Origin of the sequence: Microbacterium sp. SSM24, from assembly GCF_025989145.1 — a bacterium.
Lineage (GTDB): Bacteria > Actinomycetota > Actinomycetes > Actinomycetales > Microbacteriaceae > Microbacterium.
In genome coordinates, this window is record NZ_JAPDNQ010000001.1 from 2,163,989 (window position 1) to 2,279,331 (window position 115,343).

General features: G+C 70.2%; 94 protein-coding genes (2 of these 94 running past the window's edge). 46 read left to right on the forward strand and 48 right to left on the reverse strand.

Translation table 11 applies throughout. The annotated features are described in order from the left end of the window. The 6 genes in view from OL358_RS10060 to OL358_RS10085 are tightly spaced (at most 58 nt apart) and all read left to right on the forward strand, a layout consistent with a single transcriptional unit that may run on beyond the window. Positions 1-503, forward strand: the end of a protein-coding gene (locus tag OL358_RS10060; RefSeq protein WP_264709833.1) for an ABC transporter ATP-binding protein. Its footprint begins 1,015 nt before the window's first position; the window shows 503 of its 1,518 coding nt (coding positions 1,016-1,518); its start codon lies off the left edge, out of view; it ends in the stop codon at positions 501-503. Continuing rightward, a complete protein-coding gene (locus tag OL358_RS10065) occupies positions 500-1,837 on the forward strand; it encodes an ABC transporter permease (RefSeq protein WP_264709834.1) in 1,338 nt (445 codons plus the stop codon). The genes OL358_RS10060 and OL358_RS10065 overlap by 4 nt, the downstream gene beginning before the upstream one ends. Further along, complete coding sequence (locus tag OL358_RS10070; RefSeq protein ID WP_264709835.1) at positions 1,834-3,126, forward strand: ABC transporter permease; 1,293 nt, start codon at positions 1,834-1,836, stop codon at positions 3,124-3,126. Before OL358_RS10065 ends, OL358_RS10070 begins: the two co-directional genes overlap by 4 nt. A gap of 9 nt (positions 3,127-3,135) precedes the next feature. Continuing rightward, on the forward strand, positions 3,136-3,537 hold the full coding sequence (locus OL358_RS10075; protein WP_056121682.1) for a cytidine deaminase: 402 nt from the start codon (positions 3,136-3,138) through the stop codon (positions 3,535-3,537). Further along, complete coding sequence (locus OL358_RS10080; protein WP_264709836.1) at positions 3,534-4,826, forward strand: thymidine phosphorylase; 1,293 nt, start codon at positions 3,534-3,536, stop codon at positions 4,824-4,826. Before OL358_RS10075 ends, OL358_RS10080 begins: the two co-directional genes overlap by 4 nt. Before the next feature lie 58 nt (positions 4,827-4,884). After that, positions 4,885-6,000 (forward strand): adenosine deaminase, encoded by a 1,116-nt coding sequence (locus tag OL358_RS10085; protein ID WP_264709837.1) that lies wholly within the window; start codon positions 4,885-4,887, stop codon positions 5,998-6,000. Positions 6,001-6,199: 199 nt separating this feature from the next. On the opposite strand, the gene OL358_RS10090 is transcribed toward OL358_RS10085, so the two are convergent. The 11 genes from OL358_RS10090 to OL358_RS10140 form a co-directional block, all read right to left on the reverse strand. Next, entirely contained in the window at positions 6,200-7,156 is a 957-nt protein-coding gene (locus OL358_RS10090) for an SDR family oxidoreductase (RefSeq protein WP_264709838.1), read from the reverse strand. Continuing rightward, positions 7,153-8,145, reverse strand: coding sequence for a bile acid:sodium symporter family protein (locus tag OL358_RS10095; RefSeq protein ID WP_264709839.1), 993 nt, complete (start codon positions 8,143-8,145; stop codon positions 7,153-7,155). The genes OL358_RS10090 and OL358_RS10095 overlap by 4 nt, the downstream gene beginning before the upstream one ends. Next, the gene (locus OL358_RS10100; RefSeq protein ID WP_264709840.1) at positions 8,142-9,506 is read right to left on the reverse strand and encodes a flavin-containing monooxygenase; all 1,365 of its coding nucleotides are present in this window, start codon (positions 9,504-9,506) and stop codon (positions 8,142-8,144) included. The genes OL358_RS10095 and OL358_RS10100 overlap by 4 nt, the downstream gene beginning before the upstream one ends. Before the next feature lie 106 nt (positions 9,507-9,612). Next, complete coding sequence (locus OL358_RS10105) at positions 9,613-10,335, reverse strand: TSUP family transporter (protein WP_264709841.1); 723 nt, start codon at positions 10,333-10,335, stop codon at positions 9,613-9,615. After that, entirely contained in the window at positions 10,332-11,147 is an 816-nt protein-coding gene (locus tag OL358_RS10110; RefSeq protein ID WP_264709842.1) for an alpha/beta hydrolase, read from the reverse strand. The genes OL358_RS10105 and OL358_RS10110 overlap by 4 nt, the downstream gene beginning before the upstream one ends. A 21-nt stretch (positions 11,148-11,168) precedes the next feature. Further along, a complete protein-coding gene (locus tag OL358_RS10115; RefSeq protein WP_264709843.1) occupies positions 11,169-12,323 on the reverse strand; it encodes a mannitol-1-phosphate 5-dehydrogenase in 1,155 nt (384 codons plus the stop codon). After that, a complete protein-coding gene (locus tag OL358_RS10120; protein ID WP_264709844.1) occupies positions 12,323-12,760 on the reverse strand; it encodes a PTS sugar transporter subunit IIA in 438 nt (145 codons plus the stop codon). Before OL358_RS10120 ends, OL358_RS10115 begins: the two co-directional genes overlap by 1 nt. A gap of 142 nt (positions 12,761-12,902) precedes the next feature. Further along, the gene (locus OL358_RS10125) at positions 12,903-14,465 is read right to left on the reverse strand and encodes a PTS mannitol transporter subunit IICB (RefSeq protein ID WP_264709845.1); all 1,563 of its coding nucleotides are present in this window, start codon (positions 14,463-14,465) and stop codon (positions 12,903-12,905) included. Beyond that, positions 14,462-16,135, reverse strand: coding sequence for a phosphoenolpyruvate--protein phosphotransferase (ptsP, locus tag OL358_RS10130; RefSeq protein ID WP_264709846.1), 1,674 nt, complete (start codon positions 16,133-16,135; stop codon positions 14,462-14,464). Before ptsP ends, OL358_RS10125 begins: the two co-directional genes overlap by 4 nt. A 4-nt stretch (positions 16,136-16,139) precedes the next feature. Then, on the reverse strand, positions 16,140-16,415 hold the full coding sequence (locus OL358_RS10135; RefSeq protein ID WP_264709847.1) for an HPr family phosphocarrier protein: 276 nt from the start codon (positions 16,413-16,415) through the stop codon (positions 16,140-16,142). 19 nt (positions 16,416-16,434) lie between these two features. Further along, positions 16,435-16,809: a PTS sugar transporter subunit IIB gene (locus OL358_RS10140; protein ID WP_264709848.1), complete on the reverse strand. Its 375-nt coding sequence runs from the start codon at positions 16,807-16,809 to the stop codon at positions 16,435-16,437. 158 nt (positions 16,810-16,967) lie between these two features. On the opposite strand from OL358_RS10140, the gene OL358_RS10145 reads away from it, so the two are divergent. Next, positions 16,968-18,926 (forward strand): BglG family transcription antiterminator, encoded by a 1,959-nt coding sequence (locus tag OL358_RS10145; RefSeq protein WP_264709849.1) that lies wholly within the window; start codon positions 16,968-16,970, stop codon positions 18,924-18,926. A gap of 644 nt (positions 18,927-19,570) precedes the next feature. Here the strand turns inward: OL358_RS10145 and OL358_RS10150 are convergent. The 4 genes from OL358_RS10150 to OL358_RS10165 all read right to left on the reverse strand — a co-directional run bounded on the left by OL358_RS10150 (position 19,571) and on the right by OL358_RS10165 (position 24,393). Beyond that, positions 19,571-20,155 (reverse strand): GNAT family N-acetyltransferase, encoded by a 585-nt coding sequence (locus OL358_RS10150; RefSeq protein ID WP_264709850.1) that lies wholly within the window; start codon positions 20,153-20,155, stop codon positions 19,571-19,573. Between the two features lie 35 nt (positions 20,156-20,190). Continuing rightward, on the reverse strand, positions 20,191-21,657 hold the full coding sequence (locus tag OL358_RS10155) for an MFS transporter (RefSeq protein ID WP_264709851.1): 1,467 nt from the start codon (positions 21,655-21,657) through the stop codon (positions 20,191-20,193). A gap of 136 nt (positions 21,658-21,793) precedes the next feature. Further along, positions 21,794-23,563 (reverse strand): phospho-sugar mutase, encoded by a 1,770-nt coding sequence (locus OL358_RS10160; RefSeq protein ID WP_264709852.1) that lies wholly within the window; start codon positions 23,561-23,563, stop codon positions 21,794-21,796. Beyond that, a complete protein-coding gene (locus OL358_RS10165; protein ID WP_264709853.1) occupies positions 23,560-24,393 on the reverse strand; it encodes a purine-nucleoside phosphorylase in 834 nt (277 codons plus the stop codon). Before OL358_RS10165 ends, OL358_RS10160 begins: the two co-directional genes overlap by 4 nt. Before the next feature lie 81 nt (positions 24,394-24,474). Between OL358_RS10165 and OL358_RS10170 the strand changes: the two genes are divergently transcribed. Next, complete coding sequence (locus OL358_RS10170; protein ID WP_264709854.1) at positions 24,475-25,932, forward strand: NAD(P)H-quinone dehydrogenase; 1,458 nt, start codon at positions 24,475-24,477, stop codon at positions 25,930-25,932. A gap of 283 nt (positions 25,933-26,215) precedes the next feature. On the opposite strand, the gene OL358_RS10175 is transcribed toward OL358_RS10170, so the two are convergent. From OL358_RS10175 to OL358_RS10185, 3 genes are all read right to left on the reverse strand, one after another. Next, a complete protein-coding gene (locus tag OL358_RS10175) occupies positions 26,216-27,052 on the reverse strand; it encodes a hypothetical protein (protein WP_264709855.1) in 837 nt (278 codons plus the stop codon). 517 nt (positions 27,053-27,569) lie between these two features. After that, on the reverse strand, positions 27,570-29,336 hold the full coding sequence (locus OL358_RS10180) for an acetyl/propionyl/methylcrotonyl-CoA carboxylase subunit alpha (protein WP_264709856.1): 1,767 nt from the start codon (positions 29,334-29,336) through the stop codon (positions 27,570-27,572). Between the two features lie 78 nt (positions 29,337-29,414). Beyond that, positions 29,415-30,116: a Maf family protein gene (locus OL358_RS10185; protein WP_264709857.1), complete on the reverse strand. Its 702-nt coding sequence runs from the start codon at positions 30,114-30,116 to the stop codon at positions 29,415-29,417. A gap of 23 nt (positions 30,117-30,139) precedes the next feature. On the opposite strand from OL358_RS10185, the gene OL358_RS10190 reads away from it, so the two are divergent. The 4 genes from OL358_RS10190 to OL358_RS10205 are packed head-to-tail and all read left to right on the forward strand — an operon-like array spanning position 30,140 to position 34,447. Further along, positions 30,140-31,468, forward strand: a complete 1,329-nt coding sequence (locus OL358_RS10190; protein WP_264709858.1) for a class I SAM-dependent RNA methyltransferase — start codon at positions 30,140-30,142, stop codon at positions 31,466-31,468. Between the two features lie 9 nt (positions 31,469-31,477). Beyond that, positions 31,478-32,155: a response regulator transcription factor gene (locus tag OL358_RS10195; protein ID WP_264709859.1), complete on the forward strand. Its 678-nt coding sequence runs from the start codon at positions 31,478-31,480 to the stop codon at positions 32,153-32,155. Next, positions 32,139-33,395 carry a sensor histidine kinase gene (locus OL358_RS10200; RefSeq protein ID WP_264709860.1) on the forward strand — a complete coding sequence of 419 codons (1,257 nt, stop codon included), beginning with the start codon at positions 32,139-32,141 and terminating at the stop codon, positions 33,393-33,395. Before OL358_RS10195 ends, OL358_RS10200 begins: the two co-directional genes overlap by 17 nt. Beyond that, entirely contained in the window at positions 33,392-34,447 is a 1,056-nt protein-coding gene (locus OL358_RS10205; protein WP_264709861.1) for a hypothetical protein, read from the forward strand. Before OL358_RS10200 ends, OL358_RS10205 begins: the two co-directional genes overlap by 4 nt. Before the next feature lie 373 nt (positions 34,448-34,820). Here the strand turns inward: OL358_RS10205 and OL358_RS10210 are convergent, their stop codons facing one another. Beyond that, positions 34,821-35,048 carry an acyl-CoA carboxylase subunit epsilon gene (locus OL358_RS10210; RefSeq protein WP_264709862.1) on the reverse strand — a complete coding sequence of 76 codons (228 nt, stop codon included), beginning with the start codon at positions 35,046-35,048 and terminating at the stop codon, positions 34,821-34,823. Further along, positions 35,045-36,634 (reverse strand): acyl-CoA carboxylase subunit beta, encoded by a 1,590-nt coding sequence (locus tag OL358_RS10215; protein WP_413631395.1) that lies wholly within the window; start codon positions 36,632-36,634, stop codon positions 35,045-35,047. Before OL358_RS10215 ends, OL358_RS10210 begins: the two co-directional genes overlap by 4 nt. Before the next feature lie 205 nt (positions 36,635-36,839). On the opposite strand from OL358_RS10215, the gene OL358_RS10220 reads away from it, so the two are divergent. The 8 genes from OL358_RS10220 to OL358_RS10255 all read left to right on the forward strand — a co-directional run bounded on the left by OL358_RS10220 (position 36,840) and on the right by OL358_RS10255 (position 46,961). Then, positions 36,840-38,993 carry a serine hydrolase gene (locus tag OL358_RS10220; RefSeq protein ID WP_264709864.1) on the forward strand — a complete coding sequence of 718 codons (2,154 nt, stop codon included), beginning with the start codon at positions 36,840-36,842 and terminating at the stop codon, positions 38,991-38,993. A gap of 20 nt (positions 38,994-39,013) precedes the next feature. Continuing rightward, the gene (locus tag OL358_RS10225) at positions 39,014-39,823 is read left to right on the forward strand and encodes a biotin--[acetyl-CoA-carboxylase] ligase (RefSeq protein WP_264709865.1); all 810 of its coding nucleotides are present in this window, start codon (positions 39,014-39,016) and stop codon (positions 39,821-39,823) included. Between the two features lie 54 nt (positions 39,824-39,877). Beyond that, entirely contained in the window at positions 39,878-40,447 is a 570-nt protein-coding gene (locus OL358_RS10230; protein ID WP_264709866.1) for a PH domain-containing protein, read from the forward strand. Between the two features lie 57 nt (positions 40,448-40,504). Next, positions 40,505-41,641 (forward strand): 5-(carboxyamino)imidazole ribonucleotide synthase, encoded by a 1,137-nt coding sequence (locus OL358_RS10235; protein WP_264709867.1) that lies wholly within the window; start codon positions 40,505-40,507, stop codon positions 41,639-41,641. 126 nt (positions 41,642-41,767) lie between these two features. Beyond that, complete coding sequence (gene purE, locus OL358_RS10240) at positions 41,768-42,235, forward strand: 5-(carboxyamino)imidazole ribonucleotide mutase (RefSeq protein ID WP_264710277.1); 468 nt, start codon at positions 41,768-41,770, stop codon at positions 42,233-42,235. Continuing rightward, positions 42,232-43,707 carry an LCP family protein gene (locus tag OL358_RS10245; RefSeq protein ID WP_264709868.1) on the forward strand — a complete coding sequence of 492 codons (1,476 nt, stop codon included), beginning with the start codon at positions 42,232-42,234 and terminating at the stop codon, positions 43,705-43,707. Before purE ends, OL358_RS10245 begins: the two co-directional genes overlap by 4 nt. Before the next feature lie 2 nt (positions 43,708-43,709). Further along, positions 43,710-44,831 carry a glycosyltransferase gene (locus OL358_RS10250; protein WP_264709869.1) on the forward strand — a complete coding sequence of 374 codons (1,122 nt, stop codon included), beginning with the start codon at positions 43,710-43,712 and terminating at the stop codon, positions 44,829-44,831. 96 nt (positions 44,832-44,927) lie between these two features. Then, positions 44,928-46,961, forward strand: a complete 2,034-nt coding sequence (locus OL358_RS10255) for a cell wall-binding repeat-containing protein (RefSeq protein ID WP_264709870.1) — start codon at positions 44,928-44,930, stop codon at positions 46,959-46,961. 24 nt (positions 46,962-46,985) lie between these two features. On the opposite strand, the gene OL358_RS10260 is transcribed toward OL358_RS10255, so the two are convergent. Next, positions 46,986-48,422, reverse strand: a complete 1,437-nt coding sequence (locus tag OL358_RS10260) for a bifunctional dTDP-4-dehydrorhamnose 3,5-epimerase family protein/NAD(P)-dependent oxidoreductase (RefSeq protein ID WP_264709871.1) — start codon at positions 48,420-48,422, stop codon at positions 46,986-46,988. Next, the gene (gene rfbB / locus OL358_RS10265; RefSeq protein WP_264709872.1) at positions 48,419-49,417 is read right to left on the reverse strand and encodes a dTDP-glucose 4,6-dehydratase; all 999 of its coding nucleotides are present in this window, start codon (positions 49,415-49,417) and stop codon (positions 48,419-48,421) included. The genes OL358_RS10260 and rfbB overlap by 4 nt, the downstream gene beginning before the upstream one ends. Positions 49,418-49,477: 60 nt before the next feature. On the opposite strand from rfbB, the gene OL358_RS10270 reads away from it, so the two are divergent. From OL358_RS10270 to OL358_RS10285, 4 genes are all read left to right on the forward strand, one after another. Further along, entirely contained in the window at positions 49,478-50,431 is a 954-nt protein-coding gene (locus OL358_RS10270) for a hypothetical protein (RefSeq protein ID WP_264709873.1), read from the forward strand. A gap of 37 nt (positions 50,432-50,468) precedes the next feature. Beyond that, positions 50,469-51,341: a glucose-1-phosphate thymidylyltransferase RfbA gene (rfbA, locus tag OL358_RS10275; RefSeq protein ID WP_264709874.1), complete on the forward strand. Its 873-nt coding sequence runs from the start codon at positions 50,469-50,471 to the stop codon at positions 51,339-51,341. Between the two features lie 95 nt (positions 51,342-51,436). Then, positions 51,437-53,398, forward strand: coding sequence for a rhamnan synthesis F family protein (locus tag OL358_RS10280; RefSeq protein ID WP_264709875.1), 1,962 nt, complete (start codon positions 51,437-51,439; stop codon positions 53,396-53,398). Beyond that, positions 53,395-55,314: a rhamnan synthesis F family protein gene (locus OL358_RS10285; protein ID WP_264710278.1), complete on the forward strand. Its 1,920-nt coding sequence runs from the start codon at positions 53,395-53,397 to the stop codon at positions 55,312-55,314. The genes OL358_RS10280 and OL358_RS10285 overlap by 4 nt, the downstream gene beginning before the upstream one ends. Here the strand turns inward: OL358_RS10285 and OL358_RS10290 are convergent. The 5 genes from OL358_RS10290 to OL358_RS10310 all read right to left on the reverse strand — a co-directional run bounded on the left by OL358_RS10290 (position 55,288) and on the right by OL358_RS10310 (position 61,531). After that, positions 55,288-56,280 (reverse strand): DUF616 domain-containing protein, encoded by a 993-nt coding sequence (locus OL358_RS10290; protein WP_264709876.1) that lies wholly within the window; start codon positions 56,278-56,280, stop codon positions 55,288-55,290. The two genes, OL358_RS10285 and OL358_RS10290, sit on opposite strands and share 27 nt — an antisense overlap. Before the next feature lie 99 nt (positions 56,281-56,379). Further along, on the reverse strand, positions 56,380-57,609 hold the full coding sequence (locus tag OL358_RS10295; RefSeq protein ID WP_264709877.1) for an ABC transporter ATP-binding protein: 1,230 nt from the start codon (positions 57,607-57,609) through the stop codon (positions 56,380-56,382). Positions 57,610-57,611: 2 nt separating this feature from the next. Beyond that, on the reverse strand, positions 57,612-58,430 hold the full coding sequence (locus tag OL358_RS10300) for an ABC transporter permease (RefSeq protein ID WP_264709878.1): 819 nt from the start codon (positions 58,428-58,430) through the stop codon (positions 57,612-57,614). 183 nt (positions 58,431-58,613) lie between these two features. Continuing rightward, positions 58,614-60,029, reverse strand: a complete 1,416-nt coding sequence (locus OL358_RS10305; RefSeq protein ID WP_264709879.1) for a glycosyltransferase family 4 protein — start codon at positions 60,027-60,029, stop codon at positions 58,614-58,616. Further along, the gene (locus OL358_RS10310) at positions 60,026-61,531 is read right to left on the reverse strand and encodes a DUF2142 domain-containing protein (protein WP_264709880.1); all 1,506 of its coding nucleotides are present in this window, start codon (positions 61,529-61,531) and stop codon (positions 60,026-60,028) included. Before OL358_RS10310 ends, OL358_RS10305 begins: the two co-directional genes overlap by 4 nt. 207 nt (positions 61,532-61,738) lie before the next feature. Here OL358_RS10310 and OL358_RS10315 point away from each other — a divergent pair, with 207 nt between their 5' ends. Then, positions 61,739-63,610, forward strand: coding sequence for a glycosyltransferase (locus OL358_RS10315; RefSeq protein WP_264709881.1), 1,872 nt, complete (start codon positions 61,739-61,741; stop codon positions 63,608-63,610). A gap of 28 nt (positions 63,611-63,638) precedes the next feature. Here the strand turns inward: OL358_RS10315 and OL358_RS10320 are convergent, their stop codons facing one another. Genes OL358_RS10320 through gmd form a run of 3 tightly spaced genes read right to left on the reverse strand, consistent with a single transcriptional unit; the run spans position 63,639 to position 66,799 of the window. Beyond that, entirely contained in the window at positions 63,639-64,829 is a 1,191-nt protein-coding gene (locus OL358_RS10320; RefSeq protein WP_264709882.1) for a DegT/DnrJ/EryC1/StrS family aminotransferase, read from the reverse strand. Beyond that, positions 64,826-65,764, reverse strand: coding sequence for an NAD-dependent epimerase/dehydratase family protein (locus OL358_RS10325; RefSeq protein WP_264709883.1), 939 nt, complete (start codon positions 65,762-65,764; stop codon positions 64,826-64,828). Before OL358_RS10325 ends, OL358_RS10320 begins: the two co-directional genes overlap by 4 nt. A 6-nt stretch (positions 65,765-65,770) precedes the next feature. Further along, the gene (gene gmd, locus OL358_RS10330; RefSeq protein WP_264709884.1) at positions 65,771-66,799 is read right to left on the reverse strand and encodes a GDP-mannose 4,6-dehydratase; all 1,029 of its coding nucleotides are present in this window, start codon (positions 66,797-66,799) and stop codon (positions 65,771-65,773) included. A 209-nt stretch (positions 66,800-67,008) separates the two neighbouring features. Between gmd and OL358_RS10335 the strand changes: the two genes are divergently transcribed. The 4 genes from OL358_RS10335 to glf are packed head-to-tail and all read left to right on the forward strand — an operon-like array spanning position 67,009 to position 71,321. After that, complete coding sequence (locus OL358_RS10335) at positions 67,009-68,088, forward strand: glycosyltransferase family 2 protein (protein ID WP_264709885.1); 1,080 nt, start codon at positions 67,009-67,011, stop codon at positions 68,086-68,088. A gap of 6 nt (positions 68,089-68,094) precedes the next feature. Further along, on the forward strand, positions 68,095-69,072 hold the full coding sequence (locus OL358_RS10340; protein ID WP_264709886.1) for a lysylphosphatidylglycerol synthase domain-containing protein: 978 nt from the start codon (positions 68,095-68,097) through the stop codon (positions 69,070-69,072). Continuing rightward, the gene (locus tag OL358_RS10345) at positions 69,069-70,175 is read left to right on the forward strand and encodes a glycosyltransferase (protein WP_264709887.1); all 1,107 of its coding nucleotides are present in this window, start codon (positions 69,069-69,071) and stop codon (positions 70,173-70,175) included. Before OL358_RS10340 ends, OL358_RS10345 begins: the two co-directional genes overlap by 4 nt. A 9-nt stretch (positions 70,176-70,184) precedes the next feature. Beyond that, positions 70,185-71,321, forward strand: a complete 1,137-nt coding sequence (gene glf, locus OL358_RS10350) for a UDP-galactopyranose mutase (protein ID WP_264709888.1) — start codon at positions 70,185-70,187, stop codon at positions 71,319-71,321. A 45-nt stretch (positions 71,322-71,366) separates the two neighbouring features. Here the strand turns inward: glf and OL358_RS10355 are convergent, their stop codons facing one another. After that, on the reverse strand, positions 71,367-72,596 hold the full coding sequence (locus OL358_RS10355) for a CAP domain-containing protein (RefSeq protein ID WP_264709889.1): 1,230 nt from the start codon (positions 72,594-72,596) through the stop codon (positions 71,367-71,369). A gap of 165 nt (positions 72,597-72,761) precedes the next feature. On the opposite strand from OL358_RS10355, the gene OL358_RS10360 reads away from it, so the two are divergent. The 3 genes from OL358_RS10360 to OL358_RS10370 are packed head-to-tail and all read left to right on the forward strand — an operon-like array spanning position 72,762 to position 76,446. Further along, positions 72,762-73,568, forward strand: a complete 807-nt coding sequence (locus tag OL358_RS10360) for an ABC transporter permease (protein WP_264709890.1) — start codon at positions 72,762-72,764, stop codon at positions 73,566-73,568. After that, entirely contained in the window at positions 73,568-74,311 is a 744-nt protein-coding gene (locus OL358_RS10365) for an ABC transporter ATP-binding protein (RefSeq protein ID WP_264709891.1), read from the forward strand. The genes OL358_RS10360 and OL358_RS10365 overlap by 1 nt, the downstream gene beginning before the upstream one ends. Then, on the forward strand, positions 74,308-76,446 hold the full coding sequence (locus tag OL358_RS10370) for an acyltransferase family protein (RefSeq protein WP_264709892.1): 2,139 nt from the start codon (positions 74,308-74,310) through the stop codon (positions 76,444-76,446). Before OL358_RS10365 ends, OL358_RS10370 begins: the two co-directional genes overlap by 4 nt. Before the next feature lie 16 nt (positions 76,447-76,462). Here OL358_RS10370 and OL358_RS10375 read toward each other — a convergent pair whose 3' ends face one another. Genes OL358_RS10375 through OL358_RS10390 form a run of 4 tightly spaced genes read right to left on the reverse strand, consistent with a single transcriptional unit; the run spans position 76,463 to position 81,547 of the window. After that, a complete protein-coding gene (locus tag OL358_RS10375) occupies positions 76,463-77,773 on the reverse strand; it encodes a UDP-glucose dehydrogenase family protein (RefSeq protein ID WP_264709893.1) in 1,311 nt (436 codons plus the stop codon). A gap of 23 nt (positions 77,774-77,796) precedes the next feature. After that, positions 77,797-78,792 carry a glycosyltransferase gene (locus OL358_RS10380; protein WP_264709894.1) on the reverse strand — a complete coding sequence of 332 codons (996 nt, stop codon included), beginning with the start codon at positions 78,790-78,792 and terminating at the stop codon, positions 77,797-77,799. 26 nt (positions 78,793-78,818) lie between these two features. After that, positions 78,819-80,153 (reverse strand): O-antigen ligase family protein, encoded by a 1,335-nt coding sequence (locus tag OL358_RS10385; RefSeq protein WP_264709895.1) that lies wholly within the window; start codon positions 80,151-80,153, stop codon positions 78,819-78,821. After that, positions 80,150-81,547 carry an O-antigen ligase family protein gene (locus tag OL358_RS10390; RefSeq protein ID WP_264709896.1) on the reverse strand — a complete coding sequence of 466 codons (1,398 nt, stop codon included), beginning with the start codon at positions 81,545-81,547 and terminating at the stop codon, positions 80,150-80,152. The genes OL358_RS10385 and OL358_RS10390 overlap by 4 nt, the downstream gene beginning before the upstream one ends. A gap of 78 nt (positions 81,548-81,625) precedes the next feature. On the opposite strand from OL358_RS10390, the gene manA reads away from it, so the two are divergent. The 4 genes from manA to OL358_RS10410 all read left to right on the forward strand — a co-directional run bounded on the left by manA (position 81,626) and on the right by OL358_RS10410 (position 87,664). Continuing rightward, complete coding sequence (manA, locus tag OL358_RS10395) at positions 81,626-82,801, forward strand: mannose-6-phosphate isomerase, class I (protein WP_264709897.1); 1,176 nt, start codon at positions 81,626-81,628, stop codon at positions 82,799-82,801. A gap of 175 nt (positions 82,802-82,976) precedes the next feature. Next, entirely contained in the window at positions 82,977-83,303 is a 327-nt protein-coding gene (locus tag OL358_RS10400; RefSeq protein WP_264709898.1) for a WhiB family transcriptional regulator, read from the forward strand. Between the two features lie 93 nt (positions 83,304-83,396). Further along, complete coding sequence (locus OL358_RS10405) at positions 83,397-86,249, forward strand: glycosyltransferase (RefSeq protein WP_264709899.1); 2,853 nt, start codon at positions 83,397-83,399, stop codon at positions 86,247-86,249. Further along, positions 86,246-87,664, forward strand: a complete 1,419-nt coding sequence (locus OL358_RS10410) for a DUF5719 family protein (protein WP_264709900.1) — start codon at positions 86,246-86,248, stop codon at positions 87,662-87,664. The genes OL358_RS10405 and OL358_RS10410 overlap by 4 nt, the downstream gene beginning before the upstream one ends. Before the next feature lie 58 nt (positions 87,665-87,722). Here the strand turns inward: OL358_RS10410 and OL358_RS10415 are convergent, their stop codons facing one another. Beyond that, on the reverse strand, positions 87,723-88,163 hold the full coding sequence (locus OL358_RS10415) for a metallopeptidase family protein (protein ID WP_264709901.1): 441 nt from the start codon (positions 88,161-88,163) through the stop codon (positions 87,723-87,725). A 203-nt stretch (positions 88,164-88,366) separates the two neighbouring features. Here OL358_RS10415 and OL358_RS10420 point away from each other — a divergent pair, with 203 nt between their 5' ends. Together OL358_RS10420 and ahcY are read left to right on the forward strand one after the other, a co-directional pair. Continuing rightward, entirely contained in the window at positions 88,367-88,573 is a 207-nt protein-coding gene (locus OL358_RS10420) for a DUF3499 domain-containing protein (RefSeq protein WP_264709902.1), read from the forward strand. A gap of 40 nt (positions 88,574-88,613) precedes the next feature. Beyond that, the gene (ahcY, locus tag OL358_RS10425; RefSeq protein WP_264709903.1) at positions 88,614-90,089 is read left to right on the forward strand and encodes an adenosylhomocysteinase; all 1,476 of its coding nucleotides are present in this window, start codon (positions 88,614-88,616) and stop codon (positions 90,087-90,089) included. A gap of 12 nt (positions 90,090-90,101) precedes the next feature. Here ahcY and OL358_RS10430 read toward each other — a convergent pair whose 3' ends face one another. Further along, positions 90,102-90,947, reverse strand: coding sequence for an RDD family protein (locus OL358_RS10430; protein WP_264709904.1), 846 nt, complete (start codon positions 90,945-90,947; stop codon positions 90,102-90,104). Positions 90,948-90,963: 16 nt separating this feature from the next. Here OL358_RS10430 and OL358_RS10435 point away from each other — a divergent pair, with 16 nt between their 5' ends. Continuing rightward, the gene (locus tag OL358_RS10435; RefSeq protein ID WP_264709905.1) at positions 90,964-91,959 is read left to right on the forward strand and encodes a stage II sporulation protein M; all 996 of its coding nucleotides are present in this window, start codon (positions 90,964-90,966) and stop codon (positions 91,957-91,959) included. Between the two features lie 7 nt (positions 91,960-91,966). On the opposite strand, the gene OL358_RS10440 is transcribed toward OL358_RS10435, so the two are convergent. Beyond that, the gene (locus tag OL358_RS10440) at positions 91,967-92,737 is read right to left on the reverse strand and encodes an aquaporin (protein WP_264709906.1); all 771 of its coding nucleotides are present in this window, start codon (positions 92,735-92,737) and stop codon (positions 91,967-91,969) included. Positions 92,738-92,946: 209 nt separating this feature from the next. On the opposite strand from OL358_RS10440, the gene OL358_RS10445 reads away from it, so the two are divergent. Continuing rightward, positions 92,947-93,594, forward strand: coding sequence for an MIP/aquaporin family protein (locus OL358_RS10445; protein ID WP_264709907.1), 648 nt, complete (start codon positions 92,947-92,949; stop codon positions 93,592-93,594). 70 nt (positions 93,595-93,664) lie between these two features. On the opposite strand, the gene OL358_RS10450 is transcribed toward OL358_RS10445, so the two are convergent. The 5 genes from OL358_RS10450 to OL358_RS10470 are packed head-to-tail and all read right to left on the reverse strand — an operon-like array spanning position 93,665 to position 99,239. Further along, on the reverse strand, positions 93,665-94,966 hold the full coding sequence (locus tag OL358_RS10450) for a DUF58 domain-containing protein (RefSeq protein ID WP_264709908.1): 1,302 nt from the start codon (positions 94,964-94,966) through the stop codon (positions 93,665-93,667). Position 94,967: 1 nt separating this feature from the next. Then, positions 94,968-95,957, reverse strand: a complete 990-nt coding sequence (locus tag OL358_RS10455; protein ID WP_264709909.1) for an AAA family ATPase — start codon at positions 95,955-95,957, stop codon at positions 94,968-94,970. Further along, positions 95,954-97,135, reverse strand: a complete 1,182-nt coding sequence (locus OL358_RS10460) for a DUF4350 domain-containing protein (protein WP_264709910.1) — start codon at positions 97,133-97,135, stop codon at positions 95,954-95,956. The genes OL358_RS10455 and OL358_RS10460 overlap by 4 nt, the downstream gene beginning before the upstream one ends. Then, a complete protein-coding gene (locus OL358_RS10465) occupies positions 97,132-97,833 on the reverse strand; it encodes a DUF4129 domain-containing protein (protein ID WP_264709911.1) in 702 nt (233 codons plus the stop codon). Before OL358_RS10465 ends, OL358_RS10460 begins: the two co-directional genes overlap by 4 nt. Continuing rightward, the gene (locus OL358_RS10470; RefSeq protein ID WP_264709912.1) at positions 97,830-99,239 is read right to left on the reverse strand and encodes a glycerophosphoryl diester phosphodiesterase membrane domain-containing protein; all 1,410 of its coding nucleotides are present in this window, start codon (positions 99,237-99,239) and stop codon (positions 97,830-97,832) included. The genes OL358_RS10465 and OL358_RS10470 overlap by 4 nt, the downstream gene beginning before the upstream one ends. 227 nt (positions 99,240-99,466) lie before the next feature. On the opposite strand from OL358_RS10470, the gene mtrA reads away from it, so the two are divergent. The 5 genes from mtrA (at position 99,467) to hpf (ending at position 105,078) form a co-directional block, all read left to right on the forward strand. Then, positions 99,467-100,147, forward strand: a complete 681-nt coding sequence (gene mtrA, locus OL358_RS10475) for an MtrAB system response regulator MtrA (protein ID WP_264709913.1) — start codon at positions 99,467-99,469, stop codon at positions 100,145-100,147. Between the two features lie 7 nt (positions 100,148-100,154). Then, the gene (gene mtrB, locus OL358_RS10480; protein ID WP_264709914.1) at positions 100,155-101,864 is read left to right on the forward strand and encodes an MtrAB system histidine kinase MtrB; all 1,710 of its coding nucleotides are present in this window, start codon (positions 100,155-100,157) and stop codon (positions 101,862-101,864) included. Next, complete coding sequence (locus OL358_RS10485; protein WP_264709915.1) at positions 101,861-103,543, forward strand: LpqB family beta-propeller domain-containing protein; 1,683 nt, start codon at positions 101,861-101,863, stop codon at positions 103,541-103,543. Before mtrB ends, OL358_RS10485 begins: the two co-directional genes overlap by 4 nt. A gap of 91 nt (positions 103,544-103,634) precedes the next feature. Continuing rightward, positions 103,635-104,330 (forward strand): ComF family protein, encoded by a 696-nt coding sequence (locus tag OL358_RS10490; protein WP_264709916.1) that lies wholly within the window; start codon positions 103,635-103,637, stop codon positions 104,328-104,330. A gap of 88 nt (positions 104,331-104,418) precedes the next feature. After that, entirely contained in the window at positions 104,419-105,078 is a 660-nt protein-coding gene (gene hpf, locus OL358_RS10495) for a ribosome hibernation-promoting factor, HPF/YfiA family (RefSeq protein ID WP_264709917.1), read from the forward strand. Positions 105,079-105,138: 60 nt separating this feature from the next. Here the strand turns inward: hpf and OL358_RS10500 are convergent, their stop codons facing one another. The 5 genes from OL358_RS10500 to OL358_RS10520 all read right to left on the reverse strand — a co-directional run bounded on the left by OL358_RS10500 (position 105,139) and on the right by OL358_RS10520 (position 112,822). Further along, entirely contained in the window at positions 105,139-106,494 is a 1,356-nt protein-coding gene (locus OL358_RS10500) for a hypothetical protein (RefSeq protein ID WP_264709918.1), read from the reverse strand. Positions 106,495-106,604: 110 nt separating this feature from the next. Beyond that, positions 106,605-108,338 (reverse strand): DEAD/DEAH box helicase, encoded by a 1,734-nt coding sequence (locus OL358_RS10505; RefSeq protein ID WP_264710279.1) that lies wholly within the window; start codon positions 108,336-108,338, stop codon positions 106,605-106,607. 298 nt (positions 108,339-108,636) lie between these two features. Then, on the reverse strand, positions 108,637-111,495 hold the full coding sequence (locus OL358_RS10510; RefSeq protein WP_264709919.1) for an ABC transporter permease: 2,859 nt from the start codon (positions 111,493-111,495) through the stop codon (positions 108,637-108,639). Beyond that, on the reverse strand, positions 111,492-112,211 hold the full coding sequence (locus OL358_RS10515) for an ABC transporter ATP-binding protein (RefSeq protein ID WP_264709920.1): 720 nt from the start codon (positions 112,209-112,211) through the stop codon (positions 111,492-111,494). The genes OL358_RS10510 and OL358_RS10515 overlap by 4 nt, the downstream gene beginning before the upstream one ends. After that, on the reverse strand, positions 112,208-112,822 hold the full coding sequence (locus tag OL358_RS10520) for a PadR family transcriptional regulator (protein WP_264709921.1): 615 nt from the start codon (positions 112,820-112,822) through the stop codon (positions 112,208-112,210). The genes OL358_RS10515 and OL358_RS10520 overlap by 4 nt, the downstream gene beginning before the upstream one ends. 201 nt (positions 112,823-113,023) lie before the next feature. Between OL358_RS10520 and secA the strand changes: the two genes are divergently transcribed. Next, positions 113,024-115,343, forward strand: the 5' portion of a protein-coding gene (gene secA / locus OL358_RS10525) for a preprotein translocase subunit SecA (RefSeq protein WP_264709922.1). The gene runs 509 nt beyond the window's last position; the window shows 2,320 of its 2,829 coding nt (coding positions 1-2,320); the start codon lies at positions 113,024-113,026; its stop codon lies beyond the right edge, outside the window.

Here is a 115,343-nt window from a genome sequence, read left to right on the forward strand (position 1 = left end):
GCACCGAGGACGGCCTCGTGGGCGGGTTCTCCGTCGCCGAGAACCTCATCCTCGACCGCTCGGGCGACAGCGAGTTCGCGCGCGGCGGGACCATCCGGCGTGCGGCGCTCGACGAGTTCGCCAAGGCGCGGATCGCCGAGTACGACATCCGCACCCAGGGTCCCGACATCCCCGCCGGCACGCTCTCGGGCGGAAACCAGCAGAAGGTCGTCATCGCACGCGAGATGAGCCGCGAGCTGAAGCTGCTGGTCGCGGCGCAGCCGACCCGCGGCGTCGACGTCGGATCGATCGAGTTCATCCACACGCGGATCGTCGAGACGCGCGATGCCGGCGTGCCGGTGCTCGTCGTATCGACCGAACTCGACGAGGTCGCGGCGCTCGCCGACCGCATCGCCGTGATGTACCGCGGCGCGATCGTGGGCATCGTGCCCGGCGACACCCCGCGTGACGTGCTGGGTCTGATGATGGCGGGCGAGACGCCGGGGAACGGGGTGGCCGCGTGAGCGACGACGGCAAGGGCCAGACGCCGGGAGCGTCCGAGCCCGTCAAGGGACTTCCCCCGGAGCAGCTGCCGACGGTGTCGGGGCCGCTCACGGGCAGCGCGGACACGGAGGTCCTCCCTCCGCCGCGACAGAACGTCGCCATCAAGGAGATGCTCCGCAGCAACTGGGTGACCACGATCCTCGCGATCGTCGTCGCGATGGTCGTCGGCGGCATCCTGATCGCCCTCACCGACGAAGATGTGCGCGAGACATCCGTCTACTTCTTCGCGCGGCCCGGCGACACCCTCGTCGCCATCTGGAACTCGGTGTACGGCGGCTACGAGGCGCTGTTCCGCGGCGCGATCTTCAACCCGCGGGCTCCCGACTTCGCGACGCAGATCCGCCCGCTCACGAACACCCTCGGGTTCGCAGCGCCGCTGATCGCCGCCGGTCTCGGCGTGGCGCTGGCGTTCCGCGTCGGCCTGTTCAACATCGGCGGCCGCGGTCAGATGCTCATCGCGTGCGCCGTGGCCGCGCTCGTGACGTTCAACCTCGACCTGCCGATGTTCATCCACCTGCCCCTCACCCTCGCGGCCGGCATCGCCGGCGGTGCGATCTGGGGCGGCATCGTCGGAGTCCTCAAGGCCCGCACCGGTGCGCACGAGGTCATCCTGACGATCATGCTCAACTACGTCGCGTTCTACCTCGTGGCGTGGATGGTGCGCACCCCCGGGCTGCTCCAGCGCGCCGCCGAAGACCAGCCGATCTCCGACCCGACGCCGCCCAGCGCCCAGTTCCCGGCGCTCCTCGGCGACCGGTTCCCGCTGCTGGACTGGGGTTTCGTCATCGTCATCGGCGCGACCGTTTTCGTGTGGTGGCTCGTGGAGCGCTCGAGCCTCGGCTTCCGCCTGCGCGCGGTGGGAGAGAACCCGCACGCCGCCCGCGCGGCCGGCATCTCGGTGCAGCGCATGTACATCTACGCGATGCTGTTCGCCGGTGGACTGGCGGGCCTCGCGGCGATGAATCAGATCCAGGGTTCCGTCACCAGCGGATTCGACGGCTACATCGACGCCGGCATCGGCTTCGACGCGATCACCGTCGCCCTCCTGGGGCGCAGCCGTGCGTGGGGCGTGTTCGCCGCAGGCATCCTGTTCGGCGCACTCAAGGCGGGCTCGTTCACGATGCAGGCCTCGCAGGGCATCCCCGTCGACATCGTTCTCATCGTGCAGTCGCTCATCGTGCTGTTCATCGCGGCCCCGCCGCTGATCAGGGCGATCTTCTTCCTGCCGAAGACCGATGCCGAGAAGGCCGCCAAGGCGAGAGCCAAGTCCGCGAAGAAGGCGGTGAACGCATGACCGCTCTGGCTCCTTCGACCGCCGCGGACGGCACGATCCAGCTCGCCACCGTGAAGGTGCGCCACTGGAAGCTCGCCATCAGCCTCGGGATCGTCAGCATCCTGCTCTTCCTCCTTTTCCTGCTCGTTCCGCGCGGCGGGGTCAGCACGTTCCGACTCAACGACCGGACGTCGTCGATCGAGCTCCCCGACGTGACCGTGCCGGCCGCGGCGACCTGCTGGGGCGTGCTCGTCGTGCTGGTGCTGCTCACGCTCTGGGCGGCGTGGGATGCCTGGTCCTACCGCCGCACCGGCACGTGGCTGCCGATCGTCTACGGACTGCTGGCGATCTTCGCGTTCCTGACGTGGGCCGCGGCATCCTCGCAGGCTTCGGTGCCCGTCACCGGACTGCTCTTCGGCGCCCTGTCGCTGTCGATCCCGCTGATCTTCGGTGCGCTGGGCGGTGTCATCGGCGAGCGGGTCGGCGTGGTGAACGTCGCGATCGAGGGCCAGTTCCTGCTCGGAGCGTTCAGCGCGGCGCTGCTGGCGAGCATCACGGGCAACCCGTTCGTGGGTCTGATCGGAGCGATGGTCGGCGGTGTCCTCGTCGCCTTCGTGCTCGCCGCGTTCTCGATCAAGTACCTGGTCGACCAGGTCATCGTCGGTGTCGTGCTCAACGTCCTCGTGACGGGTCTCACCGGATTCCTCTACGGGGCGCTGCTGGTACCGAACGAGGAGTTCCTCAATCGTCCGGTGCGTTTCACGCGCTGGGAGATCCCCGTCCTCGGCGACATCCCGATCATCGGACCCGTGCTCTTCAACCAGACGTTCATCGTCTACTTGATGTACTTCACGGTCGCGATCGTGGCCTGGGGCCTCTACCGCACCCGCTGGGGTCTGCGTCTGCGCGCCGTCGGCGAGCACCCGCAGGCGGCCGACACCGTCGGCATCAAGGTGAACACCAGCCGTTTCTGGAACGTCTCGCTCGCGGGCGCGATCGCCGGCATCGGCGGCGCGTACTTCACGCTCGTCTCGGTGGGGCAGTTCACGAAGGAGATGACGGCGGGCCTCGGCTTCATCGCCCTCGCCGCGGTCATCTTCGGCCGATGGGACCCGATCCGCGCCACGCTGGCGGCGCTCCTGTTCGGGTTCGCGACGAACCTGCAGAACCTGCTGACAGTGCTCAAGACGCCGATCCCGAGCGAGTTCATGCTGATGCTGCCCTACCTCGTCACCATCATCGCGGTGGCCGGATTCGCCGGGCAGATCAGGGGTCCCGCGGCCGCGGGCAAACCATACATCAAGGGCTGAGAGGCGTTCGTGACGGACATCGACTGGGATGAGCTGCGTGCCGCCGCAACGGATGCCATGCAGCGCGCGTACGCGCCGTACTCGCGCTACAAGGTCGGCGCCGCCGCCCTCGTGACGGACGGGCGCATCGTGACCGGCTGCAACGTCGAGAACGCGTCCTACGGCGTCGGCCTGTGCGCCGAATGCGGACTCGTGAGCGAGCTGCAGATGTCCGGTGGCGGCAATCTCGTCGCGTTCGTCTGCGTGAATGGCCACGGCGACACGATCATGCCGTGCGGACGCTGCCGGCAGCTCCTGTACGAATTCGCGATCCCGGGGATGCTGCTCGAGACCGTGTCCGGCATCCGCACGATCGACGAGGTCCTGCCCGACGCGTTCGGTCCCCGCGACCTGGAAGAGGCCGCACGATGACTGACGTGGAACCCTATGACGCCGTCGACGTGATCCGGACGAAGCGCGACGGCGGCGAGGTATCGGAGCCGGCGCTGCGCTGGATGGTCGACGCATACACGCGCGGCTACGTCGCCGACTCGCAGATGGCGGCGTTCGCGATGGCGGTGCTCCTCAACGGCATGGGCCGGGACGAGATCCGCGTGATGACCGACGCGATGATCGCCTCGGGCGAGCGCATGAGCTTCGCCGGCCTGGGCAAGCCGACCGTCGACAAGCACTCGACCGGCGGGGTGGGCGACAAGATCACGCTGCCGCTCGCGCCGCTCGTGGCGGCGTTCGGCGTCGCGGTGCCGCAGCTCTCCGGGCGCGGACTCGGCCACACCGGCGGCACCCTCGACAAGCTCGAGTCGATTCCCGGCTGGCGCGCGGCGCTGTCGAACGACGAGATGTTCGCGCAGCTGCGCGAGGTCGGTGCGGTCATCTGCGCCGCGGGATCGGGCCTCGCGCCCGCCGACAAGAAGCTCTACGCGCTGCGCGACGTCACCGGCACGGTCGAGGCGATCCCGCTGATCGCGTCGAGCATCATGTCGAAGAAGATCGCCGAGGGCACCGATTCGCTCGTGCTCGACGTCAAGTTCGGCTCGGGGGCGTTCATGCGCGACGTCGACCGTGCCCGTGAGCTGGCCCGCACGATGGTCGCCCTCGGCACTGACTCCGGGGTCTCGACGACGGCGCTGCTGACCGACATGAACACGCCGCTCGGACTCGCGATCGGAAACGCGAACGAGGTGCGGGAGTCCGTCGAGGTGCTCGCCGGCGGCGGTCCCGCCGACGTGGTCGAGCTGACGGTCGCGCTCGCGCGCGAGATGCTCGCACTGGCGGGCCAGCCCGACGCCGACGTCGAGGCAGCGCTCCACGACGGTCGTGCGATGGACGCGTGGCGCGCCATGATCCTTGCGCAGGACGGCGATCCGGATGCCGCGCTCCCGGCCCCGAACGAGACGCACACCGTGACCGCGCCGACCTCGGGCTTCGTGACGAGCATCGAGGCACTGCCCTTCGGCATCGCCGCGTGGCGTCTGGGCGCGGGCCGCGCACGGGCGCAGGATCCGGTGCTGCACGCCGCCGGCATCGATCTGCACGCCAAGCCCGGCGACCGGATCGAAGCCGGACAGCCGCTGTTCACCCTGCTCGGCGAGGATGCGTCGCGGTTCGATCGCGCGCTCGACGCCCTCGAGGGCGCGTGGCAGATCGGGGCCGATGCTCCGGCAGCGAGCCCCCTCGTGCTCGAGCGCATCACGGCCTAGGCTCAGCATCCGCCGCCCTTTCACCGACGTCCCCACAACGGCTCCCGAGGAGATCACCATGCCCATCGACCAGCACGCCGACGCACTTCTCGACGGGGTGTCGATCCGGGGCCTGCCGAAGGTCTCGCTGCATGACCACCTCGACGGCGGGGTGCGCCCGGCGACGATCATCGAGCTGGCGGACGCCATCGGACTCGACGTGCCTGAGACCGACGCCGATGACCTTGCGGACTGGTTCGCCGAGAAGAGCGACTCGGGCTCGCTCGTCGAGTGCCTCAAGACGTTCGACCTCACGACCGCGGTCATGCAGACCCGCGAAGGGCTCACCCGCGTCGCGCGGGAGTTCGTCGAGGATCTTGCCGCCGACGGCGTCATCTACGGAGAAGTGCGCTGGGCTCCCGAGCAGCACCTCGGTCGGGGCCTTTCGCTCGACGAGGTCGTCGAGGCGGTCCAGGAAGGCATCGAGGCGGGCGAGGATGCCGCCGAGGGCCAGGGACGCGACATCCGAGTCGGTCAGCTCATCACCGCGATGCGGCACACCGACCGTTCGCTCGAGATCGCTCGGCTCGCCGTGGACTGGCGCACGCGTGGTGCCGTCGGGTTCGACATCGCCGGACCCGAAGACGGATTCCCCGCCTCCAACCACCGCGAGGCGTTCGACTACCTCGCGGCGGAGTTCTTCCCGGCGACCGTGCACGCCGGGGAGGCGGCCGGTCTGGACTCGATCCGATCCGCGCTCATCGACGGGCGCGCACTGCGGCTGGGGCACGGCGTGCGGATCGCGGAGGATCTGGAGGTGGTCTCGCGCGCGGGCGAAGAGGTGCTCGTGCAGTTCGGCGACCTCGCCCGCTGGGTGCGCGACCGTGAGATCCCGCTCGAGCTGTCGCCGTCGTCGAACCTGCAGACCGGGGCGATCGAGCGCTGGGGCACGACGATCGAGGATCACCCCTTCGACCTGCTGTACCAGCTCGGTTTCGCGGTGACCGTGAACGTGGACAACCGCACGATGAGCCGCACGTCGCTCACGCGCGAGCTCGCGCTGCTGGCAGAGACCTTCGAGTACAGCCTCGACGACCTCGAGGCGTTCCAGCTCAACGCCGCCGCCGGGGCTTTCCTCCCGGTCGAGGAGCGCGAGGAGCTGATCGAGCTGATCGCCGAGGGCTTCGGCGCCTGACGGCCGCCCGGCTGGTCCTCCCGCCTCGTTCTGCGGCCCCGGTCGGCGGCCTCGGTCGTCGGTCTTCTCCATCGCGAGCAGGAGGTCTCCGCGTCGCAGGACGATTCCGGTCGATTCGTCCTGTCTCGCGGATTTCTCCTGCGCCGGAGCAGACGACTGCGGTCGGATGCTGCGGCTCAGCGCCGTCGGATGCTGCGGCTCAGCGCCGCGCGACGCCGGGATGCGTCTCGAGGTAGGCCTCGAACGCCTCCGCCGACGTCTTGGCGGGCGTGAACCCGAAGTCGCGTTTGAGGGCCTCGTTCGCGAGGACCGGGCGGTAGCGCAGGAAGCCGACCTGTTCCGGTCCGTGGACGGTGAGGCGCAGCATCCGTCCCATGCGCAGCGCGAAGCCCAGGGCGCCGGGGCGCACCGTGAAGGTCGGCTTGCCCAGGCGCCGTGCGATCTCGTGCACGGTCAGGCGTCCGTCACCGGCGACGTTGTAGATGCCGGCGGGTCCGTCGGTCGCGGCCCGGGCCATCGCCCCGGCGACGTCGTCCGCCCAGACGAACACGAACGGGGAGTCCGATCCGCGGATCGCGAGGATCCGCCTGCCGTTCCACAGCGCGGTGATCTGGTTCTGCACGGTCGGGCCGAGGATGGTGCCGATGCGGAACACCACCTGCTCCAGCTCGGGGTGCTGCCGGCGGATCTCCGCCAGCATCTCCTCGACGAGGCGCTTGTGCTTCGAGTACGGGAACTCGTCGTTGCCGCGCACCGCGTCGGTCTCGCGGAGCCATTCCGGATTGTCGGCGTGGTAGCCGTAGGCCGCGCCCGACGACGACACGACGATCCGCCGGACCCCCGTGGCGACGCACGCGTCGACCACATTGCGCGTGCCGTCGACGTCGACGCGGTACTCGAGATCGTGATCCCGGCCCGGGTTCACGATCGCGGCGAGGTGCACGACCACGTCGATCGCGTGCCGTTCGAGCAGAGGGGCGAGACCGGCGGGCCGGGTGACGTCGCAGTCGTCGTAGACGACTCCCTCGATCGGATGCTCCGGCCGGCGTACGTCGCCGGCGACGACGAGATCCACTCCGGGGTGGGCGACGAGCGCGGCGACGACGGAGGAGCCGAGGAAACCCGCACCGCCGGTGACGAGGACGCGCGCGCTCACCGGGTCGGGTCCTCGGCGATGCCGGGGGTCGCGGCATCCGTCGGGCCGGCGGCGAGCGCGTGCCGGGTCGCATCGCCCTTGGCGGATCCGGTGCAGCGCCGGGTGTGACGCGCCCACAGCGCGGCGACGATGAGCCCGGCGATGATGTCCCAGATGCCCCACCATCCCGCGACGATCGCCATGCCGCCGAGTCCGCCGAAGAACGCGAACACCAGCCCGAGCCCGAGTCCGGCGTTGCGGATGCCGACCTCGAAGGTCATGGCCTTGCGCTCGCGGGTGCCGAGGCCTCCGGCGACGGCGGTGCCGTAGCCGATCGCGAGCGCGACGGCATCGTGGATCGTCACGACGAGGATGATGATGCCGAGGAACGTGACGAAGAACGTCCAGTTGCCGATGAGCGCGGCGAGGATGAACCCCACGAGCGCGAGCAGCGAGAACCACTTGACGAACGGCTGCACCTTGGCCGCGAACGCCGGGAACCTATGGCGGATGAACAGGCCCGCGGCGAACGGCAGGCCGATGATGAGGAAGATGTCGAGCAGCATCGCCCACGCGTTGAGCTCGACGGCCTCGAGGAGCGTCCTCGCGGTCGGGTGGAGCGAGCCCCAGAAGGCCACGCTCAGTGGCAGGGCGAAGATGTAGATCACGTTCGACACCGCGGTCATCGACACCGACAGCGCCACGTTCCCGCCGGAGCGGTGGGTGAGCACCTGGGAGATGTTGCCGGGCGGGCAGCACGCGACGAGGATCATGCCCAGCGCCATCGAGGGCGTCACCGGCAGGATCAGCGTCAGGCAGAAGGTCACGGCCGGCAGCACGACCAGCTGCGCCAGGATCGCGATCACGAACGGCTTGGGCTTGCGCAGGACGACCTTGAAGTCGTCGACGGTCGTGTCCAGCGCGATCCCGAACATGATCAGCCCGAGCACCACGTTCAGGATCACGAGCGTGCCCGGATTGAAGTTGAGGGCGATGTCGTCGGGATTCATGCGGAGACCTTCTTCGTCGAGGGCAGACGACGGGGACGGATGCCGCGCCCCGGCGTCCCGGCATCGCCATCCCGCAGGGCGTCTGTCGCCGCGCGCACGGCGCGTCGGTAGGCGTCCTTGTTCACGTAGTACGACATCCGCTCGAGCCCGAGGTAGTTGTAGCCGCCGGTCAGGTCCGGCCAGGGCTCGGATGTCGCCCGCCGGCGGAACGCCTCGGCGCGCTCGGGGTGTTGAGCGAGCGCGGCCGCGTAGGTCGCGATGAGCTCCGCCTGCTCGTAGCGTCCCTGCCAGCCGATGCCGGACGCCTCGATCATGCCCATGACGTACAGACCGTTGAAGGACGGCGGGAAGACGTTGAGGAACAGCTTCGGGGACCAGCCGGTCCAGTTGAGCGCCTCGCGGGCGACGAACGGGTAGTCCAGCGTGTATCCCGTCGCGAGCAGCACGAGGTCGTACTCGCCGCTCGACCCGTCGCGGAAGTGCACGGTGCGGCCGTCGAACCGATCGATGTCGGGGCGGATCGCGAGATCGCCCTGACCGAGATGGTTGAGGATGAGCGTGTTGACGATCGGATGCGACTCGTAGAGCTTGTAGTCGGGCTTCGGGAAGCCGAACCGCACCGGGTCGCCGGTGAACGCGCGGAGCACCCGCTTGTCGACGAACTGCTTGATGCGCGCGGGGAGGGGGCGTCCCTGGTTGAGCGTGTCGCTGGGCTTGCCGAAGAGGTAGCGCGGCACGAAGTAGTACCCGCGCCGCACGCTCATGTCGACGGACGCGGCGTGATGCACGGCGTCCACGGCGATGTCGCATCCGGAGTTGCCGGCGCCGATGATCAGCACTCGTCTGCCGGTCAGCTGCGTCGCGCTCTTGTACGCGCTCGTGTGCAGGAGCTCACCCGTGAACTCGCCGCGGAAGGCGGGCACGTTCGGCTCGGCGAGCGTGCCGTTGGCGAGGATGACTCCGTCGTACCGCTGCTCGGTCGGCCCGTCGGGTCCGTCGGCGCGCAGCATCCAGGTGCCGTCGTCGTCGCGCGCGAGGGCGGTGACTCCCGTGTCGAAGCGGAAGCGCTCGGTGAGGCCGAAGCGGTCGGCGAAGTCGCGGAAGTAGCGGATCAGCGTGCGGTGACTGGGGTAGTCGGCGGTGGAGTCCATCGGGAACTCGGTGAACTCGGTGGTCGTGCGCGACGAGATGAGGTGCGCGGATTCGTACATCGTCGACCGCGGGTTCTCGATGTCCCACAGGCCCCCGACGCCGCGCGACGCCTCGTAGCCGTCGAACTCGATGCCCGCCTTCTGGAGGGCGCGCGCCGCCGACAGCCCGGACGGACCGGCGCCGATGATGGCATAGCGAGGCTCGCTCATTCGTCTCCCACACGTCGTCGTGGTGGTCTGCGACGCCGACCCCAGCGAAGAAACCCTAAAGGGTTTACCAGGCATTAACCGAAATCCCGAGCGGCGGCGCCCGGCGTCACGTCCAGAGTGCCAGGATGCCGCGCACGAGCACCACCGTCGCACCCGCCCACGCGATGGCCAGCATCGCGATGCGGGCGATGCGCGGCGAGACGTGGCGCGACAGGATCGTCCCGATCAGGATGCCGCCGACCGTGGCCGCGACGAGCAGCCAGAGGTCGGCGACCGGGGATTGGGGGAGCCCTCGCAGGGCGACCGAGACGAAGCTGAACACGGCGAAGATGACCTGGACGCTCGAGGCGAATCGGCGCTGCTCCCATTTGTCGCCGACGGCGTAGGCAGCGAGCGGGGGACCGGAGAGTCCGCTCGCGACGTGCATGAATCCCGCGGCCGAGCCGGCGACGACGGCTCCGGGCCTGCCGCGCAGCGAGGTGGAGAGCGCGGGGATCCACCCCGCGACGAGCGCGAAGTAGGCCATGCCGGCGATGAGCAGGAGCAGCGCAGGCTCGGGGAGCAGCCGCACCAGAAGAGCGCCGAAGGGTGCGGCGATGAGGCCCGGCCAGATGAGCCACCATGCGCGGCGCCACTCGATCCGGCGCCAGACGAGGGGGATGGCCGAGAGTGCCGCGACGAGCGCGAGCAGTACGCCGATCGTCACGCCCTCGACCGGGCCGTACAGCAGCACGACGGGTCCAAGGAGCACGAGCACGAATCCGAGCCCTGTGATGCGCTGGATCACCGCCGCGACGAAGGCGGCGATGATCGCGATGCCGACGATCACTGCGCGGCGAGTTCCTCGGCGAAGCCGAGCAGCAGGGCGGTGAGCGCCTCGTCCATCTGCGCGTCGTCGATGGTCGGGGTGCCGTCGCCCGCCTGCGGCCCGTAGTCACCGAACGATGCGTGGCTCGCGCCCTCGATGACCTGCATGTCGGCGTCGGTGGGGAGGAGTGGGCGGGCGTCGGCGATCTTCTCGGGTGTCGAGAGGCCGTCCTCACTCCCGGCGATGCTGAGCACCGGCAGGCCGGAGTCCGAGAGGTCGTTGGCGCAGTACGAGCCGAAGAGAACGAGGGCGTCGGCGTCGCCGGCGAGCTGGCACGCGCGTACGCCGCCGAGCGAGTGACCCCCGACCGCCCACGTGTCGACCCCGGGAACGAGATCGGTGAAGGCCGACAGCGGCCGCAGGTCGAAGAACGCCAGGTTGAGCCACGGCTTGGTGACCACGACCGCGACGTCGCCCTCGGCGACGAGCCCCGAGAGGTTGTTCGCGTACGCCCATGGATCGACCTTCGCGCCGGGGATGAACACCAGGCCGGTCTCGGGCTCCGTGCCCGCCGGGGTGAGGATGATCGCGCCGGACGTGTCGGTGATCTCGATCGCCGGGTCGGCCTTCACCTCGGCGAGGGGTGCGGGCTCTGCGGCCATCACGCCGACCTGGCTCCAGACGAGGATCCCGACGACGGCGAGCACGACGAGCGCGCCGATCGACCCCAGGATCCACCACAGGACCCGCCGCCCCCGCCGCCGTTTCGGGACGGGGGTGTCCGCGGGGGCTCCGGTTTCGTCGGGCGAGGTCGGAGAGGAGGACGTGGTCACCCCACGAGCGTAGTCGCGCCGTCAGACGCCGATCTCCGCCTGCTGATCCTCGACCGCCGCGACGATGCGGGCGAAGAGTGGATGCTCCGGCTCGAGGCCGGTCACAGACCCGGTGAAGGTCGCGGCATCCTGCTCTCGCAGCATCCGCTGCAGATCGACCGACTGCGGATCCTCAGCGTCGTCGAACGCGAGCGCCGCGCGCATCGCCTCGACCAGCGCGTCCACGCCGAGCCCGCGCTCGGCCGCTTCGGCGGCTGGACCGACGAAGCGCTCGTGCCGGGAGAGCTTGCGCAGCGGCTGGCGGCCCACCCGCCACACCGTGTCGGGAAGGGCGGCGTTGCGGAATCGCCCGAGGATCGTCGACCGGTACTGTGCCAGCTCGGCCGGGTCGAGGCCGTGCTTGGCGGCGAGCAGCGCCGAGGTCTCCTGGAGCGCGGACTCGACGCTCGACGCGATCGCGGGGTCGGCGAGCGCCGCGGCGATCGTATCGACGCCGGCGCGGGCGCCGAAGTACGCGGTCGTCGCGTGTCCCGTGTTCACCGTGAACAGCTTGCGCTCGATGTACGGGGCCAGATCGTCGACGAAGTGTGCACCGGGGATGTTCGGCGGGTCGTCGCCGAACGGCGGGCGCTCGATGGCCCATTCGTAGAACGGCTCGACCGTCACGTCGACCCCGCCGCCCTCCGGCTGCGCCGGGACGATGCGGTCGACCGCGGTGTTCGCGAAGACGGCGTAGGCGCTGACCGCCTCCCAGGCGTCGCCGGCAACGGCGATCATCTCGTCGCGCAGCAGGTCGGTGGCGTTGATCGCGTTCTCGCACGCCATGATCTGCAGCGGCGGCGCCGCCGGGTCGCGGTGCCCGAGGCCGGCGACGATGTGCGGCGCGACGAACTTGAGGATCGTCGGGCCGACCGCGGTCGTGACGACGTTGGCCGTCGCGATCTCGTCCACCACCTGCTGGGCGTTCTCGGCGCTGTTGATCGCCCGGAAGCCGGTCACCACCGTGTCGCGACCGCCCTCGCCGACCTCGTGCACGGTGTAGCTGTCGACGGCGTTGATCGCGTTGACGAGCGGGGCCGCGACATCCGAGAAGACGAGCTCGTAGCCGCCCTCGTGGAGCAGAAGGCCCACGAAGCCGCGCCCGATGTTGCCCGCGCCGAAGTGGACCGCCTTCATCAGACGCCCGCCGCCGAGACCAGCGCGAACAGCTCCTCGGGAGTCTGGGCGGTCTTGAGGCGCCCGACCTCGTCCTCGTCCGAGAAGAGGATCGCGATCTGAGACAGGATCTCGAGGTGCTCGTCGCCCTTGCCTGCGATGCCGACGACGAACGTGACCGGCTCGCCGCCCCAGTCCACGCCGCCGTCGTAGCGCACCACCGACAGCGCCGACTCGAGGATCGCGGCCTTGGTCTCGTTGGTGCCGTGGGGGATCGCCAGCTCGTTGCCCATGTAGGTGGAGACCGTCTGCTCGCGCTGCTGCATGGCGTCGAAGTAGGCGCTCGTCACCGCACCGACGGCCTCGAGGATGTCGGCAGCCTCCTTCATCGCCTCTTCGCGCGTCGCGCTTCCGCTGTGGATGCGGACCTGACCGATGCTCAGTACGTCACGTGCCATGTCGATTGCCTTTCTCAATTCGAGGCCACGGGGTCGGGGGCCTCGCGCCGCCCGACCCCGCAGCTGTCTCAGCGCCTATTCACCTTGTCGCGGGGAATTCCCCGCGAGGCTCGCAGAGCTCGCGGCGGCTGGCGCCGCGCCCCTATTCACCATCCTGGTGCTGGTCGCGGACCAGTTCCACCACCTCGTCGTATCGCGGCGAGTTCATGAAGTTGTCGACCGAGACGTGGATGGAGCCCGGCGTCTGCTGCCGTGCGCGGTCGGTGAGCTGGTTCTGCGTGATGACCAGGTCGGCTGAGCCATCCAGCGCCGAGATCGCCTTGTTGACGACCGTGACGTCCTCGATGCCCGCCTTCTTGATCTTGTTGCGCAGCACGCTCGCGCCCATCGCCGACGAACCCATGCCGGCGTCGCACGCGAACACGATGTTCTTGATGGGGCGCTCGGTCATGACGGCCGGCTCGATTCCTCCGCCTGCGCTCGTCGCTGCCCCGCCACGCAGGTTGGCGAGCGAATCGGACGACTTGCCCTTGGCTGCCTCGGTCTGCGTGATCGCCGCGCCGAAGGCGTCGTCGGTCGCTGCCATGGCCGCGAGGTCGCGTTTGCGAGATGCCCGCAGGATGACCCACGAGACCAGGAACGTCACCGTCGCCGACAGGATCACCGAGAGGATCACCGCGACGTACGAATTGTTCGCGACTTGTGCGAGTACGGCGAAGATGCTTCCCGGCGCAGCAGGCGCTCGCAGCGCGCCGCCCAGGAGCATGTTCGTCGTGACACCGGTCATGCCACCCGCGATGAGGGCCAGGATCAGGATCGGCTTCATGAGGGCGTACGGGAAGTACACCTCGTGGATGCCGCCGAAGAACTGGATCACCGCAGCACCCGGAGCCGAAGCGCGCGCGGCGCCGAGTCCGAAGAAGGTGAACGCGAGCAGCAGACCCACACCGGGGCCGGGGTTCGCCTCGAGCAGGAACAGAATCGACGAGCCCGTCTCGGCGGACTCCTGGATGCCTAGAGGTGTCAGCACGCCGTGGTTGATGGCGTTGTTGAGGAAGAACACCTTCGCGGGCTCGATCACGATGCTGGTGAGAGGCAGCAGGTTGTAGTCGACGAGCCACTGCACCGCGTTCCCGAGCACCTGCATGACACCGTTCACCAGCCACGCGATCGGGTAGAAGCCCACGATCGCCATGACGAAGCCCCAGATGCCGGCGGAGAACATGTTCACCAGCATCTCGAAGCCGGCCCGGATCTTGCCCTCCCACAGGCTGTCGAGCCACTTCATCGTGTAGGCCGCCAGTGGTGCCAGGATCATCGCGCCGATGAACATGTGCACCTGGTTGAGCGGCTTCTCGCCCTCTGCCAGCGCCGCGTTGAAGTTGGCGACGAGGAGGTCGGAACCTGCGATCGCGCCCATCGTCGCGATCACGGCGACGACGCCGCCGCGGACGCCGTAGACGATGTTGCCGCCGGTGTACGCGATCAGAAGCGGCAGCGCGTAGTGGATGAACGGCCCGACGATCGTCGCGAGGTCGGCATTGGGCAGCCAGCCCACGTCGATGAAGAATGCGGTGAAGATGCCCCACGCGATGAGCGCGGGGATGTTCGGCATGATCATGCCGGACAGGAACGTGCCGAAGCGCTGGACTCCGACCCGCGCCTTGCTTCCGCCACTCGTGGCGGGAACTGACGCCGTTGTCATTGCTGTGTCTCCTTCTGTGAGGTCGCGGCCGCCTGGGCCGCTGTTCGGGCGGATGCCGCGTCGTTCGCGGCGAGGGCAGCCTGGGCGATCTCTCGCGCGTCGTCGAGGCTGTGCTGGAGGAGCGTCGCCCGCACGTCGGCGAGCGCCGTGGGGGCCATCGAGAGACTCGTGGCGCCGAGGCCCACGAGCACGACCGCGAGGAGGGGGTCGGCTGCCGCCTCACCGCAGATGCCCACGGGCTTGCGGTTGGTGCGGCCGGCGTCACCGACCTCGCGGATGAGGCGCAGCACCGCGGGGTGCCACGGATCCTGGAACGAGGCCACCGAGCCGAGCAGCCGGTCGGCGGCCATCGTGTACTGCGTCAGGTCGTTCGTGCCGATCGACGCGAAGTCGGCGTAGGCGAGGATCCGGTCGGCCAGAAGAGCGGAGGACGGAACCTCGACCATCACGCCGGCGGTCTTGATGCCGTAGTCGCGGGCGAGGTCGGTGAAGTAGGTCGATTCCTCGACGGTGGCGACCATCGGGGCCATGACCCAGAGATCGGCATCGGTGGCGGCATCCGCTTCGGCCAGCGCGGTCAGCTGCTCGCGCAGGATGTCCTCGCTCGCGCGGAGGGCGCGGATGCCCCGGAGCCCGAGCGCGGGGTTCTCCTCGTGCGCATCGTTGAGGAACGCGAGCGGCTTGTCGGCGCCCGCGTCGAGCACGCGCACGACGACCTTCTTGCCGGGGAATGCCGCCAGGAGCTTCGTGTACGACTCGCGCTGCTGCTCGACCGTGGGCGCCTGGCTCGCGCTCAGGAACAGGAACTCGGTGCGGAACAGGCCCACGCCTTCGGCGCCGAGCGCCACCGCATCCGCTGCGCCGTCGGGATTGCCGAGGTTCGCCAGCAGCGGGATCGGCGTGCCGTCGGCAAGCGCGCCGTCCGTGATCGGGGCCGTAGCCGCCGCGGCCCGGTCGGCCGCGCGGTTGTGCGCCCGCTCCAGCTCGTCAGGGGTCGGCTCGGTCGTCACGACGCCGGCCGCCGCATCCACGATCACCGTCTCGCCGTCTCGAAGGCCGGTCGCGGCGACTGCGCCCACCACGGCGACGATCGACTTCTCGCGAGCGAGGATCGCCGTGTGCGAGGTCGGGCCGCCGTCGGTCGTCACGAGCGCCAGGACCTTGTCGAGGTCGAGGAGTGCGGTGTCGGCGGGCGCGAGGTCCTTCGCGACGAGCACGAACGGATGCCCCGGATCGGGCACGCCCGGAGCCGGAACGCCGCGCAGCCGCGCGATCACCCGCTGGGCCACGTCGTCGAGGTCTGCGGCGCGCTCGCCGAGGTATCCGCCGATCGCGGTCAGCTGGTCGCGGAACGACGCGAACGCGTCGAACACCGCGAACTCGCCGGTCTTGCCCTGGGCGAGGCGCGCGTTCACCTCGTCGGCGAGACTCGGGTCCTCGGCCATCATGGCCTGCGCCTCGAGCACGTCCTGCGCCGCGCCGCCCGCCTCGGCACCGCGGGCCTCCAGCTCGCGGGCGACGGCGGCCACGGCATCCGACACCCGCGTCTTCTCTTCGTCGGCGCTCAGCGTGCTCGGCGCATCGCTCGGCGCGGGCAGCGGCTCGGACATGCGGGCGACCGGACCCTGGGCGACACCCAGGCCGATCCCCACTCCACGCAGTTCGGTCATCGGCTCACTCCGCGTCGTGGTCGGTCGTCAGCAGCTCGGCGAGGGTGTCGAGCACCGACTCGGCGCCGTCGCCGTCGGCCGTGAGGGTGACGTAGTCGCCCTGCTCCACGCCCAGCGCGATCACACCGAGGATGCTCGCCGCGTTGACCGGCGCGCCCGAGTCCTTCGCGACAGTCACCGGGATGCCGGAGTCCTTCGCGGCCTGCGCGAACAGCTTCGCCGGACGGGCGTGCAGTCCGTGCGAGGAGCCGATCCGGACGGTGCGTGAGATGGGTGGCATGGGGGTGACCTCTCTGTCGTCAGTCGCTGGTGTGGATCGTGTCTGCGGGGGAGGCGTGCGTGCCGCCCGCGGTCGAGGCCGGCCCCCCGGAGGCCGCGACCGCGTCTCGGACGAGTGCGAGCGTCCGTGTGCCGTCTTTGTCCGCGAAGACGTCGGGCGGCAGCAGCACCACCGTCGTCCCGCGTGCGGCGGCATCCCGTTCGATGCGCTCGAGCGCGTGAACGAGATGAGGCCCCACGAGGACGACGTCGGCGGCATCGAGATCGATCGGAAGCGACTGCTCGGTGCCGGCGAAGGCGGTGTAGGCGAGTCCCTGGTCATGGGCCGCGTGGCGCACGCGCTGGGCGACGAAGGTGCTCGACGCACCCGCTCCGCAGACCACCAGGATCCTCATCGATCCGCCTCCATGGGCCCATTCTTGTGAAAACGCTGGGAGCGGACAACCAGGCCTTCTTCCGCAGGGGGCGGAAAGCGTCACCGGTGCACAATCGCGCCGAACGACGCCCCCACCGGTGCCCGCGTGGTTGACTGGGCGCACCCCCGGCGGCGGCGATGCCGATCGCGAAGCGAAGGAATCTCGTGACCAGAGCGCGACAGGACAGGCTGATCGGCCTGCTCGTGCGAGACGGGGACTGGGCGACCGCCGCGACCCTCGCCGATGCCGTCGGAGTGACCCCGCGCAGCATCCGCTCGTACGTGACGGCGGTCAACGCGCGGGTCGCACCGGGTGTCGCGATCGAGTCCGGCCCGCTGGGCTACCGGGCAGGGTCCGAGGCCGCTGCGGCGCTGCGGACGGCGGGGACGGATGCCGGCACCCCCCGGGATCGGCTGCACACCCTCGTCCGCGCCCTCCTCGACGCGCCCGACGGCATCGACGTGTTCGAGTTCGCGGAACGGCTCCACGTCAGTCCCGCGACGCTGGACGCGGATCTCGCCCGCGTGCGCGGACTGCTCGGCGGTACGGAGCTGACGCTCGAGCGCTCCTCCTCCACCGCGCGCCTGCGCGGCACCGAGATGGCCCAGCGACGCCTGCTCAGCCGGCTCGCGCACGACGAGATGGACGCGGGGTCGTTCGACCTCGCCGCACTCCGGCGCACGCTCGGCGAGGACTCGGTCGGCGCCGCGGCGTTCGGCCCCTTCAAGTCCGACCTCGTCACGGAACTCGGATCGATGGGGTACTTCGTCAACGAGATCGGCATCGCGGACGTAGTGATGCACATCGCGATCGCCGCCGACCGGGTGGCCCAGGACCGTGCCCTCGAGAGCGGCGCCACCGACGCGCGTCCGGCCCAGCAGGAGATCGCCGCGCTGCTCGACCGCCTCGCGCGCCGCGATCTCGGCGTGGACCTCGGGGCCGGAGACCTCCAGCACCTCGCGACCCTCGTCCTCACCCGCGTGGTCGCCCCCGGCGACGAGGCCCCGGCCGACCAGGCGCGGGCACGACTCGACCCCGAGATCGAGGCCGCCGTCCGCGACGTGGTGGGCACGGCATCCGCGGAGTTCCTCGTCGACATCGCGCACGAGGACTTCATCCTGCGCCTCGCGCTGCACGTGCAGAATCTTCAGCACCGGGCGCGCGAGCAGGCGTGGTCGCGCAATCCGCTGACGCGCTCGCTCAAGTCGACGTACCCGATGATCTTCGAGGTCGCCGTGTTCGTCGCGAGCCGCCTGCAGGAGCGCCTGGGCATCCCGCTGCCCGACGACGAGATCGCGTACATCGCCATGCACGTCGGGGGGCGACTCGAACGCAGCCGCCGAGCCGATCACCTGCTCACGGCGACGATCGTGTGCCCGGGCTACTACGACCTGCACGAGCTGCTGCGATCGAGCGTCGACCGCTCGCTCGGTCAGGCGATCGAGGTCGTCGGCGTCGAGACGCGGGTCGACCCCGACTGGGCGTCCATCGACACCGACCTCGTGCTGACGACGATCGACCCGGTCACGCCCGCCGACCGCATCGTGAAGATCCAGCCGTTCCTCACCGATGCCGACATCGAGCGTGTGCAGGCGGCGGCGGGCCGCATCCGTCGCAGCCGGCGGCTGGCCCGCCTGCGCGAGGAGCTGGAGCGCTACTTCGCACCGTCCGCGTTCGTGCGCGGGCTCGAGGCCGCGGCTTCGGCCGGCGAGGAGGGCGTGATCCGCATGCTCGGCGCGGCGCTCATCGCGCAGGGCGTCATCGACGAGGACTACGTGGCGCGCGCGATCGAGCGCGAGGCGCTGTCGTCGACGGCGTTCACCGATGCGCTCGCCGTGCCCCACGCGATCGGGATGACGGCGACCCGCACCTCGATCGCGATCGGCATCGCCGACCCCGCCATCGCGTGGGGCGACGGTCGCGTGCAGGTGGTCGCGCTCGTCGCCTTCTCCGAGACCGACCGCGAAGCCTTCCAGACCGTGTTCGAGCAGTTCGTCGAGGTCTTCTCCGAGCGGGACAGCGTGCAGCGGATCGTCCGCCGCGCGACGGACTTCGGCGGCTTCCTCGACGAGCTCGTCGCCGTGATCGACGGCTGAGCCGCGGCATCCGCTCGGTCCTTCGGTGGTGTGCGCGGCTCCGCACGGCAGGGCGGCTTCGCACGGCAGGGCGGCTTGGCACGGCAGGGCGGCTTCGCACGGCAGGAGAACTCCGCTGTGCAGGAGGATTCTCACGAGATCGTCCTGGGTGGCGGATTCTTCCTGCGTACGGGACGGGCACGCTCCCCGCGCCCGGGCGAGGGGATGGATGCCGGAATCAGGGGGCCCCGCCGTGATCAGGATCGTTGGTCGCGAATCGTCCTGTCCTCGGCGGCTCTCTTGATCAGGGAAGGCCAGGCAGGGGAAGCCATCGACCGCTGAGCCGCGGCATCCGCTCGGTCCTTGGGTGGAGTGCGCGGCTTCGCACGGCAGGACAACTCCGCTGTGCAGGAGGATTCTCACGAGATCGTCCTGGGTGGCGGATTCTTCCTGCGTACGGGACGGGCGTGTTCCCCGCGGCCGTGCGAGGGGATGGATGCCGGATGCCGCGGCCGGGCAAGATGCCGGATGCGGGTGCCGGATGCCGCGGCCGGGCAAGATGCCGGATGCCGGATGCCGGATGGGGCATGCCGGATGCGGATGCCGGACGCGGCGGCCGGGCATACCCGGACGCGGCGGCCGGGGCGGACACGGCGGCGGCGTGCTCAGGCGCGGCGGAGGCGTTCCTCGAGGCCGAGGCGCACGGCCGGCCACTCGGCCGGGAGGATCGAGAACACGACCGTGTCGCGGAGGGTGCCGTCGGGGCCGAGGCGGTGGTTGCGCAGCACGCCGTCCTGTTTGGCGCCGAGCCGGGCGATCGCCGCGCGCGACTGCCGGTTGTGCCAATGGGTGCGGAACTCGACCGCGATCGCGTCGCAGACCTCGAACGCGTGCGTGAGCAGGAGGAGCTTCGCGGCCGTGTTCACGGCGGTGCGCTGGGCCCCGACCCCCAGCCAGGTGTGGCCGATCTCGACGTGACGGTTGGGCTGGTCGATGTTGCAGAACGTCGTCTCGCCGACCACGCGATCGGTGTCGAGGCGGCGCACGACCCACGCGTTCATGTGGCCCTCGGCCTGCCAGGCCAGTCGCTGGGCGACGTCGGGTGCGGCATCCGCCGGCGACGGCACCGATGTGTACCAGGCGTGTTCCAGGCCCACGGCCGCGGTCGCGAGATCCTCAGCGTGCTCGTGCCGCAGCGGCTCGAGCCGGACGTGGGCGTTCTCGAGGGTCACGGGCTGCGTGAGGAGCATGCCCCGAGCCTAGAGCGAGCCGGTGCCGCGCTGCGTCAGGCCTCCTTGTGCATCGCCTGCGCGACGGCGGCGGCTCCCGCCCCCGGATCCCGCTCGGCGACCTGCGCGGCCTGGCGTGCGGCGGCGATCGCGCGCTGCCCGGCAGGCAGCCACACCGCCAGTCCGACGACCACGAACGTCAGGATGCCGGCTGCCACCAGCAGCAGCTCGATCGGCACGGCGTCGGCGAGGGGACCGAACACCACCATGCCGAGCGGCATGGCGAGCGCCATCACGATGCCGACGAACCCGAAGACGCGCCCCTGGCGCTCGGGCTCGACGGTCTCCTGGAGGAGGGTCATCGACGGGGTGGAGAAGAACGGCACCGCAAGTCCGACGAGGAACATGAAGCCGAAGAACACCCAGATGCTCGACGACAGGCCGAGCCCGATCGACAGGGCGCCGAAGGCGAGCGAGGAGACGACGATGAGGCCGATGCGACTGCGCTTGGCGAACAGCGAGGCCACGAGGATGCCGCCCAGCATCATTCCGACGCTGAACGCGATCTCGAGCACGGCGAGGTTGACGACGTTCTGCGTCTCGCCGGCGGGGAACGTGCGCACGAGCATGAGCGGCGTGAGGTTGGACGGAGCGACGGTGAGCACGAAGATGATCGCGAAGACGACCAGCAGCCAGCGCACGAACGCATGGTGGGCGATGTAGCGCACGCCGTCGACGAGGTCGGCGAAGTACCCGGTCTCGACGTCGGAGGCGCGCCGGACCGCGCGCACGGGGATGAGGGCGAGGATGCCGATGCCGAGCACCGCGGTCACGACGTCGATGAAGAGGATCGGGATGAGCGAGGCCGCGCTGCCGCCCCACGTCGCCGCCGCCCACGCGTAGATGCCGCCCGCCGCCGCCGGCGCGAGGAGCATCATCGCCGACTGGATGGACCCGTTCACGCCGTTCACCCTGATGAGGTTGCGAGTGGGGACGATCTGCGGGATCAGCGCGGAGACCGCGGGCATCTGGATGCCGGCGCCCGCCGAGCGGATGGCCATCACGGCGAACAGCAGCCAGACGGCGTCGAACCCGGACATCATGATCACCGCGAGGGCGAGCGTCGAGAGAGCGATCGCGGCATCCGCACCGATGATCAGGAACTTGCGGTTGTGGCGGTCGGCCCACACGCCGCCGAAGATCGACACGATCGCCTGCGGCAGGAAGCCGAACAGCGCGGCGAGCATCATATAGACGCCTGACCGGTACTCGATCGTGAGGTACCACAGCACGGCGTACTGCACGAGCATCGAGCCGAAGAGGCTCACCGTCTGGCCGCTCAGGAACAGCACCGTGTTGCGCAGCCAGTGCGTCGGATCGGCCGACGCGTCCGGCGCGGATTCGCCCGCACCGGGCGCCGGGTCGACCGAGCCCGCGACCGTTGCGGCGGTCAGCGGCCCGTCGGCAGGGGGAGCGGATGCCTCGACCGCCGGCTCTCGTTCGTCGCCCTGCCCGCCGGTCATCGTCTGCTCCTCATCGTGCCGAAACGTCCTGCTCGCGACTCGCGGCGTCCCTCGAGAGGATCACGATATATCGCGTGGTGACTCTAGCACGGGCCTCCGACACGACTCCGGCCGGGCAACGGCGCTGCGGCCCGGGTCAGCCGATCGCGTCGAGCAGCTCCCGTGCCCCGGCCGACAGCCGCGCGATACGCTCGGCCGCATCGGGCGACGACTCGCCCCGCACGTCGAGGTAGAGCTTGAGCTTCGGCTCGGTGCCGCTCGGGCGCACGATGACGCGCGAGCCGTCGACCAGCCAGATGCGGAGCACGTCTCCCGGGGGCAGGTCGTCCACGCCCTCCAGCAGGTCGTCGATCCGCTCTACCGCGACATCCCCGATGGCTGACGGATGCTGCGCCCGCAGCGCCGCCATGATCCGCGCGATCGTCGACACGTCGTCCACGCGCACCGAGATCTGATCGCTCGCGAACGCGCCGAAGGTGTCGTCGAACTCCTCGAGCAGATCCGACAGCGAGGCGCCTCGGCCACGCGCCTCGGCGACCATTCCGAGCATCGCCACCGCGGCGGAGATCCCGTCCTTGTCGCGCACGGTCTCGGGGTTCACGAGGTAGCCGAGGGCCTCCTCGAAGCCGAAGACGATCCCCGGCGCCCGCGAGATCCACTTGAAGCCGGTCAGCGTCGAGTGGAAGTCGAGCCCGTAGTGCTCGGCGACCGTCTGGAGCCCGGGGGACGACACCAGCGAGCACGCGAGCGACGCGCCATCGGTCAGCCCGGCCTCGGCCGCCTGGCGTGCCGCGCGCCAGCCGAGGAGCAGGCCGATCTGGTTGCCGGAGAGCCGGCGCCAGCCGCCCTCCGCCGCATCGTCGGGCACGGCGACGGCCAGGCGGTCCGCGTCGGGATCGTTCGCGATGATGAGCTCGGCGTGCGCCTCGCGTGCGCGCTCGAACGCGAGGTCCATCGCGCCCGGCTCCTCCGGGTTCGGGAACGACACGGTCGGGAAGGCGCCGTCGGGCTCCAGCTGCGCCGTGACGGGCACGGGCGCGGGGTAGCCCGCGGCATCGACGATGCGCGAGAACGTCTCCCAGCCGACCCCGTGCATGGCCGTGTACACCCAGGTCAGGCCCTGCGCGCCGGCGGGCGCGGGGGCGACGGCGGCCGTCGCCGCGACGTACTCGTCGACGATCGTCTCGCCGGCCACCTCGTACCCGAGCGACCGGGGGAGCGCGGCGATGTCGCCGGCCGCGGCGACGCGCTCGATGTGCGCGGCGATCTCGGCGTCGGCCGGCGCGACGATCTGCGATCCCTCGTTCGCGCCGCCGAGGTACACCTTGTAGCCGTTGTCGTTCGGCGGGTTGTGGCTCGCCGTCACCATGACGCCCGCCGCCGCGCCGAGGCGGCGCACCGCGAAGGCGAGCACGGGCGTCGGCAGCAGACGGGGAAGGAGAATCACCCGAAGACCCGCCCCGGCGAAGATCTCGGCGGAGTCCTTCGCGAAGACCTTCGAGTTGCGACGGCCGTCGTAGCCCACGACGACGGCCGGTGCTGCGGCATCCGATCCGTCCGCCGACTTCTCGAGGACGTATGCCGCCAATCCTGCCGCCGCCTGCGCCACCAGCACGCGGTTCATGCGGTTGCTGCCGGCGCCGAGCTCGCCGCGAAGGCCGGCGGTTCCGAAGGCCAGTCGCGCGGCGAACCGGTCGCCGAGATCGACGGATGCCGCGGCGTCACCGCTCTCGGCGGCATCGATCAGCGCACTCAGCTCGGCTCGGGTCTCGGAATCGGGGTCCTGTGCGAGCCACGCGCGGGCGCGGTCGAGAACGGATGCCTCGTCCCGCGCGCCGACCGGCGTCGCGTCGGGTGCGGGGTCCTGTGCGTCCGGCGAGGGCGCAGGGACCGCACCGCCGCTCACAGGGCGCCGATCACACGGGCCAGCAGCGACGAGATCACCGGCTCGGCTTCGCGACCGGCGTCGATCACCTCCTGGTGGCTGAGCGGGGTCGTCTGGATGCCGGCGGCCATGTTGGTGATGAGCGAGAAGCCGAGGATCTCCATGCCCGCCTGGCGTGCCGCGATCGCCTCGAGGGCGGTCGACATGCCGACGATGTGCCCGCCGATCGTCTTCGCCATGTGCACCTCCGCGGGCGTCTCGTACTGAGGTCCGCGGAACTGGCAGTACACGCCCTCATCGAGCGACGGGTCGACCGTGCGGGCGAGGTCGCGCAGGCGCATCGAGTAGAGGTCGGTGAGATCGATGAAGGTCGCGCCTTCGAGCGGCGAGTCGCCAGTGAGGTTGATGTGGTCGCTGATCAGCACCGGCGTCCCGGGCTTCCAGGTGTGCTTGATGCCGCCGGCGCCGTTGGTCAGCACCATCGTGCGCACGCCGGAGGCGGCCGCCGTGCGCACGCTGTGCACGACCCGTCGCACGCCGTGCCCTTCGTAGTAGTGGGTGCGCGCGCCGATGACGAGCACTCGTCGTCCCTTCGGCGTCAGCACGCTGCGCAGGGTGCCGACGTGACCCTCGAGTGCCGGCTTCGAGAAGCCGGTGACCTCGGTCGCCGGGAACGTCGCGGTGGTCTCGCCGATGAGCTCCGCCGCCTTCCCCCAGCCGCTGCCGAGCGTGAGTGCGATGTCGTGCCGCTCGACGCCGGTGAGGCGTGCGATGTCGTCCGCGGCCGCGGCCGCGACCTCGAACGGATCGGTCGCCGGGTCGTCGAGGGGGTTGTCGAAGGTGTCTGACATGCCCACCACTCTAGGAACGGGCGGGGTCGAGGGCCAGCACGATCCGCACGGTGTCGTCGGGGCGCGGTCTGTCGGGGGAGAATGGAGCACATGTCCGTGAGCTTCGAGCGCACCCAGACCGTCGCCATCATCGGCGGCGGACCCGGCGGTTACGAGGCGGCGCTCGCCGCCGCCCAGCTCGGAGCCGAGGTGACCGTTGTCGAGAGGGCGGGGATCGGCGGCTCGGCGGTGATCACCGACGTGGTGCCTTCGAAGACGCTCATCGCGACGGCCGACGCGGCCGTCGCCATCTCCGGTGCGAGCGACCTGGGCGTGCAGGTGTTCGCGAAGGGCGCCGACGGCAAGCCCCTCAAGCCCGAAATCGCGATCAACCTGGCCGCGGTCAACAAGCGGCTCCTCTCACTCGCGCGCCAGCAGTCCGACGACATGCGCGCGTCGCTCGCGGAGGCCGGCGTGCGCATCATCTCGGGCCACGGGCGCATCGACGGCGACAACGCGGTCGTCGTGTCGACGGGCCCCGGCGGCACGGATTTCGACCGGGTCGAGGCCGACACCCTGCTCGTCTCGACCGGCTCCTCGCCCCGCGAGCTCGACAGCGCGAAGCCCGACGGCGTGCGCATCCTGACGTGGACCCAGCTCTACGACATGAAGGCGATCCCCGAGCACCTCATCGTCGTCGGGTCGGGCGTCACGGGTGCCGAGTTCGCCGGCGCCTACATGAACCTCGGCGCGAAGGTCACGCTCATCTCGAGCCGCGACCAGGTGCTGCCGGGAGAGGACACGGATGCCGCGGCCGTCCTCGAGAAGGTGTTCAAGCGCGGTGGCATGACGCTCCTCTCGAAGTCCCGCGCCGACAAGGTCGAGAACCTGGGGGACCGGGTGGTCGCGACCCTCAGCGACGGACGCACCGTCGAGGGAAGCCACTGCCTCATGGCGGTCGGCTCGATCCCGAACACGGCGGGGCTCGGCCTCGAGCAGGCGGGCGTGCAGATGACCGAGTCGGGTCACATCCAGGTCAACCGGGTCGCGCGCACGTCCGTGCCCAACATCTACGCCGCCGGCGACTGCACCACCTTCGTGCCGCTGGCCTCCGTGGCGTCGATGCAGGGGAGGACCGCGATCTTCCACGCGCTCGGCGACGTCGTCATCCCGCTCGAGCGCCGCCGCATCACCTCGAACATCTTCACCGCGCCCGAGATCGCGACGATCGGCTGGCAGCAGAAGGACATCGAGGACGGCCTCATCAACGGCGTCGTCCACAAGCTCCCCCTCGCGGCGAACCCGCGCGCGAAGATGATGGGCATCAAGGACGGCTTCGTGAAGCTCATCGCGCGCCAGGGCAGCGGTACGGTCATCGGCGGAGTCATCGTCGGCCCCCGCGCATCCGAGCTCATCTACCCGATCGCGATCGCCGTCGAGCGCCGTCTCACGGTCGACCAGGTCTCGCGCGTGTTCGCCGTGTATCCGTCGCTGTCCAGCAGCATCACCGACGCCGCGCGTGCGATGCACGTCGTGGACCACCAGATCTACGGCGGCTGACGCCTCGCACTCCGACAGATCGGATGCCGCGGCATCCGATCTCGTGTGCCCCCGCGCCGTGGCCCGTGCGTCGTTCGTTCCGCGGTCGTCCGTTCCGCGGTCATCCGCTCCACGGTCGTCCGTTCCACGGTCACCTGTTCAACAGGTGAACCGGGGTTGTGCAGGCTCCATTCGGCCCCGCCCCTCCTGCACAAGCCCGGTACTCCTGTGGAAGCGATGATGGCGGATGCTGCGGCCCTGCGAATTCGCCGGTTCGGCGCCACCGCGGCGAGGCGAGGTGCGATCAGGGCTCGACGTCGATCGCGACCAGGTAGGCGCCGGGCTCGCCTCGGCTGTCCAGCTGGACGGAGAGACCCTCGGCGTCGGTCGTGAACGGGTACGTCGCAGCGCCAGGGCAGGTGAGCTCGTGGGCATCGGCCTCGTCGGGAAGCGCCTCGCCCTGGCTGAGGGCTACGTCGACGGGGAAGGCCTGCGCGGCGGCGCACTCCACGGTCACGACGTGGTCGCCCGGCGGGAGGGAGGCATCCGTCCAGCCCACCGGCGAGACCTCTCCGTCGATCCCGAAGCTGCCCCACGCCACGCCGCTCGCGCTCTCCAGCTCGGCGGCACGCTCGGCGAAGTGCTCCTTCCAGGGATCGGCGGCCGCCGCCGGAGCCGTCCCGCGGACCGCGACGTAGGCGAAGGTCGCCGGATCGGCGGTCACGTCCACACGCGCGATAGTGATGCCCTCGAGCTCGCCGTCGGGCACGAACTCGTGGGGCTTCTCGTCGCAGGGCAGCTCTCCGCCGCCGCCGTGCGAGCTCGTGGCGGCGGAGACCTCGAATTCGAACGTCGCTGTGCCGCCGCCGAAGCAGCTCACCTCGAAGGCGTCGACGTGAACGCCCGGAGCGGGGAAGTCGAGCGTGCTCCCCGACGGCTCGTCGGAGTCGTCGGGCGTCGACTCCGGCTCTGCCGGAATGACGAACCTTCCGACGACATCCGCTCGATCGACGTCGGCGTGCTGAGCCTCGTCGATCCACGCTCGGGCATCGTCGAGGGAGGCGGCGGGAGCGGTGCACGCGGTGAGCGCGAGGGCGACGACGACGGCGCCGAGCGCAGCCGGGGGGAGGCGGCGAGACATGGCGCCACCCTAGCGAGCGGATGCCGCGCCGCCGCCCCGCGCGGACCTGCGGCGTGTCCGCGAGCGGTCCGCGGCTCGCTTCGACAGGTCAACCGCGGTTCTGCAGGACGGGTCGGGTGTCGAGCGTCCTGCATAACCCCGGTTGACCTGCGGGCGCAGCGGGGTGAGGACGGATGCCGGAGCCTCGCCACCTGCTCATCGCGCGAGCGGTCCGCGGCTCGCTTCGACAGGTCAACCGCGGTTCTGCAGGACGGGTCGGGTGTCGAGCGTCCTGCATAACCCCGGTTGACCTGCGGGCGCAGCGAGGTGAGGACGGATGCCGGAGCCTCGCCACCTGCGGAAGGCGCGCGCGCACCGCCGCGGCCGAACCGCGCCCGCACCGCCGCGCCCGCACCGCCGCGGCCGAACCGCGCCCGCACCGCCGCGCCCGCACCGCCGCGGCCGAACCGCGCCCGCACCGCGGCACGCGCACCGCGGCGCCCCGCACCGCGCTCGTGGGCAGAAGCCGAGACCTGCGTCAGCTGATCGTGAGGAGCTGATGCCCGGCGGCCACCGTCGTGCCGGGGTTGGCGTTGATCGCGCCGATCACGCCGTCCTTGTGCGCCTGGATGGGCTGCTCCATCTTCATCGCTTCGAGCACGACGACCAGATCGCCCTTGACGACTTGCTGACCCTCCTCGACGGCGATCTTCACGACGGTCGCCTGCATCGGCGACTTCACCGCGTCGCCGGATGCACCCGACACCACGGTCGTGGCGTGCGAGCGACGCGACGGCGGAACGGCGGCGGGTCGTCCGGAGACGCCGGGAGCCGCGACCACGCGATCGGGCAGGCTCACCTCGAGGCGCTTGCCGGCGACCTCGACGACCACGGTGTGACGGTTCTCGCTGGGCTTGGGCGCCTCGAGCTCGCCGTCCCACGGTGGGATGTCGTTGTCGAACTCGGTCTCGATCCACCGCGTGAACACCCCGAAGCGGCCGTCCTCCGCCGTGAAGGCGGGGTCTCGCACGACCTTGCGGTGGAACGGCAGCACGGTGGGCATGCCGGAGACCTCGAACTCGTCGAGGGCACGGCGCGACCGCTCGAGCGCCTCGGCGCGGTCGCGACCCGTGACGATGATCTTCGCGAGCAGCGAGTCGAACGCTCCCGAGACGCTGTCGCCGGCCGTGACGCCGGAGTCGAGACGGATGCCGGGCCCGCCGAACGTCTTGAACACGTGGATCGGCCCCGGCTGGGGGAGGAACCCGCGTCCCGGATCCTCGCCGTTGATGCGGAACTCGATCGAGTGGCCGTCGGCGACCGGGTCGTCGTAGCCGAGCTCCTCGCCCTCGGCGAGGCGGAACTGCTCGCGCACGAGGTCGACGCCGGTGATCTCCTCGGAGACCGGGTGCTCGACCTGCAGGCGCGTGTTGACCTCGAGGAACGAGATCGTTCCGTCGGCGCCGATCAGGAACTCGCACGTGCCCGCGCCGACGTACCCGACCTCCTTGAGGATGGCCTTGGACGCGTCGTACAGGGTCCGGTTCTGCTCGTCGGTGAGGAACGGCGCCGGCGCCTCCTCGACCAGCTTCTGGTGCCGGCGCTGCAGCGAGCAGTCGCGCGTCGAGATGACCACGACGTTGCCCGCGGCATCCGCAAGGCACTGGGTCTCGACGTGACGGGGCTTGTCGAGGTACTTCTCGACGAAGCACTCGCCGCGGCCGAAGGCGGTGATCGCCTCGCGCGTGGCCGATTCGAAGAGCTCGGGGACCTCGTCGATGGTGCGGGCGACCTTGAGCCCGCGCCCGCCGCCGCCGTATGCGGCCTTGATCGCGATCGGCAGACCGACCTGCTCCGCGAAGGCGATGACCTCGTCTGCGCCGGCGACCGGTCCCGGGGTTCCCGGGGCCAGGGGGGCGCCGACCTTCTCGGCGACCGCGCGGGCGGTGACCTTGTCGCCGAGGGCCTCGATGGCCTCGGGCGAGGGGCCGATCCAGATCATGCCGGCGCCGATGACGGCGCGGGCGAAGTCGGCGTTCTCGGCGAGGAAGCCGTAGCCGGGGTGCACGGCGTCGGCGCCGGAGCGGCGCGCGATCGAGAGGATCTTGTCGATCGACAGGTACGTGTCGGCGCTCGTCGAGCCGTCGAGGGCGTATGCCTCGTCGGCGAGGCGCGCGTGCATCGCGTCGCGGTCCTGGTCCGCATAGATGGCGACGGACGCCTTTCCGGCGTCGCGGGCGGCGCGGATGACGCGGACGGCGATCTCGCCGCGGTTGGCAACGAGAACCTTGGCGATCTGAGGCATGGTTGCCAGCCTAACCAAGCGCCGCCGCCTCGTTTTGACTGGTTCGTACAAGAACCGAGCCGAAACGTGGGCTTCCTACTACAACCCTCGATCGCCGGGGAATCCGTCTCCGGTGGCCGGCCGGAGCGACGGATCGGTCGTGTGCCACAGCTCCGACCACTCCACGCCGAGCTCGCGTACGAGGCGGCGCAGCGTCGACACGGACATGCCGACGACGGTGGACGGGTCTCCCTCCACGCGGGTGATGAACGCCCCGCCGAGACTGTCCACGGTGAACGCGCCGGCGACGTGCAGGGGTTCGCCCGAAGCGACGTAGTCGTCGATCTCGGCATCCGTCACGTCGTCCGCGAAGGTGACGGATGCCGCGGCCACGGCGTGCACCTCGTGCGCGGCGGTGTTCGGCGCGATGCGCACGACCGCGTGGCCGGAGTGGAGCACGCCGGTGCGTCCGCGCATCGCGTGCCAGCGCGCGACCGCGTTCTCGGCGGTGTGGGGCTTGCCCAGCACCTCGCCGTCGAGCTCGAACATCGAGTCGCCCCCGATGACGATGCCGTCGAACGATGGATCGTCATCGGCGAGGCGCGCGGCGACGTCGGCGGCCTTCCGGCGCGCGAGCAGGAGCACGTGCTCGTCCGGTGCGAGCGTGCGGCCCTCGGACACCTCCACCGCCGCGATGACGGCCTCCTCGTCGACGTCGGGCGCGACGGTGAGCGGGCGGATGCCGAACTGCTGCAGCAGCATCAGCCGGGCAGGGGATGTCGAGGCGAGACACACGCGCATGGCACCACCGTAGGCTCTTCCCCGTGGCGGACACGACAGCGGACGACGGACGGATCATCGAGCTCGAGATCGGCGACGTCGCCCACGGCGGCGTCTTCGTCGCGCGGCACGAGGGGCGGGTCGTGTTCGTGCCGGACGCCCTTCCCGGCGAGCGGATCGTCGCCCGGCTCACCGACACGCGCAAGTCCTCGTTCTGGCGGGCCGAAGCGCTGGAGGTGCGGGATGCCTCGCCGCACCGCCGACCGCACGTGTGGCGCCAGGCCGACATCGACGTCGCGCCCGAGCTCCGACCGGGCGGCGCCGAGTTCGGCCACATCGAACTCGCCCAGCAGCGCGCGCTGAAGCTCCACGTGCTCACGGACGCGCTGCGCCGCTTCGGCGGGCTCTCCGATCCCGAGGTCGCACTCCGGCCCGCAGGGGCGACGGATGCCGCATCCCCCGAGACCGCCGACGGCACGGGCTGGCGCACCCGGGTGAGCCTCCACGTCGACGCGGACGGCCGCGTCGGCCCGTACGCGGCGCGCAGCCATCGCGTGATCGCGGTGGACGACCTGCCGCTCGCGACGGCTGCGGTGGAGGATGCCGCTCTCGCTCTGCGCGGCGGCGACCCCGGCAGGATCGACCTCGTGCAGCCCGCGGACGGACGCGTGCGCGTGCTGCCCCGGCCGGAGGAGCCGCGCGGCCGAGGCCGCGGCCGCGGTCGCGCGCCGCGACGCGGACCCGCCGTGAAGCCGGAGATCGTCGTCGAGCAGGTGGGGGAACGCCGGTTCCAGGTCGACGCGGACGGGTTCTGGCAGGTCCACCGGCTGGCGGCATCCACCCTCCACGACACCGTTGCGGCGGCGCTGCGCGGCGCGGGCGGGATCGACCCCGACGCGTGGCACCTCGACCTGTACGGCGGGGTCGGCCTCTTCGCGGCCACGATCGCCGAGCAGGGCGGCCCCGCCACGCGCGTGACGACCGTGGAGTCCGACGCGCGAGCCACCGAGCACGCGGGTGAGAACCTCGCGGAGTGGGTCGGCGCCCGCGCCGAGACCGGCCGCGTCGACCGCTGGCTCGCGACGCTCGCCGCCGAGGCATCCGCCGCCGAGCGCGAACGGCTCTCGCGAGGAGTCGTGCTCCTCGATCCGCCGCGCGCGGGTGCCGGTCGGGAGGTCGTCGAGTCGATCGCCTCGCTCGCGCCGACGGCCGTGGTCTACGTCGCGTGCGATCCGGTGGCGCTCGCCCGCGACATCGCCACCTTCCGTGCTGCCGGCTACGAACCCGCCGATGTCGCGGCGCTCGACCTGTTTCCGAATTCGCACCATGTCGAAGCCGTGGCGACGCTCACTCCGACGGGTACCCGGGGATAGGCTGACGGCATGACGCGGGTAGCCCTCATCGACGACCACGAGTCCGTCCGGCTCGGGCTCGAGGCCGCGTGCGAGCGGGCCGGCTCGAAGGACGTCGTCTTCTCCGGAAGCTCGGTCACCGCCTACCTCACCTGGCGTGCGAAGACCGGCTCGGCCCCCGCCGACGTCGTCGTGCTCGATCTCACGCTCGGCGACGGCACGACAGTCACCGAGAACGTGCGCCGGCTGGTGCTCGACGGCTCGAGCGTCATCATCCACAGCGTCGCCGATCGCCCCGCCGCCGTGCGAGAGGCGCTCGCCGCGGGAGCCGCAGGAGTGGTGAGCAAGTCGTCGCGGATCGACGATGTCATCGCCGCTGTGACCACCGTCGCGCGCGGCGAGCCGCTGAACAACGTCGAGTGGGCGAGCGCCGTCGAGGGCGACCGCGAGTTCGCCGACGCGCAGCTGTCCGCCCGTGAGCGCGAAGTCCTGCGCCTGTACGCCGCGGGTCTGCCCCTCAAGGTCGTGGCCGACCGGCTCGGTGTGGCCTACTCCACCGCGAAGGAGAACATCACCCGCGTGCGCGTGAAGTACGTCGAGGTCGGACGCCCGGCGCCGACGAAGGTCGACCTGTTGCGTCGCGCAATGGAGGACGGGATCCTCGCCGAGTCGGCCGCGGAGCCGGGAGGCGATGCCGGTGACGGCTGAGGCACCCGTCTCGCTGCTCGACAGTGCGTGGGGACAGATCCCGCGCTCGCGCGAGGCGACCGCCGGCATCGGCTCGTTCACCCGCACGCGCGTCGAGCGGATCATAGGGATCGTGGCGGGCTTCGGCTCGCTCGTTCTCGGCGCGCAGGCCTTCCTCACCGCGCTCGGACCGAGCGAGGAGCGCGAGGGCTGGCACTTCCCGCTCATGCTGTTCGTGTTCGTCCCGCTCGCGGTGATGATCCTGGCCTGCTTCGTCGGGCGCGGGGTTCGGATCTGCGCGGGAGTCTTCGCGTTCGCGTATGTGCTCGCCCTGATCGCGTGGCCGGTGGCGTCGGCGGGCTCGAACCCCGACCCGGCCGGCCAGCCGTGGATCTGGTACCTCGTCAACATCGCGACGCTCGCGGCCGTGCTCGCCTTCCCGCTGCCCGTGCAGATCGCCTGGACCATCCTGTGCCCGCTGCTGTTCGGCTTCGTCCGCCTCATCCAGGCGGAGGAGCTCGCCGGAATCTTCCTGCCGCCGCTGGGGCTGGACGTGTCCTTCGCACTGATCCTCGGCGGCGTGATCCTCACGCTCGGCTGGATGTTCCGCTCGGTCGCGGCGAACGTCGACGAGACGCGGGCCCGCGCCGTCGCGTCGTACGCCACGGCGGCGGCGGCGGATGCTGCCGAGCAGGAGCGCGTCGCGGTGGCGGCGCTCATGCACGACAGCGTGCTGGCGGCTCTCATCGCCGCGGAACGCGCCGACACCCCCCGTGCGCAGACGCTCGCCGCCGCGATGGCACGTGAGGCTCTGACACGGCTGGCCAACACCGAGCAGGACGCCCACGAAGGACCGGACGAACCGCGTGATGTCAACGCGGTCGCCGACGACATCGCCGCCGGTGCGCGCGAGGTCGGCGACGCCCTTCAGGTCGTGCGCAGCATCGGACCCGACAGCCCCGCCGTCCCCGGACGCGTCGCGCGCGCCCTCACCCTGGCGGCGACGCAGGCCATCGCCAATGCCCTCCAGCACGCCGGCGGCGTCGGACTCGGCGTCTCGGTCGCCGGAGGTGACGGTCGTGTCGCGATCGAGGTGCGCGATCTCGGCGAGGGATTCGACCTCGCGGGGGTGCCGGACGACAGGCTCGGCATCCGCGCCTCCATCTTCGCCCGGGTCGCAGCGGTCGGGGGCATCGCCCACATCGACTCGGGACACCACGGCACCATCGTGCGGCTGGAATGGCGGGAGGGTGCGGCATGACCAGTGTCAAGAACGTCCTCGTCGCCCTCGGGGTCGCCTTCACCGCCTACCTGGCGGCCCGCGGGCTGTGGTGGACGGCGCCGGTTCCCTTCCCGCTCGTGGTCGTCGCCGCTCTCGGCCTGTACCTCGCCACGACCTGGATCTGCATCTTCTGGGAGCCGCCGCGGCATGAGACCGCCGAGAGCGGCGGTGCCGAGGCATCCCTCAAGCGCCCCCAGCACCGGCTGCCCGTCCCCGCGCAGATGCTCGCCCTCGCGAGTGCCGCCATCGTCCCGACCGCGATCTCCCTCGCCGTGGGCGACGCGTCCCGCACCGCTCCGTTCGCCACCTGGTACCTCGGCGGCATCGGCGCACTGATGACGATCGTGATGGTCCGGCGACGTCCGTGGACGGCCTGGACCGGCATCGCCCTGCTGGCGCTGGCGTCGATGATCTGGATGGGCTGGGCGTCGGCGCTGGCGCTCGGGCTGGTCGGCTCGATCGTGTGGGTCACCTGTGCGCAGCTGCTCGTGCGGTCGTTGGACCGGGCCGCGCGCGACACCGGGCGCCTGGCGCAGCTGCAGCGCGCGGCATCCGCATGGCAGGCGTCGCAGGCGATGCGACAGCGCGAGCGCCGCGTCCAGGTCCAGGAGGCGCTCGCCGTCGCCGGTCCTGTGCTCACCCGCACGGTCGCCACCGGCGGTCGCCTCACGGAGGACGACCGGCTCGAGGCCAGACTCGCCGAGGGGCGACTCCGCGACGAGATGCGCGGACCCCGGCTGCTCGACGACGACGTGCGCGCCGAGCTCGAACGAGCGCGCCGTCGCGGCGCCAACGTCACGGTGCTCGACGAGGGCGGCCTCGAAGGCCTCGATGAGGCGACCCTTTCGATCATCCGTGCGCAGCTGACGGAAGCGCTGCGATCCGCCAGCTCCGACAGGCTCTACATCCGCACCTCGCCCGACGCGCGCATCGCGGTCACGGTGGTGGGCCGGTCGCCGTCCGTCGGCGGGCCGTCCGAGGAGGACGGCGTCGACCTCTGGCGCGAGATCCCCCACCCCGGCGCGGCCTGACGCGTTCTGCGGGATCGGGACGGAGCACGTCCTTCACGGCGCGCGCCGCGACTAGCCGACGACGGTCGGCGCAAAAGTCGCTCCCTGTGTCGGTGGGGGAGGAGGACCGAGACAGGGAGCGGTGATGGAGGGAGGCGAGGGGCGGCGAAGCCGCCCGCCCCTCGCCTGGCGGACTGTTACCCGAAAACAGCCCGCATGGCCGAACCCGGATCTGCCGCTGAGCGGAGAGCGAGTCAGCCGAACGCAGAAGCGTTCCAGCGATTCAAGTATCACCGTGGTGCGAGGGGTGCGTCTGTAGGTATTTCGGGGGACATTTTGTGTTCCCTATGAGCCGCTGCTCACCCCGCGTGCCCCGGCACACCGCTGGCGCGGCTCACCCCGCGAATCTTCCCCACGTCAGGTCGCGGCGCAGGGGCTCGCGGAGGTTGCGCTGCGTCAGCGACCACGCCGTGCGCACGTCCTCTTCGGCGACCGCCTCCGCGGCCTCGCCCGCGTACGCCTCGCTGACGACCGCGATGAGCGCCGCGAGCTCGTCCTCCGTCGGCGAGCCGCTGAGCACCTCGATGCGCACGCCCTCGGCGCTGCTCTCCGCCGCGGTCACAGCGGGATGTTCCCGTGCTTCTTGGGCGGCAGGCTGGCGCGCTTGCCGCGCAGGGCGCGCAGCGCCTTCGCGATCGATACGCGCGTCGCCGCCGGCTCGATGATGCCGTCCAGCTCACCGCGCTCGGCAGCGAGGAACGGCGACGCGACGTTGTAGGTGTACTCGTTGGCCAGGCGGGTGCGCACGGCCGCGACATCCTCTCCCGCCTCTTCGGCCTTCTTGATCTCGCCGCGGTAGAGGATGTTGACGGCGCCCTGGCCGCCCATCACTGCGATCTCGGCGGTCGGCCACGCGAGGTTGACGTCGGCGCCGAGCTGCTTCGAGCCCATTACGATGTAGGCGCCGCCGTAGGCCTTGCGCAGGATCACCGTCACCAGCGGCACCGTGGCCTCTGCGTAGGCGTACAGGAGCTTCGCGCCGCGCCGGATGACGCCCGTCCACTCCTGGTCGGTGCCCGGCAGGTAGCCCGGCACATCCACGAGAGTGACGATCGGCAGCGAGAACGCGTCGCAGAACCGGACGAAGCGGCTGGCCTTCTCGCCCGCCTCGATGTTGAGGGTGCCCGCCATCTGCGAGGGCTGGTTGGCGATGATGCCGACCGAGCGGCCCTCGATGCGGCCGAATCCGATCACGATGTTGGGGGCGAAGAGCGGCTGCACCTCGAGGAAGTCCTCGGCGTCCACGATGCCGCGGATCACCTGGTGGATGTCGTAGGGCTGGTTGGGGGAGTCGGGGATGATCGTGTTCAGCGCGCGGTCGGCATCCGTCGTCTCGAACTCGAAACCCGTCTCGTAGACCGGAAGCTCGGCCATGTTGTTGTCGGGGAGGAACCCGAGCATCGAGCGCACGTAGTCGATCGCGTCGTCCTCGTCTTCGGCGAGGTAGTGCGCGACGCCGGAGCGGGTGTTGTGCGTGTACGCGCCGCCGAGCTCCTCCATGCCGACGTCCTCGCCGGTCACCGTCTTGATGACGTCGGGCCCGGTGACGAACATCTGGCTCGTCTTGTCGACCATGACGACGAAGTCCGTGAGAGCGGGGGAGTAGACCGCTCCACCGGCGGCCGGTCCCATGATGATCGAGATCTGCGGGATCACGCCGGAAGCACGCGTGTTGAGCCGGAAGATCTCGCCGTACTTGCCGAGCGCGACGACGCCTTCCTGGATGCGCGCGCCGCCGGAGTCGAGGATGCCCACGATCGGGATGCCGGAGCGCAGCGCGAACTCCATGACCTTGATGATCTTCTCGCCGGCGACCTCGCCGAGCGAACCGCCGAAGGTCGAGAAGTCCTGCGAGTAGACCGCGACGGTGCGGCCGTGGATCGTGCCGACGCCGGTCACGACGGAGTCGCCGTAGGGACGGGACCGGTCCATCCCGAACGCCGTCGTGCGGTGACGCACGTACTCGTCGAGCTCGACGAAGCTGCCGGTGTCGAGCAGCTGATCGATGCGCTCGCGGGCGGTGCCCTTGCCCTTGGCGTGCTGCTTCTCCTTGGCGATCGCCTCGGGGTCGAGCACGGCCTCCTGGAAGCGGGTGCGGAGGTCGGCGATCTTGCCGGCGGTCGTCGAAAGGTCGGGCTGCTCGGTCACGGCTTCCACCCTATCGGCGGGCTCCGCGCAGCGGTTGGAGGGTTTGCACAAGGGGAGAGCGCATCCGCTGTCGATCGGCGAGCCGTTTCGCGTCGCGGCTGTCCGACCAGGGTGAAGTCTCACACCTCTCTCATGCCGGGTGGTGGAGCCGGGCATTATCGTCGAGGACACTGTGACTGGTGTGAATGCTGTGATGAAACCGCGGATGCTGCGAACGATCGCCTGGGTGGCCGCGTTCGCGCTGGTCGCTCCCGTGCTCGCCGATGGAGGAGATGCCCGAGCGGCCGACGACGCCTCGGACCCCGGCAGCGTCGTCGCCGCTGCGACGCCGTCCGCGACGCCGTCACCTGAGCCGACCACCTCACCGTCACCCGAACCGACCGTCTCTCCGCTGCCGATTCCCGTGGCGCCCGACGCCGAGACTCCGGAAGACACGCCGGAAGCGCCCGACGAGCAGCCGTCCGAATCGCCCGTGGCGCCCGATGCCCTCGTGCAGACGGATGCCGCGCTCCTCGCCGCGGTGCCCTCGGCCGGTCGCGTCACCGGCGTCGATCGCTGGGGAACCAGCGTGGCAGCGAGCAAGGCGGCATTCCCGAGCGGTGCGCGCACCGTTCTCGTCGCCGAGGGCGGGTCGACCGTCGACGGCATCATCGCGGCCGGGATGGCAGCGGGTCTCGACGCCCCGCTGCTGCTGGTCCAGTCCGGCGCGATCCCCGCCTCGGTGCAGGCCGAGCTCCGCCGCCTCGCGCCCGACAGGATCCTCGTGATGGGCGGCGAGACGGGGGTCTCGCGGGCCGTGTTCACCGCGCTCGGACAGTTCGCGGGAAGTGTCGCACGAGTGACGGGAACGGACCGCTACGGCACAGCCCGGCTGGCGCTCGCCTCGCTCGGCCGCAGCTTCGACACGGTGTACGTCGCCGGAGGCACCGCCCTCATCGACGCGCCGCTCGCCTTCGCGACGGCGTCCGCCACGGCGCGCGGAGCGCTGCTCGTGGCCGGGACGACGGCGTCCGCAGACTCCGCGACCGTCGCCGCGCTCCGGGGAGTGGGGGCGAGGCGGGTGGTGATCGTCGGCGGCCCGGCGAGTGTCACCGTCGCATACGCCGCATCGCTGCAGACGGCGGGCTTCACGGTCGAGCGTCGCAACGGCATCGATCGCTACGGGACCGCCATCCTGCTGGCGCGCGAGGTCCCCGCCGGCGCCTCGCGTGCGATCGTCGCGAACTCCCTGTCCGGTCCCGACACCGCCGTTGCGGCGGCGCTCGCCGGGGCCGCCAAGCAGCCGATGCTCTATGCGATGGAACCGTGCGCCCCCGACTCGATCGCCGGGCATCTCGCGCAGGCCGGGCTCACCGTGACCGGCGTCGGCGGAACGACCTGGCTGAGCAACGACACGCTCGCCGGGCGCTCGTGCAGCGCGGTGAAGGCGGAGCGCGAGGCGCGCCTGGACTCCACGATCCGCTCCACGATGGCGCGATATCCCGGTTCCTACTGGGTGTCGGTGCAGGAGATCGGCGGGCTCCGCCAGTCGGTGCGCATCGCCGGCTCGACGCCGAAAGAGCCTGCGAGCATGATGAAGATCTACGCGGCGTGGGCGGCACTGAAGCGGGTCGAACAGGGGCGGGCGAGCCTGGGGATGCGGCTGCCGTCGGGTGTTCCCCTCGCGACGTGCATCCACGTGATGATCCATGTCTCGGACAACTACTGCCACACCGACATCGTCCATTGGATCGGGCTCGCCGAGGTCAACCGCATGATCCGCTCGGCCGGCTTCCTCAATACGCACTACGGACCCGTCGCCCCGGGCGTGAGCGTCCTCTATGCGGGGAACCGGACGACCACGAACGACCTCGTGCGCATGATGGAGAAGCTCAACGACGGCTCCGTGCTCGGGAAGAAGTGGGCCGATCATCTGCTCCGCGAGATGGGCTCGCAGATCGGTCGATCGCGGATCCCGTCCGGAATTCCGCCGGGGGTCTCGCAGTCGAGCAAGCCGGGAGCCCTCTGGGTCGCGTCCGGGCTCATGCAGAACGACACGGCGATCGTCCGGGGCCCGCGCGCGACGTACGCGATCTCGATCATCGGCGACAACTCACCGACGAAGGCGGCGCACGTCGCGATCTCGCGGGCGGTCTACACGCACCTCAATGGCGCGTTCGGCACAGCCGCCAGCTATCCGATCCAGCAGATGGTCACGAAAGCCCGGACCGAACTGCGCTCGTCGCCGGGCGGACCGGTCGTCGCCGTCGCCGGGGCGGGCGTGCTGCTCGAGCAGCTCGAGAGCGAGCGCACCTGGTATCAGGTGCAGTACGGCTCCCGGAAGCTGTGGGTCCCCTACACCGCCCTGCGCGACCGTTGACCGCCGCGTAGCCTGTAGCCATGTCGCTTCCCGAGCACGGATATCCCCTGGCCGCCGCGCGGAGTCCCCGCGTTCAGGTCGCCGAGTCCACCGATTCGACGAATGCCGACGCGGTCGCCCATCTGCAGGCGGCGCCCGACGAATGGCCGCATCTGTCGGTGCTTCTCACGACGGATCAGCGCGCGGGCCGTGGTCGACTCGACCGCACCTGGACGACGCCTCCCGGGACCGCCCTCGCCCTGTCCGTCGCCGTGCGCGTCGGCGGCATCCCGATCGCCTCCCGGGGATGGATCCCGCTCGTGGCGGGCGCGGCGATGACCCGGGCCATCGCCGCGCAGGTCCGGGGAACGGGGCACGACGCGCGCCTCAAGTGGCCCAACGACGTTCTGCTCGACGGGGCGAAGATCTGCGGCATCCTCGCCGAGGTCGTGCCGGGGCATCCGGATGCCGTCGTCATCGGCTCCGGCGTGAACACGCGGATGCCTGCGGCCGACCTGCCCGTCGACACGGCGATCTCGTTCGAGGCCGTCGGGCTGGTCGCCGACGAAGACCAGCTGATCGCCGACTATCTGACAGCGCTGGACGAGCAGCTCGACGCCCTCATCGCCGCTCGCGGCAGCGCATCCGCCGCCGGCGTCCGGGCCGAGATCGAGGCGCTCTGCGCGACGATCGGCAGCGACGTCATCGTCACCCTCCCCGATGGCGAGGTGCTGCGGGGTCGCGCACAGCGTATCGACGACGACGGACGGCTCGTGGTCGTCCAGCAGTCCGAGTATGAGAGCGCCGTCTCGGCCGGCGACGTGGTGCATGTGCGTTCGGCCGCCGGATGACGTCGAACGGCGGTGCGCGGGCGTGCTCGCCCGAGTGACCCGCACAATGGAGGCATGACGCAGCCGATGAGCTACGGCGGAGGCCGCCCGATGGCCCCCGCGCCGGGGGCACCCACGCCCGAGCTGCGCGTCGCCCGTTTCCGCGGCCACGCGAGGCGGCTCACCTGGTCGGCCCTCGTCCTGATCATCGTCGCCGGCGCGGTGGGCTACCTGTACGGCAATCTTCCGGCGCCCTTCGCGAATTGGATGCTGCTCGCGGCGGCCGCCCTCGTCGTGTTCCTGCTCGTCCTCCTGCCGTTCCTCGCATGGTGGGCGCACGTGTACACGATCACGACCCGCCGCGTCATCGAGCGCTCGGGCATCCTGATCGCCCGGCGGCGCGAGCTCGCGCACGTGCGGGGCTACACGATCCAGGCGCGCCGCGGCATCCTGCAGCGAATGTGGGGTGCGGGCACCCTGACGCTGTCGAACGGGGTCGATGCACCGCTTCGACTGACCAACGTCCCGAGCGTCGGACTGGTGCACGAAGCGCTCGTCGACCAGGTCGAGGTCAACCAGATCCTCGCGCACCGCGATGCGCAGCCTCCGCTGCCCCCGCCCCCGCCGGTTCCCGGCACCCCCTGACGCCCACGACGCCCGCGCGGGTGCGGGATGATGGACTGTCGGACGAAAGGTGACGGAATGGCGCTGCGAGTCGGAGTCGTCGGAGGCGGGCAGCTCGCCCGCATGATGATCGCCCCCGCGGTCGAGCTCGGAGTCGATCTCCGCGTGCTGGCCGAGGAGGAGGGCATGGCCGCGTCGCTCGCGGCATCCGCCGTCGGCGATTATCGCGACGCCGATACGGTGCTCGCCTTCGCCCGCGAGGTCGACGTCGTGACGTTCGACCACGAACACGTTCCCCAAGACGTGCTCGCCGCGCTCGTGGAGGCAGGCGTGCCCGTCCATCCGGGTCCGGACGCGCTGCGCTTCGCCCAGGACAAGCTCGTGATGCGCGCTCGCCTCGCCGAGCTGGGGATGCCGCAGCCCGACTGGGCGCCCGTCACGACGGCCGACGAGCTGCAGGTGTTCCTCGACGATCACGGCGGCCGCGCGGTCGTGAAGACGCCCCGCGGCGGATACGACGGAAAGGGCGTGCGCGTGGTCAGCGCCGCGACCGAGGCCGACGACTGGTTCGCGACGCTCGCCGAGGATGCTCGCGGCGGGGCGCTCCTCGTCGAAGAGCTCGTCGACTTCTCGCGCGAGCTCGCGCAGCAGGTGGCACGCCGCCCCTCCGGCGAGGTGGCCGTCTACCCCGTCGTCGAGACGGTGCAGCGCGGCGGCGTGTGCGCCGAGGTGATCGCTCCCGCGCCGCACGCCGGCGACCGGCTCCGCGCCGTCGCCGCCGAGATCGGCGTCGCGATCGCCCGGGGTCTCGAGGTGACCGGGATGCTGGCCGTCGAGCTCTTCGAGACGACGGACGAACGGCTCCTGGTCAACGAGCTGGCGATGCGCCCCCACAACAGCGGCCACTGGACACAGGACGGCGCGGTCACGAGCCAGTTCGAACAGCACCTCCGCGCCGTGCTCGATCTCCCGCTCGGCGATGCCGCATCGCGGGAGCCGTGGTCGGTCATGATCAACATCCTCGGCGGCCCTGCCGAGGGTGGACTCGACGCGCGATTCGCCGCGGCGATGGCCGAGCATCCCGATGCCAAGGTGCACACCTACGGCAAGGCGCCCCGGCCCGGGCGCAAGGTGGGTCACGTGACGGTGGCGGGCGGCGACCTCGACGACGTCGCGTACCGGGCCCGGGCGGCGGCATCCGTCTTCCTGGACTGAACCGCCGACGGCGCGGGAATCGGATGCCGGGCCGCGCCGTTGCGGGGATCTTCCAGCCTTGCGCCCTAGCCTTGTCGAGTGACTCGCCCCCTGCATTCCTCTGACGCGCCGCTGGTCGGCGTCGTCATGGGCTCCGACTCGGACTGGCGCGTCATGAGCGACGCCTCGCAGGTCCTCAGCGACTTCGGCATCCCGCACGAGGTCGAGGTCGTGTCGGCGCATCGCACACCCGACAAGCTCATGCGCTACGGACGCGAGGCGCGCGCCCGCGGGCTCCGGGCGGTCATCGCCGGCGCGGGCGGTGCCGCCCACCTCCCCGGCATGCTGGCCTCGGTCACCGCCGTGCCCGTGATCGGCGTGCCCGTTCAGCTCTCGACGCTCGACGGGCTCGACTCGCTCCTCAGCATCGTGCAGATGCCCGCGGGCATTCCCGTGGCGACCGTATCGATCAACGGTGCGAAGAACGCCGGACTGCTCGCCGCACGCATCCTGGGCACATCGGACCCCGCACTCGCCGAGCGGATCGAGGCCTACGCCCGTGATCTCGAGGCGCAGGTCGAGGAGAAGAACCGGCGGCTCAAGGAGTCCCTGTGACCGTCGCCAGCCCGCCCCGGATGACCGCGGCTCCGCAAGGAGTGCGCCTCGTCGAGGAGCGCCCGCTGCGGCACCCGGATGCCTCGTCCCGCGCGATGATGACGCGGCGCGGCTGGTGGCTCGTCGCCCTGAACTTCCTCGTGCCCGGATCTGCGCAGGCAGTGGCGGGCAACCGGCGCCTGGGCAAGGTCGGGCTCGCCTCGACGATCGTCCTCTGGACGCTGGTCGCTCTCGCCGTCCTCTTCGCACTGCTCGCGCCGACCGCCGGGCTGAGCATCGTCACCGGCGCCTGGCTGCCCGCATGGCTCGGGCTGCTCCGCCCGCTTCCGCTGCTTCTCATCCAGGGCCTGCTGATCGGCTACGCGATCCTCTGGATCGTCCTCACGATCGACACGCTGCGCCTCGTGCGCCTGGTGAAGACCGGCACGGGCGCGCGGTTCGGCATCGCCGCCGTCGCCGTGGCGCTCCTCGTCGTGGCGAGCGGAACCGCGGCGTACGCATCGAGCGCCGTCGGCGCCGCCCGCGAGACCCTCGGCGCGATCTTCCAGGCGACGGGCCCGGCCGTGCCGCCCTCGGACGGCTACTACAACATCCTCCTGCTGGGCGCCGACAGCGGCGAGGGGCGCGATTCCATGCGATTCGACAGCATCTCGGTGGTCTCGGTCAATGCGGAGACCGGCGCAACGACCATCACCGGCATCCCCCGCGACATGCCGCACTTCCCGTTCGCCGAAGGCCCCATGCTGGACCGCTACCCGAACGGGCACGAAGGTCACGCCGACCCCACGTGCGGATGGGGGAGCGGCATCAACCAGCTGCGCACCGAGGTCGAGGTGTGCCAGGACGGCGACCTCCTCTATCCCGACGCGACCGCCAACGCCTCCGCGCCGGCGATCGAGGCGACGAAGGACGCGGCCGAAGGCATCCTCGGCATCGAGATCCCGTACTACGTGTTCGTCGACATGCACGGCTTCGCCTCGCTGATCGATGCGCTGGGCGGCGTCGACGTCACCGTCGCCGAGCGGCTGCCCAAGGGCGGCGGTCCCGCGTATGAGGGCCAGCCCGCAGAGGAATGGGCCATCGGCTGGATCGAGGCCGGTCCGCAGCACATGAGCGGCGACACCGCGCAGTGGTACGCCCGGTCGCGCTACACGACCAGCGACTTCGACCGCATGGAGCGCCAGCGCATCCTGCAGCAGGCGATCCTCGCGCAGTTCACCCCGCAGACCGTGCTCACCCGATTCCAGGATGTCGCGGCCGCCGGCGCCGACATCGTCCAGACCGACCTTCCGCAGTCGCTGCTTCCGACGCTCGCCGATCTCGCGCTCAAGGCGAAGGAGCTTCCCGTCACCGCCATCGAGCTGACGCCGGAAGGCGGGATCGACGAGTACGAGCCCGACTACGCGTACATCGCCGACCTCGTCCGCACGACGCTGCATCCGCCCACCCCCACCCCGACCCCGGAGGGCTGAGCGTGGTCGCCACCCTCCGCGTCGTGCTGGATCAGCTCGTCGCGCCCACCGATCCCGTGCTCGCCGAGGCATCCCGTGATCTCACGCGTGCGCTGATCGCCGGCGCGCCGGCGGGCTGCGAGGTCGAGGGCATCGCGCCGGCCGGGGGTGAGGGCGACCCCGAGGTCCCGGGCCTCGCCGGTCTTCGACGGACGGCTCTCGCCCGGCGTGAGCTCGCCGCGGCACTGCAGCTGGGTGTCGGAACCGGCATCGGGGGCGGAATGATCCATTCCCCGACACTGCTCGCGCCGCTGGTGAAGCACGACCGCGTTCATGACAACGACCAGACGGTCGTCACGGTGTGGGACCTGCGCCCGTGGGAGTCGCCCGCCGACCTGCCGCGTGCCGCCGTCGCATGGCACAAGGCGATGCTCAAGCGGGCGGTCAAGCACGCGGATGCCGTCGTCGTCCCCACGCATTCGATGGCCGAACGCCTCGCCGACATCGCCCGTGTCGGAGATCGTGTGCGGGTGATCGCCGGAGCCTCCCCGCTGGGATTCGCCGTCCCGACCGACGAGGTCGGCCGGCGCCGCGAGCTGGGCCTCCCCGAGGGGTTCGTCCTGCTGGCGGGTGGCGCGGTGGCCTCTGACGCGCTCGGGACGGGCTTCGAGGCCATCGCGGTCTCGGGCGTCGAGCTCCCCGTCGTCGTGATCGACGTCGAGGAGGGCCACGAGCCCGCCGTCGCCGATGTCGCCGCGGCGGCAGGTCTGCCCGAGCGGCAGCTCCATCTCCGCGGCGCGCTCGAGGCGGCAGACCGTGCCGCGGTCTTCGGCGCGGCGCTCGCGTTCCTCGCACCGAGTCGGCGCAGCGCCTTCCCCTGGCGAGTGGTGGACGCGCTCACCATCGGCGTTCCCGTGATCGCCGCGGCATCCGATGTGCACACCGAGGTGATCTTCGACGGCGGCGAGCTGGTCGAAGCGACGGATGCCGCAGCTCTGGTCGCCGGTCTCTCCGCCGCGCTGAGCGCGGCCCTTTCGAGCACCGCCGCCGCCGATCGGCTGGCCGTGCTCTCCGGCGATCGCGGCCGGGCGTTCTCGTGGCGCGAGGCGGCCGACAAGGTGTGGCAGCTGCATGCAGAACTCTGACGGTGCGCGAGCCGAGAGCTTGCGGAGAAGGGCGTGTCGATGAGGCGGAATCTCGCGCAGGTTGTCATCATGCGTCACTTCCGTCACACTGATCACATGGCGGCGGCTTCGAGGGCAGACGTGCGTCCGCGCTCCCGCGCGGTCGCGACGGCACTGGCGGTGATCGCGCTGGCGGTCGGGATGCTGGCCCCTCAGTCCGCGGCAGCGGCCCCCGCGATCCAGGCGTCCTCGGTGGCGGCCGACGTCGCGGCGACCGGGATCGTCCAGGCCGCCGACCTGTCGAAGTTCACTCCGGGCAACATCGTCAGCGACGCCGTGTTCTTCCACAAGAACTCGATGACCGAAGCGCAGATCCAGACGTTCCTCCAGGGCAAGGTCTCGACCTGTCGATCGGGCTACACCTGCGTCAAGGACTACTACGACACCTCGCGCACGACGACCGCGGACGCCATGTGCGGCGCATATTCAGGCGGAGTCCGCGAGCGCGCATCGCGGATCATCTTCAAAGTCGCTCAGGCCTGCGGGATCAATCCGCAGGTGATCCTCGTCATGCTCCAGAAGGAGCAGGGACTGATCACGTCCACCGCTCCGTCCTCCTACGCCTATCGAGCGGCGATGGGGCAGGGCTGCCCCGACACGGCCGCCTGCGACACGCGCTATTACGGCTTCTTCAACCAGGTGTTCGGGGGTGCGTGGCAGCTCAAGCGCTACGCCAATCCGCCGGGCACCAGCCAGTTCTTCACCTGGTATGCCCCGGGCAAGACGTGGGATCTGCTGTATCACCCGAACCGCGCGTGCGGAACCTCGCGGGTCACCATCCAGAACCAGGCCACCTCGAACCTGTACTACTACACGCCCTACCAGCCCAACGCGGCTGCGCTGCGGGCGGGCTACGGCACGGGGAACTCGTGCTCGAGCTACGGCAACCGCAATTTCTACAACTACTTCACCGACTGGTTCGTCTCGACCCAGGTGATTCAGAACCCGTGTGCCGTGCCGTCGGGTTCGCAGGTCGTCGCGGCCACGGGAGAGTACACCGTCGTCCCCGCGGGTCTCAACGCACGCTCGGCGCCGTCGACCGCCTGCGAGACGGCGAAGCGCACGCTGTCCGCCGGAATGGTCGTGACCCGCGTCGCCACGTACGGCGACTGGTTCCAGGTCCGCTACGACAAGGCGCTGATGTGGGTGCACGGCGGCTATCTCGCCCAGACTCCGGCGGTCGGCTACACCACCGAGCGCCTGACCGGCGCATCCCGCTACGACACCGCGGTCGAGGTGTCGCGGGAGGCGTATCCGACGGGGACCGCGACCGTGTTCATCACGGACGGGACGGACTTCCCCGATGCGCTGACGGCCGGGGCTGCCGCGGGGCACGTCGGCGGATCGCTGCTCCTGACCGAGCCGAAGTCGCTGCGCGCCTCGACCGCCGCGGAGATCGCGCGCTTGAAGCCGACGAAGATCGTCCTCGTCGGCGGACTGACCCGCATCTCGGCCAACGTGGCCTCGCAGATCGCGGCGCTCGTCCCGGGTGCGACGACGGAGAGGCTCACCGGCCGCGACCGGTACGAGACCAGCCGCCTCATCGCGGCACGGTTCTTCGCCGGTGCGACGACGGCGTACGTCACGACCGGCAAGACCTTCCCCGACGCGATCATCGCGTCCTCGCTGGGTGGCGCCCAGGGACGGCCGGTGATCCTGGTGGACGGCACGGGTCAGACGCTCGATGCCGCGACGCGATCGACGTTCCAGACCGCTCGCATGACCAACGCCGTCATCGTGGGCGGGCCGGACATGGTCAGCGCGGGCATCGAGACCGGGCTCACGGACGCGGCGATCGCCGTCCAGCGCTACGCCGGCAGGGATCGCTACGGCACCGCGCGCCTGCTGGCCGAGGCCGCCTATCCCAGCGGAGCCCCGCAGGTCCTCGTGGCCACGGGTCAGAACTTCCCCGATGCGCTGGTCGGAGCCGTTCTCGCCGCGCGCACGCACACCCCGCTGGTCACGACGGCGACGACGTGCTTCGAGGGGGCGACGAAGGACTGGGTGATCCGGTCCGGAGCGACGTCGGTGACCCTTCTCGGAGGGATTCCGAGCCTCGACGACGCCGTGGCCGCGTCGGTCCGCTGCTGAACCCGTCCTGCGGGACGGGGAGGATCAGGCTTCGGCAGCGAGATACGCGGCGAGCTTGGCCCGCATGTCGCCGGGTGCGAATCCCGCGCCGAGGATCTTTCCGAGGTCGAGAACGCTGTTGCGCGGGCGTGGGGCGACGGGGCCGGTCGCGCTGGCGAAGTACTCGTCCGTGGTCGTGCCCGAGACCCGTGCCGGGTCGTGCCCCGTGAGCTCGTAGACGCTGCGGGCGAGATCCGCCCATGACGCCGGCTCGCCGTTGCAGGTCAGGTTGTACGTTCCGAACGGCGCCCTGGAATCCACGAGGTGACGGATGCCGCGCGCGATGTCATCGGTGAAGGACAGCCGTCCGACCTGATCGGCGACGACGGTGGGATCGACACCTCGCTCGGCGAGACCCGCCATGGTGCGCACGAAGTTGCGTCCGTCCCCGATCACCCATGAGGTGCGGACGATGTAGTGGCGCGCGACGGTCGAGACGATCGCGTCTCCGGCGGCCTTGGTCTGTCCGTACACACCCAACGGGGAGAACAGGTCGGTCTCGACGTAGGGCCGTTCGGCGGTGCCGTCGAAGACGTAGTCGCTGGAGACGTGGACGAGCGTGATCGCGTTCTCGGAGGCGATCCGCGCCAGCGTCGCGACTCCCGCCGCGTTCGCGCTCCACGCGCGTGCCCGACCTTCGGCGGTCTCCGCGCCGTCGACCGCCGTGTCGGCTGCGGCATTGATGATGAGACCGTAGTCGCGCCACCGCCGTGCGGTGGGCAGACCGGGATCGGTGAGGTCGAGCTCCGCCCGCGTCGCATAGTCCACGTCGGACTGGTCGCCGTACACGGCGCGGAGCGCGCGGCCGAGCTGGCCGCCGGCGCCGATGACGAGCGTCTTCCGAGGTCCCATCGGCGTGACATCCGCAAGACGAGGATGCGCGCGATCCTTGTCGGAGATCTCGACCTCCGAAAGGGGGATCGGCCACGCGATGGCGGCCGTCTCGTCGGCGAGGTTCAGGAACGTGTAGGAGGCGTCGGCGGACCAGTGATCGTTGACGAGGTACGTGTACGCGGTGTCGGGCTCGAGCGTCTGATACGCGTTGCCGACTCCGCGGGGGACGAAGATCGCGCGTGACGGATCGATCTCCGCCGTGAACACCGCGCCGAAGGTCGGTCCTGAACGCAGATCGACCCATGCGCCGAAGATGCGTCCTGTCGCGACCGACACCCACTTGTCCCACGGCTCGGCGTGGATTCCGCGAGTCGTGCCCACGGCGTCGTTGAACGAGATGTTGTTCTGCACGGGCGCGAAGTCGGGCAGGCCGAGGCCCACCATCTTCTCGCGCTGCCAGTTCTCCTTGAACCAGCCGCGCGAGTCGCCGTGGACGGGCAGATCCCAGACCACCATGCCCGGGATCGGCGTGTTCGACGGCGTGAGCGGCTTGCCGAACCCGATCGACCCCGCCTCGCCCACGCTCACTGGCCCTTCGTCGCGTAGAAGGCCTCGGTGGCATCCTTCGAGGGCGCCCACCAATCCTCGTTCGCGCGGTACCAGTCGATGGTGGCGGCGATGCCGGCCTCGAAGTCGGCGTAGGCCGGGCGCCAGCCCAGCTCGTCGCGCAGGCGGGTCGAGTCGATGGCGTAGCGCAGGTCGTGACCCGCCCGGTCCGTCACGTGGTCGTACGCATCGGCGGACACGCCCATCGTGGTGAGGATCAGCTCCACGACCTCTTTGTTGCTCTTCTCGCCGTCGGCGCCGATCAGGTAGGTCTCGCCGAGCGCTCCCTTGTCGAGGATGGTCAGCACGGCGCTGGAGTGGTCGTCCGCGTGGATCCAGTCGCGCACGTTCTCACCCTTGCCGTACAACCGGGGACGGACCCCGCGGATGACGTTCGTGATCTGGCGCGGGATGAACTTCTCGACGTGCTGATACGGGCCGTAGTTGTTCGAGCAGTTGGAGATCGTCGCGCGAACCCCGAACGACCTCACCCACGCGCGCACGAGCAGATCGGATCCGGCCTTCGTCGACGAGTACGGCGACGAAGGGTTGTAGGGCGTCGTCTCGGTGAACCGCGCAGGGTCGTCCAGCTCGAGGTCGCCGTAGACCTCGTCGGTGGAGATGTGGTGCAGCCGGGTGTCGTGGCGGCGCGCGGCCTCGAGCAGCGTGTAGGTGCCGATGATGTTGGTGTCGAGGAAGGGGCGCGGATCGTGCAGCGAGTTGTCGTTGTGCGACTCGGCGGCGAAGTGCACGACGGCATCGGCCGCGGAGAACAGCTCGTCGACGAGGGCGGCGTCCGCGATGTCTCCCTGAACGAACGTCAGACGATCCTCGGGGAGGCCCTCGAGCGACGCCCGATTGCCCGCGTAGGTGAGCTTGTCGAGAACTGTCACGTGGTCGTCCGAATGGGAGATCACGTGGTGCACGAAATTCGAGCCGATGAATCCGGCTCCGCCGGTGACGAGCAGCTTGCGCATGCCTCCCAGGGTATCCGCAATCGCCTGGGGCACTGTGCGAGGGTGGATTAGGCTGGACGGATGCCCCCCTCCAGCCAGTCGCTCACGGTTCGCGCCCGTCGAGTGCTCCGTCGTTCGGCCGCCCGTTTCGCGGGTCTGCCCCATTCGGAGGGAACGGTCGACAGCCCGACGCCGGAGACGGCCCGGGACGTGACCCGGCTGTGGCTGCGCAACTCTCGCCCGTTCGGCCCGTCCGTGACGGACCCGGCGTCGGACGTCGCCGTCTCGATGACGACGCACGGCCCGCGTCTGTCCGACGTGTGGCTGGCGATCGAGTCCATCGGTCGTGGCACCGTCCGCCCCGGCCGCCTGATCCTCTGGCTCGACACCGACGACCCGCTTCCCCGGCGCCTGCGCCGATTGCAGCGGCGAGGGCTGGAGGTGCGCCGTGTCGAGCCCGGCGTGAAGGTCCACACGAAGTACTGGCCGTATGTGAGCACGCAGCCGCTCGAGGTGCCCCTCGTCACCGGCGACGACGACATCGTGTACCCCGAGACCTGGCTGGAAGGCCTGCTCCAGGCGCACAGGGAAACCCCCGAGCACTTCCTCGCGTACCGCGCGCACCTGATCCAGATGCGCGACGACGAGATCCTGCCCTACCAGGACTGGCTCTCCTGCGACGACGATCTGCCCAGTTATGCGCACTTCTCCACCAGCGTGTGCGGGCAGCTCTTCCCGATCTCCCTGCAGGAGGCTCTGCGCGCTGAGGGGACGCTGTTCCGCGAGCTGTCGCCGAACAACGACGACATCTGGTACCACCGCACGGCCGTGCTCGCAGGCATCCGAACTCGTCAGGTCCTCGTCGGACAGCGCCACTGGCCCTTCGTGCCGGGCTCTCAGGCGACGGGGCTCAACGCCACGAACGTCTGGGACGGCGGGAACGACCGTCAGATCGCCGCCTCGCATACGCCGGAATCGCGACGGCGGATCCGCGAGGATCTCGAGGCGCAGGTTCCGCCGGGCGAGCGCGCGTAGTTTGGCCCCGTTCCCCAGGTGAGGGAGACTAATGACCATGCGCGGAATCATTCTCGCGGGCGGAACCGGCTCCCGGCTGCACCCGATCACGATGGGCTCGTCGAAACAGCTCGTGCCCGTCTACGACAAGCCGATGATCTACTACCCGCTGTCGACCCTCCTGCTGGCCGGCATCCGTGACATCCTCGTCATCACCACCCCCCATGACGCCGACCAGTTCCAGCGCCTGCTCGGGGACGGATCCCAGTTCGGCGTCAGCATCACCTACAAGACGCAGCCGACACCGGACGGCCTCGCGCAGGCCTTCATCCTCGGCGAGGAGCACATCGGATCCGAGTCGGCCGCGCTCGTGCTCGGCGACAACATCTTCTACGGCCCGGGCCTGGGCACCCGCCTCCGCCAGTACAACGACCTCGAGGGCGGAGTCGTCTTCGGGTACTGGGTCGACGACGCGACCGCATACGGCGTGGTCGAGTTCGACGCCGACGGCCGTGTCGTCTCCCTCGAAGAGAAGCCGGTGAAGCCGAAGAGCCACTACGCGGTTCCGGGTCTGTACTTCTACGACAACGACGTCGTGGAGATCGCGAAGCACCTCGAGCCCTCGCCGCGCGGCGAGCTGGAGATTACCGACATCAACAAGGCGTACCTCGAGCGTGGCGACCTCAAGGTCGAGATCCTGCCCCGGGGCACGGCGTGGCTCGACACGGGAACCTTCGACTCCCTGGGCGAGGCCACCGAGTTCATCCGCACGGTGCAGAAGCGCCAGGGTCTGTCCATCGGATGCCCCGAGGAAGTGGCCTGGCGCATGGGATTCCTCACGGACGACGAGCTCCGTGCGCGCGCCGAGCCGCTCCTCAAGAGCGGCTACGGCCGATATCTGCTCACAGCACTTGAGCAGGGACTTCGCTGAGCCGATCCGTAGGATCGGATCTTCCCAATGGCTGACGGCGATCGGGTGCGTGGGCGTCGTTCGTCGGGTGTGATGGCGGTGGAGAGTTCTCGGGTATGAGTGTGTTGGGTGCGGGTGTGGTTGCTGCTTCGGTGTTTCCGAGGGGTGGCCGGCGTCTGGTCGTGTATGTGGTGTATGACCGGCGTGGTGGTGTGGAGGATTTCGTTGTCCATGCGCTGGCGGGGTTGCGTGAGCATGCGGCGCATGTGGTGGTGGTCGCCAATGGTTCGCTGACCGATGAGGGTCGGGCGAAGTTGGCTCCGGTGGCGGATTCGGTGTTGGTGCGGGATAACCGCGGGTATGACATCTGGGCGCATAAGGAGGCGTTGGAGTTCGTCGGGGATCTGTCCTCGTATGACGAGGTGGTGCTGACCAATGACACGTGGTTCGGGCCGGTTCGTCCGTATGGGCCGGTGTTCGAGCGGATGGATGCTCGGCCGGTGCATTTCTGGGGGATGACCGATCATGCGGAGGAGGTTCCGAACCCGTTCACGGGGGAGGGGCGGTTGCCGTATCACCTGCAGTCGTTCTGGATCGCGGTGCGGCGGGAGATGTTCCTGTCGGAGCAGTGGCGGCGGTATTGGCGTGAGCTGCCGGAGATGCCGGACTATTTCGATGCGGTCCTCAAGCATGAGGCGGTGTTCACGAAGCAGTTCGCTGATCGGGGGTTCGTGGCGGAGGCGGCGTTCCCGTATCGGAAGTATCCGACGACGCATCCGGCGCTGTTCAATGCGGATCTGCTGATCGATGACGGGTGTCCGTTGTTGAAGCGGCGGCCGTTGTTCCACTATCCGCCGTTCTTGGATCGTCATGCGGTGATCGGTCGGTGGACGTTGGAGCGGGTGGAGTCCTACGGGTTCCCGATGCCGTTGATCTGGTCGAATCTGGCCCGCAACGTGCAGCCGCGGGTGCTCAACGCGGATGCCGCGATGCTCGAGGTGCTCCCCGACGTCGACACCTCCTACGACCCCACCACCCCCCTGCGCATCGCGGCCGTCGTCCACATCCGCGACCTCGCGCGCATCGACGACCTCCTGGACCGGTACGTGACGCTTCCCGAGGGAACGGACCTCATCGTCACGACGATGAGCCACGAGGATGCCGACCACGTGCGGTCCCGGCTGTCGCGGCGCACCGACCTCACGCCCGCGAGGCGTGAGGTGCGCGTGGTGCAGGCGCGAGCGGGGCGCGACATGAGCGCGTTCTTCGTCGCATGCGCCGACGTCCTCCGCGACGAGCGCTACGACCTGATCGTCAAGATCCACTCGATGAAGCGCGCCGGCATCGAGTTCAACGCCCGGCGCTACTTCCGCCGGCATCAGCTCGAGAACCTGCTGAGCTCTTCCGGCTACGTGCGCAACGTCCTCGCCCTGTTCCAGCGTGAGCCCGGTCTCGGAGTGGTGTTCCCGCCGATGGTCCACATCGGATTCGGCACGATGGGCCGGGCGTGGGCGGACTACCGGCAGCCCGTCGCCGACTGGTGCAAGCGCCTCGGCATCCGCGTGCCGCTCGACGACGCCTCCCCGCTGGCGCCGTACGGGGGGATGTGGATCGCTCGCAGGGAGGCGCTCGCGATCCTCGCAGACCACCCGTGGACCTACTCGGACTACCGCAGGAAGGAGACCCAGGCCCCGGCGGATCTCCCCCGCATACAGGAGCGCCTCGTCACCCTCGCCTGCGGCGAGCTCGGTTATCACGTGCGCACCGTGCTCAACACCGAGCACGCCTCGATCAGCCACACGGCGCTCGAGGAGAAGGTCGACCAGCTCTTCTCCACCACCCCCGGGTACCCGGTGGAGCAGATTCAGTTCCTGCACCGCGCGGGATGGGCCGGTCACGGTGGACCGCTGAGCCTCGCGCGGATGTATCTGCGCATGAACCATCCGCGAGCGAGCCGGGTCGCCGAGCCCGGTCTGCAGCTCGCCTGGCGGGCGATGGACAAGGCCCGTCGGGTGCGCGATCGGGTGCGTGGGCGTCGTTCGTCGGGTGTGATGGCGGTGGAGAGTTCTCGGGTATGAGTGTGTTGGGTGCGGGTGTGGTTGCTGCTTCGGTGTTTCCGAGGGGTGGCCGGCGTCTGGTCGTGTATGTGGTGTATGACCGGCGTGGTGGTGTGGAGGATTTCGTTGTCCATGCGCTGGCGGGGTTGCGTGAGCATGCGGCGCATGTGGTGGTGGTCGCCAATGGTTCGCTGACCGATGAGGGTCGGGCGAAGTTGGCTCCGGTGGCGGATTCGGTGTTGGTGCGGGATAACCGCGGGTATGACATCTGGGCGCATAAGGAGGCGTTGGAGTTCGTCGGGGATCTGTCCTCGTATGACGAGGTGGTGCTGACCAATGACACGTGGTTCGGGCCGGTTCGTCCGTATGGGCCGGTGTTCGAGCGGATGGATGCTCGGCCGGTGCATTTCTGGGGGATGACCGATCATGCGGAGGAGGTTCCGAACCCGTTCACGGGGGAGGGGCGGTTGCCGTATCACCTGCAGTCGTTCTGGATCGCGGTGCGGCGGGAGATGTTCCTGTCGGAGCAGTGGCGGCGGTATTGGCGTGAGCTGCCGGAGATGCCGGACTATTTCGATGCGGTCCTCAAGCATGAGGCGGTGTTCACGAAGCAGTTCGCTGATCGGGGGTTCGTGGCGGAGGCGGCGTTCCCGTATCGGAAGTATCCGACGACGCATCCGGCGCTGTTCAATGCGGATCTGCTGATCGATGACGGGTGTCCGTTGTTGAAGCGGCGGCCGTTGTTCCACTATCCGCCGTTCTTGGATCGTCATGCGGTGATCGGTCGGTGGACGTTGGAGCGGGTGGAGTCCTACGGGTTCCCGATGCCGTTGATCTGGTCGAATCTGGCCCGCAACGTGCAGCCGCGGGTGCTCAACGCGGATGCCGCGATGCTCGAGGTGCTCCCCGACGTCGACACCTCCTACGACCCCACCACCCCCCTGCGCATCGTCGTCATCGCGCACATCTTCTACGTCGAGATGACAGACGAGATCCTCGATCGCGCGGACACGCTGCCCGCGGACTACGACCTGGTCGTCACGACCCCCGAGCAGGACCGGGCCGACGCCATCCGGGAGATCGTGTCGGCGCGATCGTCGGCGCCGAGGAATGTCGAGATCCGGGTGGTTCGAAACGAGGGGCGCGACCAGAGCGCGTTCCTGATCGGGTGCCGCGACATCCTGCTCGGAGACCGCTACGACCTCGTCGTCAAGCTCCACTCCAAGAAGACGCCGCAGGACGGCTTCAACGTCGGGCGCTACTTCAAGGACCAGCAGTTCGCGAACCTGCTCAACAGTCCCGGATACGCGGCCAACATGGTCGCGCTCTTTCAGCGCGAACCCGGCCTCGGTCTCGCCTACCCCCCGACGATCCACGTCGGGTACCCGACGATGGGCCGCGGCTGGTGGTCGAACAAAGCGGGCTTCGAACGGATCGCGGCCGATCTCGGCATCCTTGTCCCGCTGGACGAGATCTCACCGCTGGCGCCGTACGGGTCGATGTACTTCGCCCGCCCCGAGGCGCTGCGTCTCCTGATCGACCACGAGTGGTCGTACGACGACTTCGGCGGAGCGGAGGCGTACCAGGACGGCGGGCTGGCTCACATCCTCGAACGTGTGCCGTCCTATGCCGCCGCGGAGCTCGGGTTTCACACGCGCACGGTCGCGTCGACCGAGCACCTCGCGATCAGCCACACGGCGTTCGACTTCAACCTGGATCAGATGTCGGCGACGATGGCGGGCTTCACGATCGACCAGATCCACTTCCTCAAGCGCGCCGGCTACGTGGGCGACGGGTCGTTGAGCGACTTCGTGCGGATGTACCGCCGAATGGGCTACCCGGGATCGTCGCTGCTCGGCGTCATGTCCGCCGCTCGACGGCGTCTCGTGCGGTTCGCCGGGCGCGCGCGATCAGCTCTTGCCCGGACGAAACGCTGACTTCACCGCGCGAAGCCAGTTCGCCGACGCCCCGGTGATCCCCTGCGCGGCGCTCCAGCGCTCGTGCCATCGCCCGACCTCCCGATGGAGCTCCTGAACGCGACCGTCCAGCTGGGCGCGCTCGGATGCCGCGCGTGAGAGGTCCTCCGACATGCGCGCGATGGTGGCGCTCAGCTCGTCGAGGTTGCCGAGACCGATGCCGAGGCCGTCGAACGTGGTCTGGAGCTCGTCCAGGCGTCGCTGCCGACGGCGGAGCTCGGCGACGAGAGGACCGGAGGGGTAGGACTGGGCCTTGCCCTGGGAGATGCGGCGCCCCTCGAGCACGGGCCACTTGTGGAACTCGGTCTCGAAGTTGTCGAGGGGGAGCCGAGCGACACGGATCTCGGGGGATGCGAGCGCGACGGTCACCGACAGCTGATCGCGGCGGGAGTAGCGCAGGACGTGATCGAACCAGACCCGCATGGCGCGTTGGACCTCGGGCGTCCGGCGGCGCACCATCATTCCCGTCCACAGCGGCTTGGACGTCAGCTCGGGTGCGTGGTGGAGCGAGTAGGCCATGAGCTGCTCGTGCACGCGTGCGCGGTCGTCGTAGTTGAGCCTCACGACCTCGTCGAACTCGTCGAGCACCTGCTCGCGGTAGCTGTGCTGAGCCAGAGCGATATCGTGCTCACCCAGCCAGGTCGCGATGATCTCCTCGGGCCGGACCTTCAGCCGCACCGACGCGTCGATGCACAGCGTGACGTCGTACTCCGCCAGCCGGTCGTCCCCGAGGATCTTGACGTAGCGAGCGCTGCGCACGATGTCTTCGGGGTAGCGGGGCGGGATGACGTGGATCTGCCAGGTGTCGCTGGTCAGCGTCGGATCGTCGGTGAAGCAGATGAAATCCAGTTCGCTGTCGGCCGCGATCGGCTGCGGCAGCAGCTGATCGTAGGCGCCGAACAGATAGGTGTATACGCAGGCCTTCACCGCAGAGCTCCTCGCACCCTCACGTCCACAAAGTTCACGTCGCAGAGTCTCCGAGGGCGCACCGTCGCGCGCTCGGTCTCGCTCGGTCCGACTCGGGTGTCAGGCCTCCGATACGCGAGCCTCTGCATAGACCGTACCGGTCTGAGTGGGCAGATAGGGAATCGAGAAGGTCGCTCCCTGCCAGACGACGTCCATCTGGCCGCCGGTCGCGTCGGTGACCTCGGCGTTGACGAAGTAGTTGCCTCCCGCGAGCGACAGCCGCGGGATGGCGTACGTGATCGTGGTCTCTCCCGCCGGAGTGGGTCCGTGCTGCGACGACAGTCGCTTCGATCCCGTGCCGAAGACCTGCTGACCGTGCGGGGTGTCGATGCTGACGCCCGTGTTCCACAGCTCGACGGCCGTGGGGTGCGAGACGCGGATGTCGATGAGCAGGTCGTCCCCCGGCGCGATCTCCGTCGCGGTGGAGCCGCCGGCGCGCAACTCGATTCCGGTGATGGATGCCGCTTCCGGCGCCACCTCGTGCTTGTCGCCCTCGACGGTCTCGCGTCGTCGACCCTCGAGCACGTCGCGGTGCACCTTCGTCGCGTCTGCGGCCGACCCGACGAAGGCGATCTCGCCGTCGTGCAGGACGACGCCCTCGTCGCAGATCTCCATGACCTGGCTGGCGGAGTGCGAGACGAGGATGATCGTGCGGCCCTGGCTCTGGAACTCGCGGATCTTGTCCATGCATTTGCGCTGGAATGCCTCGTCGCCCACGGCCAGCACCTCATCGACGAGGAGGATGTCGGGGTCGGTGTGCACGGCCACCGCGAAGGCGAGTCGCACGTACATGCCGGACGAGTAGAACTTCACCTGCGTGTCGATGAAGTCGCCGATCTCGGAGAAGGCGACGATGTCCGCGAAGCGGGCATCGGTCTGCTCGCGCGACAGGCCGAGGATCGAAGCGTTCAGATACACGTTGTCGCGACCCGACAGATCCGGGTGGAATCCCGCGCCGAGCTCGAGCAGCGCCGCGAGGCGACCGCGCCTGCTCACACGGCCCTCGGTGGGCTCGATGATGCCGCCGATGACCTTGAGCAGGGTGCTCTTGCCCGATCCGTTCGGTCCGAGGAGCCCGATGGTCGTCCCGGCGCGCACGGTGAGCGAGATGTTCCGCAGCGATTCGAACACCTCGCGGTGCGTGCGCCCGCGTCGACCGAGCGTGACCATCCGCTCCTTGAGCGAGTTGTCCTTGCGGATGACGAACTGCTTCGAGACATCCTCGACGACGACGACCGCGGGTGCGGAGTCGTCGACGGGGACGGGGTCGACCGTGTCGAGGGCGCTCATGGTCACAGCTCCTGGGCGAAGTTGCCCTGCAGCCGGGCGAACGCGCGGTGGCACAGCCAGAGCAGCGGCAGCCCGACGACGATGGCGATCGCCATGCGAAGCAACAGTTGTGAGGGGTAGTCGGACGGTTCGCCGGCGGTCCAGAAGGCGCGGTGGAAGCCGAGGACGGCGAGCGTGAGGGGATTGGCCGTGTACACGTCGATCGCCCACGACGGCAGCCCGGCCAATGCGAACGTGTCGCGCACCATCGTCCAGCCGTAGACGATCGGCGAGGACCACATGGCCAGCATGAGCACGATCTGGGACAGGTACTGCATGTCGCGCAGATAGACGTTGAGCCCTGCCAGGAGCAGACCCAGCGCCGTGCCGAAGATGAGCATGATCAGCACCGCGGGGATGGCGAAGAGCAGGTCCGCGGAGAGCGGCGGCGCGCCGAGCACGAAGCACGCGATGACCAGCACGACGACCTGCATCGCGAACGTGAACGACGCCGATCCCACCGAGGCGAGGGGGAAGACCTCGCGGGGCACGTACACCTTCTTCACGAGTCCGGCGTTCGCGACGACCGATGCCGTCGCTCCCGCGACGGTCTCGGAGAAGAGCACGTAGATCGTGAGGCCGGAGAAGATGTAGAGCGCGAAGTCGTCGATCCCGCGTGCGGCCCCCAGGAACTGGCCCATGACCGTGTAGTACACGACCAGCTGCACAAGGGGGTTGATGAGCGTCCACAGCAACCCGAGCGCGCTGTCCTTGTAGCGCGACTTCACGTCGCGGCGCACGAGCAGCCCGAGCAGCTGCCGGTGGGCGAAGATCGACCTCACCGAGTGCGTGGATCTCGCGAAACCGGTACGCGGGGGAACCGTCGGTACGAGCGGCTCCTGCGCAAGCCTCGCGAATCGCTCCGCTGAACTCTCGGTCACCCGGTTCCTCGATCTCTCAACGGACGAAACAGCGCTCAACTATACCTTGGGGCCCGCTGGGCGCCGTCTGTGAGGACGGTCGGCTCACCGCCGTGAGAGGCGCTCGCGCCGATCCTCGAGCTTGGCGCGGACGCGGCTCCAGCCGCCGGACCGGAGATAGTAGAGGAAGAGGGAGAGGTCGCGCCGCGGCCCCTTGGGCATCTCCAGGATGCGACCGAAGGCTTCCTGGCCGGAACCGGGCCGCGCGCCCGTCGCCCCCCGGTCCGCCGCGCGTCGAGGTGTCGTGCAGAAGTCGACGAGCGGCTGCAGCGCCTGCTCCCACGCGAAGTCCACGCGGACGCGCTCGAGACCGGCGATCGCGCGAGCGCGCACCTCGTCGTCGTACAGCACGGCGAGGATCGCGTCGGCCAGCGCCCGCGGATCCTCCGGCGGCACGACGGCCCCGAGCCGATGCGCGCGCACGATGTCGGCGAAGCTGTCACCGTCCGTCGCGATGATCGGCAGGCGCGCCCACAGGTAGTCCAGGATCCGCGTGCGGAAGGAGAACCTCGTCTCGAGGTGGATCGGATGCGTGCTCACGCCGGCGTCGGCATCCAGCAGGAAGTTGACGCGGTCCTCGTAGTCGACCCAGCTGTCGTTGAAGAACACGTGGCGATCGGTGAGCTCGAGCTCGTCGGAGACCTCGAGGGTGTCGCCGAGCACCTTCATCTCGGGGACGTCCGGGTTGAAGTGGCGCGCGCTGAGGAAGAAGAGCTTCGTCTCGGGACGCTCGGCCACGACGAGCTTCATCGCGCGGACCAGAGTCACCGGGTCGAACCACTCGTAGATGCCGCCGCCCCAGATCAGCACCTTGTCGTCGGCCGCGATCCCCGGCACCGTCCCCTTGAGCGCGTGCCGCGTCTGCGTCGGAGCCTCGGCGGGCAGGCCGAACGGGACGATGCGCACGATGGACTCGAACGTGGGGTCGGCCGTGTAGGTGAGCGGGTTGATGCGACCGAGAGCGGACAGGGCACCGAACCAGAGATCGCGCTGACGCTCGGAAGCGCACAGGACGCAGTCCGCGCGGAGCAGCTGCTCGTTCAGGAGCGAGACCGCCTTGGCGACCTCTTCCTCCCATTCGGTGGGATCGGCGTGCTTGTTCTGCTCGAGCTGCTCCAGATGGAACGGGTCGTACAGGTCGGCGACGACGACCTTGTCGGTGCGCGCGATGCTCGGGAACACGCGGAAGGCCGTGCCCTGGACGATGATCACATCGGCCCACTCCTCGTGCGCGCCCATCGCCGCGTCGTCGCGCTCGTGCACGAAGTGGAGCTCGAAGTCTTCGGAGGTGCGCTCGATGCGCGACCACGACACGATCCGCACATCGCAGTGCGCGGACAGCACCGTGGCCATGTTCCACACGCGGATCGCGGGACCGGCCATGCGCGCGCGGATGAGGTCGCCCGTCATGATGAGCACGCGGGTCCGCGGCGCGGGAGGAGACTGCGGCTCCGAGGTCATGCCTCGATGCTCCGTGCGCGATGGCGGACGAATCGCACCGTCTGCACCATCGCCAGCACACACACGCCGGCGGTGAGGATCACGAGGATGATCGTGCCCGGCGCCCCGATCGGCGAACGGGCCAGCCAGTCGCTCACGCCGTGGTAGACCGCGCGGTACTCGACCGCGAGACCCAGCACCGACATGGCGGCGAAGAAGATGACGAGGCCGATCCCGACCCGCACGCGATTACGCGGCTCGACGAGGTTCCGCCATGCCACCGCGCTCAGCACGATGAGGGCGATGAGGACCACGAAGAAGTACCGGCCCTGAAGACCCGCGGGCAGCTGGGTGCGCACGTAGCTCGGCCAGGTCTGCGTGAGCAGCGCCAGGGTGAGCAGGACCGGGAGCGCGGCCAGGGTGATCATCTTGCCCCGGTCGGCGCGGCTGCGGAAGGCGAAGGCCAGCACCACGGCGATGCAGACCACGGTGAGGATGGAGGTGAGGAAGACGGGCAGGGGGTGGCTGAGCCAGCCGAAGTTGCCCCAGAAGCTGTTCGAGATCCGTCCCCAGGCCTGATCGGCGAACCAGATCGCGCTCGGTCCGGAGCCCTCGGGCCAGGGCGCGTCCGGGTAGACGAGGCCCGCGGGCTGCAGCGAGCCGTAGACCAGCAGATTGCGCATCCACCACCACCCGCCGATGAGAGCGATGGCCATCGCGGTGGCGGTGCGCAGCAGGCGCGTCGTGAAGCCGAGCTCCCGCGGCCAGATCAGCAGGACCACCGCGGCGAACGCCACCATGGGCACAGCGGTCCCCTTGACCAGGAGTCCGAGCCCGAGCGCGAGCCCCGTTCCCACCGTCACCCACCAGCGTGTGTCGCCCGTCATCGCGCGCACACTCAGCCAGATCACCGCCGAGCAGAAGAGGATCGTCATGCCGTCGTTCGACACCGATCCGGCGATGTGCGCGAGCTGCGGGACGGCGAACAGGCTCGCGGCGGCGATGATGCCGGCCTTCGGCGAGCGCGTGATGCGCCGCACGCTGTTCCAGGCGAAGTAGGGGAGCGGGACGATGAAGAGCACCCCGGCGAGCCGCGCGATGACCAGCGCGATGTCGGAGCGGATGTTCATGAAGTCGACCGCGTTGAGGACGACCGCGACGTACGCGTAGTAGAGCGGCGGATGCTGCGTCATCTGGTCGACGCCGTGGTAACCCGTGTAGTTCTCGCGGAGCTCGGCCAAGGTCGATCGCTCAGCCGCCGGGATCTTCGCCTCGGCGCGGGACTGCAGGATCATGCGGTCCATCTCGGCGTCGCCGGGATCGGGCCATCCTCCGCCCTCGGCGAGGCGCACGGCCGAGTTGAAGTGGATCGGCTCGTCGGGGGCGTCGTGCAGGGGTGTGAAGACCGCCCAGAAGGTCACGATCATCACGAATGCCGCGGTGATCGCACCGAGCACCAGCCATTCGCGCTTGGTGACGGGCGGATGCGAGGGCGCCTCGACGGCGATCTCGTGCGAAGTCATCTCGTGAATCCTCTTCGGGTCGTCTCACTCCGAGCGCGCCGTGCTGGCACCCGAGTCGGCAGAGTCCTCCGCGATGATACCGGATGGCATCCGCGTGACCGGTGAGTGCCGCCGCTGACGGAACGCCCATCGACGGGTGGCAGACTGAATGCGCCCCCGATGAAATCCCGCCACAGGAAGGGCCCGCCGCGGTGCGGGCGATCGCACATGAGGCATGTCCTTCAGAACCTCGTCCTCCCTTTCGGTGACGACCGCGACCTGGGTCGCCTCTACCTCGCGGCGGAACCCGGCGTCGCCGAGCTGCGCGGACGCAGCGAACTCCGGGTGTCGGCCGGGGCGACGGCATCCTTCGCGACGTACTTCAACGCCTTTCCCGCCGCGTACTGGTCGCGCTCGACAGACCTCGTCGAGGTCCGCCTCACCGTCCGGACGACCGCTCCGGGCACGCTGCGGGTGCACCGTTCGAATCGCGATGGCGACACGGCGATCGTCGACGAGCGCGCGATCGTGTCCGGAAGCGTGTCGGTCGATCTGCCGCTGGGGGAGGCCGGGTCGACCGGATGGCTCTGGTTCGACCTGATCGCCGGCGAGCACGATGCGACCCTCACCGCAGCGACATGGGACACCGATCGCGAGCCGCACCGGCCGCCAACCGCGAGCGTCGGGATCACCACGATCGACAAGCCGGACTGGTGCGTCCGCACGCTGCGGGCGCTCGGCGACGCCGAAGAGCTCGACGAGATCGTCCCGCGCGTTCTCATCGTCGATCAGGGCTCGCGACTGGTCGTCGACGACCCGGGGTACCGCGCCGCCGCAGCGCGGCTCGGCTCGCGCATGAGCGTCCTCCGGCAGGAGAACCTCGGCGGCTCGGGCGGGTTCGCGCGGGTGATGGCGGAGTCCGTCGCTCGGGCGGAGGCCGAGTTCGTCCTGCTCCTCGACGACGACGTGCGCGTGGAGCCGGAGGCGATCCGCCGCGCGGTGATGTTCGCCGCGTACTGCTCGCGGGAGACGATCGTCGGCGGCCACATGCTGGATCTCCTGTCCCCGACCAAGTTGTACGCGTGGGCGGAGGTGGTGGACGAGAAGCCGTTCATGTGGCACCCGCTGAACGAGGATCGGATGCCGGTGGACTTCGCCGATGCGGACCTTCGCGACATCCCGCTGCTCCACCGGGCGGAGCAGGCGGATTACAACGGCTGGTGGATGTGCCTGATCCCTCGCCGCACCATCGAGCGGATCGGCTATCCGCTGCCCGCCTTCATCAAGTGGGACGACGCGGAGTACGGTCTGCGCGCACGGGAGAACGGAATCGCGACGGTATCGCTTCCAGGCGCCGCGCTCTGGCATGTGGCGTGGGTGGGCAAGGACGACCAGATCGACTGGCAGGCCTACTTCCACGCGCGGAACCGCATCGTCACGGCCCTGCTGCATTCGTCCGCACCACGCGGCGGCACGCTCATCGAGCACAGCAGGCGCGTCGACCTGAAGCACTTCATGGCCATGCAGTACTACCCCGTGGCGATCCGCCATCTGGCGCTTCGATCCGTGCTCGCCGGCCCCGATCACATGCACTCCGAACTCGCCGTGATCCTGCCGCGTCTGCGGGAGATGGCCCGGGAGTTCCCCGAGACCCAGGCGACCACGGGCACGTTCCGCGCGACCCGGACGGACCGCTGGGAGGCGGATTCGCCCGCGCCATCCGGGATCCGGCTGGCGGCGACCATGACGAGTTCACTCGTCTTCGGCTGGTTCCGTCGGCCTCGGTCCGCGCCGGCTCAGTCGGCCGAGGTGCACGTCCCCGCGAGCGAAGCCAAGTGGTGGCGGCTCGCGGCGTTCGACTCGGCCATCGTCACGCTGGCGCAGACCGGTGTCGAGCGCCGCTACCTGCGCGATCGGTCCCGCTTCCGTCGGCAGGTCGTCGACAGCTTCCGCCTGCACCGCGCGCTCAGGCGCGAGTGGTCGGGGCTGCAGGCGGCCTACCGCAACGCGCCGCTGACCACCCGGGAGAGCTGGGCGGCCACGCTGGCGGGCGCGGCGCCGACGGAGATCGCAGACTCCGGCCCGGCCGCCGGCGCCTGAGGCGCTCGGCGGCCGCGCCGGGCGCCGGTCAGACGGAGCGGGCGACCCGCTCTGCGACCTCGGCGACCAGATCGATGCCACCGTCGACCGGGTAGTGGTGGTTGCCCACGAACAGGCCGTCGACGTCCACCTTGTCGGCGGCAGGGAGCTCGTCCGGGACGATCGCGTCCAGGTGGGCGATGACGGGGTTGCGTGCGAAGTTCCCGGCGACGATGGGGCGCGACTCCACGCCCGCCTCGTCGAAGGCGCGCACGAGTTCGCGACGACGGCCGGCGAGGCGACCCTCGAGGACCATCGAGAAGCCGAACCAGCTGCTCTGGCCGGTCTCCCGCTGGGTCCTGATCCCCTCGATGCCGGCGAACCGCTCCGCGAAGTACGCGGCATTCCGACGGCGTCCCTCGATGAGCGCGGGGACCTTCTTGAGCTGCTCGAGTCCGAGCGCGCCCTCCATCTCGAGCGGACGCACGTTGTAGCCCGGCAGGACGAAGCGGAAGAGATCCTCCCAGGTGTCGCCCGACTTGGCGTGAACGTGGTTGTCCTGAGGGAGCTCGCGGGTCCAGCCGTGCGCGCGCAGCGAGATCATCTCCTGATACAGCTGCTCGTCATCGGTGAGGATCACGCCGCCCTCCATCGTGGCGATGTGGTGCGAGAAGAACGAGCTGAAGGTGCCGGCGAGGCCCGCCGTCCCCGCCGCGATGCCGTCGTGCACGGCTCCCAGCGACTCGCAGTTGTCCTCAAGGAGGACCAGGCCGTGGCGCTCGGCGATGGCGCGGAGCCGAGTGAAGTCGTTCGGGTTGCCCAGCAGGTTGACCGCGAAGATCGCCTTCGTCCTCGGGCCGATCGCCGCCTCGACCAGATCGAGGTCGAGATTGAGGGTGTCGATGTCGATGTCGACGAACCGGGGACGCAGGCCGTACTGGCTGAGCGGGTAGTAGGTGGTCGGCCAGGAGACGGCCGGCACGATGACCTCGTCGCCGCGCGACAGATCGATGCGCGGATCGAGCACGGCTGCTGCCACGGCGATGAGGTTCGCCGAGCTCCCGGAGTTGACCATCACGCCGAAGGACGATCCGAAGTGCGCCGCGAAGGCGGCTTCGAACTCTTTCACCAGCGGACCCATCGTGAACCGGCCGCTTTCGATCACGCGCTGAAGGGCGGCGTATTCTGCGTCGTCCCAGGTCGTCGTGGCAAGGGGATAGGCGGGCGTGGGGCGCGTCATGAGCGATCTCCGTTCGCGGGGCGGGAAAGGAAGGCGCGATAGGTCTCGGCCATGCCGTCGACCATCGCGGTCGTCGCGCGCCATCCGTGCGCTCGCGCCAGCGACGAGTCTATGAGCCGGCGGGGCACACCGCTGGGGCGGGAGGGGTCGAAGACGAGGTCGCCCTCGTATCCGACGACGTCGGCGGCGAACTCGTAGAACTCGCGGATGGTGTGGTCGTCGCCGGCGCCGATGTTCATCACGCCCGGCCAGGATTCCACGGTCTCGATCTCGCGGACGAGCCACGCCGCGAGGTCGGGCGCGAACGTGAACTCGCGACGTGCGGTGCCGTCGCCCCAGACCTCCACCTCGCCGGACCCCGACACCTTCGCGTCATGGGTCTTGCGCAGTGTCGAGGCGATCAGGTGAGCGCGGCTCGGGTCGAACGTGTCGCCCGGCCCGTACAGATTCGACGGCAGGATCGAGCGATAGTGCCGGCCGGTCTGGCGCGCCGCGTAACCGACCGCGGTGAGACCGGTGAGCTTCGCGAGGCCGTAGCCCTCGTTCGCAGGCTCGAGTCGGCCGGAGAACAGCGCGGACTCATCGATCGGGTTCGGTGCGGCGGCGGGGTACGCCGCGGCGCTCGCCGTGTAGACGTACCGGGGGACCTCTTCGGCGACGACCGCATCGAGCACCGACGCATCGATGCGCAGGTTCTCCATCAGGTAGGGGAGCGGCCGGGCGGTCTTGTCGCCGATTCCTCCGACGAACGCCGCCGTGTGGATGACGACGTCGGGTCGGGCGTGAGCGATCGCTTCGCGCGTCGCGACGGAGTCGCGAAGATCGGCCTCGAGTCGGGTCAGGACGACGAGCTCATCATCCGGGCGTACGACCCGCCATGCCGCGGCGATGCTCGAGCCGAGCATCCCGCCGCCGCCGGTCAACAGCGCGCGCACGTGGGGTCAGCTCTGGACCTGGTCGACGAAGTGAGTGCCTTCGACTTCCAGTGCCGCGACGTCCGCGTCGACCATGATCTGCGCGAGACGCGGCGTGAGCACCTTGGGCTCCCAGCCGAGCAGATCCTTCGCGCGGCCGTAGTCTCCGATGAGCGCGTCGACCTCGGTCGGGCGCAGGTAGCGCTCGTCGAACCGGACGTACTTCTCCCAGTCGAGGCCGACCCGCTCGAACGAGAACGCGAGGAAGTCGCGAACCGTGTACGCCGTGTTCGTGGCGAGGACGTAGTCCGTGGGCTCGTCGTGCTGCAGCATCCGCCACATGCCCTCCACGTACTCGGGCGCGTAGCCCCAGTCGCGCACGGCGTCGAGGTTGCCGAGGAAGAGCGTGTCCTGCAGTCCCGCCTTGATGCGCGCCGCGGCGCGCGTGATCTTGCGGGTGACGAACGTGCCGCCGCGACGCGGCGACTCGTGGTTGAAGAGGATGCCGTTCACGGCGAAGAGCCCGTAGGCCTCGCGGTAGTTGCGGGTGATCCAGTACGAGTACACCTTCGCGACGCCGTAGGGGGAGCGCGGGTAGAACGGCGTCTGCTCGCTCTGCGGCGGCGGGGACGCGCCGAACATCTCGGAGCTGGACGCCTGGTAGAAGCGGCAGTCGATGTGCGCGGCACGCACGGCGTCGAGCAGGCGGATGGTGCCGAGGCCGGTGATGTCGCCGGTGTACTCGGGCTCGTCGAAGCTCACGCGCACGTGCGACTGCGCAGCGAGGTTGTAGACCTCGTGCGGCTGGATCTCGTTGAGCAGCGTGACGAGGCGCGAGCCGTCGGACAGGTCGCCGAAGTGCAGGAACAGGCGATGGTTCGGGTCCTGCGCGGTCTGATAGACGTGATCGATCCGCTGCGTGTTGAACGACGAGGAGCGGCGAATGAGCCCATGAACCTCATATCCCTTGGAGAGGAGGAGCTCCGCAAGGTAGCTGCCGTCCTGGCCTGTGATACCGGTGACGAGGGCGCGCTTGGTTGCCGATTCTTGTGTCATGCGAGGCGATCCGATCGCTGTCAGTGTGTGTCACGGCCCGAACAGGCCCAAAGAAGTCTACCCGTTGGCCGCTCGTGCCCCACGCGGGGTCACGGCGCGGAAGCCTCGCTCACAGGAACCCCCGGGTAGAATCCAGGGGACCAGCAGGGCGATTGCCTATGCGCGATCGTCGCGTCGGTGTCAGCCGGCGCATCCCCGAAAGGACGCCGATGAGGCTTTTTGTCCAGGTGCCGTGTCTGAATGAAGAGCAGACCCTGCCGATGGTTCTCGAGGGCATCCCCCGTGAGATCCCTGGAGTCGACGAGATCCACATCCTGATCATCGACGACGGATCCTCCGACCGCACGCTCGAGGTCGCCCGCGAGCTCGGCGTCGAGCACTTCGTGTTCCACACCCGCAACATGGGCCTGGCGCGCTCGTTCCGCGACGGCGTCGACTACGCGCTCCAGCACGGCGCCGACATCGTCGTGAACACCGACGGCGACAACCAGTACCCGCAGGACCGCATCGGCGACCTGGTCGCGCCCATCCTGCGCGGCGACGCCGACATCGTCATCGGCGACCGCCAGACGCAGACCATCGCCCACTTCTCGCCCTTCAAGAAGCTGATGCAGCGCTTCGGAAGCTCGGTGGTCAACTTCGCCGCCGAGACGGACCTGCCGGATGCCGCGAGCGGATTCCGGGCATACTCCCGCGCGGCGCTCATCCGCCTGAACGTCGTCACGCAGTTCAGCTACTGCATGGAGACGATCATCCAGGCGGGCAACAAGCGCCCGCGCATCGCCAGCGTGCCGATCGAGACGAACGCGAAGACGCGCGAGTCCCGACTGTTCAAGAACATCTTCCAGCACATGGGCCGCTCCGGTCAGGCGATCATGCGCAGCTACATCATGTTCAAGCCGCACACGGTCTTCCTGACCCTCGCCGTCCTGTTCTTCCTGGGCGCGGCGATCCCGTTCGGCCGGTTCCTCGTGCTGACGTGGATGGGAGCGGCCGGAGACCACATCCAGTCGCTCGTCTTCGGAAGCGCGATGCTCGTCGGCTCGCTGCTGTGCATCGCCCTGCTGGTGATCTCCGACATGCTGCACACCAACCGCACCCTGCTCGAGGACTCGCTGGAGCGGATCAAGGTCCTGCAGTACGCGCCCGAGCGGATCATCGAGCCGCACGCGGGGGCGACGACCCCTGCTGAGATCGCGATCACGAAGATCGACGGTCCGCGCCTCCCGGGCATCACCCTGCTCGACGAAGCGTCCGAGCCGGTGGCCGAACTCGATGTGAGCGTGTGATCTGAGGTGACTTCTTCTCCCACCCCGCGGTCGCGGGGACTGACGGCAGTGATGCGCGTGCTCCGCTCGCGGACGGTGCGCTGGGGCTTCGTCGTCGTCGCCGTCGGCTTCCTGTGCTGGGCGCTGTGGATCCAGCGGGATGCCGTCGCCGAGGCGCTGGCTCTCGCGGGGTGGTCGACGGTCGTCGTGGCCCTGCTGGTGAGCATGGTCTTCCTTGCTCTCACGTTCGTCGCCTGGCGCGTGATCCTCCACGATCTGGGGGCGCGCATCACGTGGGGCGGGGCCACCGTCGTCTACGGCGTCGGCCAGCTCGGCAAGTACGTCCCCGGCGGGGTGTGGAACATCGTCGCCGGTGCGGAGCTCGGAACGAACCACCGCGTTCCGCGTCGCGCGACCGTCGTCTCACTCGCCGTCGCGAGCGTGCTCACGCTCGTCACGGGTTTCGCGGTCGGCACGCTCTCCTTCCTCTTCGCGCCCCGCCTCGCCCAGGACTGGTGGTGGGTCGCGCTCGTGCTGTCGCCCATCGTCCTGTGCCTCTTCCCGCCGGTGATGAACCGCTTGATCGCGCTGGGCATGCGGATCCTGCGCCGCGAGGGGCTGCCCTCGGCGATGTCGTATCGCGGCCTCGGCGGCGCGACGGGCGTGACGCTGGCCGCGTGGGTGGCCTCGGGCGTGCAGCTGTGGATCATCGCCGTCGGGATGGGCATGGATGCCGAGTGGTCCACCCTGCTCGTGTGCATCGGCGCATCCGCGCTCGGGTGGGCCGTCGGGTATGTCGCGGTGTTCGCGCCCGCGGGCGTGGGCGTGCGCGAGGTCATCGTTCTCGTCGCGCTCGGCGGCCTGCTGCCGGAGGGATCTGTGCTCGCGGCCGTGGTGCTGAGTCGCGTGCTGACGATCCTCGCCGACGTCGCCTTCGCCGGCATCGGGTTCTGGGTGGCGGGCTCTGCACGTCGTCGGCAGCGTTCCGAGGAGGGTGCCCGATGAGTGCATCGGAGAACCGGCCCACGGTGTGCGTCGTCGGTCCCGTCAGCCCGTACCGGGGCGGCATCGCCCAGTACACCGAGTCGCTGGCGGATCGGCTGGGCGCGCTCGCCGACGTGCAGGTGGTCTCGTTCCGCAAGCAGTATCCCAAGGCGCTGTACCCGGGCGAGTCGGATGTCGACGCAGCCAAGGCTCCCATCGACGGCGTCTGGTACGACTTGGACGCGACGGACCCGCGGACGTGGCGACGCACGGCGGACCGCATCGCGGCGACCGAACCCGATCTCGTGCTCTTCAACTGGTGGACGCTCTACTGGCAGCCGTGGACCGCGTACATGGCCAAGCGCCTGCGCCGGCGCGGCATCCGTGTCGTGTTCCTGTGTCACAACATCGGAGACCACGGCGCGGGCGCGCTGCGCAAGCGGATCGGGAGCACGCTGCTGGCCAGCGCCGACGGCTTCGTCGTGCACTCCGAGGCGACCGCACGGGAGCTGTCCGCGCGGCTCCCGGGGCACGCGGTGCTGCGGCGTCCGATCCCGAGCTACGACAATCTCCCGGCCGCCCGCGGCGAGCTCGCCCCGCGCGGCCGGCTGGACCTGCTGTTCTTCGGCTTCATCCGGCCGTACAAGGGCCTCGACGTGCTCCTGGACGCGATGAAGATCGTCGACGACCCGGATGTCGCGCTGAGCGTCGTCGGAGAGTCATGGGAGGACGGGACTGCGATCCGTTCGCGGGCCGAGGCGCTCGGCGCCGAGGTCGTGATGCAGTACGTCGGCGACGATGAGGCAGCCGAGTACTTCGAGCGCGCCGACGCTGTCGTGCTGCCGTACCTCTCCGCATCCGGAAGCGCGGTCGTCGCTGCGGCCTACCACTACGGCAAGCCCGTGATCGCGAGCAGGGTGGGCGGCCTCGTCGATGTCGTCGACGAGACCACCGGGCTCCTCGTCGAGCCCGGGGACGCCGCGTCGCTCGCCGCCGCGATCTCGGCGTTCTCGCGTGCCGAGGCGAAGTCCCTCGCGGTCGGTGCGCGTACCTTCGCACTCGAGAACACGTGGGATCGGATGGCGCAGGCGATCCTCGACACGTTCCTGCCGGCCACGTCTTAGGAGGACGTCATGGATCTTCTCATCGTCGGTTCGGGCTTCTTCGGTCTCACGATCGCGGAGCGCGCTGCGGCGTCGGGTCGCAAGGTCACCGTCATCGATCGCCGCCCGCACATCGGCGGAAACGCGTACAGCGAGAACGAGCCGACGACGGGGATCGAGGTGCATCGCTACGGCGCGCATCTCTTCCACACGTCGAATCCGGGTGTGTGGGAGTACGTGAACCGCTTCACGTCGTTCACGAACTACGTGCACCGCGTCTACACGAACCACAAGGGCGTCGTGTTCCCGCTGCCGATCAACCTGGGAACGATCAACCAGTTCTTCCAGTCCGCGCACTCGCCCGACGAGGCGAGGCAGCTCGTGCACGAACTCGCCGGCGAGTTCGATGCGAAGGATGCGGCGAACCTCGAAGAGAAGGGGATCGCGCTCATCGGCCGCCCCCTCTACGAGGCGTTCATCCGCGACTACACCGCCAAGCAGTGGCAGACCGACCCGAAGGAACTGCCGGCCGAGGTCATCAGCCGCCTCCCGGTCCGCTACACCTACGACAACCGGTACTTCAACGACACGTGGGAGGGGCTCCCCACCGACGGGTACACCGCCTGGCTCGAGCGGATGGCCGATCACCCGAACATCGACGTGAAGCTCGACACCGACTTCTTCGACGTCTCGCAGCCTCTCAACAAGTCGGCGACCGTCGGCCGGCTTCCGATCGTGTACACCGGACCCGTCGACCGGTACTTCGACTTCGCTGAGGGTGCGCTGTCATGGCGGACGATCGACCTCGAGCAGGAGGTGCTCGAGGTCGGCGACTTCCAGGGCACGTCGGTCATGAACTATGCCGACGCGGATGTCCCGTACACGCGGATCCACGAGTTCCGGCATTTCCATCCCGAACGCGCCGACCGGTACCCGACGGACCGGACCGTCATCATGCGCGAGTTCTCGCGCTTCGCGTCACGAGACGACGAGCCGTACTACCCGGTGAACACCCCGGAGGACCGCGCCGGCCTCGTCGCGTACCGCGAGCTCGCCAAGGGCGAGCGGGACGTGCTCTTCGGCGGTCGCCTGGGCACCTACCAGTACCTCGACATGCACATGGCCATCGGGGCTGCGCTGTCCATGTGGAACAACCAGCTCGCCTGACGCCGCCGCGCCGGCGAAGCCCCGATCACGACGCGGGAGCCTGGATCAGCCGAATCCATTGTAGGCGTTCCAGCCGGTCCCGATGTTCGAGATGCTCGCCCAGCCGCCGCGTCCGTTCCCGCGGTAGAGGACGACCGTCCCGTCCGTGCGCCGCGCCATCACGTCCGGCTTGCCCGACGCGTCGAAGTCGCCCGGGCTGAAGATCGCGGTCATCGCGTTCCAGCCGCTGCCGATGACGGCAGCCTTGCCCCAGCCGCCGGTCCCCGTGGTCGTGTTGACGAACAGCCGTCCGTCCGACGTCCGGGTGAGGATGTCGCCGCGGGTGTCGCCGTTGAAGTCGCCGGCATAGAACGCCGCTGTCACCTTGGACCAGCCTGCGCCGATGCGGACCCCCGTCGCGGCGAACTTCCCCGTCCCTGTTCCGGCATGGAGCAGGATGGTGCCCGCTGGAGTGACTCCGATGATGTCGGTGCGACGATCGCCGTTGAAGTCGAGACCGCCGATGAGATGGCGATAGCCGGGCCAGAGCGTCCCGATCGCCGCGGGCGCCGCGTACGTGCCGCTCCCGGTGCCGCGCAGGAGCTCGACCGAACCGGTGCTCCGGACCCGGGCGACGTCGTTGATGCCGTCGCCGGTGAAGTCGCCGAGCGAGACGAGCTTGTCGTCGGCGAGCCAGCCCGAGCCGACGACGGAAGAGCCGCGCCATCCTCCGGCGCCGTTCCCGCGCTGGAGGATCACCTGTCCCTGGGCGTCGCGCACGACGACATCGGCGAGAAGGTCGCCGTCGGAGTCTCCCGCGCCGGCGGGCGCGGCGGTCTTGGTCATTCCGAAGACCTGCACCCAGTACGTCTGGTAGCACGTTCCGGTCGCGAAGCCGATGCCCACGCCCGTGTAGCGCGAGTTCAGGATGTTCGCACGGTGGCCGGATGAACCCATCCACCCGCTCATGACGGCGTTCGGCGTGGCATACCCGGCGGCGATGTTCTCGCCGGTCGCTGACCACCCCGCCGTGCTTACGCGTCCCGCGCGCCACGTGGAGGTACTGTGTGTGAACGTGCAGGTGGCGGCGAGGTGGCGCGCCCACGCGAGAGCGGCACGATCGAGTGCAGGGTCGGAGATGAGCGGCTTCAAACCAGCGTTCGCCCGATGTGCGTTCGTCAAACTGAACACGGTCGCGGACGTACCGGTGGCGGCTTGGGCTGGGGCGGCCGTGACCACTGTGGCGGCTGTGACGATGGAAAGGGTCAGCAAGACAGCGGTGATGCGTGCGCGCATGGCGCTCCTTCGTACGCTGGGTCGTACATCGGCGGGCCTGGGGATGCCCGAGGCGCCGGGGCAAGCGCCTACGGTCAACGTAGCGGAAAACAACGTCCGCCAATATCCTCCTTTCGGGGGACGCGCACGGCGAGCACACAGACGCCGCGCCCCTAGAATCGCATGGTGACCACCGCAGCAGTCGGCGCGCCCGGATCGCCGAGGCGGTACCTCCACTCGTTGTGGCTGCTCTCCGCGCGCGATCTCAAGGTGCGCTACGCCACGAGCGCGCTGGGGTACCTGTGGTCTGTTCTCGACCCGCTCGTGATGAGCGCGATCTACTGGTTCGTCTTCACCCAGATCTTCCAGAGGACGGTCGGCAACGAGCCGTACATCGTGTTCCTCATCACGGCGCTGCTGCCCTGGGTGTGGTTCAATGCCACGGTCTCCGATTTCACCCGCGCCTTCAACAAGGACGCGCGGCTCGTGCGCTCGACGGCCATCCCGCGCTCCATCTGGGTGAACCGCATCGTGCTCTCGAAGGGGATCGAGTTCCTCTGCTCGCTCCCCGTGCTCGCCCTGTTCGTGGTCATCGCCGCCTTCGGCGACCACCCGGTGCAGCTGAACTGGGGACTCCTGCTCTTCCCGGTGGCCGTCCTGCTCCAGACGGTGCTTCTGGTCGGGCTCGGTCTGCTCGTGGCGCCCCTGTGTGTCATCTGGACCGACCTCGAGCGCACCACCAAGCTGATTCTCCGGGCGCTGTTCTACGCGTCTCCGGTGATCTACGGGGTCTCCGATCTGCCCGGTGCCTTCGAGACGCTCGCGGCGTTCAACCCGCTGTCCGGGATCTTCGCGCTCTACCGGGTGGGCTTCTTCGCCGACGAGTGGGATCCGTGGGTCATCAGCGTGGGGGCGGTGATGTGCTTCGGCTTCCTCGCACTCGGCATCCTCGTCTTCCGCCGGCTCGAACGACCCCTGCTGAAGGAGCTGTGATGACGGCATCCGGCCACGCCATCGAAGTGCGCGATCTCGGCGTGCGGTTCCGCCGCAACCGGCGCGGTCGCCGCAGCATCAAGGACCTGTTCGCCGACGCGTCCCGCCGCAGCAAGCCGGGCGAGTTCTGGCCGCTGCGTGACGTCACGTTCGATGTTCGACCCGGCGAGTCGATCGGGGTCGTCGGCCGTAACGGACAGGGGAAGAGCACGCTGCTCAAGCTCGTCGCGGGCGTGCTCATTCAGGACGAGGGCACCGTCGAGGTCAACGGCGGCGTGGCGCCCCTCATCGAGATCACCGGTGGTTTCGTCGGCGACCTGACGGTCCGCGAGAACGTGCGCCTGACGGCGGGACTTCACGGGATGCCGAAGGCCGAGGTCGCCCGCCGGTTCGACGGGATCATCGACTTCGCCGAACTCGGCGACTTCACCGAGACGCCGTACAAGCACCTGTCCAACGGCATGAAGGTCCGGCTCGCGTTCGCCGTGGTCTCCCAGCTCGAGGAGCCGATCCTCCTCGTCGACGAGGTGCTCGCCGTCGGCGACAAGGCGTTCCGGGAGAAGTGCTACAAGCGCATCGACGAGCTGCTCGCCGACGGGCGCACGCTGTTCTTCGTCAGCCACAGCGAGCGTGATCTTCGCCGCTTCTGCACACGCGGCCTCTACCTCGACAAGGGCCGGCTGCAGATGGATGCCCCCATCGGCGAGGTGCTCGACAGGTACAACGCGGACTACGCGACGTGAATCCTGCAGACTCCGTCACAACTGCCGGGCCGATGGGCTCGGCAGGGACGGAGGGCACGCGGTCGTCCGTCGATCCGACCCCGCCCGCGCCGCCACCTCGTGCGCGTCTGCCGGAGATCGACGGGCTCCGTGCGATCGCGCTGACGCTGGTCGTCGTCTACCACCTGTTCGGACAGGGCCGTGTGTCCGGCGGAGTGGACGTGTTCCTCTTCGTCTCGGGCGTCGTGCTCGCGCTCTCTCTGGAGTCGGCCATCGCGCGCGGTGAGACGGCAGCGGTGTGGCGGCGCTGGGCGCGAACGTTCGGGCGGCTCGCTCCGCCGGCCGCGCTCGTGCTGCTGGCCGTCGTCGCGATGTCCTTCACGATCCTGCCTCCCTGGCAGCGCGACCAGACGATGCGCGAGGTCGTGTCTTCCGCCGTGTACCTCGAGAACTGGCAGCTGATCGCATCGCAGCTCTCCTATGGGGCTGCCGGCCCGGAGACGAGTCCCGTCCAGCACTTCTGGTCGCTCTCGATCCAGGGCCAGCTGATCATCGTCGTCCCGCTCGCCGTCGCGCTGATCTTCGCGGCGCGGCGGTGGCTGCGGAAGCCGCCCGCGGTGGTCCGGCTGCTCGTCGCGGGCGCGGTGCTCGGCTCCTTCGCCTACGCCGCGGTTCGCCACGCCACAGATCCCGCGGTGGCGTACTTCGACACGTTCGCGCGCTTCTGGGAGCTCGGGCTCGGGCTCATGATCGGCTGGGCGCTCGCGATGGGGCTGCGACTGCCTCGACGTGCCTCGGCGCTCCTCGGCTGGACGGGGCTCGCGGCGGTGCTGCTGAGCGGTGTCATCATCGACGGCGCGCAGGCCTATCCCGGACCTCTGGCACTGGTGCCGGTCGGAGGAGCGGCGCTCGTCGTCCTCAGCATCCGCGCGGACGGTCGGGGGCCGGAGGTCGTCCTGCGCTCCCGCGCGTTCGGCGCCTTCAGCAAGACGTCGTACTCGCTCTATCTCTGGCACTGGCCGGTCCTGATCGCCTTCCTCGCGATCTCCCAGCGGGTCGACGGCGTGCTGGGGTGGCGGGGTGCGGCGCTCGTCCTCGTCATCTCCGTCGGTCTGGCCGTCGCCACCTGGGGTCTGCTGGAGCGCCCGCTCGCGAACCGGCTCCGCACAGCCCGGCCCCTCGCATCCGGAGGCGTCGCGCTGCTCGCGGTGGGCATCGTCATCGTCGTCGCGACGGCAGGGCTGCTCGCGCCGCGCGCCGCCGAGCCCGACTCCGCGGCCGAGGCGCCCGCACCGGTCGCCGCGGAGGCCACATGCCTCGGCGCCGCGGCACTGGATCCGCTGCGCCCGGAGTGTCACGATGCGGCTGATCCGGACGCGGCGCTGCTTCCGGCCTACGACCGACTGACCGAGGACGACGACAACAGACCGGAGTGCTGGGGCTCGCTTCCCGAGCATCCGTACGCGGTCTGCACACTGGGACCGGCGGAAGGCTACTCCCGTCATCTGCTCGCCGTGGGGGACTCGCACAACAACGTCTTCGTGGGCGTGTACGAGCAGATCGCGCTCGACAACGGCTGGCGCATCGACGTCGCGGGGCGGCCGGGCTGCCATTGGACGGATGCGACGCGCGTGCAGAACAACCTCGGGGCCACCGAAGGATGCGCCGACTGGAACTCCTTCATCGAGGACTACATCGCGGAGCAGGATCTCGACGGGGTCATCGTCACGAACTCGAGCCGCGCGGAGTACGTCGTTCCCGAGGGCGAGTCGCCCGACGACGTCCGGGCGGAGGGGTTCGCGCGAGCCTGGGACACTCGTCCCGACCCGGCGATCGAGATCTTCGCCATCCGCGACAATCCGATCTTTCCGATCGGGGCGCTGCCCTGCGTGATCGACCCCGTCCGGGTCGAGGCCGGTGCGTGCGGACTTCCGCGCGAGGAGGCGCTGATCGACGATGGGCTCGCGGATGCCGTCGAGCTCGATCCGAACGCGCGCCTGATCGATCTGACCGACTACATGTGCGATCCCACCTGGTGCTCACTCGTGGTCGGCGGCGTGATCGTCTCGCGGGACGGCTCGCATCTGACCGCGACCTTCGCGCAGACCCTTCGGCCCTACCTCGAGCGCGAGCTCCAGCAGTCGCTCGCTCCGTGACGACGCCCCCGCGGCGTCAGGGGCGGCCCATGCCGGCGTACGTCCAGCCGGCGGCGCGCCACGCTTCGGCGTCAAGACAGTTGCGGCCGTCGACGACGAGGCGACCCGTCGCCAGGCCCGCGGCATGCGCCGGGTCGAGCTGCCGGCGGTACTCGTCCCACTCGGTGACGACGACGACGGCATCCGCTCCGCGCAGCGCTTCGTCCCGGTCGGCCGTGTACGTCAGCTGGGGGTGCACCCGACGCGCGTTCTCAACGGCCTCGGGATCGGTCACGATGACCTGCGCGCCCAGGCCGTGCAGGCGCACGGCGACATCGAGCGCGGGCGAGTCGCGGATGTCGTCGCTGTGTGGCTTGAAGGCCGCACCGAGCACGGCGATGCGCTTGTTGAAGACGGCGCCGCCCAGACCCTCGACCACCAGCTCGACGGCGCGATGGCGTCGTCGGAGGTTGATCGCGTCGACCTCGCGCAGGAAGCCCACGGACTCGCCGCGGCCGAGTTCCTCCGCGCGTGCCGAGAAGGCGCGGATGTCCTTGGGCAGGCATCCGCCGCCGAAGCCGATCCCCGCACCGAGGAAGCGTCGACCGATGCGCGCGTCGTGACCGATGGCGTCGGCGAGCTGGGTGACGTCGGCCCCCGTGACCTCGGCGATCTCGGCCATCGCGTTGATGAACGAGATCTTGGTCGCGAGGAAGGCGTTGGCCGCGACCTTGACCAGCTCGGCCGTCGCCCGGTCGGTCACCAGGAAGGGTGTGCCCTTGGCGACGGCGGGGTGGTACACCTCACGCAGCACCTGAGCCGCCCGGTCGCCGTCTGCTCCCGGTACGACGCCGACGACGAGCCGGTCGGGATCGATCGTGTCCTGCACGGCCCAGCCCTCGCGGAGGAACTCCGGGTTCCAGACGAGCGTGGCACCCTTCGCCTCGATGCCCGGCGCGAGGTCTGCGGCGGTGCCGACGGGGACCGTCGACTTGCCGGCGACGATGTCGCCGCGGCTGAGGAAGGGGACCAGGCTCTCGACGGCCGCGTTCACGTACGTGAGGTCTGCGGCGTAGCCGTCCTTCTGCTGGGGCGTGCCGACTCCGATGAAGTGCACCTTCGCACCCTCCGCGTCGGCCATGTCGGTGCTGAAGCGCAGGCGCCCGGATTCGATGCCGGCGGTGAGGATGTCCTGGAGTCCGGGCTCGAAGAACGGCGCGATGCCCCGCGAGAGGGAGTCGACCTTGCGGGCATCCACATCGATGCCGACGACATCGTGACCGATGGATGCCATCGCCGCGGCGTGCACCGCGCCGAGGTAGCCGCATCCGATGACTGACAGGCGCAAGATGATCTCCAGGTGACGAGGGGTCAGAGACTGACGGTCGAGAGGGGCGGCATGGGCTGCCAGGACGCGTCCCGGGCGATCTTGCGACCGTCCTGGATGCCGCGGAAGAGGTTGCTGGTGCCCCGGACCTTGCGCTCGACGAACACGAGGCGGATGAGCTCCTTCGCGAACGTGAGAACCGAGCCGAGCCAGAACCTGACCGGCCGGTACGCGCCGTTCGTCTTGAAGTAGTGCTTCATGTGCCCGCGGTTGCGCATGATGTAGTACCGGTACGCGTCGCTGGAGGCGTTGAGGTGCCGGATGCCCATGTCCCACTGGCGGATCTCGCGGGTGCGCCGCAGCACGAACTCGTCGACGATGACGGCGGTGGTCAGCCTCGAGGCCAGCCAGCCGTAGACCGAGTCGTCCCAGTAGATGAAGAACCGCGGATCCGGCAGGCCGATCTGCTCCACGACGTCACGGTGGATGAACATGCCCTCGAAGCATCCGCTGTTCATCTCGCGGTACCCCGAGTCGTCGAAGCCCGCCGGCGCGAACGGGATGGGGATGCCGAAGGGGATCGACAGGCGGTACTGCCAGTAGAACTCGCTGCCGTCGTAGTCGTAGCGGCGGCCCTGGATGCTCTTGAAGCGGGGAGCCCACTTGCCCATCTTCGCGAGGCCGTCGGGAAGGACCTCGACGTCGTCGTCCATGAGCCAGATCCACTCGGAGCCGAGTTCGTAGGCGACGCGCATGCCCTCGCTGAAGCCGCCCGATCCGCCGGTGTTGGTCTCCATCCGGCGGTACACGAGCTCGGTGCCCAGCCGCGCGCGGAACGATTCGACGATGTCGGCGGTATCGTCCGTGGACGCGTTGTCAACGATGACGACATGGCCGGGCTTGGGGTTCATCTCGATGATGCTCGAGAGCAGCCGGGAGAGAAGGCCGGAGCGGTTGTAGGTGACGATCGCGATCGTCGCGGAGGACGCGACGAAGGGCGACGCAGTCGCTGGACGAGGGCTATCGGCTGCGGAAGGCATGGCCCTGGAATCTTACCTTGCCCAGCTCAGGCTGGTTCCCGGATGTCCGCGCCGCCGTCGTGCGGGAGTCCGCCTGCGGCGCCGGGGGCGTCGATCCGCTCCCGCCACGAGCGGGACTGGCCCGCGCGCACCGCGCACAGCACGAGCATCATCCACCCGATCCCGACGAGCGTGAAGCTCTCGAACATCGAGTCGATCAGCAGCGCGACGAGGATCAGCGGCGTCCACGCGTAGATCACCGACCGGCGCTCGCTCGCGGCGAGCCAGGCCCGCACCAGCGCGATCGCCGCGAGGGCGATGAAGAAGCACAGCCCGACCCAGCCGAGCTGGAGCAGCACGTCGAAGTAGGCGTTGAGTCCGGTGGCGTGCGACGAATCGAGGATGTAGTTGATGATGCCGAAGGGATACTCGCGCGGACTCCATGCGCCGAACCAGCCCCAGCCCAGGACGGGCTCGAACCGCACGTAGTCGACCATCACGTTCCACAGGTTCACCCGCATGGAGAAGTCGGTGCCGGCGCCGAGCCACGCGATGATCGGATGCCGCGCGAAGTAGCCGGCGAGCACTCCGACGACCACCAGCGCGCCCAGGCCGAGCTGGAGGGCGCCGCGATGCTCAGGGCGCGTGTGACGGACCAGCGCGAGGGCGGCGACGGCGAGCCCGACTCCGACGGCGAGCACGAGCACGGTCGGTGAGTCGCTGAGCGCGGCGAGTCCGCCCGCGAGGACGACCGACGCGTAGGAGACGCCCGGGCGCACCGACTGCGTGCGGTACTCGATGAGGAACGTGATGAGTGCCATCACGGCGATGAACCCGAGCATGTTGCGCGTGCCGAAGATGCCCTGAATCGGTCCGAGTTCGGCGATCTTGCCCTGGATGCCGAGGAACCGGATCGGGACGTCGAGGAGGATGCCCGAGAGGACTTCGACGGCGAGTGACACGGCGAGCAGCGCGCGCAGCACATCGCCGAGCGCCCTCACGGTCTGCAGGGTGTCGCGGACGTGGCCGATCACCACCGCGAGGAAGGCGAGTGCGGCCGTCGTCACCCAGCTCCAGAACGAGGTCGCGGAGTCCGAGCTCCAGAAGACGCTCGCGAGCGCCCATCCGAGGAACAGCAGAACCGTCGTCGGCACCAGGCGCAGCAGGGAGATCTCCTGGCGGCGCGCGATGAGGATGCCGGCACCGAGCACGCACAGCCCCACGATGATCGAGACGTAGGTCACCCGCCCGGCCAGGCGCTCGATCGCGAACGAGGCGAACACCGCGCCCAGGACCGTCACGGTGTACGCGCGCGCGAGGTCGGCCGACCCCAGAAGGGTGGCGAACCACCCGTGCGGGGGAGTCTGGCCGGGAGACGTCACGGCGCCTGCTTCGTCGGCTCGCCCTGCTCGATGGCGAGACTCTGCTCGGCCGGGCCCACTCCCACGTGCGGGGACTGCTTGATCTTGGCGCCGAGCATGACCACGAACATCCAGCCCCACAGCAGGAGGGGCGTGGATTCGGCCAGTCCCTGCACGAGGACGATCGCGCCGATCAGGGTGGGGAGGAGGGTGATGGGGGAGTAGGGGCGGTCGTCGCGGAGGTCCCACCGGGGGCGGTCGACGGCGAAGAACCACGACCTCCACACGAACGCGAGGTACACGAGCGCGGTGACGACGACGCCGACGATGCCGAGCTGCATGCGGATGTCGACCCACATGTTGTGCGCCTGCAGCACGGTCTGGCCGTGGTCCTCGATCCAGCCGTCGAACGCGGGGTCCCACGGGGCCCAGGGGGTCGCGTAGCCCCAGCCGAACCAGGGCCGTTCCGCCGCACGGGCCAGGACCTGTTCCCAGATGTCCTCGCGGCCGGTGAGGTCGGCGGTGCGGCCCAGTGCGGTGAAGATGGTGTCGCGCAGGAGATACAGCGCGGCGAGTCCGCCCAGGCCGATGACGGCGTACGCGACGTAGTACTTGGTGCGCTGATGAGGCCGCCGGGCCCGGCGCATCAGGAGGACGGTCGCGAGGACGATCGCCACGCCGGCGGCGGCGACGTACGCGGTGGCCGACGAGGCGCGGTAGAAGAGGTACGCCGACAGGGCGATCCACGCCCACAGCAGTCCGCGCCGGGGCGCGCGCAGGGCGATCCGGATGCCGAACACGATGATCGCCAGCAGCGCGACCGGCGCGAGCAGGTTCGCGTTGCCCATGATCCCCTGCAGCCGGCCCCCGTCGAACAGGTTGTTGCGGGACCAGTACTCGATCGGATCGTCGGCGGGTGCGACCTCGAATCCGGGGAGGATCGGCGCCTGCACGAACACCGACACCCACAGTTCGAACAGGATCGACAGCGCGATCACCCATTTCAGAGCGGATGCCGCCGCCCGCACCAGTTCGCGCCAGGTCAGCACGCTGCCGACGAACAGCGCCTGCGTCGTGGTGATCCACAGCAGCAGCAGCGTCAGGGCCGTCGTCTGCGGCCACGCCGACCACAGCAGCGACAGCGTCGCCAACGCGACGAACGCGACGACGAACCACGGCAGACGCCGCCACGCCACCGGCGGGCGGATCAGGATCCAGAGGATCACCGACAGGATGCCGCCGGCGATCGTGATCACCGCCGCCGTCAGCTCGCCGAACGCGTGCACCCATGCCGTGCCCGACAGCGCCATGAACATCACGAAGATGCACCAGCCGCGCAGCATCAGATGGCCCGTCTTCTCACGGACCGGGGGCGCGGGCGGCGCCGCCGCCGGATGCTTCGAATGGACGGCCATCGCTCACAGATTACTCCCGCGAACCTGCGGATCCGGTGCGGCCCCGGGGGTGCAGCGACGCTGTCGTACGCTGGAGGCATGCTCGTGCCGCTCACGAACGAACCCCGCGACTACGAGTGGGGGTCGGCCACCCTCATCGCGGGTCTGGCGGGACGGGTGCCCACCGGTCGTCCCGAGGCCGAAGTGTGGTTCGGAGACCACCCCGGCGACCCGTCGGTGACGCCCGACGGTCGCACGCTCGATGTGTGGCTCGCCGAGGAGGGCCGGGCGACCGGTGCGCCGGAGCACCTGCCGTACCTCCTGAAGCTGCTGGCGGCGGCATCCGCTCTCTCGATCCAGGCCCACCCGTCGCAGCCCCAGGCTCAGGCGGGCTTCGCGCGGGAAGAGGCCGCAGGGATTCCCCGTGACGCCGACGATCGCATCTATCGCGACGAGAACCACAAGCCCGAGCTGATCGTCGCCGTGAGCGATGAGTTCCGCGCGCTGGCCGGTCTGCGCGACCTCGAGACGAGCCGTCGCCTCGTGGCGGCGCTGGGTTCTGGCGCGCGTCCGCTCGCAGAGCGCCTGCTCGTGCCGGACGTCTCGCTCCGCGACGTGCTCGGCTGGGCGCTCTCGTCCGAGGCGCGAGACGACGTGCGCGACGTGATCGCGGCGGCGGTGGTGGCGACGTCCGACGAGTTCGACGACGAGCTCTCAGTGGTCCGGACGCTGCAGCAGCGGTTCCCCGACGACCCCGGCATCGTGGTCGCGCTGCTGATGAACCTCGTGACCCTCCGCCGCGGCGAGGGGATGTTCGTGCCGGCGGGGGTCCTGCACGCCTACCTCGAGGGGCTCGGTGTCGAGCTCATGGCCGCGAGCGACAACGTGCTGCGCGGCGGGCTCACGCCGAAGCACGTCGCCGTGGAGGAGCTGCTCGTGGTGCTCGACGCCGCCCCAGGTGCCGCATCCGTCATCCAGCCGAGGGTGCTCGCGCCGCACGTCGGGCGATTCGACGTGCCCGTGAGCGACTTCGTGCTGGATAGGGTGACGCTGAGCGACGCGGACGGCGAACTCGTGCGACCCGTGCGCGGCGCCTCGATCGTGCTCGGCACGGTCGGAGCGGTGACCGTCTCCGGGTCCGCGAGTCGCGCGGTGGAGACGGTCGTCCCGGGGGGCGCCGTGCTCGTGACACCGGACGAGAACGAGATCATCCTGCGCGGTGACGGCGAGGTCTTCATGGCCGCAGCGGGGGAGAGTGCTCGCTCGTCCGCGTAGATGAAGGACTTCTCATCGGACCGTTATCACACGGCGACGCGCCGACGGCGAGTCGCGAAGGTTCAAGAGCGAGTTGAGCCTTTACTATCTGCGACTTGACCTCAGCGAACTACACCGGTGTAATTACTCCAACACGCAACACCGCGTGGAGGGGCATCCCCGGGGGGAGTACGAGATGACGGCATCGCAATACCGTTCCGGCGTTCCCGACAACTGGTTCGTCGATCCGGTCCAGCTCGGGGTTCCCGGCGTCCGCCGACCCGTCGAGGGCGAAGACGACAATCCGCTCTCCTGGCAGACCGACGCGCTCTGCTCGCAGACCGATCCCGAGGCCTTCTTCCCTGAGAAGGGTGGATCGACGCGCGACGCGAAGCGGGTCTGCGGCACGTGCGACGTCCGCGGCGAGTGCCTCGAGTACGCGCTGCAGAACGATGAGCGCTTCGGCATCTGGGGCGGTCTCAGCGAGCGCGAGCGCCGCAAGCTCAAGCGCCGCGCAGGCTGAGCAGAACGCACCCGGCGATCTTCGCCAATCGATCCGAGACGCGCGGCGCGTGCGACCGGAGCTCGTTCGGATGCCGCCTAGGCTGACCACGTCATGCCCGCCCGAGTACACGCCATCCTCGTCGTGCGACCAGACGGCCGCACGCCCGCTGCGTACCATCTGCGCCGCACGCTGGCGGCGCTGACGGAGCAGAGCAGGCCGGTCGACGTCCTCACGATCGTGCTGTGCGGCGGCGACGAGGCCCTCGCAGAGGTCGCGCGGTCGTCACGGGCCGAGTCCGTCGTGGAGACACCGGCATCGACGGGATTCGCCGCCGCCATCGCGCTCGTCGCGCCGCGGCTCGACGGAGACGCCGTGTGGCTCCTCGCGCAGGACACGGCCCCGGAACGCGAGGCGCTCGCGCGTCTCGCGGGTGCGCTCGAGCTGTCGCCGTCCGCCGCATTCGCCGCGCCGAAGCTCGTGCGGTGGGACGACCGGTCGGAGATCGTCTCGCTCGGCGTGGGGATGACCCGCTTCGGGCGAACGATCGGCCTCGCCGACGGCGAGCTGGACCAGGGCCAGCACGACGGCCGCACCGATGTGCTCGGCGCCGATGTCCGCGGTCTGCTCGTCCGCTCGGACGCCTGGCGCGAGCTGGGCGGACTCGACGCCGCCCTGCACGGCGCCGACGAAGGGCTCGACCTCGGCGTGCGAGCGCGCCTCGCCGGCGCCCGCGTGGCGCTGGCGCCCACCGCCATCGTGGCGACGGCAGGCGACGGGGTGGCGGGTCAGCCGTCCGCGCTCACCGCGCAGCGCCGTCGTCGTCGGGCGTACTCGTCGCGGGTCGCCCAGCTGCACCGGAGGCTCGCCTACGCACCCGGGCCGGCGGTGCCGCTCCACTGGCTCGCGATCCTGCCCCTCGCGCTGTGGCGGACCGTCGTCGATCTGGTGCGCAAGGAACCGGGGAGCATCCTTCCGGAGTGGGGCGCCGCCGTCGTCGCGATGTTCCGTCCCGTCGCGGTGGCCCGGAGCAGGAAACGGCTCGCGCAGACCAAGCGCACCCCCTGGGCGCAACTCGCGCCGTTGCGCACGACGAGCTCCGAACTGCGCGAGCAGTTCGGCCACGAACCCGCGGAAACCGTCATCGGCTCACCACGACGGTCCGAGCTCCGGTTCTTCTCCGGCGGTGCGGCATGGCTGGTGCTGGGCGCCCTGGTCGTGTCGCTCGCCGCCTTCCCGGCACTTCTCGCGTGGACCACCCTGGGCGGCGGCGCGCTTCAGCCGCTGCGCACCACGATCGGCCAGCTCTGGGCGGATGCCGCGTACGGCCAGCGGGCTCTCGGGCTCGACACGATCGGCCCCGCCGACCCTCTCGCGGGGATCATCGCGATCCTCGGCTCGCTGTCGCCGGTGACGCCCTCCCGAGCCGTCGTGGTGCTGTGGATCCTGGCCTTGCCGCTGGCCGCTCTCGGGGGATGGTTCGCCGCCACGCGCGTGACGGACAGATCCGCGCTCCGGGTCACGGTGGGCGTGCTGTGGGCGCTCGCTCCCATGTTCCTCGTGGCGCTCACCCAAGGTCGTCCGACCGCCGTGCTCGCCCACCTGCTGCTGCCGTGGCTCTTCCTCGCCGGGTCGGTGGCGCATCGGTCCTGGGCGGGGGCGGGGGCGGCTTCGCTCCTTCTCGCGGCCGTGCTCGCGGTCTCGCCGTCCCTCGCCCCCGCGCTCGTCGTGGCGTGGGCCGGATCGATCGTCCTCGCCGTGGTGCTGCGCGGGGGAAGGGGCGTCGCGCGGCTGATCTGGGTGCTGATCCCCGCCCTCACGCTCTTCGCTCCCCTGGTGTGGAGCGCGTCGCGCCGGGGTGAGCTGTGGGGTCTGCTCTCGGATCCGGGCGTGCCGTGGGCAGGACCGCAGGTCGCTCCGGATGCCGCGGGCCGCGCCCTTCTCGCCGCAGGCATCCCGACCCCCGATCTCGCCGGGTGGACCACGATGCTGCCGGACGGCCCCACGTGGTGGGTGCCGCTGCTCGTCGCTCCGATCGCGCTCCTGGCACTGATCTCCCCGCTCACCCAGCGCTGGGCCGCCGGCATCACCCTTCTGGTCGTGACCGCCCTGGGAATGGCGACCGCCTTCGCCGCCGTCGGGATCGCGGTCTCGTTCGACCAGTCCACGCCGATCGCGATCTGGCCGGGAAGCGGTCTGAGCCTCGCATGGCTCGGCGCGATCGGCGCGGCAGCCGTCGCGCTCGATGCCGGACTCGCCCCGCGCCTGCGGCTCGCCCGAGGGCTGGCTGCCACGGTCGCGCTCCTCGGCATCGCCGTCCTCGCGGTCCCCTCCCTCACGGCGATGGCGCGCAGCACCGCGCTGCTCACCAGCGGCCCGGAGTCGACCCTCCCCGCCTACGTCGCGGCCGAGGGGAACGACGATCCCGACGTCGGCACGATCGTGCTCACGCCGCAGAACGCGGGGGGAGTCGCGGCGCAGGTCGTGTGGGGCGGCAGCGAGACGATCGGCGCCCAGACCACACTCCTGTCGACCCGTACCGAACCCGACGAGCAGGCCGCCGACCTCGCGGAGCTCGCGGCCGACCTCGTGACCTCGTCCGCCGACGACGTCGTGGCCGACCTGGCAGAGCGAGGAATCGCCTTCGTGCTGGTCGCCCCGGCGACGGCACCCGAGTCGGATGCCGCACGCACCATGCGGCTGTCGGCGACGACCTCCCTCGATCAGCGCGACACCCTCGATGCGGTCGGCGAGACGGCCAAGGGGTCGCTGTGGCGCGTGACGCCCGAGCTGGCGCAGCGGCCGGCGGTCGCGGCATCCGTTCACGCCACCGCAGGGCTCATCGCCGCCGCACAGGTCGCCGTCCTCGCGGCGGCGCTGCTGCTGGCCCTGCCCACGAGCGCATCGCGCCGCGAATCGCGGCAGACGCCGCGCGTCGTGGGCCCGCACTGGCAGGAGGGTCGATGAGCGACCGACGCGTCTTCCGCTGGGCGACGACGAGCACCAGGCTGCTGGCCGGCACCGTGGTGTCGGCGGCCGCGGTCGTGGCCGTGGTGACGGCCGTCACGCTGCCGTGGCCGACCGTGGCCCGTGAGCCCGCCGTCGTCGCGGCTCAGCCGGCACCCGCGGCGTCGGTCGTCGCGTGCGACGGTCCGCTGCTGACGGTCGGGAGGGACGTCGCTCAGGCGGGCGCCGTCTCGATCGCGGCGCCCCAGCAGGTGACCAGCGGTGTCGACGAGGGGGCCGCGCCGCCGGAGGAGACCGTGCTCGCCTTCGACGGACAGGACCTCGGCGAGGGGCCGCAGGTCCTCACCGCGCCGCCTCAGGACCGCCAGCGGGTCGACGTCGCCGCCGCGGGCGCGGCGATCGTCTCGGCGGACGATCTCGCCGGGTTCGCGGCATCCGCCTGCCGCCCGCCGCTGCTCGAATCATGGCTGGTCGGAGGGTCGGGTGAGACCGGAGCCGCCGACCTGGTGCTGCTGTCCAACCCGGGAGTCGTGCCGGCGACGGTGCAGCTCACGGTGTTCGGTGCGGCCGGCGCGCAGACGCCTCCCGGCGGAACCGACGTCGTGGTCGCCGCAGGGACGCAGCGCGTGATCCCGCTGGCGGGCCTGGTCCTCGGCGAGGCGAGCCCGGTCGTGCGGGTCTCCGCGGCCGGCGCCCCCGTGCACGCGTCGCTGCAGGCGAGCATCACACGCACCCTCACGCCCGGCGGCGTCGATCAGGTCAGCTCGATCCCGGAGCCGCTCGCCGAGCAGACGATCACGGGCGTCGCGGTGACCCGCGCGCCGGGAGCCGAAGGGGCCTCGGAGGTCGCGACGCTGCTGCGGATCCTGGCGCCGTCCGCCGACACCACGGCGTCGATCACCGTCACCCCGGTCGGGCGGGACGAGCCGGCCCGCGAACCGGAGGACGTCCCCCTGGTCGCCGGTGAACCCGTGCAGGTCGACCTCGGGGGCCTGCCCGTCGGGTCGTACACCGTCCACGTCGAGGCCGGTGAGCCGTTGGTGGCCGCGGTGTGGCAGGCCACGGGATTCGAGGAGGGCGACGATTTCGCGTGGTACACGCCGTCGCCCGTGGTGGCGGTGCCGAGCCTGTTCGCCGCACCGGGCGGTCCTCCGCCGGCGCTCACGCTCGTGAACCCCGACGCCGAGCCCGTCGACGTCACGCTCAGCTCGGAGGACGGCTCCTACCGCCTCGAGGTCACGGTGCCGGGCAACGGCAGCATGACGGCCCGGCTCTCGCCGCGCACGGTCTACCTGCTCGATCCGGGCGCCGGGCGGATCCGCGCGGGAGTGTCCCTCACCGGCGACGGTGCGCTGGCCGGCATGTCGGTGTGGTCGGCGGATGCCGCGGCCCCCGACATCATCGTGTACCCCTGATCGGCGCGGATGTCGCTGAGCGGCCTCCAGCGTCTGCTCGCCGCTGGCCCGTCGCGCCTCAGAAGAACCGGAACCGTTCGGGGCCGAGGTCCCACGGATCGCGGTCGAGGTACTCGGCCGCCGCGCGGAACACGCAGCTCTCGATCATCATTCGCCGGTGCAGGTCGTCGTCGCGGTGCAGGTGGCTGAGGCGCTCGATCGGCAGTCGGTAGACGATGATCCGCCGTTCGTCGCGGAGCGCCGTCCAGCGGGGGATGCCGTCCTCGTCGGTGGCCTGCGGCATATCGGCGATCTCGAAGCTGACGTCTCGCAGCTCCGGCCATGCCGACCGCAGGAACTCCGCCGCGGTGCCGACGGCGAGGTCGAAGCGGTCGATCCTCGTGTCGAGCGGCGGCAGCGGCGGGCGCACGACCGGGCTGCGGTCATCACGCCCATGGCGCCCGTGGCGCGAGCGTCGACGGGACGGTGATTCCGTGCTCCGGGTCCGCCGCCACGCCATGCGACCATCTTAGGCGCGCCCGCGCCCGCGCCCGCGCTGCCGATCGCCGCGTCGATTGCGCTCGCGCTGCCGTTTCCTGCTCGCGCTGCCGGATGCCGCGGCAGCGGTTGCAGGGAAGGGCCGCGCGAAGGCGGCCGAGCCGGTTCGCGCGCCGTGGGCGCGGCATCCGGTCCCCGCTCCGCCGGGGCGATAACGTCGGACCGATGCGCGAGAGACTCTGCTCCAAAGTGGCATGCGCCCGTGAGGCCGTGACGACGCTGACGTACGACTACGGCGATCAGATGGCCGCACTGGGACCCCTCGGCGGCGAGGGCGACCCGCACGCGCACGACCTGTGCGCGATCCACACCGACCGCCTGTCGGTGCCCAAGGGCTGGGTGGTCGTCCGCCACGAGACGCTGCGCGTCTAGCCCCCGGCATCCCGTGTCGACGGGGTGCGAGAATGGGCGGATGCCGACCGAATCCGCCGCCGCTGCCGCCGTCCGCTCGCTCGAATTCGAGGTCGCCGACCTGTCGCTGGCCGAGGCCGGGCGCCATCAGCTCCGCCTCGCCGAGAACGAGATGCCCGGGCTCATGGCCCTGCGCGAGGAGTTCGGCCCGCTGCAGCCGCTGCGCGGCGCGCGCATCGCCGGCTCGCTCCACATGACGGTGCAGACCGCCGTGCTCATCGAGACTCTCGTCGCGCTGGGCGCGCAGGTGCGCTGGGCGAGCTGCAACATCTTCTCCACGCAGGACGAGGCGGCGGCCGCCGTCGTCGTCGGGCCGGCCGGCAGCGTGGATGCGCCGGCGGGTGTGCCCGTCTTCGCGTGGAAGGGCGAGACCCTCGAGGAGTACTGGCGGCTCGCCGACCGCATCTTCGACTGGACTGCCGAGGGTGCGGACGGCCCGAACCTGATCCTCGACGATGGCGGAGACGCGACGCTCCTGGTTCACAAGGGCGTCGAGTACGAGCGCGCGGGCGCGGTTCCGGATGCCGCAGCATCCGATTCCGCGGAGTTCCGCATCGTGCTCGACACGCTCCGCGCGAGCCTCGCCCGCGACCCGCAGCGCTTCACCCGCATGGCCGAGGGGCTCGTCGGTGTGACCGAGGAGACGACGACGGGCGTCCACCGGCTCTACGAGCTCGCGGCATCCGGTCGCCTGCTCTTCCCCGCGATCAACGTGAACGACTCCGTCACGAAGTCGAAGTTCGACAACACCTACGGCATCCGTCACTCCCTCCCGGACGGACTCAACCGGGCCACCGACGTGCTGATCGGCGGGAAGGTCGCGTTCGTCGCCGGCTACGGCGACGTCGGCAAGGGGGCGGCCGAGGCGCTGCGCGGTCAAGGCGCCCGGGTGATCGTCGGCGAGGTCGACCCGATCTGCGCTCTGCAGGCCGCGATGGACGGGTTCCAGGTCGCGCGCCTCGAGACGGTGATCGACCAGGTCGACATCGTGGTGACAGGGACGGGCAACACGCGCGTCGTCACCCCCGAGCACCTGCTCGGCCTCAAGCACCTGGCCATCGTCGCCAACGTCGGCCACTTCGACGACGAGATCGACATGACGGGGCTCGCCGCGATCCCCGGCGCGGAGCGCGTGGAGATCAAGCCGCAGGTGCACGAGTGGCGGCTCCCGAACGGCCGGAGCGTGCTCGTGCTGAGCGAGGGGCGTCTCATGAATCTCGGCAACGCGACGGGGCATCCGTCCTTCGTGATGAGCGCCTCGTTCACCAACCAGGTGCTCGCACAGCTCGAGCTCTACACGAAGAGCGACGCCTACCCGATCGGCGTGTACACGCTGCCGAAGTCGCTCGACGAGAAGGTGGCGCGGCTGCACCTGGCCGCGCTCGGCGTCGAGCTGACCACCCTCACCGCGGAGCAGGCGGCCTACATCGGCGTCCCGGTGGACGGGCCGTACAAGCTGGACCACTACCGGTACTGAGCCGGCGGCGCACTACCGATCCGGGAAGCCTCGCGGCGCGGTCGGCGTCGCGGCCGTGAGCCGGTCGACGCGCGCGACCTCGAGCTGCAGCGCTCGCAACTCCCGCTGCCGCCGAACGGCCACCACGCCGATGATCAACGTCTCAGGATCGACCACGGGCACCGGTGAGACGTACTCGGCGGCTTCACGGGCGAGGGATGCCCCGGCCCGCGCACGTGCGCTCGGCTCCATGCTGCGCGCCGAGGAGGCGAACTGCGCCAGGCGGCGGGACAGCCGCTCGGGCAGGCGTCCGACGTCGGCCACCGATGCCCACTCGAGGAGCTGCGGAGGGACGCCGAAGTCGGCGGCGGGGAGTTTCGGCGTGCGGGTGCGTTCGGAGTAGGTCCCCGCCAGGAGGTCGCCGAGCCGCTGCGAGCGGGGGGTGAACGCGCCCACCAGCGCCGCGACGGCTCCGACCGTGAACCACAGTTCGAACACCCCCACGAGCGCCCGGATCAACGCGTGCCGGAACCCCGTGGCGCCGCCGTCCGACCGCACGATCCGCCCGCCCACGGCGAGCTTGCCGAGACTCCGGCCCCGGCTCAGGGTCTCGACCACCGTGGGGATCAGCACCAGCACGAGCACCAGCACGGTGACGGTCGCGATCGTCAGGGTCGATTCGTCGAGCGCGCCGATGCTCAGCAGCCACGTCGTCAGCAGGACGAAGAGGAGGATCAGGATCACGCCGATCAGCATGTCGATCAGCACCCCCAGAGCCCGGAGGAAGTAGCCGACCGGCTGCACGTCGAGGGCGACCGCCTCGCCCGTCAGCACCTCGTCCTGGTGGATGTCGATGATCGAGGCGCGGCCGTCCGGCATGGGTACAGTGAAGCACATGGACCTCGACGCCCTCACCGCCGCGCGACGCGACGAGTGGGCGCGGCTGGACGAGCTCAGCCGCACGCGGCGGCTGGCCGGCGCCGAGGTCGACGAGCTGGTGGACCGCTACCGCGCGGCCTCGGCGGACCTCGCCGATGCCAAGACGTCGACCGGACGCAGCGTGCAGGGCGACCACATCTCGACGATGCTCGCGCGCGCGCGGCTCCGCCTGACCGGTGCACCCGAGAACGTGCTGCGCAAGATCCCGCGCTTCTTCGCCCTCCAGCTGCCCGCCGCCCTCTATCGGATCCGCTGGCTCACGCTGGCGATCGCGATCGGCTTCGTCCTGGTGGGCACGGTGGTGGCGCTCTGGGTGTCGGGCGACGACGCGCTGGTCGCGGCTCTCGGGAACCGCTGGCAGCTCGAGCAGTACGCCGAGAACGACTTCACCGACTACTACAGCGAGAACCACCCGGCCGCGTTCGCGGGCACGGTCTGGACCAACAACGCCTGGATCGCGGTGCAGTGCGTGCTCTTCGGCATCACCGGATTCTGGCCGATCATGGTGATGGTCCAGAACGCGGTGGGCGTCGGGACCGCCGCCGCGATCATGATCGAGTTCGGCCGCGCCGACGTCTTCCTCCTGTACATCGCGCCGCACGGGCTCCTCGAGCTCACCTGTCTCTTCGTGGCTGCCGCCGCCGGCCTCACGATCTTCTGGGCGTGGGTCGCGCCGGGACGCCGCACGCGCGGTGAGGCGCTCGCCGCCGCGGGCAGGTCGCTGGCGACGGTCGCGATCGGCCTCATCTTCGCGCTCGCGATCGCCGGTCTCATCGAGGGCTTCGTCACGGCGCAGCCGTGGCCGTGGCCGGTGAAGATCGGCATCGGCGCGGCGGCGCTGGCGCTGTTCCTCGTCTACATGATCGTCGTCGGAGGTCGCGCGTACCGCCGTGGCGAGACCGGCGACCTGACCGAGTACGAGACGGGCACTCCCACGCTCACCGCGGGATGACGCAGCCTCAGGCGCCGGAGGTGTCGTCCTTCGCGTGGCCGAACAGGGCGCGGAAGGCGTAGCCCGCGATCAGTGCGCCCACGATCGGGAACACGATGAAGACCCAGAGCTGCCCGATCGCGAGGGGACCGCCGTAGATCGCCGTGGCGATCGATCGGGCCGGGTTCACCGACGTGTTGTCGATCGGGATGGTCGCGAGGTGGATGAGCGTGAGGGTGAGCCCGATGACGAGGCCCGCGAACGCGGGGTTGCCGCGCGTGGGGTGGGTGACGCCCAGGATCACGAGCACGAAGACCGCCGTGAACAGCACCTCGACGACGATGGCGCCGCCGATGCCGAAGCCCGCCGGCGAGCGCGAGTCCCATCCGTTGCTGGCGAATCCGCCGTCCTGCGCGGTCGAGAGCCATCCGCTCGGCCCGAAGAGCCCGATCAGCACGATCACCGTCGTGGCGACCGCGCCGCCGATGATCTGGGCGATGATGTAGCCGATCGTGCGGTTCCACGGAAAGCGTCCGGCAGCAGCGAGGCCGACAGTCACGGCGGGGTTGAAGTGGCCGCCCGAGATCGGGCCGAACGCGTAGACGCCGGCGATGACGGTCAGACCGACCGCGAGGGCGACACCCAGGAACCCCACACCGCGGTTGGCCTGATCGGTCCCTTCGCCGTAGCCCGCGGCGAACAGAGCGGTTCCGATCACACCGAGGACGAGCACGAAGGTGCCGATCGCCTCGGCGACGAGTGCGGTACTCGCGGGCCGTGCGGTGGTCGACTCGCTCATGGCGACTCCTCCTCGGGCGCAGACGGGGGACGCCCGCACCGAATCTAGTGGATTCGCCCCGCCGGTCGCATGTCGCGCCGCGGGGCCACGAATCGTTCACCTGGGGGACGGCGCGGGCTCCCTGGGAAATCGCTGAACGTCCGATAGCGTCGTGGCCGTAACTCGTGGCGGGGCGATTCGCGCCGCCCGTTCTGAATGGAGGAACTCCCATGACGGGCACGGTTCGCAGTGCAGTCGCCGAACTGGTCGGCACATTCGTCTTCGTCTTCGCCATCATCGGCGCGGTCAACAGCGGCAGCGACCTCACGCCGCTGGCGATCGGTTTCGCGCTGATGGTCATGGTGTACGCCACGGGTCACATCTCCGGCGCGCACCTCAACCCCGCCGTGTCCGTCGGCGTGTGGCTCCGCGGGGCCATCGACGCCGTCGGCCTCGTCGTGTACATCGTCGCCCAGCTGATCGGTGCGGCCCTCGCCGCCGCCGTCAGCTTCGCGCTGTGGCCGGCAGCGGCCGCTCCGGTCGAGGTGGAGGTCGGTCCCGCCCTCCTCGTCGAGGCGCTGTGGACCTTCGTGCTGGTCTACGTCGTGCTGAACGTCGCCACCTCCAAGGACCACCCGAACAACTCGTTCTACGGCCTCGCCATCGGCACCGCGGTGTTCGTCGGCGCGGTCGCCTTCGGCTCGATCTCGGGTGGCGGCTTCAACCCGGCCGTGGCCCTGGGCCTGTCGATCACCGGCGCGTTCGCGTGGGGTTCGTACTGGATCTACTTCCTCGCTCCCATCGTCGGCGGCGCCATCGCGGCGATCGTGTTCCGCGTGCTCAACGCGCACGACAAGCTGCCGGCCACCGAGAAGTAACCGCACGTCGAACGGCCCGGGTGGAACCCACCCGGGCCGTTCCGCGTTTCCGCCGCGTGCGTCGAGCGCGTCAGAGCCGCCCGGCGGCCTTCAGCGCGAGATACCGGTCGGCGATGCGGGGCGGGAGCGCCTCGGGCGAGTCGGCGATCGCCTCGGCTCCGGCGCGGGCCATCGCCGCCGCGACGGCGCGCGCGTCCCGCTGCGTCTTCTGCTCCGCGGCCTCGCGGTAGACGGATGCCGCGTCCGGCCGCTCCTCGCGAGGTTCGGGGTCGTCGGTGACTGCGCCGACGAGCACCTGGGCTCGGCCCGTCAATGCAGGCAGCGAACCGAGGAATCCGCGCGCCGCGCCCGCGGAATCCTGGGCGGTGAGGAGCACGACCAGCGAGGGTCGCGAGGTGAGTCTCCGGATCTCCGCGAAGGCGGCATCCCAGTCGGTGTCGATGAGCTGGGGCTCGACCGGCGCCATCGCGTCGACGAGCGCCGGGAGCAGCCCCGGGCCGTCCACCCGGGTCACCCGGGCACGCACCCGCCGGTCGAACATCAGCAGGTGCGTGTGGTCTCCCGCGCGGGACGCCAGAGCGGCGAGCAGGAGCGCGGCCTCCATCGCGGCATCCAGTCGCACGCCGTCGCCGACACGCGCTGCGGACGTGCGCCCGGTGTCGATGACGATGACCACGTGCCGGTCCCGCTCCGGGCGCCACGTGCGCAGCATCGTCGTGGTCGATCGCGCGGTCGCGCGCCAGTCGATGGAGCGCACGTCGTCGCCGCGGACGTACTCGCGCAGACTGTCGAACTCCGTGCCCTGCCCGCGCACCTGGACGCTCGTGTTGCCGTCGAGCTCGCGCAGCCGGGCCAGACGCGACGGGAGATGCCGCCGCGACGTGAACGGCGGGAGCACGCGGATCGCGCCGAGCGAGTCGATCCGCGTCTGACGCCCCGCCAGCCGCAGGGGTCCGTCGGAGCGCACCACGACGAACCTCGAGGTCAGCTCGCCGCGTCGGCGGGGGAGGAGGGGGACGGTGAACGTGCGACTCTCCCCGGGCGGCAGAGCGAGCGGGATCCGCGCGCCCGGAGCCCCGGCGGTCGGCTGCCATGCGTCGCGGAAGCGTCCGCGCACGGTGCGGCCGCCGTCATTGCGCAGTCGAAGGTCGGCGGTGGCCGGCTCGCCCAGGAGGACGCGGCGCACGGCGGAGCGCTCGACGCGGATCCGGCGCGCATCCGCCGCGAGCGCGGCATCCGCCAGCGCCGCGACGAGACAGAGGGCGAGCCACCCCGCCGCCGCGACCCAGGCGTTCACGCCGGCCGCGGACAGCAGCACGACGGGCACGGCGCCCAGGGCGACGAGGAGGGGGAGGCGGCCGGTGAGGTACACGTCAGATGGGAACGCGGGTCTGCTGAACGACGGAGCCGAGCACCGCGTCGACGGACACGCCCTCGAGCTCCGCGTCGGGACGCAGGCGGATGCGGTGCCGCCACGTCGGGAGCAGCATCGTCTGGACGTGGTCGGGGGTGATCGCGGGGTATCCGCCGAGCCACGCCCACGCCTTGGCGGCGGCGAGCAGCGCGGCGGTGGCGCGCGGACTGACCCCGAGCTGCACCGACGGGCTGCGCCGCGTCGCCTGCGCGAGATCGACGACGTACCCGAGGACGTCGTCGGAGACCGTGACGGATGCCGCAGCCCGCCGCGCCGCGTGGATCTCATCAGCGCTCGCCGCACGCCGCACACCCGCTCCGGCGAGGTCCTGCGGGTCGAAGCCGCCGGCGTGGCGGCGCAGGACGGCGAGCTCGGCATCGCGCGCCGGGATCTCCACGATGAGCTTCAGGAGGAAGCGGTCGAGCTGCGCCTCGGGCAGCGAGTACGTGCCCTCGTGCTCGATGGGGTTCTGCGTCGCGGCGACGAGGAACGGCTCGGGGAGGGGGCGCGTGACGCCGTCGGTGGAGACCTGTCGTTCCTCCATCGCCTCGAGAAGCGCCGCCTGCGTCTTGGGCGGCGTCCGGTTGATCTCGTCGGCGAGCACGATGTTCGTGAACACCGGCCCCTCGCGGAACTCGAACTCACCGGCTTTCGCGTCGTAGATCAGCGACCCCGAGACGTCGCCGGGCATGAGGTCCGGTGTGAACTGAATGCGCTTGGTGTCGAGCCCGAGCGCGGCGCTGAACGAGCGCACGAGGAGCGTCTTGGCGACGCCCGGAACACCCTCGAGCAGCACGTGTCCTCGCGCGAGCAGCGCGATGAGCAGCCCTGTGACGGTGCCGTCCTGGCCGATGACCGCCTTTCCGACCTCGAGGCGGACGCGGTTCATGGCCTCGCGCAGCGCGGCGTCGTCATGGACTGCCGGGGTGGAAGGGGGAGTGTCGCTCATCGGGGATTCCTCTCGGGGCGGACTCGGGCGTGGACGGCGTCTTCGAGCTGCCGAAGGCGCTGGCTGAGGTCGACGAGGTCGGCGTCTGTCGCCGGCACGTCGTCGAGGAGGATGCCGCGCGCGGCGCCGCGGTCGAGCCCGGCGCGGGCGGCGGCGGCGTCGGCGATCTCCTGCGCCGTGGCGCCGGCTCCGAGGCCGAGCAGATGGGACAGGCGCTCGAGCGTGCCGATCCGGAGCTGATCGGCGGCGTGCAGGGCGTCGCGGGACTGCGCGTACAGGCGGGCGCGGCCCTCGGTCGTCTCCGACGCGCGCACGGTCACCGGCAGGCGCTCCGCGACGAGCGGGCCGAAGCGTCGTCCGCGCCAGATCCCCGCAGCGACGCCCGCGATGAGGAACAGCACGATCACCGGGCTCACCCACGGCGGTGTGAGCTCGCCGAGCGTGAAGTCGGTGTCGGCGAGATCGGTGTCGGCGAGACCGGGCTGGTACCACACGACGAGCGGGTGGCGTCCCATGAGGTTCAGGCCGAGCGCGGCATTCCCGTTGTCGGCGAGGTGCGCGTTGGTGAAGAGGACGGTCCCGTCGACCACGCTCGAGCGGCGGTCTCCGTTGAGCGCCATGAGGAGGCCATGTGCACCGTCGACGGGATAGCACGCAGAAACGCCGCCGGCCGCCGTGAAGAGCGCACCCGGCTCGATGCCGCCGGACCGCTCCGCGTCGCCGAGTGCGCACGCGGGCGACACGACTCCGGGCGCAGCCGCACCCGCCATCGCCGCGCTCGGGATGAGGAGGTCGATGGTGCGCGCCCGAGGCTCGATCAGCACGACGTCGGTGGCGAGGTCGACGAGTTCGCGGAGCCTCTCGTCCGACAGCGACGGAGTGTCGGGAAGCACCAGCGTGTCGGCGTCACCGGAGAGGAGGGCGGCCACCTCCTCGTGATCGCGGGCGATCCGCACCTCGACGCCGTGGTCCTCGAGGATCCGGGCGAGAGCACGGGTTCCCGTGGGGCCTGCGGAATCCGGGTCGAGCGCGTCGCGCTCCACCCACTCCGATCCCGCGGTCAGAGCCGCCCCGATCGCGCCGACGACGAGGACCGCCATCCCGATCGCCACCCAGATCCCGACGCGCCGCCGCCGTCCGGGCGGCGCGGCGACGGTCGGCGCGATCGTCGCGCTCATGCGGGCACCTCGACCGCTGCGGTCGGCCGTGCTGCGACGACCGCAGCGTCGACCTCGGCGACGAGCCGATAGATCTCGGCGGTGCCGGGGCGCCGGAGGTAGCGCACGTCGTCGAATGCGGACGCGGCATCCTCGAGGCGATCGGCGATCGCCGGGAACACGCGCCCGGCCGCGCGCGCGAATGCGTGCACCGTCGCGCCCGGCGGAATGTCGACGACGCCGCGCTCGGCGCATCCTCTCGCGAGGGCGCGGAAATGCAGCACGATCGCGTCGTCCCAGTCGCCGCCTCGCGCAGCGGATGCCGCCGCCCTGCGAAGATCGGCGGCCGACCTTTCCTCCGGCTCGCCGAACAGCGTGGCGCTCGAGGCGCGCACGCGCCGGGACGATCGCGGCACACCCCACACGACGAACGCGATGACGATCACCGCGATCACGATGACCGCCGCGATCACCGCGACGAGGGAACCCCACTCGCCGGAAAGCTCCGTCGAGAACAGGCTGCCGATGAAGTCGCCGATCGCCTGGGCGATGCGGTCGAGAAGCGTAGGTTCGGCGATGTCGTAGACCGGGTCGGACAGCTCGGTCTCGGCCCACCTGCGCGCCTCGTCCCCGCCGGGCTGAAGGGGCGGCACGGTATCGGCGGCACGTGAGAGGACGGCCATCCCCGTGCCCGCAGCGGCGGTGAGCAGTCCGGTCAAGCCCACGGAGACTCTCGGTCGACCCCGTCGGCGGGTGCCCCCGGCGCAGTCCACGACGTCGGTGCGGCCGGCTCCGGCGGGGTCTCGGGCACGGGAGGAGCGGCACCGGCGGGCTGCGCGGGCGCCGCGTACGCGGGAGGCTGCCCATACGGAGCGGGCGGAACGGGGGGCTGGCCGTAGGGAGCGTACGCGGGGGATTGCCCGTACGGTGCCTGCAGCGGGGGAGGGGCGGCGTACGCGGGCGGCGCGGCGGGCTGGCCGTAGGGCGGATAGGCGCCGTACGCGGGCGGCGCGGCGGGCTGGCCGTAGGGCGGATAGGCGCCGGGCGCGCCGTACGCGGGCGGGAATCCGTAGACGGGCCGGACCACAGCTCGGCCGATGTTCTCCCGGTAGGGGTCGGCGAGGGCGGTGGCTCCGGCATCCCGTCGCTCGACGTAGGCCAGCAGATCGAGGTCGAGCCCCTCGTGCCGCATCCGGCAATCGATGTAGATGATCGCGGTCGCGGTCGACTGCACCACGATCGCGACGGACTGGATGACCAGCGTCACGGCCTGGGCGAACAGCGTCGAGACGATGAGGCCGATGGTCGCCGTCGCGTCGGGCTCACCCGTCGGCGCGATGATCGTGCCCAGACCCGAGCCCAGCAGGGTGAACGGGAGGCTCACGGCCTGCGCCACGAAGCCGAACACCATGGAGATGAGGACGATGACTCCCAGGGTGGGCCAGAAGCGCCGCCGCGTGAGCGTCCAGGACCGGGCGATCGCACGCCCGATCGTGGCGCCCTCGAGGATGATCGCCGCCGGCACGAGAAGGAGCTTGACCGACAGCCAGAGGGTGAGCGGGATCGCCGCGAAGAACACGAGCAGCATCAGCAGGATGGCGGCGGGGCCGATCGTCGCGGCGATCGCGAACGTCGTGACGGCGACCACCGCGAGAGCGGCGACGATCACCAGCATGAGGAGCAGCGAGTACCCGATGAGGCGCCAGACGGCCGGCTTCACCTGCCGCCACAGCGCCCCGAGCGTGAGCTTCTCGGCGACCGCGGCGTGCGCGACCTCGGTGACGACGATGCCCTGCACGATGACGCCGAGCGCACCCGCGGCCAGACCGAGGATGAATCCCGCGATGATCGTGATCGCCGTCGAACCCGCCGTGACGGCGTCGTATTCGTCGGAGCCGGGTTGCAGGGTCGCGAGGCGCGAGAAGGAGGCGAACGCGATCGCCCCGACGGCCGCGATCACGATGAGGTAGGCGAGGGTCTGCACGACGAGGGCGAAGCCGAGCAGCACCCGGGGGTTGCTGCGCAGCGCGGAGAACGATCGCCCCAGCACCGTGCCGAACGACAGCGGATGCAGCGGAATGATCCCCGGTCGGGATGCCGGAGTCCAGGCCGGATAGGCGGTCACGCTCGTCTCCTCGGGGTCGTGCGGCCTGCGTCTTCGCGCGCCGCGGCGGGCGTGCCCCTATCGTGTCATATCGGGTGCGCGCGGCATCCGCTTTCCACAGCGTTCGGCGCTGTCACGGGCGGTGTTCGGCCTCTCCTCAGGCGGTGTCGACTACTCTGTGGGGAGCGCAAGGGGAAGGCGCCGTCCGCGCCCTGCCCGCGCGACGAAGAGAAGGACGAATCCGCGCGATGACATCACGCATCCTGGTGGTCGACGACGACACCGCCCTCGCCGAGATGATCGGCATCGTGCTGCGCACCGAGGGATTCGACACCGTGTTCTGCTCCGACGGGGCGCAGGCCGTCGAGACGTGGCGCACCGAGCGGCCGGACCTGATCCTGCTCGACCTGATGCTCCCCGGTATGGACGGCATCGAGATCTGCACGCGCGTGCGCGCCGAGTCCGGCATACCGATCATCATGCTCACCGCCCGCACCGACACGGCCGACGTCGTGAAGGGCCTCGAATCCGGCGCGGACGACTACATCGTCAAGCCCTTCAACCCGAAGGAGCTGGTGGCGCGCATCAAGACGCGCCTGCGTCCGGCGAGCCAGCCCGCCAATGAGAACCTGCGCATCGGCGACCTCACCGTGGACGTGGCCGCCCACGAGGTGCGCCGCGGCGACGGCGCGATCGCGCTGACGCCCCTCGAGTTCGAACTGCTCGTCGCGCTCGCCTCGAAGCCTCAGCAGGTGTTCTCCCGCGAGATGCTGCTCGAGCAGGTGTGGGGCTACCACTACAAGGCCGATACGCGCCTGGTCAACGTGCACGTCCAGCGCCTGCGCGCGAAGGTCGAGCAGGACCCCGACAACCCCAAGATCGTGACCACGGTGCGCGGCGTCGGCTATCGCGCCGGCGCGGTCGTGTGAGGCCCGCATGGCAGCCCCGATCACGGGGGTGACGGCGACCCGGACGCCGCTGGCCGGGTGGCGGCACTGGCGCGCCTGGCCGGGCAACATCGCGGCGCTGTGGCGACGATCACTGCGTTTCCGCACGATCCTCGTCACCCTCGGGCTCACGGCGCTCGCCGTCATCATCGCGTGCGTCTGGATGGCCCTGGCGATCCAGAACGATCTCTTCGTCTCCCGCAAGGATCAGGTGCTGCTCAATGCGCAGCGTGCGACCGCGGCCGCACAGCTCACCCTCGACAGCGTCACCGGCCAGGACGGCGTGCAGCTGCAGAACGCGATGGGGCTGGTGCGCGCCACCCTCAACCAGCAGTCGACGAGCGATGCCTACGCCGCATTCCGCATCGGGCCGCCCTCTCCGAATGCGCCGCAGGACTTCACCTCCGATCTGGCTTTCGAGGATGTTCTGACCGACGGCCTCCGCGAGAGCGTGCGCGCCAACGACGACCGCCAGGTGTGGCAGTCGGTCGCGCTCCCGACGGCCGACGGCGCCACCGTCCCCGGCGTCGTCGTCGGTCAGCAGCTCACGGTGCAGGGCGTCGGCCCGTACGAGCTCTATCTCGCCTACGATCTGGCAAACGCACCGCAGACGCTCGGCTTCGTGCAGGGCACGCTGTGGATCGTGGGCATCGGCCTGGTGCTGCTGATCAGCGGCATCGCATGGTTCGTGCTGCGATCGGTGACGACCCCGATCGGCGAGGCCGCCGACACGAGCGCGCGACTCGCCTCGGGCGAACTCGGCGTGCGGCTGCCCGTGCGCGGGGAGGATGAGCTGGCCACTCTGGGCCGCTCGTTCAACGCGATGGCCGACAGCATCGAATCGCAGATCAAGGAGCTCGCCGACCTCTCGCTGGTGCAGCAGCGCTTCGTGTCGGATGTCTCGCACGAGCTGCGCACCCCGCTGACGACCATCCGACTCGCCGCGGACATGATCAACGACCAGCGCGACGACTTCGATCCTGCGACGGCGCGCGCGGCAGAGCTGCTCAACAACCAGGTGCAGCGGTTCGAGACGCTGCTCACCGACCTGCTGGAGATCAGCCGCTACGACGCGGGATCCGTGCAGCTCGAGCTCGAGCCGACCAGTCTCGCGCACCTCGCCGAAGATGTGATCGCCTCGATGGAGCAGCTCGCCGAGCAGCACAGCACCGACGTGCGGCTGGTCGCGCCCGGAGGATATTCCCCCGTCGACATGGATCCGCGACGCGTGCGGCGGGTGGTGCGAAATCTGCTCGGAAACGCGATCGAGCACGGTGAAGGGCGACCGATCGTCATCACGGTCGACAGCGACCAGCAGGCCGTCGCCCTCGGCGTGCGCGACTACGGACTCGGGATGAAGCCGGAAGACGTCGAGCGGGTGTTCGACCGGTTCTGGCGTGCCGACCCGTCGCGCACGCGGACGATCGGGGGGACGGGGCTCGGCCTGTCGATCGCGCTGGGTGACGCGCGACTGCATGGCGGCGAGCTCGGCGTCTGGTCCGAACTGGGCCGCGGCACGAACTTCGTCCTCACCCTGCCGCGCAAGGGCGGGCGCCTGGTCGGCCGGTCCCCGATCCCGCTCGACCCGGGCGAGGATTCCATCACGTCCGTCGACGACCTCGGTCTGACCCAGCCCATCCAGATTCCTCGGGCGGAAGCCGCGACGACGGATGCCGGGACGCCGGGGGGTGCGTCATGACGGCGCGACGCGGCATCCTGTCGCTCGTGGTCGCCGTGCTCGCGATCGCGCTCACGGCCTGCTCGGGTCTGCCGACCAGCGGCAAGGTGAACTACGGGCTGAGCACATCGGATGCTCCGGACCCCGAGGAGATCTCGTTCCTGCTGCCCGACCGCCCGCAGCCCGGTGCGACGCCTGAGCAGATCGTCGAGGGATTCATCCGTGCCGGGTCCGGCCCGGGTGTGGGCACGAACTGGGACCGGGCGCGCGAATTCCTCACCCCGCAGTTCTCGAAGGTCTGGAATCCGTCGGCCGGCGTGATCGTCGACGTGTTCGAGGAGCGTGACCTCGGTGAGACCGACGAGGGCGCGGTCTCGATGTCGATCACGGCGGTCGCGACCGTCGACGGGACCGGAACGTACGAGCGCGCCGAGGTCGGTGAGCGAGTGCTTCCGTTCGAGCTTCAGCAGGTCGACGGCGAGTGGCGCATCTCGTTCGCCGACGACGGCGTGGTGCTCGACCGCGACGAGTTCCCCCGCGTCTTCCACGACTACTCCGTCATGTACTTCGATCCCACGTGGCAGTATCTCGTGCCCGACACCCGCTGGTACCCGACCACGGGCGCACCGCGCCTGGTCGTGGATGCGCTCATCGCGCCGCCCAGCGCCTGGCTCGGGGAGGCCGTCGAGAGCGCGTTCCCCGAGGGCGTCACGGTGATCGCCGCGGTGCGGCGTCCTGGGAACGTGTACGAAGTCGACCTGTCGGAATCCGTCCTCGGTGCCGACCCCGAGACGATCGACCGGATGTACACCCAGCTGCGGGCCAGCCTGGCCACCGCGGGGATGACGGACGTCGAACTCACCGTCCAGTCGACCCCGATCGACGCCGACGTCGTCGCCGTGCGCTCGACGCGCATCCCCGGTGCGCCGCTCGTGCTGACCGAGGACGGGTTCGGCTTCCTCGCCGGCGGTGAAGAGATCGAGCCGATTCCGAGGCTCTCCGAGATGGTCGAGGAGTTCGCGCCGGTCGCGATCCAGGTCGATCCCCAGCGAGAGGCCGCCGCGATCCGGCAGGCCGACGGCACGGTGTCGATCGTGCGTGCCAACGAGACGTGGGACACCCTCGATCCGCGTCCGGGACTCATCGACCCGTCCATCGATCCGTTCGACATCGTGTGGACGGTGCCACGGGACCAGCCGGGCGGACTCCAGGCCTACCTTCGGGATCTCACGCCCGTCGTCGTCGCCGACGCCTGGCCGGGTGCGACCGCCGTGCACGCGATGTCGGTCTCGCGCGACGGCACGCGCATCGCGGCCGTCGTGACGGCGGGCGGGCGCACCGCCCTCTGGGTCGCGGGGATCGTCCGCGGTGCCGACCAGGTGCCCGAGCGTCTCGGGGATCCCCTGCAGCTCGCGGTCGTCGACGGGGCGAGTCGCGGCATCGCGTGGCTGGACGATCTCTCGATCGGCGTGCTGTCGGGCGATGCCGAGGGGACCGAGGTGCTGGAGCAGGTGGTCGGAGGTCTCACCTCCACCAGCAGCGCGCCCGAGACGATGTCGTCGATCGCCGGCGGCACATCGCTGTCGAGCGTGCGTCTGCTCGCCGACGACGGCACGCTGTCGGTGAAGCGCGGCACGACCTGGCAGCCCACGGCCACCGGGGTCCGGGTCCTCGCGACGCAGCAGGGCATGCCGGAGTAACGCTCCTCCCCAGGCGGCGATCGCCCACCGGCATCCACGGGTGCACGCGTGCGCGCCGCCCGATCCGCTCGCGCGATGCGATCCTTCCCGCATGCACATCGAGGGTTCGGTCGCCGTGGTGCGCTCACCACTCGCCGACGCGCTGGCGCTGGTGCTCCCGGTGGTGTGCGCGGGATGCGGCATCCCCGACGTCTCGCTGTGCGAGGCGTGCCTCGCCGCGCTCGCGCCGCAGCCGGTCCGACGCGTTCTCGGAGCGCCGGGCGGAGACATCGTGCTGTGGAGCGGACTGTCGTTCGAGGGCATCGCGGCGAGGGTCATCCGGGCGATCAAGGAAGAAGGGCGCACGCCGCTCGCGCGGAGCCTCGCTCCCGCGTTGCAGGCTGCCGTCACGCGGCTGGACGTGCGCGATGCCGTCGTGGTGCCGATGCCGACCTCGCGGGCGTCGTACCGCCGGCGTGGTTTCCGCGTGCCCGACCTGCTCGCCGCGCGGGCGCGGCTGCCCGTCGCGCGCCTCCTCCGGCCCGCACGGCGCACGGGCGACCAGCGCGGCCTGGACCGCGGCGCGCGTCGCGAGAACGTCGCGGAGAGCCTCATGGCGACGGCGGCGGCGGGGCGTCGCGTCATCGTGCTCGACGACGTCGCGACCACCGGCGCGAGTCTCGAGGAGGCCGTGCGCGCCCTCCGCGCGGGTGGCGCGGAGGTGCTCGGCGCGGTCACCGTCGCCGCCACGCCGCGGCGGGTGAACGGCCCGAGGCCGCGCGGCGTCGCATTCGAAACTCACAGGTGACAGGTGACCGGCACGGGGCTAGCGTGGGGAAGACAAGGCGACTGATGGTCCGCCCTTGGCCGGGCGGACCGGAACAAGGAGGTCAGGGATGGAAACCAGCATCGTCGGCGTGGGAGTGGGGATCACGGATCGCTTCCGCTCGGTCGTCGAAGACAAGGCCGCCCGCATAGAGCACCTCGCTCCGCGCGCACAGCGAGTCGACGTCAAGGTCACGCACCGCGCGTATCACAACGGCCGTGTGGAGGATGACACGGTCGAATTGACCCTCACCGGAAAGGGCCCGATCGTTCGGGCCGAGGCCACTGACGGTGACAAGTTCACTGCGCTCGATCTCGCGGTCGACAAGCTGTGCGAGCAGCTCCGCCGCGCGAAGGACAAGCGCGTGGACGCTCGCAACCACCCTCGCGGCGCCAAGCTCGACAAGGGCAGCGGCGCGATCCAGGGGATCGACGTGCAGCCGGCGTCTGTCGACGTGCTCCGCGCCGTCGCGACCGGCGAGATCCCGATCATCACGGGCAACGAGGAAGAGGAGGGCTACACCCCCGTCGTCATCCGGACGAAGGAGTTCGAGCCCGAATGGATGTCGGTCGAAGAGGCCGTGGATCGCATGGAACTGGTCGGCCACGACTTCTTCCTGTTCGTCAACGCGCAGACCGACCACCCCAGCGTCGTGTACCGCCGCAAGGGATGGGATTACGGCGTCATCTCGCTCACGACGATGGCAGCCCCCGAGGCCGTCGCGTCGTAGACGCCTGAGACGAGCGGATGCCCCGGCCTGATGGCCGGGGCATCCCTGCGTCGGGACGGCTCAGTCGATGAAGCCGTCGAGGATGCTTCCGATGACGAGGCCGCCGAGGATGCCGCCCATGAGGTCGCCGCCGCCGCTGCGACGACCGCCGCCCCAGCCCTGCTGGGGTCCGCCCCACTGGTCCGGCCCGCCCTGGGGACGGGAGGCGTCGATGTCGCGCTGCGCGAGTTGCAGCGCCTCGCCCGCGAGGAAGCCGACTCGGCGCGCCATCGCCATCGCCTGCTCGCGGTGATCCTCGTCGATCGAGGTGGCCGCACTCGCGGACGTGCCGAGGTAGCGGTCGAGGTCCAGCCGGATGCGCTCGGCCTCGGCCAGACGCGTGCGGGCATCCGCGCCGATCCAGCCGCGATGCCCGGCGATCACGTCTTTCGCGACGGCGAGCTGACGGTCGCCGTCATCGATCGCATGGCGCACATGCTCGAGCGGAGGGATGGGGCGCGCGGCGCGCTCGCGGGCCTTCGCGATGGCGTCGTCGAGCGCCGCGTTGGCCGTGCGCAGTCGCGAGAGGAGGGCGAACGGGTCCGTGTTCACACCGGCGGCGGGGAGTGAGGCCAGGGCCGCCTGCAGGTCGGTGATCGCCGCGCTGACGGCCGGCGTGTGGGGCTCCTTGAGCGCCACGGCGATGTCCTCCCGCGAGTCTTCGACGATGGCCGACAGCGTCGACTCCGCCCGCAGTGCCTCGACCTCGAACGTCTCGACCGCGTCGACCAGGGTCGCGGCGCGGCGCGCTGCCTCGGTGCAGGCCTCGAGGGCGAGATTCGCCTGCTCGCGCTGACCGGCTTCGCGACGGCGCTCGGCGATGCCCGCGCTGTGCTCGGCGAACCCGAGCAGCTGGTCCGCCTCGGCGGGGTTGGACGCGACCTGGGCGAGCGCCTCGGTGGAGTAGCGGCTCGCGAGGCGCTGCACGGTCTCGCGCGCCTGCGGGATGCGCGCACGCAGGCGGACGGCATCCTCACGCACCTTGGCGACGATCTCGGGAGCCCGGCGCGCGCGCTCGATCGGGGCGGCCAGCGCCTCGGTGCGGTCGTCGAGCAGGTCTTCCGCCCACTCGCACAGCTGCGCGATGCGCGCGTTGCGCGTGCGGAGCTCCTCCGGGGTGTCGGGGATCTCGTCGTGGTTCAGCTGGTGCAGGTGGAAGGCCTCGGCGAGGTGCGTGCGCACGGAGTCGAGTGCGTCGCGCAGGTCCTTGGTCGGTTCGGCTCCGAGCTCGGCCTCGGCGAAGGCGAGCTCGTCCGTCGTGACGCGAATCCGCTCATCCGCCGCGACGAGCGCGGTCCGCGCCCGCCGTGCGAGATCGGCGTCCTGCGCCTCGAGTTCTTCCTGTTCGCGTTTGCGCTTGCCCCAGAATCCGGCCATGCATCGATCCTAGGGTCGGTGTCCGGGAGGCGGCTGACCGCCGGACCCGGCTGTGGAGGCGGCGGACGGATGCCGCAGCCCGGCCCGGTGCCGGCGAGCGTCAGGGCGAATCAGCGGTCGCGCTGCGTGTGACGCGGCTTGCGGGCGGGGCGGTCGTCGCCGTAGCTGCGGTCGTCGCGGCGACGGCTCGGGCCGCCGGTGTCGAGACGCAGCTCGATCAGCTGGCCCGAGATGCGGGTGCCGGAGAGCTTGTCGAGCGTGCCGCGGGGGAGGTCCGCCGGCAGTTCCACGAGCGAGAAGTCCGGCCGGATCTGGATCGCGCCGAAGTCGTCACGGCGCAGGCCGCCCTCGTTCGCGAGCGCACCCACGATCTGGCGCGGCTCGACGCGGTGGCGCTTGCCGACGGCGATGCGATAGGTCGCCATGCCATCGCGGGGCGTGCGCTCACGTCGCTGCGGGCGCTCACCGCGGTCGTCGCGGTCGAATCGGCCGCCGCGATCGTCGCGCTCACGGGGCTCGTAGCGCGGGCGCTCGGGCTCGGGCTCGAGCAGCAGGGGCGAGTCGCCCTGGGCGACGACGGCCAGCGCGGCCGCGACATCCGCCTCGGGCACGTCGTGGTTGCGCACGTAATGGGCGACGATGTCGCGGAAGCGATCGATGCGGTCACTCTCGCTGAGGGCCGCGGTGATGCGGTCGTCGAAGCGTGAGAGCCGCGTGACGTTGACCTCGTCGACGCTCGGCAGCTGCATCTCGGTCAGCTCCTGGCGCGTGGCGCGCTCGATGGCGCGCACGAGCCCGCGCTCGCGCGGCGTGACGAAGCTGATCGCGTCGCCCGAGCGCCCGGCGCGCCCGGTGCGGCCGATGCGGTGCACGTACGATTCCGGGTCGGTGGGGATGTCGAAGTTCACGACGTGCGAGATGCGCTCCACGTCGAGGCCGCGGGCGGCGACGTCGGTCGCCACCAGGATGTCGAGCTTGCCCGACTTCAGTTGGTTGACGGTGCGCTCTCGCTGCACCTGCGCCACGTCGCCGTTGATGGCGGCGGCGGAGTAGCCGCGGGCGCGGAGCTTCTCGGCGATCTCCTCGGTCACGCTCTTGGTGCGGCCGAACACGATCATGCCGTCGAAGTTCTCGACCTCGAGGATGCGCGTGAGGGCGTCCATCTTCTGCTGGAACGACACGATGAGATAGCGCTGCGAGATCGTCGCCGACGTGGTCGTCTTCGTCTTGACCGTGATCTCTTCGGGGTCGTGGAGGTACTGCTGCGACATGCGGCGGATCGTCGCGGGCATCGTCGCAGAGAACAGGGCGACCTGCTTCGTGTCGGGCGTCTCGGCGAGGATCGTCTCGACGTCCTCGGCGAAGCCCATCTTCAGCATCTCGTCGGCCTCGTCGAGCACGAGGTAGGTCAGCTCAGAGAGGTCGAGGGTGCCCTTGTCGAGGTGGTCCATGATGCGACCGGGGGTGCCGACGACGATGTGGACACCGCGGCGGAGCGCCGACAGCTGCACGCCGTAGCCCTGGCCGCCGTAGACGGGGAGGACGTGCACGCCCTTGAGGTGGGACGCGTACTTCTCGAACGCCTCGCACACCTGCAGGGCGAGCTCCCGGGTGGGCGCGAGCACCAACGCCTGCGGCTTCTTCTGCGAGAGGTCGAGGCGGTCGATGATCGGCAGCGCGAAAGCGGCCGTCTTGCCGGTGCCGGTCTGGGCCAGGCCCACCACGTCGCGGCCGGCGATCAGCGGCGGGATGGTCGCCGCCTGGATCGCGGACGGGGTCTCGTAGCCGACATCGCGCAGCGCCTTGAGCACGGCATCGCCCAGTCCGAGGTCGGAGAACGTCATCGCTGCGGGCTCGGTGGGAGCCTCGGCCTCGATCGGGGTGTCGGTTTCGGTCACGCTTCAGGTTAGTGCGTGCCGCCTGGGAGGCGACAGGATGCCGCGGAGCGCCGGGATCGCGGCATCCGCCCTCGTGTTCAGGCGGGGCGCACCGACTGCGTCACGAGCTCGGTGATATCGATGGGCTCGGTCGGCGGCAGGTGGATGGCGGCGGGATCGATGGAAGGCACTGCAGGGCTCATGGGTCGTCCTCTCCGATGGTTCATCTCTTATGTGTCCGGCACGGCCGGATTCGTCTCAGCGATCAAGCGATCGCCGTGCGCCGGGTGAGCTCCGGATGCCGCGGCGGCACCAGCCACGCGACGGCCGTGATCGCGACGGGCAGGCCGATGGCGAGGATGCCGAGCCACAGCCACGGCATGTCTGCGAGCCGGAAGAACTCCGGCGACGACTGCGCCGTGCCCCACACCGGGATGAGGCCGGCGATCGTTCCGACCACCGCGCCGATGCCGACGATGATCGCCGCCTGCCAGGCGTTGATGCCGCGCCGGAGGCGGCGCGGGCCGCCCACGGCGGTGAGCGTCGCGTCGTCCGGCCGTCGCTCGAAACGGGCGAGGCCCAGCACCACGGCGCTCGCGCCGACCACTAGCACCCCCGCGACGGCGACGATCAGCCACAGCCACGGCGCGACGGGGTCCGGACCGCGCTCGCTCGCGAGCCACAGGTACGCGCCCTCGGGGAGCCGCACGGACTGCGCCTCGAGGTTCAGCCGGTCGAGCGTCGCCTGCGGCAGCGGTTCGTCATACGTCGCGACGAGGGAGCTGGGCGTCGACCGGATCCCGAGAGACTCGGCGGTCTCGGGCGAGATCATCACCTGGAAGATCGAGCCGGCGCCGGTGTCGACCGCGCGGCCGGCGATCGCGAGCTCCTCCTCGGGGAGGGGGACGTGGGCGAAGCGCTCGCTCTCGTCGACATTCCAGTCCACAGCCATCAGCGCGTTCGAGAAGTCGTTGCGGCTCGTCTCGGTCCAGCGGGTGAGGACGACTTCCCCGTCCGGGGAGAGATACTCCTCCGAGGTGACGATCGCCGCGCCGTCGCGGTAGGCGGCGAGCACGGATGCCTCGACCCGGTGATCGAGCAGCAGGCTCACGTCCTCCGCGGCGACGATCGACAGCTGGCCGTTCATCGCCATCGTCGGATCCCCGCACGTCTCGCACTGCTCGCTCGGCTGCCCGGCGACCGCCCACACCGGGTGGTCCGGATCGTCAGGCTGGCCGGTCAGCGGGTCGTACGAGGGGGAAGTGGGCGCCAGGACGACGGCCGTCGCCTGCGGCGACGTCGGCTGGAGGATGTCCTCCGCGGCCGCGAGCAGCTCGCCGGTGGACTCGCCGGTCTCGTACACGCCGGCGGTGACGCTGCCGAGCGGCCCGTTGTACCAGTACATCCGCTCGTTCTGCGCGGACGTGAGCGCGGTGGTCGAGATCGCATACGAGGCGATGAAGACGCACGCCGCGATCGCTGCGAACGCGGGCACGACCCGCGACGGATTGGCCGCCGAGTCACGGCTCGCGAGCCGCGGCGCGAGTCCGAGCCGGGCGAGCGGGCGCCCGACGAACACGAGCACCCAGTGCCCGGCGAAGAGGAACCCGATCTGGAACACGATCGGGCCGAGCGCGACCGCGCCGAGGGCGACCGAGCGCGCCGGGACGGTGGCGTCGGTCAGCGGCGTCGCACCGACGATCACGAGCACCAGGGCGCCGATCGCCGTCGCGCCGAGCCCGGCGATCATGAGGCCGAGGCCCCACCACGGACGCTTGCGCCGCAGCACGGCCGGGCGGCGCGAGCCGCGCAGGGCGCCGAGCACGTCGCCGCGCGTCGCGGCGCGCGCCGGAGCGACCGCCGAGAGGGTGCCGACCACCACCGCGAACACGGCGATCGCCGCGATCAGCATCCACGGCACGCGGTAGCCCCAGTTGCCCCAGAAGGAGTTGACGGTTCCGGTGTCGGTCAGCGCCAGCGCGATCCACGCGACGGCGGCTCCGAGGGCGATTCCGACCGCTCCGGCGACCGAGCCCAGCACGGTCCCCTGCATGACGACGACCCGGAAGACGTCGGCGCGTGCGGCGCCCACGCTCGCCGCGACCGCCAGCGACTGCTGCTGACGTCGCGCCGCCACGGCGAACGCGGCCCCGGCCAGAAGCACGACCAGGTATCCGCTGAACACGGCGAGCATGAGACCCGTCGTGATCATCGACAGATCCTGCGACGCGCTCGACATCCACGAGGTCACCCGTGCGCCCGGAGGTGGATCCATCGCGAGGTCGCGCGCGTACGCGACGTATCCGGCGGCGTTGAGCTCGGCGAGCTCCGCCTGGTCGGGCTGCCAGTCCTCGACGAACCAGCGGGTCTGGCCGCTCACGAGGGCGGCGGCGCTCGCCGGGAGGAACAGCTCCTGGCTGTCCGGCATCGCGTCCGCGCGTCGCAGCGTGCCGGTGATGGTGTACGTGCGGTCCTCGTCGATCAGCACCACCTCGTCGCCGATCCCCGCTCCCAGTCGCTCCAGGAGTCCCGGCGAGACCATCGCCTCGTCGCCCGTCGAGGGCGCCGTGCCCTCGACGGCGAGATACCGCCCCGCGAACACGTCGTCCCAGACGTCGCCGGCCGACACGCTCACGTTGCCCACGCCCATCGCGGTCTCGACGTAGGTCCCACCCCACTCGACGATCTCGTGGACAGTGCTGCCCGCCGGGATCTGGCCGGGAGGGCCGTCGGGCCAGGGCTGCTCGGGGTTCACGGCGCGCCCCGCATCGTCGGTCTCGACGCCGTTGTCCCACGGGTTGTCGACGGCCTGCCAGCGGGTCGGGTCCGCCCCGCCGATCGCCTGGATCCACGTTTCGTTGCGTCCGAGCTCGAGGGAGGCCGACTGGTCGGGCGTCGGCACATGGCTCTGCCAGAAGATCGCGCCGCCCGCGAGGCCCGCGACGGGCAGCAGGACCAGCAGCATCACGAGCGCGCTCGACCCCTTCGTACGCCACACCTGGCGCCGAGCGAGGCGAGCACTGGTGCGCAGCCGTCGCCATCCCGCGCCGCGCCGGGGCGCGGCATCCGTCCTCTGGTCCACGGAATCGGATGCCGCGCCCGGCGCTTCGAGGAGACCCGTCACCGTGCGTCCGCCAGCAGCGCGTCCGCACTCGGGCGGCGCGACTCGTCGACGATGCGCCCGTCGCGAAGGAAGACGATGCGGTCGGCCCACGCCGCGTGGCGCGCCTCGTGGGTCACGAGGATCGCGGCGGCTCCGGCATCCACTCGACTGCGGAGCATGCGCAGCACGAGCTCGCCCGTCACGGAGTCCAGCGCGCCGGTGGGCTCGTCGGCCAGGATCAGACGGCGCCCGCCGACCACCGCGCGGGCGATGGCCACGCGCTGCTGCTGACCGCCCGAGAGGTCGTCGGGGTAGGAATCGAGCTTGTCGTCCAGCCCGACCGACTGCAGCGCGTCGCGGCCCGCGCGCCGGGCGACCCGTCGGCGGAAGCCGTCGAGCTCGAGGGGGAGGGTCACGTTCTCGATCGCCGTGAGCGTGGGGATCAGGTTGAAGTCCTGGAACACGAATCCCAGCGATCGGCGCCGAAGCGCCGCGAGCTCCTTCGAGGACTGCGTGCTGAGGTGCTGCCCCTCGATCACGACCTCGCCCGTCGTCGGCGTCGCGAGCCCGCCCGCGATCGACAGGAGCGTGGACTTGCCCGACCCCGACGCGCCCATGACGGCGACGAGCTCCCCCTTGCCGACCTCGAGGTCGACGCCCGACAGTGCCGACACCGCGGTCGGCCCCGTGCCGTACTGCTGCGTCACGCCGACGAGGCGCAGAACGGCGTCGCTCATCGGGCGACCTCCTCGACGGATGCCTCGGACTTGGCCGGGCGCCCCCGGCGGGGCCGCTCCGTGGACAGTTCGAGCGCCATCGCGTGGTCGGGGTGCAGGGCGAGACGCTGCTCGGTGTGGTCCAGCCAGCGCACCTCGGCCTCCGCGGCGAAGATCATGGAGTCCACGACCAGCGACCATGCGAGTTCCTCGGGACCGTCGGGACTCGCGCCCGCGTACTTCGCCCGGTTGAGCGACTGCAGCTGCGCGAGAGACGCGCGACGCTGCGTCTGGATGATCTCGCCCACATCCACTCCCGGAAGGGTCGCGGCGACCGAGAGCTTGATCGCCAGCTCGTCGCGTGTGCCCTGCGATCGCTCGACGGGGGAGGCGAGCCATCGGCGCACCTCGTCGGCTCCGGCATCCGTGATGTCCCAGTAGACGTGGCCCTGCTCGTCCACGTCGCCCTTCGAGACCAGTCCGTCGCGCTCCAGGCGGTCGAGGGTGTTGTAGATCTGCCCGACGTTGAGGGGCCACGTCGAGCCGGTGCGGCGGTCGAACTCCGCGCGCAGCTGATAGCCGTAGCACGGCCCTTGGTCGAGGATCGCCAGCAGGCTCTGCCGAACGGACATGGGGTTCTCCTGTCGCCACCGGTGCATACCGGGTATGTACATGCCGAGTATATGCATACTCGAAAACATTGCAACGGATGCCGCTCCCACACCCAGCGCACACAAAGGTCACGGGCGGATAACATAGGAAGGTATGCCTGGGGCCGTGGCTCCGGGCGGCACCGGCGCCCATGCGCCACACCCGACAGATGGAGACACTCCGTGGCCAACCCCCTCGAGAAACTGCTTCGCGCCGGCGAGGGTCGCATCCTCCGGCGGCTCCAGCAGGTCGTCAAGGCCGTCAACGCCCTCGAAGAGGACTACGCGCACCTCACCGACGAGGAACTCCGCAACGAGACCGCCGAGCTCCGGGCACGCTTCGAAGCCGGTGCGACGCTCGACCAGCTCATGCCCGAGGCGTTCGCCGCCGTGCGCGAAGCCGCCAAGCGCACGCTCGGTCAGCGCGCCTACGACGTCCAGGTCATGGGCGGAGCGGCGCTCCACCTCGGCAACATCGCCGAGATGAAGACCGGTGAGGGAAAGACGCTCACCGGCGCGTTCCCCGTCTACCTCAACGCCATCGCCGGTCAGGGCGTCCACGTCATCACGGTCAACGACTTCCTCGCGTCCTACCAGGCGGAGCTCATGGGCCGCATCTACCGCGCGCTCGGCATGACGACCGGCATCATCGTCGCCGGACAGACGCCCGAGGTGCGTCGCGAGCAGTACAACGCCGACATCACCTACGGCACCAACAACGAGTTCGGCTTCGACTACCTGCGCGACAACATGGCCTGGCGCAAGGAGGACCTCGTGCAGCGGGGCCACTTCTACGCGATCGTCGACGAGGTCGACTCGATCCTCATCGACGAGGCGCGCACGCCGCTCATCATCTCCGGTCCCTCGTCCGGCGAGGCCAACCGCTGGTTCGTCGAGTTCGCGAAGATCGCCAAGACCCTCGAGGTCGGCGTCGACTACGAGGTCGACGAGAAGAAGCGCACGATCGGCGTGCTCGAGCCCGGCATCGAGAAGGTCGAGGACTACCTCGGCATCGACAACCTGTACGAGTCGGCCAACACCCCGCTGATCTCGTTCCTCAACAACTCGATCAAGGCGCTCGCCCTGTTCAAGCGCGACAGCGACTACGTCGTCATGAACGACGAGGTCATGATCGTCGACGAGCACACCGGCCGCATCCTGGTCGGCCGCCGCTACAACGAGGGCATCCACCAGGCCATCGAGGCCAAAGAGGCCGTTCCGGTCAAGGCCGAGAACCAGACGCTCGCCACCGTCACCCTGCAGAACTACTTCCGCCTCTACGAGAAGCTCGCGGGCATGACCGGTACCGCCGAGACCGAGGCCGCCGAGTTCATGTCGACCTACCAGCTCGGCGTCGTTCCGATCCCGACGAATAAGCCGATGATCCGCAAGGACCAGCCCGACCTCGTGTACAAGAACGAGCAGGCGAAGTTCGCGCAGGTCGTCGAAGACATCGCGCAGCGCCACGCCAGCGGTCAGCCCGTGCTCGTCGGCACGGTGAGCGTCGAGAAGAGCGAGTACCTGTCGCGTCTGCTCGCCAAGAAGGGCATCAAGCACGAGGTCCTCAACGCGAAGAACCACGCGCGAGAGGCCGAGATCGTCGCACGCGCAGGCCGCTTCGGCGCCGTCACCGTCGCCACGAACATGGCCGGTCGAGGCACCGACATCATGCTCGGCGGCAACGCCGAGTTCCTCGCCGTGCAGGACATGAAGGCGAAGGGTCTCGACCCGGTCGAGACGCCCGACGAGTACGAGGCGGAGTGGGATGCCGTGTACCAGGGCACCCGCGACACGGTCGCCGAAGAGGCAGGCAAGGTCGTCGACGCCGGCGGTCTCTACGTCCTGGGGACCGAGCGCCACGAATCCCGCCGCATCGACAACCAGCTGCGCGGTCGATCGGGCCGTCAGGGCGACCCCGGTGAGAGCCGGTTCTACCTGTCGCTCACCGACGACCTCATGCGTCTGTTCCAGTCCGGCGCCGCCGAGGCGATCCTCGCCCGCACGAACTTCCCCGACGACGTCGCCATCGAGTCGGGCATGGTCTCGCGTGCGATCAAGTCCGCGCAGAGCCAGGTCGAGGCCCGCAACGCCGAGATCCGCAAGAACGTCCTCAAGTACGACGACGTCCTCAACCGCCAGCGCGAGGCGATCTACTCCGACCGCCGGCACATGCTGCAGGGCGATGACATCGCCGACCGCGTACAGCACTTCATCGAAGACGCCATCAACGCCGTCATCGACGACCACACCGGTGCCGGTCACAACGAGAGCTGGGACTTCGACGCCCTGTGGACCGAGCTGAAGACGCTCTACCCGGTGAGCGTCTCGATCGACGAGGTCGTCGCCGAGGGTGCCGGGCGCAAGGGCGGCATCACGTCGGAGGGTCTCAAGCGCGAGATCCTCTCCGACGCCCGCATCGCGTACGACAAGCGTGAGGAGACCCTCGGCACGCCGGCCACGCGCGAGCTCGAGCGCCGCGTCGTGCTGCAGGTGCTCGATCGTC

Coding starts and splice junctions, on each gene's coding strand:
- OL358_RS10070 (WP_264709835.1), top strand. CDS start 1,834: ATGACCGCTCTGGCTCCTTCGACCGCCGCGGACGGCACGATCCAGCTC.
- OL358_RS10080 (WP_264709836.1), top strand. CDS start 3,534: ATGACTGACGTGGAACCCTATGACGCCGTCGACGTGATCCGGACGAAG.
- OL358_RS10085 (WP_264709837.1), top strand. CDS start 4,885: ATGCCCATCGACCAGCACGCCGACGCACTTCTCGACGGGGTGTCGATC.
- OL358_RS10095 (WP_264709839.1), bottom strand. CDS start 8,145: ATGAATCCCGACGACATCGCCCTCAACTTCAATCCGGGCACGCTCGTG.
- OL358_RS10100 (WP_264709840.1), bottom strand. CDS start 9,506: ATGAGCGAGCCTCGCTATGCCATCATCGGCGCCGGTCCGTCCGGGCTG.
- OL358_RS10115 (WP_264709843.1), bottom strand. CDS start 12,323: ATGAAGGCGGTCCACTTCGGCGCGGGCAACATCGGGCGCGGCTTCGTG.
- OL358_RS10120 (WP_264709844.1), bottom strand. CDS start 12,760: ATGGCACGTGACGTACTGAGCATCGGTCAGGTCCGCATCCACAGCGGA.
- OL358_RS10125 (WP_264709845.1), bottom strand. CDS start 14,465: ATGACAACGGCGTCAGTTCCCGCCACGAGTGGCGGAAGCAAGGCGCGG.
- ptsP (WP_264709846.1), bottom strand. CDS start 16,135: ATGACCGAACTGCGTGGAGTGGGGATCGGCCTGGGTGTCGCCCAGGGT.
- OL358_RS10135 (WP_264709847.1), bottom strand. CDS start 16,415: ATGCCACCCATCTCACGCACCGTCCGGATCGGCTCCTCGCACGGACTG.
- OL358_RS10140 (WP_264709848.1), bottom strand. CDS start 16,809: ATGAGGATCCTGGTGGTCTGCGGAGCGGGTGCGTCGAGCACCTTCGTC.
- OL358_RS10145 (WP_264709849.1), top strand. CDS start 16,968: ATGCCGATCGCGAAGCGAAGGAATCTCGTGACCAGAGCGCGACAGGAC.
- OL358_RS10150 (WP_264709850.1), bottom strand. CDS start 20,155: ATGCTCCTCACGCAGCCCGTGACCCTCGAGAACGCCCACGTCCGGCTC.
- OL358_RS10155 (WP_264709851.1), bottom strand. CDS start 21,657: ATGACCGGCGGGCAGGGCGACGAACGAGAGCCGGCGGTCGAGGCATCC.
- OL358_RS10165 (WP_264709853.1), bottom strand. CDS start 24,393: ATGTCAGACACCTTCGACAACCCCCTCGACGACCCGGCGACCGATCCG.
- OL358_RS10170 (WP_264709854.1), top strand. CDS start 24,475: ATGGAGCACATGTCCGTGAGCTTCGAGCGCACCCAGACCGTCGCCATC.
- OL358_RS10175 (WP_264709855.1), bottom strand. CDS start 27,052: ATGTCTCGCCGCCTCCCCCCGGCTGCGCTCGGCGCCGTCGTCGTCGCC.
- OL358_RS10180 (WP_264709856.1), bottom strand. CDS start 29,336: ATGCCTCAGATCGCCAAGGTTCTCGTTGCCAACCGCGGCGAGATCGCC.
- OL358_RS10185 (WP_264709857.1), bottom strand. CDS start 30,116: ATGCGCGTGTGTCTCGCCTCGACATCCCCTGCCCGGCTGATGCTGCTG.
- OL358_RS10195 (WP_264709859.1), top strand. CDS start 31,478: ATGACGCGGGTAGCCCTCATCGACGACCACGAGTCCGTCCGGCTCGGG.
- OL358_RS10200 (WP_264709860.1), top strand. CDS start 32,139: ATGCCGGTGACGGCTGAGGCACCCGTCTCGCTGCTCGACAGTGCGTGG.
- OL358_RS10205 (WP_264709861.1), top strand. CDS start 33,392: ATGACCAGTGTCAAGAACGTCCTCGTCGCCCTCGGGGTCGCCTTCACC.
- OL358_RS10220 (WP_264709864.1), top strand. CDS start 36,840: ATGCTGCGAACGATCGCCTGGGTGGCCGCGTTCGCGCTGGTCGCTCCC.
- OL358_RS10225 (WP_264709865.1), top strand. CDS start 39,014: ATGTCGCTTCCCGAGCACGGATATCCCCTGGCCGCCGCGCGGAGTCCC.
- OL358_RS10230 (WP_264709866.1), top strand. CDS start 39,878: ATGACGCAGCCGATGAGCTACGGCGGAGGCCGCCCGATGGCCCCCGCG.
- OL358_RS10235 (WP_264709867.1), top strand. CDS start 40,505: ATGGCGCTGCGAGTCGGAGTCGTCGGAGGCGGGCAGCTCGCCCGCATG.
- purE (WP_264710277.1), top strand. CDS start 41,768: ATGGGCTCCGACTCGGACTGGCGCGTCATGAGCGACGCCTCGCAGGTC.
- OL358_RS10255 (WP_264709870.1), top strand. CDS start 44,928: ATGGCGGCGGCTTCGAGGGCAGACGTGCGTCCGCGCTCCCGCGCGGTC.
- rfbB (WP_264709872.1), bottom strand. CDS start 49,417: ATGCGCAAGCTGCTCGTCACCGGCGGAGCCGGATTCATCGGCTCGAAT.
- OL358_RS10270 (WP_264709873.1), top strand. CDS start 49,478: ATGCCCCCCTCCAGCCAGTCGCTCACGGTTCGCGCCCGTCGAGTGCTC.
- rfbA (WP_264709874.1), top strand. CDS start 50,469: ATGCGCGGAATCATTCTCGCGGGCGGAACCGGCTCCCGGCTGCACCCG.
- OL358_RS10280 (WP_264709875.1), top strand. CDS start 51,437: ATGAGTGTGTTGGGTGCGGGTGTGGTTGCTGCTTCGGTGTTTCCGAGG.
- OL358_RS10285 (WP_264710278.1), top strand. CDS start 53,395: ATGAGTGTGTTGGGTGCGGGTGTGGTTGCTGCTTCGGTGTTTCCGAGG.
- OL358_RS10295 (WP_264709877.1), bottom strand. CDS start 57,609: ATGAGCGCCCTCGACACGGTCGACCCCGTCCCCGTCGACGACTCCGCA.
- OL358_RS10305 (WP_264709879.1), bottom strand. CDS start 60,029: ATGACCTCGGAGCCGCAGTCTCCTCCCGCGCCGCGGACCCGCGTGCTC.
- OL358_RS10310 (WP_264709880.1), bottom strand. CDS start 61,531: ATGACTTCGCACGAGATCGCCGTCGAGGCGCCCTCGCATCCGCCCGTC.
- OL358_RS10315 (WP_264709881.1), top strand. CDS start 61,739: ATGAGGCATGTCCTTCAGAACCTCGTCCTCCCTTTCGGTGACGACCGC.
- OL358_RS10320 (WP_264709882.1), bottom strand. CDS start 64,829: ATGACGCGCCCCACGCCCGCCTATCCCCTTGCCACGACGACCTGGGAC.
- gmd (WP_264709884.1), bottom strand. CDS start 66,799: ATGACACAAGAATCGGCAACCAAGCGCGCCCTCGTCACCGGTATCACA.
- OL358_RS10335 (WP_264709885.1), top strand. CDS start 67,009: ATGAGGCTTTTTGTCCAGGTGCCGTGTCTGAATGAAGAGCAGACCCTG.
- OL358_RS10345 (WP_264709887.1), top strand. CDS start 69,069: ATGAGTGCATCGGAGAACCGGCCCACGGTGTGCGTCGTCGGTCCCGTC.
- glf (WP_264709888.1), top strand. CDS start 70,185: ATGGATCTTCTCATCGTCGGTTCGGGCTTCTTCGGTCTCACGATCGCG.
- OL358_RS10355 (WP_264709889.1), bottom strand. CDS start 72,596: ATGCGCGCACGCATCACCGCTGTCTTGCTGACCCTTTCCATCGTCACA.
- OL358_RS10365 (WP_264709891.1), top strand. CDS start 73,568: ATGACGGCATCCGGCCACGCCATCGAAGTGCGCGATCTCGGCGTGCGG.
- OL358_RS10380 (WP_264709894.1), bottom strand. CDS start 78,792: ATGCCTTCCGCAGCCGATAGCCCTCGTCCAGCGACTGCGTCGCCCTTC.
- OL358_RS10390 (WP_264709896.1), bottom strand. CDS start 81,547: ATGGCCGTCCATTCGAAGCATCCGGCGGCGGCGCCGCCCGCGCCCCCG.
- manA (WP_264709897.1), top strand. CDS start 81,626: ATGCTCGTGCCGCTCACGAACGAACCCCGCGACTACGAGTGGGGGTCG.
- OL358_RS10400 (WP_264709898.1), top strand. CDS start 82,977: ATGACGGCATCGCAATACCGTTCCGGCGTTCCCGACAACTGGTTCGTC.
- OL358_RS10405 (WP_264709899.1), top strand. CDS start 83,397: ATGCCCGCCCGAGTACACGCCATCCTCGTCGTGCGACCAGACGGCCGC.
- OL358_RS10410 (WP_264709900.1), top strand. CDS start 86,246: ATGAGCGACCGACGCGTCTTCCGCTGGGCGACGACGAGCACCAGGCTG.
- OL358_RS10415 (WP_264709901.1), bottom strand. CDS start 88,163: ATGGCGTGGCGGCGGACCCGGAGCACGGAATCACCGTCCCGTCGACGC.
- OL358_RS10420 (WP_264709902.1), top strand. CDS start 88,367: ATGCGCGAGAGACTCTGCTCCAAAGTGGCATGCGCCCGTGAGGCCGTG.
- ahcY (WP_264709903.1), top strand. CDS start 88,614: ATGCCGACCGAATCCGCCGCCGCTGCCGCCGTCCGCTCGCTCGAATTC.
- OL358_RS10430 (WP_264709904.1), bottom strand. CDS start 90,947: ATGCCGGACGGCCGCGCCTCGATCATCGACATCCACCAGGACGAGGTG.
- OL358_RS10435 (WP_264709905.1), top strand. CDS start 90,964: ATGGACCTCGACGCCCTCACCGCCGCGCGACGCGACGAGTGGGCGCGG.
- OL358_RS10440 (WP_264709906.1), bottom strand. CDS start 92,737: ATGAGCGAGTCGACCACCGCACGGCCCGCGAGTACCGCACTCGTCGCC.
- OL358_RS10445 (WP_264709907.1), top strand. CDS start 92,947: ATGACGGGCACGGTTCGCAGTGCAGTCGCCGAACTGGTCGGCACATTC.
- OL358_RS10455 (WP_264709909.1), bottom strand. CDS start 95,957: ATGAGCGACACTCCCCCTTCCACCCCGGCAGTCCATGACGACGCCGCG.
- OL358_RS10460 (WP_264709910.1), bottom strand. CDS start 97,135: ATGAGCGCGACGATCGCGCCGACCGTCGCCGCGCCGCCCGGACGGCGG.
- mtrA (WP_264709913.1), top strand. CDS start 99,467: ATGACATCACGCATCCTGGTGGTCGACGACGACACCGCCCTCGCCGAG.
- mtrB (WP_264709914.1), top strand. CDS start 100,155: ATGGCAGCCCCGATCACGGGGGTGACGGCGACCCGGACGCCGCTGGCC.
- OL358_RS10485 (WP_264709915.1), top strand. CDS start 101,861: ATGACGGCGCGACGCGGCATCCTGTCGCTCGTGGTCGCCGTGCTCGCG.
- OL358_RS10490 (WP_264709916.1), top strand. CDS start 103,635: ATGCACATCGAGGGTTCGGTCGCCGTGGTGCGCTCACCACTCGCCGAC.
- hpf (WP_264709917.1), top strand. CDS start 104,419: ATGGAAACCAGCATCGTCGGCGTGGGAGTGGGGATCACGGATCGCTTC.
- OL358_RS10500 (WP_264709918.1), bottom strand. CDS start 106,494: ATGGCCGGATTCTGGGGCAAGCGCAAACGCGAACAGGAAGAACTCGAG.
- OL358_RS10505 (WP_264710279.1), bottom strand. CDS start 108,338: ATGACGTTCTCCGACCTCGGACTGGGCGATGCCGTGCTCAAGGCGCTG.
- OL358_RS10515 (WP_264709920.1), bottom strand. CDS start 112,211: ATGAGCGACGCCGTTCTGCGCCTCGTCGGCGTGACGCAGCAGTACGGC.
- OL358_RS10520 (WP_264709921.1), bottom strand. CDS start 112,822: ATGTCCGTTCGGCAGAGCCTGCTGGCGATCCTCGACCAAGGGCCGTGC.